Below are 112,171 nucleotides of genomic sequence, written 5' to 3'. Positions count from 1 at the left end.
GCTGGCGCCGGTGCGCCGTCGTCTCCAAGCTCAGCGGCTACGTCATCAAAGGGAACGGGATGGTCCAGCTCGCGCAGCGCAATGGCCTGCACGTCCCCATCGAATACCAGGATTACAAATCTCGTGCCGAGGAACTGCGCGACCTGGTCGCCGACAACAAACTAGCCGAACTCGCCGAAGACGATGACGACGCACTGAAAAAGCTCCTCTCGGAGATCGACGTCGCAGATCTGGAGTGTGCGGCCGTGACCTCCGAGGAGCTGGAGGCCCTTATCCGCGATGCCGAGATCCCCGAGGCAGAGTTCCCCATCACTGCGAAGCTGCATGAGCGCTACGACTACGTCCTCGTATTCACCACCAACGAAAGCGACTTCGCTTTCCTGCAGACGCTGACCGGTGTTGAACCTGAGCGCTCGTACAAGAAATCCGGCATCGGCATCGGCCGCGCCATCCCCTTCACCCGTTTCCTCAAATCCATCCGTGAAAATCGTCATTCCCTCGATGTCCAGGGCTAACAGCATGACCACGCACCTGCTGGTGCCGGGGGCGCTGCTGTGCGTCCCTGAGAGTCAGCAAGCCATCTACGAAGCCCGCCTCCGCGACGACATGTGCCGCGTGCCGGCACATCTGCGTGCTCAGCTCGTCACGCACCCGGACAGCGTAAAAGGTCTCACCCCCAAGCTGAACTGGTGCTTCGACCACCTCGAAGACGAGGACGGCATCGTCTTCGTTGATGACGACATCACCAGCGTGCAGCGCTGTTTTACCGAGCAGGGCGAAGAATCCACGATCCGGGATCCGCTGCTGATCCGCGACATCATCTGGACCACCTTCATCACCGCCCGGGATCTCGGAGCCTACTACTTCGGCTGGGAGGCCTCCAACGGGGCCCTGCGCTATTACACCGGCCTGAAGCCCATGATGCTCACCGGCTACATCAACGGCTGCGCCATGGGCTTTCGCCGCGGCCACGGCCTGCGCTTCGACGAGCGCGTCGTGGCCAAGAACGATTTCGACATCGCCGCGGCGAACGCCTACCGGCACCGCATGTGCTACAAGAACTGCAGGTACACCTTCTGCCAGAAAGGTACCTTCACCGGCAAGGGCGGCCAGGCCGCGTTCCGCACGTCCACCACAGAGAAGCGGGATGTGGAGCTGCTCCGCAAAAAATGGGGCGACGTGTTCAGCTTCGGCGGTCACAGCGGCACTCGGAAACGTGACTATGCCGGCGTGGAAAAGATCGCGCTAAAGCTGCCGTTTTAAAGTTGCAGACTGCGCGTGATTCGTCAGAGTCGCGGTCACAACTCGAACCGGGATGCGCCAACCCGACCAAACGGGCGAATTCAGAAATGGAAACAAACAAGGAGGCCATGCGCCTTCCAGATCCCGTGCTCGTGCGTATTTTTCGTGCCGGCCGCATAGACGATGTCATCAAAGTGGAGATAGACGGACGCCGAAACCTCACAGTGACCATGCGTGGTGAACCAGCTCCGGTTCGATTTTCCAATCTGACCGACGTCGGCTGGGTGCTAGAGGGTACTTGCCAGGGATTGTAGCCGCCCTAGTATCCGGCCACGATGGCCTGGAAGGATGCTAAAGCCGAGGGAACGAAATGGGCAGCTGAAAAGCTGCCTGAAAATCTGCGCGGCAACGTGTTGCAGCTGGTGAACTTCGAGTCCGATTCTGACTCTCGATTTTTTTATCCGGACCGCAGCGCCCAGTACCATAGCATGATCACCAATGCGATCGCTCGCAATGCGCGAAAGCGAGGAGCTAAAACGGTGTATGCGACAATAACGCCTGGTGCCTACATAGATTGGCGGACCGGGCAAGGGAAAGAAGACAGCAAGGAGCTTAGGCTCGAATTCATCGAGAGTTGCCATCTCCTCAGCGCTGACTCGTGAGCATCGGCCCTGCCAATTTGTCTTATTTCGTTGCTAAATATTTTTAGGACTGTCGCTGCTTTTTTACGCGACGTCACGAAGGCGAGGGTTGAAGATCGTTTCGTCAGAGAAACAAACCAAACGGGACGCGCCAACCCGACCAAACCGGCACCCAAAACAATGGCACATGAACTCAGCATCCAGAACGGCCGCGCAGAAATGTTCAGCGGCAGAAACATCACTCCGTGGCACCGCCTCGGCACCGTCGTCGAGGGACTTCTCACCAGCTCGGAAGCGCTCGAGGCAGCGCATCTAAACTGGAATGTCATCGGCAATCCAGTCCTCGCCCAGGTCAACGGCGTCCCGACTGCCGTCCCCGGGTATCAAGCCATCACCCGCGAGGACACGGGGGCTGTGCTGTCCATCATGAAAGACAGCTATCACCCTATCCAGAACTCCGAGGCCTTCGAATTCTTCGACGCCGTGGTCGGCGAAGGGCAGGCGATCTACGACACCGCCGGCGCATTGCATGGCGGCCGTCGGGTGTGGATCATGGCACGCATTCCCAAAACCGTGTTCATCGATGGTGGCGACGAACTTGAGCGGAACATCCTTCTCTACACCTCGCACGATGGCAGCAGCACACTCAAGATGCAGCAGGTCATGACGCGAGTTGTCTGCCAGAATACGCTCTCCGTTGCGCTGCGTCAGGCGACCAACACTGTCTCCATTCTCCATCGTGGAAACTACAAGCAGCGCGTCAGCGAAGCGCAGCGTGCCCTCAAAGTGGTGCATGGCTACTTCGATGACCTCACTACCTTGATTGAACTGTTCGCCGCAAAGCCGATGTCTCACACCGATATGCGCGACTTCACAGAGAAGCTGCTGCCGATCGCCACCGGCGAAAAGTCGCCCAGGACGGAAAAGGCACGGGGCGAGATTACCGACCTGTTCAGCAAAGGCACCGGCAACCACGGCCGCACGCGCTGGGATGCCCTGAACGCCGTGACTGAATGGGTCGATCATCGCCGCACCTATGGACGGACTCAAAACGGTGTGGCCGATGAAACACGCTTCGCTTCCACGCTCTTCGGCAGCGGAGCGGAAATCAAAGCCTCAGCCGTCGCTCTTCTCTCCTAGTCGGCCCCTACCGATGCCGCGTTAGCAGTGGCCCTGCCAACGCGGCATTTTGGTAGAAAATAAAAGTTAGGGGACAACGCTGGATTTACGCGACGTCACGAAGGCGAAAGTCGAAACTCAGGACGTCAGAGAAACAAACCAAACGGGATGTGCCAACCCGCAAAAACCGGCGAATTAGACATGAACACCACCAACGCAAGCAAAGCCCTCGCCCTCGGCGAAAACCGCACCGCCATCCGCTCCCTTGGAGTGACCAAAACGAACCGCCTTGTCCGCGCCGCCCGCCATCTCGACACTCTCCGCGATGCCTTCGCAGAGTGGGAAGCAGGCGAAATCTACGTCTGCAAAAAGACCGGGGATTACCGCTACCGCTTCGGCGATCGCTCCAAGTCCATCACTTCGTGGAACGCCGCAGCCCGGGAACTCTTTGCCTCCCCTGCCGAGTTTGCTTTCGCCGTGGCCGTCTTTTCGCCAGAGACGCCCGTAGAGCAGCCAGCGGCTGCACCCGCTCCTCAGACCACCGCCCCGCGCTCCACGCGCGTCAGCGTCCTCCAAATCGCCAACGCCGCCTAAGCCATGAGCACTCGCAAAGTCTATTCCGCCTGGCAGCGCAAGCACGCGGTGCCGCAGATCAAACTCCAAGGCCGCTGGCTCGATGCCGCCGGCCTCACCATCGGGGCCGCGATTCGCGTCCAGGTCGAGCACGGCCGTCTGGTCATCACCCCCGCCACCGCCACCCCATGAAAGCTTCCCCTGCTCTCATCGGTCCCGCCGCTGCCGCCTTGGCAGCGGCGCGGAGCCTGGCCGCAAAACGCGATCGCGTCGCTATCCTCCTCGATGGCGACCCCGGCATCGGCAAGACTGCCGCCCTCGACCAGCTCGCACGCGAAATCGGGGGCGACCCTTTTGCGATCGAGCACGTCAACGGGCAGTCCCTCAGCGTCGATCTTGTCCGCCAGTGGCGCGAGCGTGCGCACTATGGCAATCTCTTCTCAGACTGGACGGTCAAGCGCGTCGATGAAATCGACTCCGCCAGCTCGTCGGCCATCGCCGAGCTGCTCACGTTCCTGGACTATCTTCCCGCACGTATCGCCATCCTCGCCACCACCAACGAGTACGCGAAGCTCCGGGCCCAGTCGAAAGGCCGGCTGGAAACCCGTTTCCACCGTTTCCAGGTCGAGGCCCCATCCTTCGAGGAAACCACCGACCATCTGGCCAAGGCCTTCAAGATTCCCAAGGGCATCGCGCAGCAGATCGCGCGCGGCGCCGTACCCGACGGCCACCTCCTCTCCGCCGGCTGCAACATGCGCGCAGCCATCAAAGATGCGGAGAGCTACCTCGCCGCCATCGCGGATCGAAAGGAGGCAGCATGACCTTTGCAGAGATGCAGACACCCGGCGGCTACCGTTGCGGCGAAGTCGCGAGTGCGCTGCAGAAGTGCATCCGCCGTGGTCTGGAAGAGGACGCCCTCTTCTGGGCCACGGAGCTGGATCTCGCCGGCTTCGGGGAATACGTCTGGAAGCGTCTCCGGATCATCACCAGCGAGGACGTGGGGCTTGCCGCCCCCGGCCTCGCCTCGGAGATCCGCGCGCTTTACGACAACTGGCTCGACCAGCGGAAGAAGAAAGACGAACGCCACGGCCCCGAGCGGCTGTATCTCGTGCATGCAGTCATCCTCCTCGCACGGGCGAAGAAGTCCCGCATGGTCGATCATGCCCTGATCGTCCACTACGAAGGAACGCGCAGCGCACGCGACATCCCGGACTTTGCCCTGGACAAGCACACCGCGCGCGGCCGCCAGCGCCGCCGCGGCTGGAAGCACTTTTGGTCCGAAGGTGCCAAACTCCATCCGGCTGCCGACGTTGGCGACCTCTACGCCGAGAGAGCACACGAGATTAGGCAGGACAGCCAAGGGGAGCTTCCTGGCTTTGATCAATAATCACCAACCAGGCTCCATAACTCGCGTTCGACATGTAGAACACCCTCAGGAAGAAGGCGGTATTTCATGCTCGCATTGATACTATTGGAAGCGGCAGAAACAAAATTTAGATCCGTTAGGAATTGTAACTCAGCAGTGACGATTCGCTCTTTTGTCTCCATGGGAGCACCCGCAAGATGTTCGTGAACGAACAGATTTATGCTTTTAGCGCACATTGCGTCTGGACGAATTTTATAGAGTTCAACGAGAAGTGCGGTCCTTAAAACTGCTCTGGTTGAGGGGGTGTTAAAGAACCGGTCTTTCTTCTCTTTTGTTTCGTCCTTTTTCATGCCCTGACCATGGCTATTCGGCCAGCCTTTGACAATTCCTTTCCCGGCAAAGTGAATGCTCAAGCCGGAGGACGCCGAAAGGGTTCTGGTCAAGAACCTGGCCAACGTGATACGCAAGGCCAACACTGGCAAACCGCTCACGGCAGCCGAGCGCGCCCTCATTGAGCAGGCGGCTGCAGGCGGCACGCTCCAGGACACAGGTTCGGCTTTTGCCAAGGGATACGACGAGCTGGCCCAAAGATTCGGTGTCTCGCGGAAAACGCTGCAGAACGCAGGGAAACGCTATCCGGACGACGTCCCCAGGGCGAGAGCCGACGGGCGGCACGATGTCGCCGCCTGGTCACAGTTCCTCATCAAGCACAACATCGCCCGCACCGCCGAGAACATCGCCGGTGCACCGTCGGGCGATGAAGCAGCCGCTCCGGTCACCGTCACAGATTGGAAGGCTCGGGAGGTGCAGCTCAAATGCACGAAGCTCGAGCTCGAAAACTGCAAGGTCGCCGGCGAGCTGGTGGACGCGGCCGAGGTGGAGACAGGCACCTCCGCCCTGGTGCAGGCCTTCAACCAGGCTCTCAACAATCTCGTGCCGCGCCTGGCTCAGAAGATCATCGGCACCACGGACTACCACGAAGCCGAAGAAATCATTCAAGGCGAGGTCGATGGCGTGAAGAAAGCGCTGCAGCACTGCGAGTTTCTCGGTCCTATCGAAGCTCGGGAGGAAACTCTCGACCCAGCTTCCCCGCTGATTATCACCCCAAAGGCCGCAGCGAAAACCCTGCCAGATCAACGCTCGAAAGGCTTGCCCAAGGCGCTCTCTAAAAAAGAACGAGCCAAATCATCCCACGACTCCACACGTCCGCCAGGAAAAGCCGCCCCATCGAGCAGCTCCACCCGCGTCCCATCCGGCAAGATCCGGTGCGTGAAGCGTCCGCCCTCAAACCAAAAGCGCGGGGCATCACGCAAATGATCCCTGACAGCCTGCGCCCCCACCTCCGGAGCTTCGCAGCCATCGCGCGCGGGATCTGCGCCGCCGTGCTCATGGTCCGCCCCGCGCAGCGCATCTGGGAGTGGATCGACGAGCACGTCGTCATTCCGCAGAGCGTCGGCAGCGTCAATCCCGGACGCCTGGACACCAGCCAGATGCCGTTCTGGCGCGGCATCTACGATCTTTACTGGAAGCGCAGCACTCACTACGTCACCATCTGCGCGTCCGCCCGTGTTGGCAAGACGCTCTTCGCCATCTGCTGTGTCCTCCACAAGATCGGCATCTGGCCCAATCCCATCCTCTGGCTCGATCCCACACGCAAGACGGCCGTCTCATTCTCCCGCGCCGAGCTGCAGGCGCACATCCTCGAATGCGCTCCCGTGAAGGAACGCGCCATCATCGACAAGGTTCACTGGACCACGCTGATGATGCATTTCATTGGCAGCGTCCTGCGTCTCGTAGGCGGCGGTGCGCCGACAGAGCTTGCCGGATTCCAGGCCGAGCTCGTCGTCATCAATGAGAGCGACAAGGTCAAACACACCGTCAAAGCCGAGGCCCCATCGCATGAACTCGCGATTGCCCGCACGAAGCAATTCCGGTTCACCCGCAAGATCATCGAAGAAAGCACCCCCACCACGGAGTGGGGCCGGATCTGGCGCCGGTTCAAAGAAGGCAGCCAGCACTACGTCTACCTCCCCTGCCCTCACTGCGGCCACAAGCAGCGCCTGACGTTCTTCTCCGAGGAGAAGGAAGTCCCCTTCGATGCCGACGGCAAACCGTTGCCTGCAGGAGAAAAGCGCACCGAAAAAACTGGACGCTTCAAGTTCGAGCACCTCAAGACGCCCGATGGGCACCACGATCTGCAGCGCGTCGAGCGCGAGACCGTCTACGAATGCGCCGGCTGCCAGAAAGACATCAACCAGAGCCATCAGCCCTGGATGCTCCGTCGCTACGAGCTGCGATCGCACAATCCCAAAGCCCCCATCGACGACATCAGCGTCCACGTCTGGGCTGCGCTCTCCCCGTTCGAAGGCTGGGGCATGCTCGCCAAGAAGTTCCTGCTCGCGCGCGGATCCGCCGCGAAGATGCACGATTTCTTCAACTCGGACTTGGGCCTCCCCTTCGTTCGCAAGGCCACCGATATCAAGATCGACGACATCGAAGCCGTCATCGCGCGATCGCCCGAATACTTCCTCCGCTCCATCCCGCGCCGTCCCGAGTTCCTCACGATGTGCGTGGACGTCCAGGGAGACGGATTCTGGTGGAGCATCCGCGCCCATGGCCTCGCCTACGATCAGCCCGACCTGCCCATCTGGACCGCCCTGGTGGACTACGGCGCCGCCGTGAGCTGGCCGCAGATCGAAGAGATTGCCGGCATCTCCACAGACAAGTCCGGCAAGATCAACCAGTACACCTTCACCGACACCGACGGCACCGTTCACGAATACATCGTCACCGCCGGTCTCATCGACTCCGGCTATGAAGCCCAGCAAAACAAAAAGGTCTATGCGTTCACCCTGAAGAACGCCGACGTCTTCAGTCCCTCCAAAGGCGGCGGCTGGCAGCACCTCCGCGGCCAGGACGTCCGCACCTCCCCCGTCAATGACGACCAGCAAGACCTCGTCTGGTACTACGACGACGGATTCAAGCAACAGCTCTACTACCACTGCATTAAAGAGCACAAGCGCCTCTGGTGGCTCCCGCGCAATGTCGGCCCCGACTACAAAGCCCAGCTCACCGCCGAGCGCACCCAGGAAGAGCAGCAACCCAACGGAGAGACCAAGCTCGTCTGGAAAGTCGAAGGCGAGCAGGGCAACCACCTCGGCGACACCGAAAAGATGCACGAGGTCCTCCTCGATGCCGCCATCGAGGAAAAGCTCGGCGAGATCCGCGAGAAGTGGCTCAAAGATCACCCCGACCTCGCCGAAGCCCTACGGGAGCCAGAGGTAGAGGATGAAGACGCAGAAGAGGCAGAGGAAGAAGAATGAGATCATCCAAAGATTTCCGTTTTCCACACTGACGGTACTTTGTCCCGGTCCCTCTCCTCTTTGTCCAGCCAGGCAAGCTCTGAAGTGTTAAACGGTATCCCGTTCCGTCTAAAGTGATCGAGTATTAGGCGCTGCATCTTCCACGCCTTGAGAGTCATCTGGGACGCGATCAGCTTCAGCGTGTCCATCTCGCTCAATCCCTGCTGTCTCGCCACATTGACGCCAGTCAGAAACGCCGCATCGTTTTCCATCGCAAACCGGAAGAGCTGATCCCAGCCACCCAGCCCGACAAACTTCCGGCCATTGCTGTCCGTGTGCTCTGCAAAAATCAGTTCAGGCGGCTCCATCCCGCACCCTATCCCATCGCTCCACCCTTGACGAGCGCCCATTTTGACATCATTCTCCCGGCGTTAATCCATCTATGCCATCGCCCGCCTCTGCTCACGCACGCGGGCGGTGTCATGTACGGCAAAAGTAGCACATATGCTACATTTGGCCGCCCGCCCCGGCCGTGTCAGATCTGACGGGGGCGATTGACAGTCTGCCGCTGGCATGACCGTCGAATCATTTGCCCTGGTGCTCGTCGCCGAAATGGAGGCAGACCAGAGCACCGCCCTGGTCGATGCCATCCTGAAGGCCGCCCGGAAAAAGCTCCTGCAGGGAAATGGAACCGTCGGCACCCTCATTCAGAGCGGCGTGAACGGCAAAACCTTCCAGCGTCAGGTCGATCTCGACTGCGCCCAGGTCATCGATGCCTGCCGCCGCGCGCTGAAGATGTACCTCAATGACGGCGAAGACGACGACCAGGTCTCCGCCACCTACCCCGACTTCAGCGGAATCATTCGATGAGCGACACCACCAGCAACACAGCGGTGCCCACCGCCGGCCAGGGATCTTCCGCCTACGATGCCGCGAAGAACTCCCCCACGCGCTCCAGCTTCCTCGCCTTCCCCTACAATTCACGCCGCGAGCTCACCCCGCTCACACGCCGCGAGATCGTCAAGAAGCACCGCGCTTTGGAGGCCAACTGCCCCTTCCTCACCCGCATCATTCGGAAGTCCGCTCGCCATGCCGTCGGCTCCGGCATCCACTTCAACTGTCTCTCCGACGACGACGTCTTCAATGACGCCATGCGCCGCGACGTCGAGGAATGGTGGAACAACAAAAACGTCTACTCCATCGACGGCAGCGTGGACGGCTGGGAGGCCAAACGCCTCGCTGCAGAGACCATCCAGCTCGATGGCGAATACAACGCCGCTCTCGCCTACCATCCCGACTCCGGATTCCCCTGCATTCAGCCGCTCGATGTCTTCGAAGTCGGCGGCAGTTACGGACTCACACCACCACTCCGCCCAGGTGAAACCCTTCGCGACTGGGACGATGGCGTCCGCATCAATGAATACGAGCGCCCCATCGAATACGCCGTCCGCACGCTCCCACGCCTCGCCGGAGACAATCTCCTCGCCTGGCGCTACATCCCCGCGGACAGCATGATCCACCTCTTCCGCCGTCGCCGTGCCCACGGCACCCGCGGACTCCCCTGGGGCTACTCCGGCATCAATCAGGGCATCGACGCCCTCGATCTCAATGCCCTCGTCACCGGCACCGCCAAGCTCCACTCCGCCCTCGCCGTCACTGTGAAGGGAATGACCGGCCGCAAAGGCAAACGCGGCGCGCTGAACAAGATCCAAAGCGCCGGCAGCGGAGATCCCAACGCCTCCCTCACCGACACGCAAGCTCTGGAGAAGATCTTCGGCGGCGGCATGATCAATTACCTCGGCGAGTCTGGAGAGCTTTCCCTCCTCAGCTCGCAGAATCCCGGCCCCAACGTCCTCGCCTTCATCGAGATGCTCTTCCACCAGCTCGCCGTCGGCTGGGACATCCCCTTCACCGTCCTCTGGGACATGGCCAAAGCCGGCGGCACCGCCGCCCGCTACGATGCCGAAGACGCCCAAAGCGCCTTCGATCTCCTCTTCGACCAGATCGTCTATCAAATGGTCCGCCGCGAGATCATCTGGAAAGTCAGCGTCAGCATCAAAACCGGCCGCATCGCCCAGTCGAAAGATCCCTGGTGGTTCTCCAAGCTCGTCTTCCGCGGCCCGCGCAAGCTCACCGTGGACGTCGGCCGCATGGCCACCGCTTTCAAGACTCTCACCCGCAGCGCCGGCATGTCCATCCCGCGTTGGTTCGAAGAGCAGGGCCTAGATCCTATCGGCGAGATGCGCGAGCACATCCTCTTCCTCAAAAAAGTGAAAGCCATGTGCGAAGAGGCCGACATCGACTTCGGCAGCGTCTTCGAGCCCACCCCCGGCGTGCAAAACAACATCCAGGTCACCACCCCTGAAGACTCTTAAACGACGACCATGAAATCCTACCCCCGCATCTGGCAGAAGCTTTTCGCCAGTCCCCTCATGCTCCACGCGCCCGCGCGCCAGGCCTTTGAGCGCGTGCTGCTCGCCCGCATGTCTGGAGACGAGACCGTGATCTCCTCCGCCTCCATCAATGCCCGCAGTCCCCAGGCCTCCGAACGCATTCGCCCCGCCGCTGGCCGTGCCGATGTAGGAGAACCTGGAGAGCCCATGCACGACTGGATTGGTTTTGAACAAGACTATGCCGCCACCAAAAAACAGCTCCGCATCTCCAACATCTACAACGTCTACGGCGACGTCGCCGTCGTGCAGATCCACGGCGTCATCGACAAGATGATCTCCCAGTTCGAAATGGACTGCTACGGCGGCTGCGACCTCGCCGACGTCGATCAAGCTCTCTCCCTCGCTGCGTCCAATCCCAACGTCTCCCGCGTCGTCCTGGACATCGACAGCCCCGGCGGCTCCGTCATCGGTGTCGCCGACACCGCCACCCGCATCGCTGCTCTGCGCGAGACCAAGGAAGTCCACGCCTTCATCCCCGCCATGGCCTGCAGTGCCGGCTACTACCTCGCCAGCCAGGCAGACGTCATCTCCGCCGCACAATCCGCCATCGTCGGCAGCATCGGCGTCTATTGCGCCATCCTCGATGCTTCGAAGTACTACGAAGAAGAGGGCCTGCAAATGCAGTTCATCAAAGCCGGAAACTTCAAGACCATGGGCACCGACTGGCGTCCCCTCACCCCCGAAGAGACCGCCCTCCTGCAGCAAGGCGTTGATGCGAACTACGCAGCCTTCAAAGCAGCCTGCACCTCCCTCCGCGAAATCGACGACTCCACCATGCAAGGCCAGTGGTTCGATGCCGCCACAGGCTACGAGCTGAACCTCGTCGATGAACTCACCGGCGCCACGCTCGACGAGTACGTCTCCGCTCTGCTGCTTAGTTGAATCGCTCCCTCAAAGGAACATCACGGCTCTCGATCTTCCGAAAGACAAATCTACGCTTCACCGGATCATCGGTGCACTCCATCGTGTAAAGGCTGCCGACGACTCCTTCAAGAATCCAGTCCACATCACCACCTGAATACAGGAACGGCCGATGGCATCTATCGATCACCTAATAGTCGATCTCCACACAGTGGCCAGTAGGCAGGCCATTCAGGATCTGCCTCACATACGGCGTCATGCTCACCGAATGCGCGGGCGTCTTCGGTGGGACTGCAGGGACGGTCATTGAGAATTCCATCATGCCCCCACGCTAACGCGCAGCGCATCCCCGGCAAGCCCTGCCTTTGACACTCCCACACCGGCGAAGTCTTCACATCGCCATGTTCAAATCTCAAGAAATCGCCGAACTGCAGGGCAAAATCACCAAGCTCGAAGCCGAGCTGAAAACCGCCACCGACGGCAAGGTCCTTATCCAGGCCGAACTCGACACTGCCAAAGCCGATCTGGCGACCGCCAGCACCAAGGCCGCCACCCAGGAAGCGACCATCAACGATCTCAACGGCAAGCTCACTGCAGCAGAAGCCGCGCAGAAAGCGGCAGAAGCCAAAGCAGCAGCCGCTGAGGCCTCCGTGCAGCAGCAGGTCACCAACGCACTCGCCGCCGCCGGCGTCGATCCCGTTCGTCGCGATCCTTCCGCCAAAGTCGGAGACGACGGCAAAGAAAAAATGGACGCCTCCCTCCCTCCCATGAAGCGCGCCGCCGCCGCCATGAAGGGCACCTGGAAAATCTTCGGAGACAACTGATCCCCGCCCACCGCCGCCACCCCGTCATTTCTTTTTCACGCCAGCACGCACCGTTTATGAAAAACAGCCGCCACCTCAAAAACCAGTCTTGGATCAAGCTCGCGATCTTCGCGGTTCTTGGGCTCCTCTGCATCCCCTACGTCATGTCCGCTCCGGTGGAGTCCCTCGCGTGCCTCGGCCTCGCGGGTTCTCTGAGCCTCCTGGATCTCAGCAAGGCCAATACTGACGACGTCACCAAGCCCATCATCGAGCAGGCCGCCGGCCAGTACCCGGAAATGACCGAACTCGCCGCCCATCAGCTCGGCGATGGCGTCCTCTCCTACGAGACGCTCCTCCGCATCGGCTACCCATCCGCCGCATTCCATGACATGGGTGCCGGCGTCGCCGCCTCCAAGTCCCAGACCAAGCTGCAGCGTTTCGACTGCTTCCCCTTCCAGGGCCGCGTCGAATGCCCCCGCCATGTCGCAAACAACTGGCGTCGCGGCGGTCCCGCCGGCTACTTCGCCTTTGAAGCCCTCGGCATCATGAAGAGCGCCCTCTTCACCCTCGCCAAGCAGATCTGGTATGGCCGCGGCGCCGACGGCAAAGGCTTCCCCGGTCTGAAAAACTTCACCGCCTACGGTTCCACCGCCACCGATCCGCTCACCGGTCGCTCCTACAGCCTCGCCATCAATGCCGGCGGCACCACAGCCAATGGAGCCTCCAGCTGCTATCTCGTCGTCAGCGACGAGCAGAACGTCGAGATCCAGCTCGGCTCCGGCTCCGTCTTCGAACTCCCCGAGCCCCGCATCGGCGACATGCTCGATGCGAACGGAAACCGCGTCGAAGCCCTCATCTCCGTCCTCCAGGGCTACGCAGGCCTCCAGACGCCGAACCTCCATTGCGTGCGCCGCATTTTCAATCTCACGAACGAAAGCACCCACACCATGAGCGATGCCCTGCTCGCCCGGGCCATCAAAGAGTTCCCCACCGGCGTGAAGCCCACCTCCATCTGGATGAGCGCCAATCAGCGCTATCAGCTCCAGATCAGCCGCACTGTCACACTCTTCGGCCAGGGCAGCACCCGTCCGGACCAGCCCGTCCTCGCCCCCATGCCCACGCAGTATGACGGCATCCCCATTTACGCCACCGATGCCATCGGCGACACCGACACCATCGAAAGCCAGGCCCTCGCGGAAGAATAATCCATCTCCAGCATCCAGCATCCTAGCCCCCTAATCTCATGAGTGCCGCAGTCGCCCCCACCATCCGCCGTCTCACAGCTCCCGAGCTGAAGAAAACCAAGGCCATGCCCGCCGCCGGAGCCACCGCCAATGGAGACTCCATCGATCTCGGCCAGGACGTCCTCGGCCCCGAGGCGGACAACATCGAAGTCGTCGTCGCACATGACGCCTGCGGCTCCCTCGCAGACTCCAAGACCATCACCTCCACCATCCAGGACAGCGCGGACAATGCATCCTTCGCCGCCCTCGCTGGCGTCCCCACCGTCGTCTCCCTCGGCGCCGGTGGCGTCGGAGACACGGCCAAAAGCGTCCGCATGAAGCTCCCGCCCGGCACCCGTCGCTACATCCGCCTCAGCTCCACCGTCCAAGGCTCCGGAGGCGACAACACCGCCAGCAACTCCAGCATCACCCTTTACACGAACTGCTAAGCTCGGCAGCCTAGCTCACGCCATTCATCATTCATGAAAGCCACCTACTACAACGAAGGCCTCGTCCCCCACGTCCTCAACGTCGCCAGGCAGACGGACACCACCGTCGATCTCGCTGACGACTCCGGCACCCTCATCGTCACGCAATGCCCCCTGTCCGACGAGCCCAAGGTCGGCCATGCCGTCCTGATCAAAGGCAAGGGTGAAGACGCCAAGAAGGCCAAATAACGAACACTGTCTTGTGTTGGGAAGAGCGGCCATCTCTCCGGAGGTGGCCGCTTTTTCATGCCCACATCTGACACCCCGCCCCGGCATGTCCCCAGACTCACACGCCAAACTCCGCATCGAAGGCCAGAAGCTCAACGAAGAGATCAAAGCCAAGAAAAAGCTCCTCGACACCATCACCGCCGAGCTGCTCAAAGGAGACCCTGGCAAGTTTCCCGAATGCACCGTCGTCGGAGAGTCCACCCAGGTCATCGTCCCCGAAGGCGAAGACCATGAACGCGTCAAAGAACTCGCTGGCGAGCACTACGACAAGCTCTTCGAGCGCGTGACCTCCTGGAAGTGCGTCAAAGGCTTTGGAGACGTCGTCAACGCCCTCTTCAAAACCCAGACCGCCAACGCCATCCTCAAACGCTGCTCGAAGGTCAAATCAGGCTTCGTGAAGTGGAACTGATGCCACCATGTCCGACTTCAATGACTTCACCCAGGAAGCCTTTGGCGATGCCGGCGACATCATCGGCCGCGAGGAGTTCACGATCCGTGGCCTTGCGGGTGCATTCTGCGGCATTATGAACGAATTCACCGCCGCGCTCGAGATCGACCTGGGCGGCAAGGTCGGCACCTACACTGCTACGCTGGTCTGCCAGCTCGAAGAGTTCGACGACCTCGCCGGTCCTCTGGAAAAAGCCCTCGAAGGCAAGCGCCTCAGCATCGGCGGCCGCGAATACAAAATCGATCGCGTTTCCGTCGATTCCACCTCCGCAACGATCGGCCTCGCCAACCTCAACTCGAAGTAGGAACAGAAAGGAAAGGCATCCGCCATGGCCGCAGCATCCACCGCACCGCAGCTCAGCCTTTCGGTGGAGACCAGGGAGATTCAGGCCGCGTTCCGCCGGCTCGCTGAAGTCACCGGCAAGAAGCTTGGCGTCGTCGTCAAGCAAAACGCCCGCCTCATCGCCTGGAATCTCGCCCACAACACGCAGCCGTATGGGATGGATCTGGCGACCAAGAAGATGGGGGAAGCCGCTGTCCTGCGCGATGTCGGCCGCGTCTATTCCGCCGCATCCGCCATCTTCAAAAAGCTGCAGGACACCGGCCAGGTCAAAGTCGCCAAAGAATGGTACAAGCTCGTCAAGATCGGCGGCTACGGCAAGGCGGAGAAACTTCTCAAAAGCACCAGCCTGCAGGAGCGCAACACGCCGATCTTCGCCCCGCTCGATCCCTCGCTCCACGACCAGGCACGCAACAGCCGCGGCCGCGTCGTGCGTCATCGTCCTGCCCAGATCCTTCCGGACGCCAAGGATCTCCGGAACTACGGTGCCAAGCGCAAAGCCCTGGTCGGTTTCGGCAAGGCCGGCTGGATCACCGCCGGAGCTTCCCTCGGCAGCATCACGCGCGTACCCGCCTGGATCACCCGTCACAAAGGCATCGCCCCCGGGCGTGCCAACGATCAATCCAACCGCACGTACGATCCCTTCGTCACCTTCACCAATGCCGTGCGCTACGCGTCCTCCATTCTCCCCGAAGGCCAGATCGCCGCCGCTTTGAAAATTCAGCGCGAAAAGATGCTCGCCCACATCGAGCACGTCCTCGTGAATTCCGGACGCGAAGCCGGCTTCCAGTCCAGCTCCAACGCTCCCTCTCAACCCCTGCCCATGGCCGCATGATCAATCGCCCTCTCAAACGCAAGCTCGCCAATGCCGTCCTCGCCTGGCTGAACGCCCGCAAGGAGGGCACGTCCTATGCCGAGATCACCCTCGTCACCGGTGCGTCCACCACCCTTGAGCAGGAAGCTGCTGCAGACGCCGGCGCGGACGTCGGCCCCGTTACCGAGCCAGAGCCGCCGTACATCGCCGTCGAAGTCATCACCCAGGCGGATCCGGATCTCCCGGGCGTCTGCAGCTTTGAGCTGGTCCTCCATCTCAAGACGCTCGCCGCCGTCGAAGATGACGAAGGGAAGCCCTCGTCCCGCTTCGACGCAGACGCCATCCTCCGCGACTGCTACAACGTCCTCATGGCTCCGCTCAATGACTCCGCGCCGTTTGACGACTCGAACCTCGAATGCTCCGCCTTTCAGGCCTTCGTCAACAAGCCTGAAGGCACCGATGCTCGCGAGAACTTCCGCAAGCCCTTGCACCTCTACCGCATGTGGCACACGACGGCCCCGAGCCTCTTCGACACCGACACTTGGCACGATCAAATCATCTTCGCCGGCCACGCCCAGGACATGGATTCCCATTGATTCACTGCCTTTGACAAAACGCGCCGGTCACTATGGCCGCTACGATCCTAGGCACAGCTCATCTCTACGGTGTGGAAGGCACCGTCTCCAACGCCACCGTTCTCAGCTTCCGTGACAAGGAGAGCGCCAAGAACACCGCCGAAACCATTGACGAAAACGGCAACGAAATCGAGCGCCGCTACGACGACGTGCACAACGAAGTCTCCATCCGTGTGCGCGCCCGCTCCGGCTACACCAAGGCCGCGCCTGGCTCCACGATCACCTACAACGCCATCACCTACGAAGTGGTGGACACCGAAAAGGACACCCAGAACAAAGGCTTCCGCGAGTACACCATCAACGCGAAGAAATCCGCCGGCATCTCTTACAGCTAAGAGCGCTCTGAACCGCCAGCCCGCAGCACACCGTCATGAATCCCCGGACCCTCCGCACCACCGCCATCAATCTCCGCGCCCGCGCCAGGACGGAAGAAAACGCCGAACGCGCCGCCGCCTGGACCAAGGAAGCCGACGAGCTCGACGCCAAAGCCGCCGAACTCGAAAAGCAGGCTCCCGCAGCTCCGCCCGCCAAGGCGAAGTAGCAGCCTCCATCCGACAAGACGCCTCTATGCATGTCAGACACCTTTCTCCGCTGCCTCTTCCCCGGCCAGGCGCGCGTCTGCGGCCGCCTGCTCCCCCCGCTAACGTTGTGGCGGCTCGCGTGTCTGGAGGCCATCCAAAGCCCGTTCCTGCACGCCGGAGCTGAAGACGCATCCTTCACTCTCGCGGATCTGCTCTGCGCAGTCAGAGCCGTATCCACGCCCAATCTGACGCCTCCAGATCTTCGGGCGTCTGTTCGCGATGCCATCACACTGCTGCGCTTCCGGCACAATGCCGCCTACCGGGAGAAACACGCCGCGATTTTCATCGAATGGCTCGCCCTCCACCAGCTCCGCCCGGAGTTGTGGAAAAACGATGACGAAGACTCCCGCGACATCTCCGCCCCCATCACTCTGAGCTACGCCGTCGGACTCATGAGCATCGGCTTCCGTCATGCGGAGGCCTGGGACACTCCCCCGGGCTACGCTTCCTGGGTGCTTTCCGCCTCTGCAGAGCGCCAGTCCGATCGCGTGAAGTTCGCCAGCGACGATGATGACGAAATCAACCGCATCATCGAGGCCGAAGAACAGCGCAGCGAAGCCGAGATCCTCGCCCAGGCCAAACTCGATCTCTCAGAAGAAGCCTACGAGCGTTGGGTCGCCGCGCGCGCAAGTCGTCACCAGAAAGGCACCTGACCATGGCATCCCTCAGCGCAACGATTGGCATCATCACCAGCCCCTTCCGACGCGGGCTCGATGAAATGCGCGCCCAGACGAAAAAATGGGGCTCCGACATCAATGGCACCATCGCCGGCGCTTTCGCCTTCGGTGCCGTTTCCGCCTTCGTCACCAACTTCATTTCCGAGATGGCCCGCGTGCAGGACTTCGCCGACCGGCTCGGAGAATCCGCTGTCACCATTCAGCGTGTCGGAAATGCCGCCAAACTCTCCGGCTCGGATCTCGAATTCATCGTCAAGAACCTCTCCAAGATGACGCTCGCCGCGGCGGAGAGCGCAGACAAATTCGCCGCCGTCGGCATCAACGCCACCGCCTTTGCCAATGCCGGCACCGAAGAGAAGCTCATCATGCTTGCGCAGGCCTACGAGGACTGCAACGGCTCGCAGGCGAAGATGCTCGCCCTCATGGACCTGCTCGGCCCCAAAGGCGCGGACATGATGATCATGCTCTCCCAGGGCGTCGATCAGCTCAAAAAGCTCATGAACGATGTGCCCACCGTCGGCAACACGACTGTCAGCGCCATGGCCAAGCTCGACGATGCCATCGACGGCTTTCACATGCGGGCAAAAGAAGCCCTCGGCTCTGTCATCGGCCTGCTCGGACATCTCGGCGCCGCCGCCGCTGCCGCCTGGCAGACGGTCACCGGAAACGGCTCCTTCATGGAGAATTACCAAAAGAACATCGAGCCGTTTATCGACCAGACTCCCACCGGAGGCGGAAAGAAAAAGGATTTCGACGCCCAGGGCGAACAGGCAAAGCAGGCCGCCGATGAAAAGAAGAAAGCCGAAGCCGCCGCCAAGGATCTCGATCAAGAGATGCTCGACCTCGCGCGATCGCGCATGACGGCGGAGCAAAAGATTGCCGATCTCAAACGCGAGCAAGCCCAGCATGCCGCCGCCGCCCAGGACAAAAGCAAAGGAGATGTCGAGCACCTGCAGGAAGCCAAACGCGTCCTCGAACTTCAGCAGCAGATCGAAGCCGCTGAAGCCGAGGGCATGAAGAAAAAGCAGCAGCTCGAAGACGCGCAAAACAAGCGCAAGCTCGAAAAGATGGACCCCGCGCAGCGCATCGCCGAGCTGAAGCGTCAGCAGGACGAGCTCAACAAGCAGGCGGACGCCGATCCCGGCACCCAGGCCTCCATCGAAAAGAAGCTCGAAGTACTCAAGCTCGACGACCAGATCGAAGCCGCCGAGAAGGAGCAGCACCAGAAAAACATGGAAGGAGCCAAGGCCGAGGCCGATCTCGCCGAGGAGGCCAACAAGCAGCGCCTGGCGAAAATGAATCCGCTCGAGCGCATTCGCGAGCTGAAGCGTCAGCAGAAAGAACTCAACGATGCCGCCGCCAACGATCCCGACGCCAAATCCCGTGCCGAAAAGAAACTCGAAGCTCTGAAGCTCAACGACGAGATCGCCGCCGCGGCCAAAGAGATGGAGGGCGAAGGCGGCAAAAAAGGTGGACCTCGTTCCGTCATCGCATCTTCCCTCGCAGCGATCGGCGGTGGTGGCCGCACCTACGTCGGGACAGATCCGGCTCTCTCCGAGGCGCGCCGGCACACCAGCCTGCTTCAGCAGATCGCCGCCAATACGTCCTCCACCGGCGGAGAGGGCGGCATGCCATCGCCCAAGGCTAATCCTTTCTGACACCCGCCCCCACGCGATGTTGATCAAACACGGATCGCCCAATCTCACGCTGCAGCCAGACGCCAACGTCAGCGAGGACGAAAACGGCCTCCTCACCGGCACCGCGTGCTACGAAGGAGACCGCGCCTATGCGCTCTCCGTGCCTGCCGTCGGCACGTTGCATCCCTTCGACTTCCGCCTGACCTGCTACAAGCGGGAGATCACCTACATGAAGGCGAGCAAGATTAAAGCCACGCTGAGTTACATCGGCGTCGCTGCAGATCCCACGCCGTTTTTCATCGAGCACCCGGGCGGCAGCGGCCAGGACCCCATCGAAACGCACCCAAATTTCACCGACTTCGCCGGCACGCCGGACGATCCGCTCAACGGTGCGTACTTCGACACCGAGACGGGCGAGTTTGTCGGCTTCACCGATCCCACGAACTCCCTCTGCGGCGTGAAGAGCTACATCGTCCCGAGCGTGATGGTGAACCTCAGCTTCTACACGCACTTTGTGCCGGATCTGAACGACGTGGGCAATCTCTACACCTGGAACATCCCGAACCTGGTCGCCCCGCCCAACGTGAAAAACTTCCTCCTCCTGGGCATGCCGTATCGCCAGATCGGAAACGTCTTTCAGGTCACGCACCAGGTCCTCGGTTCCGGACCTTCCGGATGGAATCGCAAGATCTACTGATCGAGTCACGCGATGAACACGAGCTCCAACCCCTTGATTCGCCCGGGCAATCCGTTCCAACGGCGGCTCGTCAGCGCCGTCGAGGGAGCCAGGCCCGCCCGCGGCGGAGCCTTCGGACAGCGTCGGCTCCCCGGAGGCACTGCGCTCGAATGGCGGCAGAAGCGTCAGGTGTTTTCGGTCTCCACTCCGTTCAAGATCACCAATGCCGGCAAAGTCATGCCCGGACTCGTCGGCACCAAAATGCCCACGCTCGGCGGCGTGGCGCTGGACAATGTCGCCGTCGGCGCACTCGATCTGACCGATCACGGTGGCAACTTCAAAGTCTATTTTAAGATGACGTTCAGCGTCACTTATTTGACCAGCTTTCTCAGTGCGTACTCGCTCACCAGCGTGACGATTGAAACAGCCACAAGCACACCCGCCGACACCGACTCGGTGAAGTACCTGCAGTTCAACACCATCACTGCCAGAAAGCCCGCAGCCTCTTTCTTCTCCGCCAGCATCAACGTCGCTCTCTACGACAATGGCGCCAATGCGACGCTCCTCTCTTACGCACGTGCATGATCTGGCGCAGCTCCGGCACCCCCTTTGGTACATCGCCGCCTCCATCGCGGCCGAAGTATCCTGACCCCAACGGCGCCAACCTCAAGGTGTGGACGCGGACACGCACCATCACCACGTTTAACAGCGGTGGCACGATCGATTCTGGATGGAGTTCATGGTCCATCGGTTTCACCTGGCCGGCTGCCGGCTTCGCACGAGCGGGCAGTGGTGGAAGCACGAATGAAGTCCGCATCGAAACCGCCGGACGTGCCATGCCCTGGCAGATCGTCATTCGCGACAAAATCACCATCATCGCCACGGGTGCCACGTCCTTTTCCGACTACACCACCGACATGCTCCCAGGCGTCGTCACCTCCTTCAGCTACACCGCCACCACCGGCACGCAGAAAGAGGCCTTCCTGCATTACTACAACATCCCCGCGGAAGGCGTCTGAGGTGTGCGTCTGACACGCCGCCCTGATCCATGGCGGCAAACACGCTCAACTTTGTGATCGACGTCCCGAACCGTCGGTTGATCCGGGATTTTTTCAGCAACCTCGAAATCCTTCCCCGTCCTTTCGTGCAGGGAGACACGGTGCACCTCCGCATCATCGGAGTGGAGCCAAACATCGGCGGAGATCCCACGCGGCCGTGGCGTTACGTCTCGCTCCCCACGTCCCTCTATTTCGGCCTTGGCCCCGTCGGTGCATCGCCCACGCTCGGCACCTTCACCCTGACCTTTGGAGCCAACACGACCGCGCCGCTCGCCTACAACATCACCGCGGCCGCATTGCAGACCGCGCTCAATGCCCTGACCTCCATCACCAGTGCCGGCGGTGTGGACGTCACCGGTCCCGACTCCGGGCCCTACCAGGTCGTTTTCCGCTCCAATGGATCGCGTGCGGACATCACGGGAAATGCAGACCTGCTCTATCCCCTCTCCACGATCCAAAACTACGAGGCCCGCGCCGGAGATGCCGGCACTCCCGAAATCCAGGTCCTCGTCATTGATCGCCAGCCCGCAGCCCTGGCTCAGACTTTCACGGCGATCGCATCGCCCGGCATCACGCTTTCCACGCTGCAGAACGGTGCATCCGGAGTGCCCGAGATCCAGCAGATCGCTCTCGATCCCACCACGCACGGCGGCACCTTCACCCTCACTTTTGGCGGCAAGACCACCGTCGCACTCGCCTACAACATCAGCGCGGCCGATCTGCAGAGCGCCTTTCAGGCCCTCTCCAGCGTCGGCGCCAACAACGCCATCGTCACCGGATCATTCCCAACCTACGTCGTCACCTTCCAGGGCAGTCTCACCGACAACCAGGGAGACATCACCGCCAGCGCCGCCGGTTTGATGGGCCCCGTTGGCGTCGAGGGAGATCTCTCGCTGAACACCGCCGGCATCGAGCAGCTCCTCTCCGGAGAGGCCAGCGTCAGCACCGTGCTCGAGATCTCCGCGCAGATCGCCGGCTCTCCCGTCACTCTCCTGCAGACAGCCGTCACACTGATCAACGATCAGATCCCCAACGCCCCCGCCACCGGCACCGGTTTGCCCGCATATTACACCAAGACGGAAAGCGACACCAAGTTTGCCATCAAGACGGGCGTCACACTCTCCCACCTCACTGCGGACGCCGACACGGCCGTCACACTCAGCGGCAGCTACTCCAACACGGAAGTCGCCGGCAAGCTCAACGCCCTGGCCACCAAGCTCAACGCCACGATCACGAAGCAGAACTCCATCCTCACCCAGCTCGAAGCCGCCGCCCTGCTGACACCCTAAACGCACCGCATGAAAGCCATTCCCCTCTTCATCAATGCCGGAACGGGCGAGCTTCGACGCACGCTCACCCAAGGTCCGGCGCCGCGCATCGCCGCGATCCTCGGCACCACGCTCGAACTCACCAACACGTTTTTCGATGACGAGGACGCCGCGATCGAACTCGATGAAGGAAGCACCGGCCGCCTCGTCTGCCGTTCTCCTAACGGCCTGGACGCCGAGACCGTCCTGCTCGATTCAGCGTGGGATCACACCTCCGGCCAGACCACGTACAGCCTCAAGACGCTCGCGGACTCAGAGCAGCTCCGATATCTCATCAAATCGAAGCCCGAATTCATCCTCAGCGCCCAGGTTGAATTCACCGTCCCAGGCGAGGACGCACCCCGCAAATCTCTCCCCTTCGATCTTGTCATCATCAACGGTCCAGCCCGCGGAGACGAAGGAGCGCCCGACGTCAACGGCTCCGTTCAATCCGCCTGGCTCACCGAACGCGCCCCACGCATCGACATCGATGCTGTTTTGACCTCCATGGAGCGCACCCAGCTCCTCACCAACATCGGCAACGTGCTGCAGCAGCGTCTCAGCGACGATGGCTCCTACGTCCATTTCTACAACGCCGCCGGCATCTACAAAGGCAGCGCCACGCTTCTGGATCTCGGACAGGCCAATCTCTGACACTCCACTCCTTTTCCGAACCATGCGCCTCAAGCTCATCACTCTGCTCGTACTTCATGCGGCCTTCGCCGCAGCTCAATCCGTCGGCGATTTCAGCATCCCCTACAAGTCTCAAGCGGAAGGGCCGATGACGCCGAAATATTGGCCCAAAGCCAACAGCACTCTCTGGGGCACCGATGCCAGTGGAAATCCCCAAAGCATCACCATCGGCAGTGGCCTCACTCTGACCGGTTCCACTCTCACCAGCAGCGGAGGCGGTAGCGGCGGCAGCGGCACCGTCACAAGCGTCAACGCCACCGTTCCAACTTTCCTCTCCGTGACAGGCGTGCCGATCACCAGCAGCGGCACCATTTCCATCAGCCTCAGCGGCACCGCGTTGCCAGCAGCCAACGGCGGCACCGGAGCCACTTCGTTTACCGACGGACAACTCCTCATTGGCAACTCCACCGGCAACACTCTCACCAAAGCCACCCTGACCGCCGGAAGCGGAATCACGGTGACCAACGGCGGCGGCTCCATCTCGCTTTCGATCGGCACCGGAGCAGTGACCAACACGATGCTGTCTGGCTCGATCGCTTTGAGCAAATTGGCCACCGATCCTCTCGCCCGGGCGAACCACACCGGGACGCAGACGCTTTCCACCATCAGCGATGCCGGCACACTGGCGGCACTCAGCACCATCACCAGCTCGCAGATTACCGACGGAACGATCGTCAACGCGGACATCAGCAGCAGCGCAGCGATCGCACTGAGCAAACTGGCGACTGACCCTCTCGCGAGGGCTAACCATACCGGGACGCAGACGCTTTCCACCATCAGCGATGCTGGCAGTCTGGCGGCTTTGAGCTCTGTCACTTCGGCCTACATCACCGACGGAACGATCGTCAATGCGGACATCAGCAGCAGCGCAGCGATCGCACTGAGCAAACTGGCGACGGACCCTCTCGCGAGGGCGAACCACACGGGGACGCAAGCTGCATCCACCATCACTGGCCTTCCCGAAGAGATCATCGTTCCGTGTTCCACCGAAACTGACGGGCTTACAACGGGAGCCCCAACGGTGACATTCAAAATGCCCTGTGCGATGACGCTCACGGCCGTGTATTTGGATGTGCTGGACGCTCCCACTGGAAGCCCCATCATCGTCGATGTGAAAGAGGCAGGAACGAGCATTTTCAGCACCAAGCCTCAGATTGCCACCGGCGCGACCACGAGTGAGGGCGGTGCGGTGCCTGGAGTGATCTCGGACACCTCTTTGGCTGCAAGGGCCGTCATCACGATCAACGTTGATCAGATTGGCAGCGGAGTTCCAGGCACCGGTTTGAAAGTCACCCTGAAAGGAACCCGATGATCAAAAAATTCAGCTTCATCCTTCAATCGATTGCTTGTGTTTGGCTCGCGTTCGGTTTTTCCGCCCCGTTGTCCGCCGGTGTGGTTTATCTGAACTCCTTTCAGATGTTCTATTCCGGCGGCAGCGGCGGTGGTGGCGCCACCGATCCTTACTTTGCCAACGTTTTGCTGCTCCTCCATTGCAACGGAACCAACGGCGGCACGACCTATCCGGACACCTCCACTTTCGCCCGGACGTCCACGGCGTTTAATGGAGCGTCGCTCTCAACGACGTCGCCAAAATTCGGCACTGCCGCCAGTTCTCACGATGGCGTGGACGATTACGTTTCCGTCGCTTCCAGCGCCGACTGGGCGTTTGGCACCTCAACCGACTTCACGATTGAATTCTGGCTTTGGGCGGACTCCAGCGACAGCACCGGGTGCGGCATCGGCCAGGCCAGCGGCAGTTATGTCGTGATCTCCAGCGGCGTTCTCTACGTTGGCAACGGAGTGGCGAACCAATGCTCGTACAGTTACAGCGGCTACTACAATCAATGGACGCACGTCGCGGTGTCACGCACCGGCAGCAACATCTACCTCTATCTGAATGGCACGATGGTCAACAGCGGCACCAATGCCGCGTGGGGGGCGAACAGCACGATTTACCTGATGTACTCTCCCGTCGTTGGAGGTTTTGGGAAGGGCAAACTCGACGAACTCCGCATCACGAAAAATGTTGGTCGCTGGGGTGCCGGCGGCTTCACGGTCCAGTCCGGAGAATTTCCAGATTCATAACAGCATGAAACTTCTTTTTGATCCCGAGACGCAAGCACTGAAGCCTTATCCGAGATCCGACGACGAGCCTGTCGTCGGTCTGGATCCTCGCTACATCGTGCTCGACGTGGTCCAGGCCCCACAGCCTGCGCTGAGCGCCGGCCAGGTGGCCCGAGCCACGGAAACCGTGAACCTCGAAACGCGTCAGGTTTTGCGCGGCTGGGACGTGGTGACGTTTCCAAAAAAATGGACGGATACCCAGGCCTTCATGGCGGCATTCACCGACGCCGAAAAGGCGGCAATCGATCTGTCCACCGACCCGGAAGTCGCCGCCATGCGCCGCACCCTGGACACCTGGAGCGGCACGATGGAACCTTACGATGCACGAGTGCAGGCCGGCCTGGATAGGCTCGTGACTTTGGGAATCCTCACCGCCGAGCGCGTTGACGCAATCGTGGCGACTGCAGCTTGACCTTTGACAGGCCCCGCTTCGCGCAATGACGCGCGAAGAAATCCTCCATTTTGAACGGCAGACCGACATCGCCAAAGGCCTCCTCGGCGGCGGAACCTGGCTGGCCAGTTTCATCATGTCCAATCTCTCCACCATCGAGGCCGTTTTGCGCATCACGAGCCTGCTGATCGGCATCGCCGTCGGCATCCTCACGGTTCGCAGCATCCTCCGCAAAAAGGGGTGATTTCCACCCTTCTCTGACACGCTCCACCGGAAGCCATGAAATTTGCCTCTCTCCTCCTGCTCGTCACCTCCCTCGTCTCCCTCACCAGCTGCGCACCGCGCCCGCTGACTGCGCAGGAACAAAACGCCATCGTCACCGCTGCAGACATCACTCTCGGCAGCATTGACGGCTACTCCCAGGGAGGCAAAGCCGGTGCCGTCATCGGCGGACTCGGCGCACTCAAGCGCGACCTCAAAACCTCCGCGAAACAGCCCAAAAACGTCACGCCATGAAAACCACCATTCTCGGCATCCTCACCATCGCCGCGAGCATCATCGGTGCCGCCATTGAAATCATCAAAACGGGCACCTGCAACCTCCCTGTGGCAGCCGCCGGCATCGCCACCGGCTGGGGCCTGATTCACGCCCAGGACGCCAGCAAGCCGACTCCCTGACCCGATGCCACGCCAGGTCAACAACGCCACCTTGGAACTCGTCCGAAGCTTCGAAGGCCTCTACCTCGAAGCCTACCGCGATGAGGCAGGCGTATGGACCATTGGCTACGGCCACACCGGTTTCGACATCGCCGGCGGAGCCGTCAAACCAGGCCGCAAACTCGCCGACGAAAACGAAGCCCTCGCCATCCTCCGCGTCGATCTCGACAACGTCGCCAAAGACGTCGAAAAGCTCCTCCTCATTCGTCCCAAAGCCGAGCTCAACGACAACCAGTTTGGCGCCCTCGTGTCTTTCGCCTTCAACGTCGGCATCGGCAACCTCGAGAAATCGGCACTCCTGCGCCGGCTGAATGGCCGCGACTACCTCGGCACCATCCCCGAATTCGCCAAATGGAACCGCTGCAACGGCAAAGTCCTCCGCGGCCTCACCCGCCGCCGCAACGCCGAAGCCGCCCTCTTCTGCAGCTTCCCCCCGCCAGTCATCAGCGCATCCTGACCGCTCAAGCATCAGAGGTCAGTTTGCGATTTTGAGCAATTGCCCACATCGGCAATTATCGCTTTATCGGAACCCGATAACCGGCTCTCCCGGCACCCGCGTACACCCGCGTCGTGTTGGCAAAACTGTTGGCAAAACCCCTTCGTGGCCTTGCTCCATACTGGGTAATTTCAAAAATTTAAGCCGTTTCTGGCTCAACCAGTGGTTCCACTTCTGGAGCTGAGCAAGAAGAGACATTCACATCGGGTGAAGAGAGAAGACAACGGTAGATCGTTGCCATTTGCCCTCTCCCTATTCAGACACGGGCGCTCCTCCTGAGACCAAGCCAACGTTCTCACACGAGTTCTTGGATGCCGCGCAAACGCGGGTACACATCGAGGAGCTTGCTCATGAATATCTCAAACATCCGGGAATCAACGGAGGAATTTCACCTGCTGGTCACAACAGGGCGCAGCCAGACCGCAACGATGACACTGGTCAGCGACGCCGCCACTTCGGACGAACTTAACACGCATCCTGAAAGCGATCAGGTGGTGCTCATTCTCGATGGCGAGGTCGTAGCGGAAATCGGCGAGGAGCGCCGCACTCTGCATGAAAATGACTGCGTGACCATCCCCGCGGGAACGAAGCACCGGTTCGTCAATGAAGGCAAGAAGACGGTTTTTGCCTTCACCGTTTATGGACCTCCAGCCTACCCGACGGATGACCCGGCCTAAAAGAAAAAAGCGACAGACACGAATGCCTGTCGCTCGTTGATTCATTCAGCCGTCTTGGCTTACTTGCCCCAGCGCTTGAGCAGCGTGGCTGCCATGTCGGCGGGAGAGTCGGACACGGCGATGCCGCACTCGGCGAGAATCTTCTTCTTCGCGGCAGCGGTGTCGTCTGCGCCGCCGATGATGGCACCGGCGTGGCCCATGCGGCGTCCGGGAGGAGCGGTGGCGCCGGCGATGAAGGCGGCGATCGGCTTTTTGCAGTTATCCTTGGCCCAGCGACCGGCTTCCACTTCCGCATTGCCGCCGATTTCTCCGATCATGATGATGGCCTCGGTCTCGGGATCGTCGTTGAACATCTTGAGGACGTCGAGATGGTTCGTGCCATTCACCGGATCTCCGCCGATGCCGACGCAGGTGCTCTGGCCGTAACCGCGGGTGGTGAGCTGCCAAACGGCTTCATAGGTAAGCGTGCCGGAACGGCTGACGACGCCGACATTGCCACGCTTGTGGATGTAACCTGGAGCGATGCCGATGCGGCATCCGCCATGGGACTTCTCACCACGGCCGGGAGTCACGAGGCCGGGGCAGTTTGGACCAATGAGGCGGGTTTTGCGCCCCTTCATGGCGGCTTTGGCCCGGATCATGTCGTTGACAGGAATGCCCTCGGTGATCGCTACTGCCAGATCAAGATCGGCATCCACGCTTTCCAGAATGGCGTCGGCCGCGAAAGGAGGGGGCACGAAGATCACGCTCACGGTCGCACCGGTTTCACGCGCGGCTTCCGCCACGGTGTCAAACACAGGCACTTTTTTGCCGGCGTGTTCAAAAACCTGGCCGCCTTTGCCCGGAGTGACACCCGCCACAAGCTGGGTGCCATACTCGATGGAAGCTTTGGCATGGCGGGAACCGAAATCGCCGGTGATGCCTTGAACAAGAATGCGGGTGTCGGTTTCAACAAGAATGGCCATCGGAATGAGTCAGGGTGAGGTTTTTGGGGGGGCGTGAAAGCGCCGCATCATAGGAGAGTGCTCCGCTGCGTCAAGGCGGCGGCGGAATAATCTCAGATCAAGCGCCACAGTCGGGGCACAAAGATCAGCACGCCCACGCAGAATGCGGCAAGTGCAGCCAGCAGCACCGCCGCCGCAGCGGTGTCCTTGGCACGGCGGATGGGTTCCTCTCGCTCCCTGCTCACGCGGTCCGCCAGCACTTCCACCGCCGTGTTCAGCAGCTCCGCTGCGCAGACCAGGCCGATGGCCAGCAGCACGGCGCACCACTCCCACGATTCAATGCGCAAGGCCAGCCCCAAAGCCACCACCAGCACAGTGGCGAAGGCATGGACCTGCAGATTGCGCTGGGTTTTCAGCGCATACACAAGTCCTGCCAGCGCCGGACCAAAGCTGGAAATGACTGACGCGAGCCAGCGGTACATCCGCCACAGTGCGGCTATTTCTTGTCCACGACAACCGGCTCCGACACTTTTTCCACCAGGGCGCGGAAGTCTTTCAGCCACTTGGGGGCATCAGGGTGGCTTGGGTAGCCCTGGATGATCTTCAGCATATCCGCCAAAGCGTTCACTGGATTCACGTCGTTTGAGACAAGATAGTTGTCTTTCTCCCACAGCATGCGCGGCCCTGCGTCCTTGCTCCACTCGTTATACTCGTTTTCGCTCATGAGCGCCTTGCGGATCGCCACATCTGCAGCGATGCGATTGTCCCACTGCGCAGGCAGTTCGGTCGGTTTCTCCGCAAGAAAATAGGGGAAGATGATATTGGAATAGATCCCCTTCACATTCAGCGGCTGATATTCCCATTCCTCACGCTTGAGGAAGTCTTCCAACGAATAAGCCTTGGCAAAATCAGATTCTGCCACGGACTGGCGCAGAGTGCCCAGGATGTCCCCGGCAGGCACGTTGCCGCCGCCCTTGCGCCCGCCCTTGGAATCCTTGTCCGTTACCGCGCCCGAGGCAGAATGCGAGGTTGTGCCCTGAATGGCGGAAATGGCTTTACCAATGAAAGCCTGCAGCGAGGTCACGATGGGCGCCATCTTCTTGGGATCGTCGGCATCCTGGGCCTGAATCGTGAGCACGAGGTATTCGAGCTGCAGCCACAGCGCCTTTCTGAAGTCTTCATCCTTCAGCTTAGCCTCATTCCTGCTGCTCCAGTCTTTGAAATCCACCGCCTTCAAGTTTTTACGATCGAAGTGTTCCAGCTTGTAGCAGTCCATGTAGAGGGAGAGTGCCGCCGCCGGGCTGGCCATCCCCTCACGAAACTTGGCCATGGCTGCTGAGAAGACAGAACCCCTGCCCTTGTTGATCTGCGCCTCCACCTTCTCCAGTTCCTTGAGGATGTGCTCTGTTTGCGCCGGAGTCAGGATCACTTTCGTTTCAGTTGCAGCGGGCTCGGTGCCAGGCGCCGCCGGTGTTTGGGCTGAGGCAGGCGAGACCAGCAGGACGGCGAGCAGGGACAAAAGATAAGTTGGTTTCATGGTCGGTGGCAATTAACACGGCAAAACGTGGATGGGAGCACTAAAAAATCCTCGTCCACGAAAATCTTTCCATCCAACGGCCCAGAAGCGTACAAACTTGGACTTGGCTGAACAAAGTGATCGGCTATTTGTACCGCCCCCCTATGAAACGCACCGCTTTTCTTTTTGCCCTCGCGGCTCTCCTCACGTTTCCCGCAGCGGCCGGAGACGCACCGGTGAACTACATTGCTGAAATGACCGGCATGGTCTGTGCCGGATGCAAAGACCACGTGACCGCCTCCTTCAACAAACTGGAGGGCGTGTCGAAGGTCCAGATCGTCCCCGGGGAAAAGCCCGGCACGCAAAAAGTGACCGTGACTTCCACGTCCGCCTCCTTGACCAAGGAGCAGGCGGTCGCCTCTTTGGGAGCCTCCGCGTCCACGTATATCGTGCATGCGTGGAAAAAGTCTGACCAGCCGGCGAACTGAGTTTAAAAACAGCGGGCAAAATCGCTTGCCTGTCTCGTTTGACTCGCCAGTATCCGCGCTCTCCTTTGACCGGAGCAAGAATTTGGACAGGTGTCAGAGTGGTCTAATGAGCACGCCTGGAAAGCGTGTGTAGCCTAAACAGCTACCGAGGGTTCGAATCCCTCCCTGTCCGCCATTCTTCGCCGACGAAAGTCGCGAAGGTTTCACGCCCGCAACATCATGCGAGCCGCAGTGCATCTACTCTTTGGCTCGAAGAAAGCCCGGTGCTCTGTCGAGCCTGTTATCGCTCACGCGAGCCGCGCCGCGAATTTGCCCGGCAATCCCGCCGCATGAATGGCACGCTGCGCACCGGCAATGTCATAGGCCACTCGCCGCCACCAGACGTCCTTTTGGCTGCGGCGGAAAATGAGGTAGCAGGCTCGCTCGTCGCGATCCCGCGGCTGGCCGACGGAACCCACATTGATGACCTGCTTCACACCTGCGCGCAGGTTTTCCAGACTGGTGGTCGCCAGCGCCCGATCCTCGCCTTCCACCCACATCCTAGGCTGGTGCGTGTGCCCGACGAAGCACACCGGCCTGACCTGGTGTTGAAAATGCTGGGCGGCATCTCCAGCCTGCAGCAGGTAGGGCCACGTCTCGGTGTCGTGGAGCGAGGAATGCACGGCCTCGAAATCTCCGCCATCGATGTGATAAGGGCAGGCCCGCAACCAAGTACGCTGGGCCTCCGTGAGCTGCTCGCGTGTCCAAAGGATGGCCTGCCGCACTTCGAGGTTCACTTCGCCGATGCCTCTGCCGCTGAGAGTGTATTCGTCGTGATTTCCGAGCAGGCTGCCGGAGCAGAAATTTCCCACGAGATCGATGCACTCCGCCGGGTTGCCGCCATAGCCGACGATGTCTCCGAGGCAAATGCACTCGGAGATTCCCTGGGAACGGATGTCCGCCACCACGGCCTCCAAAGCCTGCAGGTTGCCGTGAATGTCGCTGATAAAAGCAATGTCCTGGTTCATGAGCCGCTAAAAAGCCGGAATGCGCTCGCGAAGGGAGCATTCCGCCCCCTTCATTAGCGCCGCCAGCCCCACTGTGCAGCCATCTTTTCTGCTCCTTTTCTGCGATCAGTCACCCACGGGGCGGACGTCAGACGGCCGCCGATGAGAAAAACACTTTTTCTGCCGTCCCACGCAGCATCCAGGCCTTTTCTTCGGCAGTGAGGAAGTCGAGGCGGTCACGGATCAGCGCGATGGAGTGGTGGTAGTCATGCCCATGCTCGACCTGGAAAGGACAGTCGCTGGCCCACATCACACGCTGAGGGCCAAAGGCGTCCCGCACCTGGCGAATGAGCGGCCCCATGTCCAAATAGGGCGCTTTTTTGGCTCCGAGCGCATAAAAGGCGGACGCCTTCACGTGAGTTTTGGCATGCCGTGCCAGACGCAGCAGGCCCTGCACCTCCTCGGGCTTGGCGGGTCCCGCCATCCCGAGACGGGCGAAGTGGTCCACCACAACGCTGGTTTCAGGATACCATTCGCACATCTTGTCGAGCAGCGGCAGGGTGTCCGGATTGATCAAGGGGCAGACGCTCACTCTTAGTTCCGCCGCCGTCTTCCACAGCGTCGCCATGCCCGGAGAGCCGAGCCAGGCGGAGAGGTTTTTCTCCTTGCCGGGGTTGATCCGGAAGCCGCGCACCCCCCGCTTTACGAGACTCCGCACCGTCGCGGCCACATCCTCCGCGTTTTCATCCACGATGGCCACACCGCTGAACACCCCGGGGTGCGCGCGCATCATGTCCAGCATGTAGCTGTTGTCCGTCTGGTAATAGCTCATCTGGATGAGCACGATCCGGCTCACGCCCTCCGGCTTGCAATGGGCAAACAACTGCTCGGGGGTAAAACTTGGCGGCCGCATGTCGCTGACGGCAAAACCGCGGGCGAGAGGATATTTTTCCACATCCGGCGTCCAGACATGGACATGTGCGTCGATCCAGTCCCCCTTGCTGGAACCTGGCAGCAGGGAGCATCCGGTCAGGGCGGCGGCAGAGGCGAGGAAGGAGCGGCGTGTCTGTTTCATGCGGGACTATATCGTAGCCAGCACCCCGCCTGTTGCGCAAGCCTTTGCACCAGTGGCGGAAAGCATTCATGGTCCGCCTCTATGTCCCGACTGCGCCGACTCTGTGTTTACTGTGGCTCCTCCTCAGGAAATGATCCCCTGCACCGCACCGCGGCCCACGCATTGGGCGCATTTCTTGCGCAAAGAGGCATCGGCCTGGTGTATGGCGGCGGCCACGTCGGTCTCATGGGCGCCGTGGCGGACGGTGCGCTGTCTCAGCAAGGCGAGGTGATCGGCGTGATCCCGCAGTCTCTCATGGACAAGGAACTGGGGCACGGCAGCGTCACCCAGCTGCACGTCGTGAAAAGCATGCACGAGCGCAAGCAGCTCATGGTGGACCTCAGCGATGGCTTTATTGCCCTGCCAGGTGGGTTTGGCACGCTGGACGAGCTGTTTGAAACCCTCACCTGGTTGCAGCTTTCGTTTCATGACAAGCCCGTGGGCCTGCTCAATGTGGGCGGCTTCTTCGACGGCCTCATCGACTTCATCGGCCACATGACCCGTAGCGGGTTCATCCGGCAGGAGCATGCCGCCAGCCTGCTGGCAGCCTCCTCAGCGGACACGCTGCTGACGCAGATGGAGGAGTTCCGGCCGCCCGATTTAGGAAAGTGGATCGAAAAACTGGCCGCCGAGGGACGCTAGCAGGCCTGCCCAAAATTTCGTGAAACAGGACTTTTCAGTTGCAGCCCCGCGGAATCCATTTGTTCGCATTTTCTCCCTGCGCAGAGAGCAGTTTTTGACAGGTTATTAACAGCCTATTGGAATTCTCAGTTATGAAGGTGGGTAAATGGAGAGGCTAAAGAATAGACGCATAATCGAATGTCGGCCCGATGCGTAGCGCCGCAATCGTGGAACCCTTGTTTTTGAATCGTGGAACACCTTCCACGGCGGCAGAATCCAACGATTTCGTCACCTTGGAGACTCGGTTAAGATCGACTTTTGCAACCCAAACCACAACCCTTAAGCCAACTCCACAACCCATGTAATTCACTCGTTTTGAATGTTTTACGAACACATATCACCGAAACAGGGCGGGAAAAGCCGCGACATTTATGGTTGACTGCCACAGTTTTCTTTTCCCGAAACCCCACAAATTTTGTTTTCCAAAAAAGCCACGGTTTCATTTCCCGCGTGATGCGGGATTTGCCTAAAGCACCGGGACATTTCCCCTGCGCAGGGTTTTGGTCGTTTCTATCAAAATCGAAAATTTTGAAGCACTTTGCTCCCGCGTGTGAAGGAAGTGACGCTGTTGAGACACCATTTGTTCACAGGGCATGTGGAGAAAAATTCGTTCCTGCCGCCCGAGGCGCGGTTTTTCGTGGGTGAAGAAAAACACCTAACGTCGGAACTGCCGTTCCCCTGCGCTTATTGCTTCACAATCTTGAGCACGCGATTGTTGTAGCTGTCGGTAATGTACAACTCTCCGGTGTCGGGCTTGATGGTGACGCCGTGAGGGCGGGAAAGCTGGCACTGCAGGGGATCTCCGTTGGCCCCGGTGCTTCCCGACTTGCCCGTGCCGGCGATGCGTTCAATCTTTCCGGTCTTGGGCACGTAGCGGCGCACCAGGTGGGCTTCGGCGTCGGCGATGATCACGCTGTCGTCCACATCCACGCAGAGGTGCTTGGGGCCGTTCATGGTAGCCTCCAGGGCCGGGCCGCCATCCCCTTCCCCGCCTTTCTTGCCACTGGCATTCACGACCGTGCGGATGTGGCCAGACTTGTCCACCACGCGGAGGGCGTTGCCGCCCCGCTCGAGGATGTAGATGTTCCCCTGGCGGTCAGGAGCCACGGCGCGCGGGTCGGAAAGCGGCGCTTCCACGGCCACTGCGCCATCTTCCGGGCGGCCTTTTTTACCATTTCCCGCAACGACGCGGCTCTTGTGCGTAGCCAGATCGAGCTCGTGGACTTGGAGAAGGTCGGCAATGTAGAGCTTCGTCCCTTCAAAATTCAGGGTGATGCAGTAGGGGCCGTTGCCCTTGGCCTTGCCCTCTGGCGCGCGCCAGCCTTCCAGGGTGGAGACGATGCGGGCTTTCACATCCACCACCCTCACGCGGCCGTTCCAAGTGTCCGCGATCAGCACCTTGTCATCTGGCAGGATGGCGAGATTGTGAGGTCCGTTGAACTGGGCGCGGAGGGCCGGGCCGCCATCGCCGCTGTCTCCGGGCTGCAACTGCCCCGCCACATGCTGTATGGTGCCGCCGCCATCCACCTGCAGCAGACGGTTGCCGGAGACCATCTCCACGATCCACAGGTGGCCGCCGGAATCAAAAGCAGTACCAAAGGGTTCCTTGAGCTTGGTGTCTATGGCGGCGATGTCCATGGCATCCTGTGTCCCGCCACCTGCTACGACAACGATTTGATCCGCATGAGCGGCGAGGGGCAGGCAAAGGGCGAGAAGGCAGGTGCGAAGAGAGGTCATGATGGTGAATGACAATACAGAGCGTAACGGCTCTTTCGAACGGGAATTCGTTTCGGCCCTTTGCTGTATTTTCAGAATTTTACTCAGTCGGCACGGCGAATGCTTTAGCCCATGAGATGCTCTCTCCCATCCAAGAGTACGTCGAACAACTGCATTCACGCTACGCGTCCAGCACGGAAGGCCATGTGGCCGATTACATCCCTGAACTGTCAAAAGCCGACCCCCGCTGGTTTGGCATCTGCATCGCCACCCGGGACGGTCACGTCTATGAGGTGGGGGATACGAGGCAGACATTCACCATTCAGTCCATTTCCAAAGCGTTGGTCTACGGCCTGGCGCTGGAAGACCGCGGAGAGGAGCATGTCCTCTCGCGCATCGGCGTGGAGCCTTCCGGTGAAGCTTTCAATGCGATCAGTCTGCGCGAAGGCAGCGGCGCTCCGTTCAATCCCATGATCAATGCGGGTGCGATCGCGACGGCGGGCCAGATTTTGAAAAAGGACGGCAAAAACCGCATCGAACGCATCATGGACTACCTCAGCGGGTTCGCCGGCCGGAGCCTGGCCATCAATCAAGAGGTCTATCAAAGTGAGAGCAGGACCGGGCACCGCAACCGCGCCATTGGCTGGCTGCTGCGGAACTTCGGCATCCTGGACGAAGACCCGGACGAGACACTGGAAACGTACTTCCAGCAGTGCTCTGCGGAGGTGACCTGCCGGGATCTGGCCCTGATGGGAGCCACACTGGCCAACCAGGGCATTCAGCCGCTGACCCGCAGGCGGGCCATTCCTTCCGAATATGTGGACAATGTGCTCGGAGTCATGGCCACCTGCGGCATGTATGACTGGTCCGGCGAATGGATCTACCGGGTTGGGCTGCCCGCGAAAAGCGGCGTGGGAGGCGGCATTCTGGCCGTGCTGCCGGGGCAGCTGGGCATCGGCATCTTCTCTCCGCCTTTGGACAAGCAGGGCAACAGCGACCGCGGCATCAAGGTCTGCATGGACCTCTCGCGTGAGCTGGCGCTGCACATGCTGAATCCCACAGCGACACCGCTTTCCGCTGTCCGGCTGTCCTATCATGGCGGGGAGGTTGTCTCCCGCCGCCGACTGCCGCCGCAGGCGCGTGAGATTCTGCGAATCAATGGGGACATGATCCAGGTCATGGAGCTGCAGGGCGGGCTCACCTTCACCACCATTGAACCAGTCATCCGCCATGCCGCCGAGCTGGGCGCCGGCTGCAAGCACATCATCTTTGATCTGCGCGCCGTGGTGAACGCCAACTCGGTCAGCCTCATCCTGCTGGCGAATCTGGGCACCCGGCTCGCCAAAAAAGGCGTGCGCGTGCTCTTCTGCCATCCTGGCAGGCTGATGGCCGCCCTGCGCACCGTGGGCATCGCCGAAAATGAAATCTTCAACTCCATGGACGCCGCCCTGGAGGATTGCGAGGACTCCCTGCTGATGGAGGTCACCGGGGTCTCGTGGCGGCCACACGCCCCGCTGAACCTCAAATCCTGCACCCTGTTTCGCACCTGCTCGGATTCGGACATTTCCTTCCTGGAGCAGGAACTTCAGCGGCGGCGCTATGAGACCAATCAAACGATCATCAGCTCTGGTGACAAGGCCACTGAGATGCTCGTCATGGTCAGCGGAAATGTGGAAGTCCAGATCCACCTGGACAAGGAGACGCGCAAACGCATCGACGTCCTGACCGCTGGCATGACCGTGGGAGAGATGGCCTTTCTGGACGGCTCCGCGCGCTCAGCGGACGTCGTGGCCATGGAGCCCGTGGAGTGTGTGGTTATTTCCAAAGAATGGTTCGATGGCCTGAATGCGCGCCATCCCGCCCTGAAGATCGCGCTGCTGCAGGAAATGACGCACGAGATCGCCTCCCGCCTGCGGCAGGCGAACCTCTCCATTTCGGCCTTTCACCGCTCCTAGAGGCATTACTTGAGCTTCAGCACACGCACGCGGTGCGCCTCGCTGTCGCCGATGAAGACGGAGCCGTCGGCATCGCAGTAGATGCCGTGGAGGCGTGCCATCTTGCACTTGAGCGGATCGCCATCGGGGCCGTCGCCTTTTTCACCGGTGCCAGCCATGAGTTCGAGGTTGCCGGTTTTCGCATCGATCATGCGCACGCTGTGGCTCTCGGTGTCGGCCAGCCAGGCATTGCCCGCGGCATCGATGGCCACGCCTTTGGGGCCGCTGAGAGTGGCGAGTTTGGCAGGGCCGCCGTTGCCGGTGAAGCCCTTGGCTCCCGTGCCGGCTACGTGCTGAATCTTGCCTGCCTTGAGGTCAAATTTGAAGACCTGATTTCCCTCGCGGGTCACCAGCCAGAGATTGCCGTCCTTGTCGAAGTCGAGCGAGCGCGGGCCTTTGAGCGGAGTGCCTGCGATGGGGGAGCCATCCGGTGTCGCGCCGGGTTTGCCGGTGCCGGCGAAGGTGCTGATGGTGCCGGTCTTCATGTCGATCTTGCGGATGACATTGTTGCCGATGTCGCAGACATAAAGGCTGCCGTCCGGACCAAACTGAATGCTGTGCGGTTGCTTGAACTGCGCCTTTGCCGCAGGGCCGCCATCGCCGCTGTAACCAGCCACGCCCGTTCCCGCGATGGTGGTGATGATCTTCGTCTTCATGTCGATCTTGCGCACGGCGTGATTCGTCATATCGACGACGTAGAGATCGCCATTGGCATCGAAGCGGAGTTCATGCGGCAGATTGAAGGTGGCCTGCAAGGCGGGGCCGCCGTCGCCGCTGTAGCCCTTTTTACCGGTGCCTGCGATGGTGCTGATGGTGCCGTCTGGCGCCACGCGTCGGATGCGCTGGCCGGTGTACTCGCAGAACCAGATGGCGCCGTCCGGGCCGCGCACCACGCCGAAGGGATTGTCGATCTGCGCCCCAGTGGCCTGACCGCCATCACCGCTGCCTCCTGCGGTGCCGTTGCCTGCAAAGGTGGAGATGGTCCACTCGGCGGCGGTGGCGGAGTGAATGAGAAGAGCGAGGGCGAGGAGGGTGCGCATGGTGATTGGAAAGCAAAAACGATTAACGGTGCCAGGAGCAATGCCAAGCAGGAAAAAGGAGTACGCAATCAATCCACCGTTTCAGTGGCGCAAATCTTCAAGCCTGCCAGAATCCGCGAATCAACCATGAAACCGCTGATTCTCTGCGCCTGCCTCGCCGTCCTGACTTCCGCTCATGCGGCCGTTCAAATGCCCTCTGTCTTCACTGACCACATGGTGCTGCAGCGCGACCTTCCAGTGCCGGTGTGGGGCAAGGCAGCCCCCGGCGAAGAAGTCACCGTGGAATTTGCCGGGCAAAAGAAGTCAGCCAAGGCAGACGCGAGCGGCAAGTGGATGGTGAAGCTGGATCCGCTTAAGGCCAATGCCGAGCCGCAGGTGCTGAAAGCGGGCGGCGTGACGATTCAGGATGTGCTCGTCGGTGAAGTGTGGCTCGCCTCTGGACAATCCAACATGGAGTGGGAGATGCGGATGAAGCCGGACAGCACCGCGGACATTCCGCAGGCCAACCACCCCAGTCTGCGCCTCATTGAAATTCCGAAGACGGTGGCGCTGACTCCGCAGGACCAGGTGCCCGCCGCGTGGGCGCGCTGCACGCCGGAGAGCGTCGCTTCCTTTTCGGCCATCGGCTATTACTTTGGCCTGCGCCTGCAGGAAGAGCTGAAGGTGCCCGTGGGCATCATTCTCAGCGCTTGGGGCGGCACACGCATCGAGCCATGGACCAGCATCGAGGGCTTTGATGCCGTGCCTGCGCTGGAGGACTTCGTGAAAGACACCCGTTCCAAACTGCTCGGCACCGACGCCTACCGTGCGGCGCAGGAGAAGCACATCGGCGACATCGAAGCCTGGTCCAAGACCGCACGTGCCGCCCTGTCCCAGAAGCAGGCCGTGCCGCAGCAGCCTGCGCAACCAACGACGCTGCCTGCCAACCAGGTCACGCCGACCTCGCTATACAATGCCATGATTCATCCGCTGGTGCCCTATGCCTTTCGCGGCGCCATCTGGTACCAGGGCGAGTCGAATCACAACGAAGGCTTTGGCTACACCGACAAGACGAAGGCGCTGCTGGCCTCCTGGCGCAGCGTGTTTCAGCAGCCGGACCTGCCGTTCTACTTTGTGCAGATCGCCCCGTGGCAGTATGGCGCTGAAGATGTGCAGATCCTGCCGCAGTTCTGGCAGGCGCAGCGCGAGTGCCTGAAGATCCCGAATACCGGCATGGCCACCATCTCGGACATTGGCGAGGTGGGAGACATCCACCCCGCGCACAAGAAGGAAGTGGCACGCCGTCTTTCCCTGTGGGCACTGGCAAAAAACTACGGACATTCCGAGATCGATCCCAACGGCCCGCTGTATGCCAGCCATGCTGTGGAAGGTGCATCCATTCGCGTGAAGTTTGAACACACGGGCGGCGGACTGGCCTCGCGCGATGGCAAGCCGCTCACGCAATTTGAGATCGCCGGCCGTGACGGCATCTTCCACGCGGCGGAGGCAAAGATCGACGGAGACAGCGTCGTCCTCACTTCGGCGGCGGTTCCGCAACCTCGCCGTGCGCGCTTTGCGTGGAGCAAGGTGGCCATTCACAATCTCATGAACAAGGAGGGTCTGACTGCCACCGCCTTTCACACGCACTGGCCGGTCGATCCTGATCTGGGAGACAATCTGGCGCGCGACTGCACCTGGGAAAGCAGCGACAAGAACACTTACGGCTGGGACACCGGCCTGACGGACGGCTCCCTGCTGGAGGCTCCGCCAAACTGCTATGCCACCAGCGACTCGGCCAAGTTTCCGAAGCACGTCACGATTGACCTGAAGAAGGCGCAAGCGATCAACCTGGTGCGTGTCAGTGCGCCGAGTGTCGGCTCGACCAAGACGGTGGCCGTCTCCGTGAGCACGGATGGCAAGACCTTCCGCGAAGTGGGAAAACACACCTTCACCCTCGGGAAAGCTGAAACGGCAGGCCTGACCTTCCCAGATGCCGAAGCGCGCTACCTGCGTATCACGTATGTGGATCGGTACGACCAGCTCGCGGGGCAGTTTCCCAATACATTTGCGTTCACCACGGAGGTGGAGGCGTATCGGACAAAGTGAGGAGCGTCTGACAACCGATCCAGTTGCGGCGCAACTGGGCTACTTTCCAACCAACCATGAAACTGACCTTCTGCGGTGCCGCGGGCACCACCACCGGATCGAAGCATCTCATCACCGTAAATGGCAGGCGCATTCTGCTGGACTGCGGCCTGTATCAAGGCAGGCGCAGCGAGGCCTTTGAGCGCAACCGCGACTTCCCTTTCAATCCGGAGGAGATCGATGTGGTGGTGCTGTCCCACGCGCACATCGATCACAGCGGCAATCTTCCGCACCTGTGCAAGCGCGGCTTCACCGGCAACATCTTCGCCACGCCCGCCACGCGGGACCTTTGCAGCATCATGCTGCCGGACGCCGCGCACATTCACGAAAGCGACATCAACTGGCTGAACCGCCACCGCAAAAACGACGACCTGCCGCTGCTGGAACTCAGCTACACCATGGCCGATGCGGAGCGCTGCATGCGCCAGTTTGTTTCGGTGGGTTATCACCGGCCCATGATCATCGCCGATGGCGTGACGCTGACCTTCATCGACGCCGGGCACGTGCTCGGCTCCGCGCAGGTGGTGCTGGATATTGACGATCGCGAGACGGGAAAGAAATCCCGGCTGCTTTTCTCCGGAGACATCGGCCGTCCGAACAACGACCTGCTGGCCGATCCCGAAGGCTGCGAAAACGTGGACCACATCATCATGGAGAGCACCTATGGCGGGCGGGAGCACGAGCTGGCCACAGACTCCAACGAGCATATCTGCCAGATCATCCGCCGCATCCTTCAGCAGAAGGGCAAGCTCATCATCCCCGCCTTTGCGGTGGAGCGCACGCAGCAGCTCCTGTACACGCTGGATCAGCTGCGCCACGAGGGCTGCTTTCCGCTGATCCCCACCTTTGTGGACAGCCCGCTGGCGGTGAAGGCCACGGAAATCTTCCGCCTGCATGTGGATGAACTCAAACCCACAGTGCGCGAGGCCGCCTTCATGCGCTCAGACCCCTTCGGCTTTGAAGGACTGCAGCTCGTGCGCGATGTGAATGAATCCAAGAACCTCAACAAGATCAAAGGCGCCGCGGTCATCATCTCCGCCTCCGGCATGGCGGAGTCCGGCCGCATCCTCCACCACCTGCGCAACAACGTTGGCAGTGATCACAACATCATTCTATTCGTTGGCTACTGCGCTGAAAACACCCTCGGCTGGAAGCTGCGTGAAGGCCACAAGCACGTGAACATCCTCGGCGATGAATTCGAGGTGCATGCCGGCATTGAGATTCTCGACTCCTTCTCAGGCCACGCGGATCACAACGAACTCCTCGGCTGGTATGATCGCGTGAATGGCCCGAAAAAGAACATCTTCCTGGTCCACGGCGAGCCCGAGCGCTCCACCGCGCTGAAGGCCGCACTGGACAAGAAGCGCGGAGACAGCAGCGTCAAGATAGCCGTGATGAATCAGGCGGTGGAACTCTAGCCACACTAGAATGATCTTCAAACGCATCAAGAGCCTCATCTTCGGCCAGAAGAACGAGGAGAAGCCGACACGTCCCACGGTCGCCACCTGTCCCGACTGCGGCGTTGGCAGTGGCGAGCTCCACGATCTTTTCTGCACCCGGGAAAAATGCCCCTTCTGCGGCGGTCAGCTATGTACCTGCGCATGCATCGGCACAGTCCTGAAGCTCTCGGACGATGAGCAGCGGGCCCTTGACGAATGCATCGATGATTCCGTCCCACCTGTTTCCGAAATTAATCAACGCTGGAAGGAGGCACTCCGCAGCAAAGGCCGGATACCTTTTGAGGCCTTCGGCAACGACCCCATTCGCAGCGCCTATCGCGGAGAAAGTACTGCATTGAAGAGCTTCCTGGATGCCGGTTACCCGCCCAATGCAGCCAACGAAGTCGGTTACACCGCCCTCATGGCGGCTGCGCGCGGAGAGCAGTGCGAGATCATTCATCTCCTGCTTTTACGAGGATGGACCGCCAACTTTCCAGATCACCGAGGTCTCACCGCACTGCACTGGGCCGTGGCTCAACCAGCCTCCGATCCCAAGCGGCAGGTCGCATGCGTAACGGCTTTGGTGGATGCTGGAGCCGATGTCAATGCATGTAGCGCAGAGGGAGTCTCCGTTTTGATGAACGCTGCATGGTTTGGCAACGGACACGCAGTGAAGCATCTCCTGCAGGCAGGCGCGGATGCCTCCCACAAGGACACGGATGGCCGCACTGCGCGTGACCTCGCAACAACCCGCGGCCATGCCGATCTGGCAAAACTGTTGGCATAAACCAACCCCCATGAAAACCACCGTGGCCATCTTTCGACTGTTCGCAGCGTTCGCTCTTTGCGCCACATCCGCCCTGGCCGAAGAGCCGGATAAAGCAGCAGTTCCTGCCCTGACTTTTCACATCGTAAGCAAAGACGAAATCGAAGGCTGGAAGCGCGTGGATCTGCCGGGGCATCGGCAGCATGGCTATATCTCCCAGGACGCAGATCTGGTCCTGCGCCGGTTGAAGAGTGTCGAACTCTACAAGATGCCTGCCGTCATTTCGGACGGACAGCAGGTGCTGGAAGGGGTCTCAGGAATCAAGATCACACTTCAGGACGAAGATGCCGCCGCCTTCACAGCGATGAGCCGGCGGGCGGTCAAGCATCAGGTGCTGGTGCGACTGGGAGACGAGACCCTCATGGCTCCGATGATGATGGTGCCCATCACGGAACCCGTGTTTAACCTCCAGACGAGCAAAGGCGAGGAAAAGGAGCTGAACGAGGCGCTCATGAAGCTGGCGAAGCCGTAAGCTTCATGGCGCCCGCGCTGCTAATAGACTAATTGTTCCCGCTGCGGAACAGACGCTTGAAGAAATGGCCGACTTCCAAGCCGGTGTCGCCGGTCCACTCCCAGGCGTTGCGGGCGGCGCGCCTGACGTCGTCAGCGGCTTTTTCGCCTTTGGATCTGGGCGGGCCGTCGCGACCGGGGCCGCCTGGAGCATTGGCAGCCAGACCGTTGTCCCATTGCTGATTGACGACCGCACCTGTTTCCGCGGAGATGACGATAAAGCCGACTTCCACACCGTTGACATCATTCAGCGCCAGGCCCCATTCCGGCGCACCGGTGGTGACATTGGCGGCGAGCTGATACGAAGCGGTGACAAAGTTGGTCTTGGCCAGCGCCGCATTCTGCTGGGCGATCTTCAATGCGTCAGGAGAGCGAAGCTTGATGCGGTTGAAGACGATCGCCTGCGGTGGCGTGCGGGTGAGCAGCCTGGGGCCGGCGCCAGCGGGCTTGGGTGCCCAGCCGCTCGGGCTTGAGGTAAGCAAGGAACAGACAAGCTCGCCCGGGCGGAATGGATCGCGCGCAAAGACGGACCACTGGGTGGGATCGCCAGCACTGGCGGGAGACTGCAGCAGCACCACGCCCTCGGCGGTGGCGGCTCCGTATTCCTGATCGATGATGGTGGCCAGCTCAGGATTGGCGTGACTCAACGAAGCACCAGCGAGCAGGAGGCTGAAAAGGAGGGAGGTTTTCATGGGAGGCACCGGATTGGAGTGCGCCAAAGCAGCAGCCGTTCAATCGTTGCTGCGCAGCTTGGCCAGGAGGCGGAGGATTTCCAGGTAGAGCCACACAAGGGTGACGAGCAGGCCAAAAGCGCCGTACCACTCCATGAACTTCGGCGCGCCTGCGGCGCAACCGTTTTCGATGAAGTCGAAGTCGAGCACCAGGTTCAGCGCGGCGAGAACGACCACGAAAGCGGAGAAGGCGATGCCGATCGGGCCATTGTCAAACAAGCCGGGGACGTGGATGCCAAACATGCCGAGCACCCAGGTGGCGAGGTAAAAGATGAAGACGCCGAAAGTGGCCGCCGCGATGCCGAGCTTGAAGTTCTCGCTGGGCTTGATGAGGCCGGAGGAATAGGCGGCCAGCAGGGCAAAGAGGATGCCGCAGGTGAGAACGACGGCGGTAAGGACGATGCCGCCAAACTGCCGCTCATAGAGCGAGGAGATGACGCCGACGAGGACGCCATTTCCCAGGGCATAAACAGGTGCGAGCGCCGGTGCCGTGGCGGGTTTGAAACCAATGATCAATGCGAGCACCACAGGGCCGATCCAGCCAAAGGTGAGCGCGGTTCCAAACCAGGCCGGAGCCTCGCCTCCCATGCCGATCTTGAAGCTCCAGCTCGCTGAAACCAGCAGCAGGAGGGTAAGGACAGCCGTCTTGAGCACCGTGCCATTGAGCGTCATGACACCATCGGCAACGTTGCCGGTGCGTGAACGTGCGAAAGCTTCATCGTTGAGTGTGGGATTGGAGGAGCGCATGTTAGGTATAGGTCTGATTCGCCCGGAGCCTACAAGAGATACTGGGGCGGCGTCAATGAGAGGCTTCGCGGTAATTTGTCATCGACAGAGGTGTGTGCCCAGCCGCCACATCCGCATACGGGTGGCGCACATGAAAGGTGGTCAAAGAATGGCGGGCGGGGCATTTTCCTGTGAGGAGGCGGCTTCGTTGGCCAGATTTGACCTCAGAATTCACGCTGCAGATGACTTCTTTCGGTGGAAATCCACTCGAAATTCAATATTATCCATACAACCATCAATCCTTTTCTTACTTCGAGCATGCTACGAAACCTTCCATGGTCCACAGCTCCTCGACCAGCGCAGAGCGACCTGCTTCCGCGCCGTGAGCGTTTTGCCCATCTGCATTGGATATGACTCTCTTTGACGCCATGCGCATTCTGGAGCTTGCCGCTCCCATCACACCGGAAGGGGTGGACGGGGCGGGGCATGCGATCATGAGGCGTTTGGAGGATCTTGTGACCGCCTCGCCGGCGGACGCGGAGCTGGCCGCCCGTGCACAGGCCTATGCGTGCGAGGTCCGTGCAGCGCATGCTTTTCTACGGGAGCGCCCGCCGCACCTCTACCCCTACCGCATGGTGGAGCCATCGGGAGAGCAGCCGTCACAGCCCGCTCCTGGCACGGGCTTGCCGCCGGGCGCATTTCAGCCCTTGGCGCTGGATCCTCTGGCACCGCCTACGGAGATGGAGCAGGCAGGCGGGAAGACGGACCCGCCCCATGCAGCATTGCCGTCCTGGGGGAATCCTGCCCCAGCACGCAGCACACCGCCGCCGCTGCCAAATTATTATGCGTGCTCCGCGACTTCTCCTGCGCAGTCGTCCCGGAGGTCTTCAGGCTTGCAGACTTTGATCGCGGTGGCGGCGCTGGTCATCGCCTGTGGTGCCAGCTTGTGGTATGGCGTCCAGCATTTTTACCCTGCGGACAGGTGGGCACCTGGCGCGGGTGGTGGACTTTCCTCAAATCAGCCAGAATCGGCGCCGGGCGAAGGCGGGAAGCCGGCTGCGAAATACCCCAGCAAGTCGGACGCGGCGGGCCTCCGGGGTGCCTCCAGCCACGAGGAGCGTCCCGGTGACGGCTCTCCGCGGCGTTTGGAGGTGAAAATAGCTCCGGACGGCAGCACCGTGGCCACACTGCCGGACGGTTCCACCTTCCACCAACGACCCGGGGGCAACCGCTATGGAACCTATGGACCAAAGGGCAGCCCCTTCGGGAACCATTCCTCCAGTGGCCGAACCTGGCGGATGCCCTCTGCAGGAGCCTCCCTGTCCCGCAAGTCCCCCGACCAGGGAGACGCCGAGGCCGATTACAACCGCGCCACGAAACTTCTTTTCCCGCCCAGCCCTCCGTCCGACGCACCTGAAGGCCTGCGCCTGCTGGAAAAAGCCGCCAGCCAGAATCACCTCATGGCCAGCTACATGCTCGCCTGCACCTACCTTGACGGCATCGGACGCCCTGCCGACCCCAAGAAAGGCGTGAGCATGCTGAAAAGCCTGACCGATGGCCGGGACTTTCCCGTGGCAGCCCTCCGGCTGGCCGATTGCCACCGCGACGAACTGGGCGTGCCTTGCGACTACGAATTCGCCCTCTCCGTTTACCAGCACTGGCAGACCCTGCCCGCCGCGCAGTACCGCCTCAGTCTCATGTACCAGTTTGGCTGCGGTGTGGACAAGGACGATGATGAAGCCCTGAAGTGGCTGCAGCTCGCCGTGGCTGCCAGCCACTCGCCCGCGCTGTACCAGATGGGCCTGCGTTATGCCAAGGGTCTGGGCGTGCCCCAGGACGATGACAAAGCCGTCCAAGTCTACGAACAGGCCGCCAAGCTGGGCTACGCCCCCGCCCTGGCAGCGCTGGGCCGCTGCTACCACAGGGCCCGCGGTGTTCCGTTTGAGGGCGGGCTGGCCATCCACTACTATCAGCAGGCCGCCGTGCAGGGCTTTCCCCATGCGCAGGACTACCTGGGCAGCTGCTACGCCGAGGGTGAGTGCATTTGGAAAGACCCGGTGCAGGCTGCCGGCTGGTACGCCAAAGCCGCCGCCCAGGGCCATGGCCCCGCGCAGATGCATCTGGGCAATCTGTTGATGGAAGACCACCCAAAACTCGCGGCGGATCCCGTGCGTGCGCTGGCATGGTTCATCCGTGCCGAATCCGAAGATGTGGAAGGTGCGGCCGAAAAGGTGCGCGAAACAAAGATGCTCCTTTCTTCCCAGGACATCGCTGCCGCCGAACGCGCCGCAGCCAGCCTGCCGCGCACATCACCGTGGAATCAGTGGCAGCCTTTCTCGCCTTAGGAGTGTTGAGGGACCAGGATGGCACCCCTCCTGCCGGAGCCTCGCTGTGCGGTGGCATGGGAGGAAGGGGATCACCTTGATCCCCCAACGCGTGCGTGTGCACCCAACGTCCCGCATCGACGCTGGCTTGTTGCGGCTTGGATTGTCTGTCTTGATCGGCTCTAGCAAACCGGCTCTGTCACGCCATGGTGCGCCATCGCGGCTTTGACAAAGCCGTGGAAGAGCGGGTGAGGGTTGTTCGGCTTGCTGAGGAACTCGGGATGGAACTGGCAGCCCACGAAGAAGGGATGCGCGGGGAGTTCGATGATCTCGGCAAGATCTCCCTTCGGCGAGGTGCCGGAGATGAGCATGCCCTTCCCTTCCATGAGTTCCTTGTAGTCGGAATTGAACTCAAAGCGGTGGCGGTGACGCTCGGTGATGGTGGCGCTGCGGTAGAGATCGTAGGCCTTGCTGCCGGGAACGAGATCCGTGACCCATGAGCCCAGGCGCATCGTGCCGCCGAGCTGCTTCACCTTTTTCTGCTCTTCCATGAGGCTGATGACCGGGTGCTCCGTGGTCTTGTCAAACTCAGTGCTGGTGGCTCCCTTCAGATCGCAGACATTGCGGGCAAATTCGATGACGGCGATCTGCATGCCGAGGCAGATGCCGAAGTAGGGAATGCCCTTTTCACGCGCATAACGTGCTGCGGTGATCTTGCCTTCCGTACCACGGTCGCCAAAGCCGCCGGGAATGAGGATGCCCTGCAGGCCTGCGAGGTAGAGATCCGGGCCGGCTTTTTCGATGCTCTCGGCATCCACGCGAATGATGTCCACCTTGCAATCGTTGGCGGCACCCGCATGCGTGAGGGATTCATAGATGCTCTTGTAGGCGTCCTGCAGCTCGATGTATTTGCCCACCACACCGATGCGAACGTGGTGCGTGGGGTGAATGACGCGCTGCACAAAGTTGCGCCAGCGGGCGAGGTCCGGCTGCGGGGTGGTGAGGTTGAGCTGGCGGCAGACGTTGTCGTCCAGCCGCTCCTCGTGCAGCTTCAAAGGCACCTCGTAGATGGTGTGCTTCACGTCCCGCACTTCCACGACGGACTCGATGGGCACGTTGCCAAAGAGCGAGATCTTTTCCCGCACGTCCGAGTCCAGCGGGTGTTCGGTGCGGCAGAGGATGATGTTGGGGGCGATACCGATTTCCCGCAGCTTGGCGATGCTCTGCTGCGTGGGCTTCGTCTTCAACTCCTGCGCGGCCTTGATGTAGGGCACGAGCGTGGCGTGGATGTAGAGCACATTCCCCGGGCCCACTTCATGGCCAAACTGACGAATGGCCTCCAGGAAAGGCAGGCCTTCGATGTCTCCAACCGTGCCACCAATCTCGGTGATGATGACGTCGCCGCCCATCTTGGACTCGACCTCGTGCATGCGCGCCTTGATCTCATTGGTCACGTGCGGGATCACCTGGACGGTGCGGCCCTGGTATTTGCCGGCACGCTCCTTGTCCAGCACGCTCTGGTACACCTGGCCGGAGGTGATGTTGTTGAGGCGGGAGAGATTGGTGTGGGTGAAGCGCTCGTAGTGGCCCAGGTCCAGGTCCGTCTCCGCGCCATCGTCCAGCACATAGACCTCCCCGTGTTCGTACGGGTTCATCGTACCGGGGTCGATATTGAGGTACGGGTCAAACTTCTGCATGATGACCTTGAGACCGCGCAGCTCGAGCAGAGTGCCCAGGGAGGATGCGGCAAGCCCTTTGCCAAGTGAACTGACGACGCCGCCGGTGACAAAAATGTATTTCATGATCCTTCTCGGTTGGAGGTTGTCGGGGTGCAGTTCAAGAAGATTGTTTTTGAAGATGCTTTTCAATGGCATCCGCCTGCTCCGGAGTGTCCACACCGGGAGAGAGTTCGTCTGTCAGCACCACCCGGATGCGGGTGCCGTTTTCCACGGCGCGCAGCTGCTCCAGAGACTCCGTCTGCTCCAGCCGGGAGGGTGCCCAGGCCACAAACTGGAAAAGGAAGCTGCGCTGAAAGCCGTAGATGCCCAGGTGGCGGTAGCTGCGCGGCCAGGCCTCGGGATTGCGCAGGTAGGGAAGCGGCGAGCGGGAAAAATAAAGCGCGTCTCCTTGGGTGTCGAAGATGACCTTCACCACGTTTGGATCGCTGATCTGAGCGGCATCCTGAATGGGGGCGGCGGCAGTGATCATGCGCACGCTGAGGTCGTCCCGCAGGGTGCGGGCGAGTTCATCGATCAATGCGGGGGAAATGAGCGGCTCGTCTCCCTGCACATTGATGATGACGCGGTGGTCCGGGAAGGAATTGGCCGCCTCGGCGATGCGGTCCGTGCCGCTGGGGTGATCGGGGTTGGTGAGGACAAATTTGGCCCCGAAAGCTGCGGCGGCCTCGGCGATGCGCGCGTCGTCCGTGGCGATGATCACATCATCAATCTCCCGGCACTCCTGGCAGCGCTCCCAGACGTGCTGGACGAGCGGTTTTCCTGCGATGAGGTGAAGCGGCTTGCCTGGGAAGCGGGTGGAACCCCAGCGGGCAGGAATGGCGACGAGAGTACGGGAGGAGGAAGAGTCGGAGGATGCCAAGGTATGGTGTGAGGCAGGTTCACCTGAAATGACGCGGAAGAGGGGGGGATGCAAGGGGGAATTCAGCGACGTGAGTCGCTCGTCCTCCTACTCTCAGTTGACTCACTTCGTTCACCCTTCGGGCTCCTTTCAGTCGTCAGTCTCGCTTCGCTCGGCTGTCCTCGATCTCGCGCCGCCGTTCCCGGTTTAAAGTTTCAAGTTACAAGCTTCAAGTTCCGGCGCTTCTGGCGGTAGCCAAAGCGATGCCCACCAAAGCAGAAAACCCGCAGACGGCGTACCATCTGCGGGTTTTCGAAGGGTTGCCTCACCGCATTTCCCCCTGAAAATCAAGGGAATGCAGCGAACAGGAAGGTAGGTTTACTTGACGTGCTGGTTCACCAGCTTGGTCATTTCAAACATGGTCACCTGGCTCTTGCCACCGAAGACAGCCTTCAGCGCCTCGTCGGCGTTGATGTTGGTCTTCTTGGCCTGGTCCTGGAGACCGTTTGCCTTGATGTAGTCCCAAAGCTTCTTGGTCAGCTCTCCGCGGGAGAGGGGTTCCGAACCCACGACCTTGGCAAGGACTTCATCCGGCTGGACGGGCTTGCTGAGGGCGGGATTGGCTTTACGGGCGGGTTTGGAGGTAGGTTGGTCAGACATGGGGGGTAGAGGCTGGCAGGTTAAAGGCCTATGGTCAACCTTTGTCATGCTGAGTAGCGGGGTTTTTGCGCAGGGGATGGGGCCAGGAGGTCAAAAAAGACCGGGCCAGGCAGGGAGGGCAAGCCGCGAGCCTCGCCCCTTTGCCTCTCCCTACTCCTTCTCCCCTGCCTCCAGCATGCGCACATTTTTCTCCACCAGCGGCAGCCAGAGGCTCACGCGGGTGCCTAGGCCCTCCCGGCTTTCGATGTCGATCTCCCCGCCGTGCTCGCGGATGATGCGGCGGACGATGAGGAGGCCGAGGCCGGTGCCGGTGCTGCGGGTGGTGGAAAAGGGCTGGAAAAGCTTGCCCATTTGCTCGGCATTGATCCCCTTCCCCGTGTCCTCAAAACTCAGGCGCACCTCGAAGTCGGTGAAGGTGCCGTTGATGGTGAGGGTGCCGCCCTTGGGCATGGCCTGGCAGGCATTGCGGATGAGGTTGTACACGGCCTGCTTCATCTGGCCGGCATCCAGCAGGACGGGAGGCAGATCGGCGCGGATGTCGAGCTTCAGCTTCACCCTGGAGGCCTCGATCTCAGGCTGGAGAAAGCGCACGCACTCGTCCAGCAGCTCGCGCAGCTGCACGCGCTGGAGCTGCGGCTTGGTGGGACGGATGGCGGCGAGGAACTGGCCGATGATGAAATCGAGGCGCTTGATCTCCCCCGTGGCCACGTCCAGGTGCTCCTGCAGGCTGGCCCCCTTGGCCCCCATTTTTTTGAGGCGGCGCTCCAGGAGCTGGAGGTGGATGGTCAGGGAGTTGAGCGGATTTCCCAGCTCGTGCGCCACACCAGCGGCGAGGAGGGTGAAGGCATTCAGGCGCTCGCTCTCCAGCTGCTCCTCGGTGCGTTTGCGCGTTTCTGTGACATCGCGGATGAGCATGACGAACCCCTGAGGAGCCTCGTCGTCGATGCTGGTGATGTAGAAATTGAGATAGCGGTTTTCCGGGTAGAACACCTCAAGATCGCGACTGACGATGGTGCCCGGGATGAGCAGTTCATTCCAGTCCAGCCCGCGCACGCCCTGGGCCAGCCGGCCACCCAGCACCTGATCGCGCTCCAGACCAAAGAAGGTGCAGGCGGCGCGGTTCACGTACGTGACCTTCGCTTCTGCATCCAGCAGGATGACGCCCTCCTGCAGCGCCTCGAAGACCTTTTCCTGAAACTTCTTTTCCCGCGCCAGCTCCAGCACGATGCCCTGGACCTCCCCGGGCTCGAGGCGGTCCATGCGTTTGATAAGCTTGTCAATGAAGGCGGATCTCATAGGCTGGCGAACATCATCATGAACGAGAACGACATCCTCATCGTCCTTTGCACCTTCCCGGACCTCGGGAAAGCCCGCGAGACTGGCACGGCGCTGGTGGAACTGCAACTCGCCGCCTGCGTGAATCTCATCCCCGCCGTGGAATCCATCTACCGCTGGGAGGGGAAAGTGGAGACCTCAGCGGAGATCCTGGCCGTCTTTAAGACCACCCGCGAGGCATGGCCAAGGTTTGAGCACCGGCTCAAGGAACTGCATCCCTACGAGGTCCCAGAGATCGTGGCGCTCAGGCCGGAAGAGGTGAGCGCGGCTTATGCGCGGTGGGTGGGGGAGTGTGTAGGGTGAAGGGAGCAACAAACCTGATTTTTTTACACCGCAGAGGCTGGAACGCCGCAGAGATTGGTTCTGATCTTGTTTCAGTCCTTTCTGGAAAACTCTGCGGCGTTCCGATCTCTGCGGTGTAAGGTTTAATGTCTGCCTCATCTTCTCTGCGACTGGATTCTCCGCGTTTCGGTGCCGAGCGATGCAGCGTGGAAGTTGAGGCAGAGACCTGTTTCCACGCCAGCCGCTTTCAGCAAGGAGCGATCTCTGGCGAGTTGAAGAGGGTTAAGCTCCTTCACACAATGGCAGGACACCATGAGGCGGTTTTCGACAATCATGGGCACCTCTTTGCGGCTAACGATGAGTTGATCACGATAGATAAGATTAGCAGGCAGCTTCACCTGCGTCTGAATGCCCCGCAGACTCAGCTCTCGAACCAAACAGGCTTCATAAGCACTGCGGAGCAGTCCATGCCCCAGCTCATGCTGCACTTCCAGAGCTGCGGCAAGCACCTCGCGGGACAGTTCATCAAACTCCATTGAAGGAGGCGTTTCAATGTAGTGTCGCGACGCTGGCTGAACAGAACGCGCCCGCCGGACGATCCCATTACGCATGATCAGAGTGTTGAAATTCATGAGCAACCCCAGCGAAAGCGCGGAGAGGCGCAGATAAGTCAGCAGTTGCGCCTCGTGCAACGGGTGGAGTTTTTCCACCGCTTTGAGTTCCAGCAGCAATTTTCCAGAGATGACCAAGTCCATGCGGTAGCCGCAATCGAGTGTCTCTCCCTTATAACAAATCGGTAGCGGCACCTGACACTCATGCTCCACACCAAGAGCCATTAATTCCAAATGAAGTGCTCTCTCGTAGTCAGCCTCGTCCAGGCCCGGCCCAAGGATACGATGAATGGAAATGGCAGCTCCAATGGCTGACTTGGTAAGATCACCGCCGAGATCTGGATGGATGGAGATTGGCACTGAGGAAGGATTTTACACCGCAGAGTTAGGAACGCCGCAGAGATTGTTCCTGAATTTACTTCTGGAAAAACTCTGCGGCGTTCCAATCTCTGCGGTGCAAATCAAAGTTTCCCTAGAGCATATTAAAAAATACTATAGCCACAAGAGGCAAACCAACCCATGGCGTTTTTGGCCGTGATTTTTGAGAACGCCATGGTGATGGCTTCATCAAGCTGCGCGGGCGTGCGTGCCTCCGCGCTGCGCAACAGCCCCTTGATCTTGCTCCACATCTTCTCAATCGGGTTGAGATCCGGTGAGTAGGCCGGCAGGAACCGCACTTCAGCGCCAACCGCCCTCACCAGCTCCAAAACTACGGGACTTTTGTGCACCGCGAGGTTGTCCATCACAACGATGTCGCCCTGCCGCAACGTTGGGCAGAGCACCTGGCCGATGTAAGCCACGAAGGCGGCGGTGTCGACCGCTCCAGAGAGGTGCATGCAAGCCGTGGTGCCATCGAGACGGATGGAGGAGATCATGGTGGTGCTCTGCCACCGGCCACACGGCGCTGCTGCATGCAGCCGATGACCGCGCGGAGCTCTGCCACGCAGGCGGGTCATGTTGGTCTTGGCACCGCTCTCGTCGAGAAAGACCAGCCGCCAAGGCTCTAGCCCGCCTTGCTTGCGCTTCCAGAGGCGGCGCGCTTTGCGGACGTCTTCGCGTTCTTGCTCGGCAGCGCGGAGCGTCTTTTTTTATATGTCAGCCCCATGTCCACGAGCACGTAGTGGATCGCGGGCAGGGTGCACTCCAGCCCCAATGCATCACGCAGTTCGGCCAGTGTCATGTCGGGCTTGCCCTTGAGATGCTGCCGAATGGCCATGCGGTGTGCGGCTACAATGAGCTTTTTGCGCCCGGCAAGGTGATGCCGTGGCTTGATGCATCCGGTGTGGCGCCGCTGCTGCAGGAGCTTTTTGACCATGCCAAGGGAGACCTGAAAGCGGTGCGCAATCTCATCGCGGCTGCCTTCGCCTTTGTCATAAGAACTCAGGATGCGTTCACGCAAATCAAGGGAGAGTGTGGCCATGTGCCTTCATAGCATGTCATCGCCACAATGGCTATATAATTATTTAAAATGCTCTAAGCCTCCAGCACTTCACTCATCACCACTCCAGAGCCCGTCGGCTGATGCAACGGAGGGCACTCATGAATAAATTTCTACACCGCAGAGGCTGGAACGCCGCAGAGATTTCTCCTGAATCCTTCTGGAAAATTCTGCGGCGTTCCGATCTCTGCGGTGTAAACCTGTATTTCCTTAAGCCTCCAGCACCTCACCCAGCGCCCGCGAAATCCGCGCCAGCGTCTTTTCCTTGCCAATCAGATGCGCAATGGCCGTCACACCCGGACCGCGTGACTGACCGCTGAGCGCAAAGCGCAATAGCGGCATCATGGCACCAGGTTTCACGCTGAGGGCTTTTGCGGCGGCTTCGACGGCATCATGCACGCTCTGCTCGGTCCATTCGGCGGCTAGGGCGAGCTGCTCGCTTGCGGCTTTGAGGAGACCGGGGTTTTCGGGCTTGGCTTTGAGCTTGGTCACCACATCGGCTTCGAAGGGGTAGTCTTCGCGGAAGAAGTAATGCACCCACTCAGGGAACTCGGTGAGGAGGCTGACTTTTTCGCGGACGCTATGGACGGCGGCGGCGGCCATGGCGTCATCGGACCAGGAGAGGCCTGCGTCGGTGAGGAAGCGGCGGGCGCTTGACAGAAGGGCTTCGGGGCTCAGCTCGCGGAGGTACTGGGCGTTGAACCACTGCGCTTTTTTGAGGTCAAACTTGGCGTTGCTGCTGTGGATGGCGCTGGCGTCAAACAGCGCGGTGAGCTGCTCGCGGCTGAGCTTTTCGCTCTCGGCCTTGGGCGTCCAGCCGAGCATGCAGAGGTAGTTGAACACGGCGTCGGGCAGGAAGCCCGCGTTCATGTAGCTGTGCTCGATGGCGCTGCCGGCATCGCGCTTGCTCATCTTGGTGCCGTCCGGATTCAGGATCAGCGGGATGTGGGCGTAGGTGGGCGGCGTGGCTCCGAAGGCGTTGAAGAGGTCGATGTGCTTCCACGTGTTGGAGAGGTGGTCCTCCCCGCGCAGCACGTGCGTCATGCGCATCTCGATGTCGTCCACCACGTTCACAAAGTGGAAGATGTAGCTGCCGTCCGGGCGACGGATCGTCATGTCCGGCTCCTCGGTGGGGGCAAAGGTCACGTCTCCGCATACCAGATCATGCACGGTAATGGCAGTGCGGCTGAATTTGAAACGCTGCGCGCCATCGGGCTCGGCGTAGACGCGGCCGGCGTCTTCCAGCTTTTTGAAATAGGCGTCGTAGATGTCCTTGCGCTGGCTTTGGAAATAGGGGCCGCAGTCGCCACCGGCTTCGGGGCCTTCATCCCAGTCCAGGCCCAGCCAGCGCAGGCCTTTGATGATGCCGGCCGCAGCTTCGGCGGTGTTGCGTGCGCCGTCGGTGTCTTCCACACGGAGGATGAAGGTGCCGCCTTCCTTGCGGGCCATGAGCCAGTTGAAAAGGGCCGTGCGGGCGCCTCCGACGTGGAGGTCACCAGTGGGGGAAGGAGCAAAGCGGACGCGGATGGACATGGGTGGATGGAAAGAGAGGGGTGCGGGCGGTCCTGCCTGCCCGCTCAAAGCGGGGTGAAACAGGGGGTGACGACAATAGCCGGGATTCGCCAATGCAAATTTCAAATCTCAAATTTCCAAACCGGTGCATGGCGTCCCAAGGGCACTGAATGAATCAGATTTCTACACCAGAGACTTCCACTGTTTTGATTTTAACCACAGAGTCCGATCCGAGGTGCACGGAGGTTCTGATTCGAACCATCCCCTCTAATACATTTCCATGTGTCGCTCTGGGGTGAATGCTTTCCCCGAACGGCCCGCACTCAAACCTCTCAGCTTTGCTCTGCTGTGTTTGATTTGTTGACGGTTCCCCCTATGCTCACCCCATGAAGAAGATCACCCGCATCATCCTTATCCTCTTCGCCCTGGGCGTGCTGCTCGCCGTGGCGGCTCCGCTGGGCGGCGTCTGGTGGCTGCGCCAATACGTCAGCAAGGAGCGGCTCACGCTGGAGACGGAAAAGAACATCAATGCCCGCGTGCAGCTGGATGAGGTGACGCTTTCCATCTTCTCCTGGCCGCCCAGCCTGCGGCTTTCAGGTATCAAGATCGCTCCGCGAGACCAGTATGCCGGCACGCCCGTCGAGGCCAGGCCTCCCATGAAGCATGCTCCGGTGCAGGTGGAGATGGCCTACCTGGAGCTGGTGCCGCAGGGCCTGATGGAGCGGCAGTTCATGCCGCGCGTGCTGCGCCTCATCGGCGTGGATGTGAATGAAACCATCAGCCCGCAGGAGGGCAGCTCTTTGCAAAAGCTCTTCCAGCCGCCACCTGAAAAACTGGCGCTGATGCAGCAGCAGATGGACGAGGTGCCGCGCGCCATCCCGCTGCAGTCCGCACCTCCGGTGGCCGCCGTGCCTGCACCGACAGAGCCGCCCCCTGCCCTGGTCACACCGCCCGTCACCGAGCCGGCCGCACCACAGCCCACGGCCACGCGCCTCTCCCTGCAGGAAATCAGCATCGAGCAGGGCCACTTCCATATTTCGAACCAAGGCGTGGACTCCCAGTTCAATGCCGACATCAGCGACTTCAGCTTTGCGCTGACGGACATGGACATCGATCCCGAAAACCTTGCGGCGCACAATCACCTGAACGTGCGCCTGGCCGCGAAGGTGGTGGTGGATGGCGTGGCGCAGATCGGCGGCCAGCCCCGGCAGGTGCGCTTTGCGGACATGAAGCTGCACGGAGATGGCGTGGTCAATCCCGTCGATCCCGCCACACGCCTGTGGTCGCCTGCGGCCGATCTGAAACTCATCATCGGCCAGGGCTCCACCATCGGCGGAAACATGACCATCGGCGATGCCGCGGGTCCGCACCTGGACAAGCTCAAGAAGAAAGGCCTCGACATCAGCGGCGTCCGCATCGGCGGCACGCTGGCGCAGGAGGTGAACGCCCACATCCTCTACCGCGAGCAGTCCATGCGCTTTCTGGAGGACACCGCCTTTGTGCTGCCGGACTACGAGTACACCATCAAGCACAATTCGTGGATGGACTTTGCCAAAGACCAACAGGGCCTGCTGACGCGCATGTCCTGCGGGGAGGCGCTCAAGCAGAGCCTCATCCAGGGCATCGCCAGCCACGGCATCAACCGCACCATCTCCCAGTTGATCGTGGAAGGCCTGTCTGACAGCCGCGGCCGCCTTACCTTTGACCTTACCGTCACCGGATCGCTGTCCCATCCTGAAGTGAAGCCCGATGCCATGATCAAGCTGGACAACATTTTGGGCGATGGCATCGAGGAGAAGGCCAAGGGGCTGATCGACACCTTCAAGGGGCTCAAAGGCCTGTTCAAATAACGCAGCGGGCGCCGTCTCCGGCCGCATGCCTTTCCGCCTTTTTCGGCACTCGTAAAAAGCTGGTAATTTGTGCCGTGAGCGCTTGGCAAGGCAGTACGTGCCGCGTAGCATCCGGCCACTATGACCAACAAAACCTATGGCTGTCTGACCGTCCTGCTGCTCTTCCTGCTGATCGGGAGCATCCTGCTGAACGTGGGGCTGTTTGTGACCAAGCTGGACTTTGACGTGGGCACGGAGGCCTCCTTCTCCACCGCGCGCCCCAAGCGCCACCTGCATGAGGTGGTGGTGGAAAACGCCGCCAAATCTTCGCACGACAAGATCGTCCACATTGACCTCGAAGGCGTGATCTCCTCCGTGTCCGTGGGCGGCATCTTTGCCGAGGCCATGCCGAGCGTGGACGGGATCAAGCAGGCGCTGGAGCAGGCCGTGAACGACAAGAACGTGAAGGCCATCGTGCTGCGGGTGAACTCCCCCGGCGGTGAGGTCACAGCCTCAGACATCATCTACAATGCGGTGAAAAAAGCCGCGAAGACCAAACCCGTGGTCGTTTACATGGACGCCATGGCGGCCTCCGGCGGCTACTACGTGGCCTGCGGCGCGACGAAGATCGTGGCGAGCGAGACGACGCTGACGGCGAGCATCGGTGTGATCATCGAGACGATGAACTACAGCGAACTTTTTGGCAAAGTGGGCCTGTCCATGACCGCCTTCACCAGCGGTGCCTTCAAAGACTCCCTCAGTGGCGCACGCCCCATGCGCGACGATGAAAAGGCCTACGTGCAGAATTTGGTGACACAGATGTACGACCGCTTCCTCGGCATCGTGTCTGAGTCACGCGGCGTGCCGAAAGAACAGCTCAAAAACGTGGCGGACGGCCGCGTCGTTACCGGACGTGAAGCCCTCAACGCAAAGCTCGTGGACCAGATCGGCTACGTGGAAGACGCCTACGTCCTCGCGCGCACGCTTGGCAAGTCGGCCGATGCGGGCGTGGTGAAGTATCGCAATGAAGTGAGCCTGTTTGACGCCCTCGGCATGGCCTCCGCCAAGGCGGGCGCCGCACCGGCCAAAGTAGAGCTGGATGTGAGCAGCGCCCTGATGCCCAAGCTCCTGCCCGGCGTGCCCTACTACCTGCCACCCAGCTTTGCTCACTGATCATGGCGGACACATCCTCATTCGGCGTGCTGCATGACCTGGCGGTGTTTGCCAGCCTCGTCACCGCACTGTCGCTGGTGGCCTATCGTGTGATGCGGCAGCTGCGCCCGGAGGTCTCCTGGAACCGCGAAGGCGCCGTGCTCGCCAGTCCCTACGGTGCGCCGGACCTGCTGGCGCTGGCGGGGCTGGGCCTGTTTTACATCCTCGTGCTCATGCAGCCGGCGGAGACCGGTGCCGCAGGCGCGGCAGGTGCCGAGGGCAAGGTGAATGACGCCACCCTCGTGGCAGGAATGCTCTTTCACCTCATCGTATGCGCGGGCGTGCTGATGTACCTGTTTCAATTTCGGGGCATGAATCCAGGGGAGCTGTTTGGCCTGCAGAATGTGCACTGGCGCGCGCTGGCCGTGACCGTGGTTGTGTTTACAGTGGTCATCCTGGCCTGCGTGAATCTGGTGGCCTACTTTTCCAACTCGTGGCTGCAGAGCTTCTGGCCCCATCTGGAGCCTCAGGAAACCGTGAAAGCCTTTCAGCAGTCGAGCGGCTACGGCATCAAGCTCCTCGTCGTGCTCCTCGCCGTGGTCATCGCCCCGCTGGCGGAGGAGACGCTGTTTCGCGGCTTTGTGTATGGCGTGCTGAAGCGCTACACAGACGCCCCCTTTGCAGCGCTGGCCTCCTCGCTCATGTTTGCCATCATCCACATGCACGTCGGCAGCCTGCTCCCGCTGTGGACGCTCGCCGTGCTCCTCTGCTGCGCCTATGAACTCACCGGCTGCCTGCTGGCCCCGATGATCCTGCACGCCATCTTCAACGGCGTGAGCATCGTGGCGATGATGTTTGGGGAGGGCTAGATGCTAGATTCAGCATCCAGCATCCAGAAACTAGCATCTAGGATCTAGTTACATCACCATCCCGCCATCCACCGCCAGCACCTGACCGGTCACATACTTCGCGGCGGGGCTGGCCAGATACAGCGCGGCTTCTGCGATGTCTTCCGCGCCACCGAGGGAATTCAGCGGGATCTTCTTCAAAATCTCCGCCTTCAGCGTGTCATTGAGCACATGGGTCATGTCCGTGGCGATGAAGCCGGGGCAGATCACGTTCGCGGTGACACCACGGCCTGCAAACTCACGGGCGAGCGATTTGGTGAAGCCGATGAGGCCCGCCTTGCTTGCGGCGTAATTCGCCTGCCCTGCATTGCCGATGAGGCCGATGACGGAGCTGATATTGATGATGCGTGCGCCCTTTTGCTTCAGGATGCTGCGCTGAAAGGCCTTCACCATGTTGAAGGCACCTTTGAGGTTGGTGTCCAGAACTATGTCCCAGTCTTCTTCGCTCATGCGCAGGAGGAGGCCGTCCTTGGTCACACCGGCGTTGTTCACCAGGATGTCCACGTGGTCAAAGTCGGCGAGGATCTGCTTGCCCACTTCGGCGCAGGCGGCGCCGTCGGCCACGTCCAGCGCGTAGGCCTTGGCGGCGTCAGGGAATCTGGCGTTGATGGCGTCTGCGGCGCTCTGCGCATTGGCCTGTGTGCGGCTGACGACGGCCACTTTCGCCCCCTCGGCGGCGAAGGTTTCTGCGATGGCTTTGCCGATGCCGCGTCCGGCTCCGGTGACGACTGCGATCTGGTCTTGAAGTTTACCCATGGCTCCACCCATGAACGGCATGCACGTATGCGCAAGAAGAAGGTGCAAGCCGCCCGGCCCGCGCCATGATCTGCCCTTCCCTGCCGATGACCGACGACGCGCCGCCTGCCGAGAGCCCCTCACCTTTGAAGAAAAAATCCGTCACACTTGCCGGGCTGTGCGAGTGCATCGCGGTGCTGGCGCTCGTGTGCACCTGGCTCGGCGAATTCGGCCGCTTCGGCTGGATGTTTGACCTCATGTCTCACTTCAGGCTGCAGTATGCCGTCATCTGCGCGGTGGTGCTCGTCATCGCGCTGCTGCGCCGCCGCACCTGGCTGGCGGTGCTGGCCCTGCTCTCCACGCTGTGGAATGTGCAGATCATCCATGCCTTTCATCAGACCGCCGCCGCGCCGGGCGACCGCGGCGAAAAGCCGCTGCGTGTGATGAGCTACAACGTCCTGATGGAAAACCCCAATCACGTGGCCGTCATCGATCAGGTGCTCAAGGCGGATGCGGACATCGTCTGCCTGCTGGAGGTGGATGAGTCATGGCACCCGAATCTGGAGCCGCTGCGCGTGAAGTACCCGCATCGCGCGGAGGAGCTTTCGGACGGCAGCTTCGGCATCGCCTGCTACACACGCCTGCCGCTCAAGAGTCTTGGCGTGCGCCGCTTCTCCGCATGGAAGCTGCCCACCTTCATCCTGAATCTCGATCACCTCGGGCATCCGCTCACCTTCGTCGCCACGCACCCCATCCCGCCCATGAGCCAGCAGAGAGCCCAGGAGTGGCGCCAGCAGCTTACCGATGTGGCAGCCCTGGTGACAGACCTTCAGGGCGAAGTCATCGTGGCCGGAGATTTCAATGCCACCCCCTGGTGCGAAGGCATGCGCCTGCTGCGCGAAAAAAGCGGCCTCGACTTCCGCTCCGTGGACCCCGTCTGGCCCCCCACCTGGGGCTGCCGACTGCCCATGATGATCCCCATCGACCACGTCCTCGTCAAAGGCGGCCTCACCATCCAGAAACGCACGTTAGGACCTGAGATGGGGTCAGACCACCGCTCGCTGATGGTGGAGATTGTGCGGTAAGGTGGAGAAGGCGCGGACAGGGCGGGCCCGCGCCCCCGGCTTTCCACCATCCGGCTGGCGGGACAAACTTCAGCAACTTCGGCAAATTCAACGCCAGGGGTTGTCAAAGCCCGGCAGCGGCGGAAAGAGAAACTTCCTCAAAAAACTCAAATACTTCGGGGGGGGACCCGCGGAGCGGCGGTGGAGGAAGAGCAGACAGCGTGATTTCGCTCATTTCGCTCATTTCGCGTGGTGTGTGTCCCGCGTGCGGAGAGGCTGGCAGGGTGAGTTCGCCAATTTCGCCCATTTCGCCGGGTGTGTCTCTCGCACCGTGCGACAGGACGAAGATGGAATAAAACCACTCCATACCACAATATACCGAATGCCCGAAGCAGAGGAAGGCCATCAACAAACTTCCTGTTCCTGGCATGTAAGCCATGAAGGTGTCCTCCGGCAGATAATCATGACCACGAAACGACCTATGGTGCATTTTAAGAGAAGGAAGTGGAAAGATATCCCATGGTGGCTTCCCCCTAGACAGAGAGCAGAGCCTGAGCAGGGCGGCTATACCCCCGAGTATATGAGACTTTTGAGGAAGTTTCTTTCCATCCAACACCATCACGAGAGAGACACACACCCCGCGAAATTGGCGAAATTGGCGAAATTGGCGAACTCCCCCGCCTGAGCCGCCACCGCGTTAGAAACACACCCGGCGAAATGGGCGAAATGGGCGAAGTTGGCGAAGTTGGCGAAGTTAGCGAAGTTAGCGAAGTTAGCGAAGTTAGCGAAGTTGGCGAAATGGGCGAAATCACCCATCCTTCCCCGCTTCGTCTGCTCACTTCCGCAGCGTCAGCTTGGGATCGGTGAGGAGCTTGTTCTGGTAGGTGCCGGCCATATTGAGGCTCGTGTTGATCCAGACGGGGATGCCCTCCTTGTTGGCAGCGGCCACCAGTTCATCCACCAGCTTGTTTTCTGCATCGCGCCAGGGCTTGTGCTGGCTGAGCTTGAGAAGGTGCGGAGACATGCGCTTCTTTTCCTCCTCTGTGAACGGGATGGAGTGCGTGTAGCTCACCACAAAGATGCCGTCCGAGATCCGCTCCGCCGGCTTGGTGCGGTAATGCGCGATGAGCTCGTCCGCATGATCAAACCCCGCCTCGTATTTGCCATCCTCATTGGGGACGAACCACGACGCCGAATCCAGCGAAACCGCCGTCATCGTCACCGCTTGGTATTTGCCTAGAAAGCTCATGGTCATCGTCGGCACTTCTTCGGCATGCAATGCCGTCAGATGGAACACAAAGCCGACCAAAAGGATGAGCAGGGTGGTGTGGGGCTTCATAATGATGGGGAGACTTTGCCACTATTTTTGGTCTCCTTGGCCAAGAGAGTGTTGGATCGCTTCCGAGCCTTGGGTCTTGATGGCGGCTGCTCAGGATTGAGAAACGCCATCTCTCGCTTGAGTTCGGCAGTGAGATCGGCCTCCGAGGGCAGATGCAGCTGGTAGCGGCTGGCATAAATGCTCTGCTGGCCGGTGCCCAGAGTGTATTTCACAGCCGTATCGTTTTTATCCGTGCAAAGGATGAGGCCAAGCGTGGGATTGTCCCCTGGGGTGAGGCGCTCCTGGTCGTAGTAGTTCACATAGAGCTGCATCTGCCCCAGATCTTCATGGGTGAGCTTCCGCACCTTCAGATCAAGCAATACATAGCATTTCAAGACGGTGTGGTAGAAAACGAGATCGACATAGAAGTGATCTCCCTCCAAGGTGAGCCTCTGCTGTCGCGCCACGAAGGCGAACCCTTTCCCCAGCTCCAGCAGAAAGGTCTGCAGGTTGGAAAGCAGTGCATTCTCCAAGTCTGATTCCACCAGGCGATTGCTTTCCGGCAAACCGAGAAACTCGATCACCACGGGATCTTTAAACACATCGGCTGGCTGCTGAATTTCCTGCCCTTTGATCGCAAGAGCGAGAAGCCCCTTCTTGTCCCGGCTCTTTGCGAGACGCTCGAAAAGCAAACTGGCGATCTGACGCTCCAATTCGCGGGCCTTCCAATGGTTCTTCGCAGCCTCGATTTCGTAGAAGGCACGAGCTTCTGATCTGCCGACGCGCATGAGAGCGCGGTAATGCGTCCACGAAAGTCCCGGATGAAGCAGTCCTGGCCTCCATGCAGCGGAACGCGCCGTTTCAATGATGCGGGGCACCAGCGAAGCGACAGAGTCCTCAAGCCTCACCAATACGCTTGGCGATGATCGGCTTTTCATGGCTTGCCCGGAGCCTTGACCCGATTCTTTACGCACTGCGTAAAGAATCGTTTCCCCGGGCAAATCCGGGTAGCTGAGATAGAACTGACGGCAGAGGTTCAGCGACAGTTCGCCATACCCCGCAACACCGTCTTTTTTCAACTGTCTTGCGAGAGCCGGGATAACCTGCCTTCCATATTCCGCCCGCCTTGAACCTTCCTGCTGCTCTTCAACAATCTCCCTGCCGATAAGCCAGTTTGCGACCACTTGAGAGGTATTGACCGAACGAGCCGCATATCCCTGAGACGCAGACAAAATGATCTGCACGCGATCATACACCGCAGCGCAAGTTTTGACAGGCTTCTTCATGACTGAAAGTAGAGGTCCGGCATTTGCCTTCCATGGCAATAAACCGTGATTTACACTGGCGCACCCGAGATCTTACCCGATTTCATGCACGCCTTTTGCTCCACACTCGAGACAATACCGCCTTCAGCTGGCTCTGTTCTTCCACGCCGATCATCCACTGGCTCAGGCCCTGAAACATCGAGTCTTTAAGACACATCGAGTTCATCTCACGCAACCAGAAGGGAAACGGACAGGCCAGACCGATCAGCAGCGACAGCACCACGACGATGATCACAGCTGCAATGATGTACCCCCGGGTATCTCTTTCTTGGGTGGGTTGGCCGGGGGTTCTGACATGCGTTCCACGTTTGCCCCGCCTCACGCCAGCACCGCCTTCACGGGCTCGTGATGCTCCACGCCGGTGAGGCGTTGGTCGAGGCCTTGGAACTTGAAGCTGAACTTGCGGTGGTCGATGCCCATGAGGTGGAGGATGGTGGCGTTGAGGTCGTTGATGTGCACGGCGTCTTTGACCACGTTGTAGCTGAAGTCGTCGGTCTCGCCGTATTCCACGCCGCCTTTGATGCCGCCGCCAGCCATCCACATGGTGAAGCAGCGCGGGTGATGATCACGACCGTAGTTTTCCTTCGTCAGCGTGCCCTGGGAATAGACCGTGCGTCCGAATTCACCGCCCCAGACGACGAGGGTGTCCTGCAGCAGGCCGCGTTGTTTCAGGTCCATGATGAGGGCGGCGCAGGCTCGCTCGCTGTCCTCCACCTGACCGCGCAGGAGCTTTGGCAGATTGTTGTGCTGGTCCCAGCCGCGATGCAGGATCTGCACCACACGCGTGCCGCGCTCGATGAGGCGGCGGGCCATGATGGCGCTGTGGGTGAAGCTGCCGCTGCGGTTCACATCCGGGCCGTACATCTCCAGCGTGGCCTTGCTTTCCTTGCTCAGGTCTGTGAGTTCCGGCACGCTGGTCTGCATGCGGAAGGCCATCTCGTATTGCGCGATGCGGGTCTGAATCTCAGGATCGCCAATGCGGTCGTGGTTGATGGTGTTGAGCTTGTTCAGCGCATCCAGCATGGTGCGGCGGTCCGAGGGATCCACGCCGGGCGGATTCTTCACGTAGAGCACGGGATCGCCCTGGCCGCGCAGGGCCACGCCGGTGTACTTGGTGGGCAGGAAGCCGCTGCTCCACATGCGGGTGAAAAGCGCCTGCGCCTGGCTGGCGGCGGGAAAGGTGGGCGTGAAGACGACGAAGGAGGGCAGGTCATTGCTCTCGCTGCCGAGGCCGTAGCTGAGCCAGGAGCCGATGCTCGGCTTGCCCGGCACCTCGCTGCCCGTCATGACAAAGGTGCAGGCAGGGTCGTGATTGATCGCCGTGGTGCTCACGCTTTTGATCACCGCGATCTCATCCACAATCTTGGCTGTATGAGGCAGCAGCTCGCTCACATAGCGGCCGCACTGCCCGTGCGGGGTGAACTTGAACATGGAGGGCGCGACGGGAAAGCGCGCCTGCCCGCTCGTCATGGTGGTGATGCGCTGGCCGTTGCGGATGCTGTCCGGCAGATCTTTGTCGTAGTGCTTCTGCAGCTGCGGCTTGTAGTCCCACAGGTCCAGCTGCGAGGGCGCGCCATTCATGTGCAGGTAGATGAGGCGTTTGGCCTTCGGAGCGAAATGCGGAAGCCCGGTCAACGCCGGCTGCACCAGCGAGAATGAAGAAGAAGCACCACTGGCAAACTGCTCTCCCAGCATGCTCGCCAGCGCCACGCCACCCATGCGCAACCCTGTCTGCCCAAAGAACTGGCGGCGGGTCTGCTGGCGGTGAAATTCAAGAAAGGGGTCCATAAGGCTGAAATAACGCTGAGTGATGGCGCGGGCTTGCGGCGGAGAGAAAAATGAAGAGCGACTATTCAGCTCTGGCCCCTGGGAAAATCAAGCGGCGGGAGCAGGCTCAGCGGGCTTCAGGCAGCCAAAGAATCGGAGAGAACGGATGCGGCAGGACATTGACCCCACGGCACGACTCACTACCTTCGCCATCATGAAAGAAACACCCAAGCTTTCTTTGTGTTTGTGGATCCTGACAGGGCTCAGTTTGACTGCTTGTGGCGGCGCCTTTCTGTTCACAAGGCACATGCTCAAGCTGCTCCATGAGATTCCAACCAGCGACAAGGACCAGTCAGCCGTCTTTTTTCAGATGAAGACAATGATCGAGGGCTTTGGAGATGTGTTTTACCGGTTTGCCTTCTGCCTGCTCGTTCTTACCATGGTCTGGTATCTTTTGGTGCGCAAGTGCCTGAAGCTTGTCCCGGTCTCGTGAGGTGGTCACACCCTTCTCACGGCAGCGGGTGCCCTCTGGCTCACCTGAAGGCATCGCTGGTGCAGAATCAGGCAGGCTGGCTGCATAGGAGAGTGCCGCAGGCTCGGCGACCCACCCACCTCACCGAGTTTTCGGTGCTGGTGCCGGTTTCACTTTCGGTACAGCAGTGGGTGCGGGATATGGATAGGCGCCGGCGTTTGTCGGAAGCAGCAGGCCGTCGATCAGCGAATCAGATCCAGCTTTTCCCTTGGAAGTAGGCTTCCAGAACAAGCGAGACGGCTCCTTCAGCTTGCCATCGAACGCCAGCGTGTGTTTCACGAAATTCAGCTTCACCGATGAGTCCACCTTGGCTGGCTCAATCACTTTCATCTGGGGGGTGAAAATTTGCCCCGTCCCCACCAACAGCATCTCCTGCGACGGGCTACGATAGTGGATCTCAGTTGCCCAGATGCTGTAAGAACCACCGGGCGTGATGACGGTCACGAGCGCCCTTTTGGCTTTGGCCAGCCTTACCGGTCCAGTCTTCCCCTCGCGTGTGAAACGGAGGCTCTGGGCCTGCAGCACGACGTAGGGAGACTGGCAGAGCACCAGCTGCCGGCGCGGTGTGGAGGGCTTCACCCGCCACGGGTCGTCCACCACCCAGGTGACGGGGTCCACCCACGCGAGGGTGTAGGTCAGGCCATCCACAGCAGCGGAAGCGCCCTTGCCCACCAGGGTGCCGGGACGTGGCGCATTGCGGCCGCCCTGAGTCCAGGCCAGCTCCGCATCTTCAATGCGCATGCTGGCCGGGACGGTCTGATTTTCAGACACCGTCAGCTTCGGCTGCTTCTTCTCCGACCATGCTTCGAGCTGCGGGGTGGGCAGCTTGAGCTTGTCTCTGTCCCGGTGCGTCACCGCATTGTGCGTGCCATCCACCGCCATGGCGCCCCAGATGCCCACACATGGCGTGAGCCAGGGAAAGGAGAGCAGGCAGGCTGCGGAGACAAACAGGAAGCGCCGGAGGTTTTCTCGCTGCATTGCCGGACGATGAGGCTCGGCCCGCCGTGGTGCAAGCCTGCATTTCCCACGGCTTCATCAGAGCGAGGTGCCCTTGAGCATGCCTTATGGCACCGGCTGAGGCCACGAGAGTCCGAGCCGAGAGCTCGGCTGGGAGGATGAGGAAGCATGGACGCCGCAGCAGCAAATGGAGGCCGAACATCGAAAGCCGATGCGCGCCATGAATGCGCGGCCTTTGCGGAGGATGCTGTGCTCAATGAACCGGCGGAGAATCGCCTCACTTCACCTTCGCTGCGATCTCGCGAAAGACCTTGGAGGTGGCGGATTTGGCGGGATCTTCGAGGGCGACGGGGTGGCCTTCGTCGCCGCATTCGCGGACGTGCATTTCGATGGGAATCTGGCCGAGGAGCGGGACGCCGAGGCGCTTGGCTTCGTGCTCGCCGCCGCCTTTGCCGAAGATGTGGTACACCTGCCCGTCGCTGGGGCAGAGGAAATAGCTCATGTTTTCGATGATGCCCATGATCGGCACATTCACCTTCTGAAACATGCCCACCGCCTTGCGCGCATCGATGAGCGCCACTTCCTGCGGCGTGGTGACAATCACCGCGCCATCGAGCGAGACGGTCTGCACGATGGTGAGCTGGATGTCTCCGGTGCCAGGGGGGAGGTCGAGCACAAGGACGTCCAGATTGTCCCACGCGACCTGCCGCAGAAACTGCTGCGTGTAGCGGGTGGCGATGGGGCCGCGCACGATGACCGGCGAGCTGTCCTCCAGCAGGAAGCCCATGGAGATCAGCTGGATGCCGTATTTCTCAATCGGCACGATCTGCTGCTCCTCGTTCTGGTAGGGGCGCTCATCGGTGCCAAACATGAGGGCGATGCTGGGGCCGTACAAATCGCAGTCGCATAGGCCGGTGCGCAGGCCGCTCTGGCTGAGGGCGATGGCGAGATTGGACGCGACGGTGCTCTTGCCCACGCCGCCTTTGCCAGAGGCCACGGCGATGATTTTTTTCACACCGGGGATGCTGGATTTGCCCAGTTTTTCCGACGCGGTCACGCCTGCGCCGGGCGGGTCTTTGATGTCAAAATTCAGCTTCACCTGGCCGACGCCAGCCACCTTGTTCAGCACATCCGTGGCCTGCTCGTGAATGAGGCGGGGGATGTTGGGATCCTTGGTGGCAATGGAGATGTCGATGGTGACGTCCTTGCCTTCAATGTGAATGCCTTTGACGAGGCCGAACGAGAGGATGTCACGGCTGAAACCGGGGTAGCGGACGTTGCCGAGGGCGTTGCGGATGTCTTGTTCGGTAGGCATGGGAGGTTGGGGGATACGCCTGACGTAGCGCGAAGGGGCGGGTTTGCAAACAAAGGGGAGGGTCAAAAAGCGTTATCCGCACGCACCAAAAAAAACGCCGCCTGTTTCCAGGCGGCGTTCGTGGAGAGAGGATGTCTCGGCAGCCGATCAAGGCTTCGGCACTTCGGAGATCGTCTTGAGAATGCGCGAGGCGATCTGGTAAGGATTGCCCTGGCTGTTTGGACGACGGTCTTCCAGGTAGCCTTTCCAGCCGTTTTTCTTGAAGCTGTGCGGCACGCGGATAGACGCACCACGGTCGGCGATGCCCCAGGAGAACTTGTCGATGCTCTGGGTCTCATGCAGGCCGGTGAGGCGCATGTGGTTGTCCGGACCATAGACGGCGATGTGCTCGGCGCAGTTCTTGTCGAACTGGGCCATGAGGGCGAGGAAGTAGGGCTCGCCGCCGGTTTCACGCATGTACTTCGTGGAGAAGTTGGCGTGCATGCCGGAGCCGTTCCAGTCGGTGGCGCCGAGGGGCTTGCAGTGGTACTCGACGTCCACGCAGTATTTTTCGCAGAGACGGTTCAGGATGTAACGGGCCACCCACACCTGGTCGGCAGCGGTCTTGGAGCCCTTGCCGAAGATCTGGAATTCCCACTGGCCCTTGGCCACTTCGGCGTTGATGCCTTCGTGGTTGATGCCGGCGTCAAGGCAGAGGTCGAGGTGCTCCTCGACGATCTGACGGGCGATGTCTCCCACATTGGTGTAGCCCACGCCTGTGTAGTAAGGGCCCTGGGGGGCGGGATAGCCGTGCTCGGGGAAGCCGAGAGGGCGGCCGTCCTGGTAAAGGAAGTATTCCTGCTCAAAGCCAAACCAGGCGTCCGAATCGTCAAGGATGGTGGCGCGGTCGTTGGAGGCGTGCGGGGTGCCATCCGCATTGTAAACTTCGCACATGACGAGCACGCCGTTCTTGCGGCTGCTGTCAGGGTACACGGCCACAGGCTTCAGCACGCAGTCAGAGCTGCCGCCAGGGGCCTGTTTGGTGGAAGATCCATCAAAGCCCCAATCGGGCAGTTCTTCCAGCTTAGGGAAGCTGGCAAAGTCCTTGAGCTGAGTCTTGCTGCGGAGATTGCGGACCGGCTGATAACCGTCCAGCCAGATGTATTCGAGTTTGTATTTGGCCATGGTTGAGTGTTTGGATTTAGTCTTGCTTTTGGCCTCCGGAGACTTCTCCTCGGCGTTGGCAAGGCGAGATTTGAGCATGTTGCATGCCAGAAGCTAGATGTTTTTTAGGAATTTGCGGTTTCTTGGATTGATTGGGGAGTGAAAGCTCCGCCTCACCCCCATCCTCCCACCGCCGCTCCCTTCCCTGCAAAAAAAGAACGGCGCGGGCTCTTGCGCATCTTTGCCGCAGGCTGGAACGTTGCCCTTTCACCCACCATGCACGAAGCCAAAAACACCGCCCGCGCCATTGTGCACATCGGCTATGACGGCAAGGTGTACAAACAGTTCAAAGGGCACAACGCCCAGGGACGCTTTGAAAACGAGGTGCGGGTGCTCAAGGTGCTGGAGGAGCGCGGCTGCAACTACGTGCCGCGCCTGCTGGAGTCCGACCCCGCGGCGCTCAAGATCGTGACCACCAACTGCGGCTCAATCGTCACCCACATCAGCGAGAAGCGGGTGAAGGAGCTGTTTGACGACCTGGAGCGCGACTACGGTGTACGCCATGAGGACGCCTTTGCCCGCAACATCACCTACCGCAACAGCGACGGGAGGTTTTGCCTGATCGATTTCGAGCTGGCCACCGTTCTTGACCAGCCGCCGAAGCCTGCTGCATGACCGAATCAGAACCCAACCAACCGCCAAGCCACATCCTCTGGTCCGGCATGACCCACCGCGGTCGTGTGCGCCAGAACAATGAGGACACCTTCCTGTGCCTGAACTTTGACGCTCATGAGGTGCGCTACCTGGGCAAGATAGGCGACTCCAGCCTGGAACGCGGAGACTTCGTCTTTGCGGTGAGCGACGGCATGGGTGGAGCGAAGTCAGGGGAATTTGCCAGCAAGATCGCCGCAGAAAAGATCACCCAGCTGCTGCCGAAGAGCTTCAAGCAGTCCGCCCAGCACATCGCCATTGGTCATGGGGACATTTTGGGAGAGCTTTTCAGCCGCATCCATGAGGAACTGATCAAGCTGGGGCGCTACTACGAGGAATGCCGCGGCATGGGTGCGACTTTGAGCCTGGGCTGGTTCACGCCGGGGTGGCTGCACTTTGCCCACATCGGGGACAGCCGCATCTACTGGCTGCCGAAGGCGGGGCCGATGAAGCAGCTCACGCATGATCACAGCTACGTGGGCCATCTGGTGCGCAAGGGAGAGCTCAATGAACGCCAGGCGCGTACGCACCCGCGCAAGAGCGTGCTCATGCAGGTGCTGGGCGCCAACCGCCAGTTTCTGGAGCCTCACCTCGGCTCCGTAAACTGCGAGAGCGGCGACCGCTTTCTCTTCTGCACAGACGGCGTGATCGACGGCATCTGGGACCGCCGCCTGGGAGACATGCTGGCAACGGAAGACGCCAGGGCGATCGTGGAATACGCCGTGGCTGAGTCCGGCAGGGACAATGCGAGCGCGGTGGTGGTGGAACTGAGGTGATGAAGGGCGGGGACGATGGCGTTGATGCCTTTGGTTCTCGGTTCTCGGTTCTTGGTTCTTGGTGGAATGAGGGTGGTGCTGCGCAACATCTGCCCACGCATGCCCAAGGCGGGCGGAGCAGCGGAGGGCGTACGCCTGCATGTTTCATGCACCAACCCATGAAACGAAACGACCCCATCTCCCACCTGATGTCCCGAAACGTGATCACCGCCCACCACGGCGATCCCATTTCCAAAGTCCGCGCCCTTTTCCGCACGAATGGCATGCACCACATCCCCGTCGTCAATGGCGAGCAGCTTGTGGGCATCATCACTTGGAGCGACATCCTGCGCGTGAGCTTTGGCGATGCCTTTCAGACCGATGAACGCACCGTGGATGCCACGCTGGACCACACGCTGACGCTTGAGCAGGTCATGCAGAAGAACCCGGTCACGCTGGCAGAAACGGGCACCGTGCGGGAAGCGGCGGAGCTGCTGGCCGGCGGCACCTTCCACGCCCTGCCCATCGTGTCCGGCACGAAGCTCGTGGGCATCGTCACCACCACGGATCTCATCAAGTATCTGCTCGATCAGTTCTGAATCAGAAGCCAAGGGTGCAGCATTCTTCTTTGCCGCGGGGCGAATGCTGCGATAGGCTCCATGCAGCATGCCTGAGTCCCGCAGTATCTTATTTGCAGCCGCCGCCCTTTTCGCCTTTCCCGCCGCACTGGGCGCCGCGGGGCTGGAGGAGTCTGCGGAATATGTCTCGGCGCGGCAGGCGCTGGCAGACGGACTGCCCGGAGTGGCCGGGGTGAAGGCGGAGCGGCTGCTGAAGCGCAAAGGCTGGACGCGGGTGGAGACCCGCCTGCTGGCCACCTTTGCCGCGGAGGCCTGGACGCGCGCCGAAGAGGGCCCACGCGTGCTGGCGCTGGCGGAGGCCTATGATCTGGATGACGAGGCCTTCTGGCGCGGCCAGGCACTGGCCCTGACGGGAGATCTGGCGGCGGCGCGCAAGGCTTTGGCGGAGGATTCAGACACAACCCACCATCCGCGCACGGAGCTGCTGCTGGCGCAGGTGCTGGCTGCGCTGGGAGAGAACGCCGAGGCACGCGATGCGCTCGCTCCTCTGCTGGCAGACTCCAAAGACGCCGCGCTGCAAAAGCATGCGCGCCTGCTGCAAAGCGAGATCGACATCAACGAGGGCAAGCCCGCCACGGATCTGCCCGAAGCTGCGGAGGATGCCGCCACGCGCTTTCTGCGCGCACGCGCGCTGCTGCAAAGCGGGCGGGTGGAGCCTGCGCAGGAGATTCTGCAGTCCGTGCTGGACTCCCCGCAGGGAGGAGAGCGCATGCACCAGGCGGCCACCCTGCTGCAGGCGGAGGCGCTGCTGCGACAGAAGCGGGTGGCGGAGGCGCAGGCGCATCTGCTGAAGTTTCTGGACGCCACGGCCTACAGCCGGCTGTGGGAGGAGGCCTTTGACCTGCTGAACCGCGTACACGAGCAGGAGCCCCAGTCCGCCACCATGCCTGAGGGCGTGCTGCGCTGGATTTCCTCTGGAAACAAGGCGCAGCAGCTGCCAGACCCACCCCCGGTGCTGGCGGCGGCCACAGCGGAGTTTCGCGGACATGCGATGTACCTCACCGCCCAATGGCTGGCGGCGCTGAAGCGCGATGACGAGGCTGTGGGCCTGCTGGAGGCGCTGATCCAGTCGCACACGAGTCATCCGCGCCTGAGCGAGGCGATGAGCCTGGCCATGGAGATCTATGCCAGCCACCACAGCGACGAGCGCGTGCTGGTGCTGGCGGAGGCATGGCGGGAGAAGTTCAGCCGCTCCTCCGTGCCGGTGGATTTTGCCGTGGGCAGCCTGCTCTACCGCCGTGGAGACCACCAGGAGGCGGTGGAGGTGTTTCAAAACGCCGCCAACGTGGCCGCCACGCTGACGGAGCGCCGGCGTGCACTTTTCAATGCGGCGGTGGCGGCCATTTCAGCGAGTGATTTCACCTTGTACCAAAGCCTGCTGGGCCAGCTGGAGATCCTGACAAACACCGCTGCGGCCGGCGTGGACAGCAACGATTCCGCTGCCACCCTGGAGCTTGAGAAGGCCCTGGAGCTTGCCGCTGGTCACAAGCCGGAGGCGGAGTCCGCACTGCGCGCCTTCATCCGCGCCCACCCGAAACATCCGCGCTTTGCGGATGCGTGCGTGGCGCTGGCGGAGTGGCAGCTGATGGCCGTGCCGCCGCGTGTCGATGAAGCGCGGAAGGCCCTGGACAATGCCACCACCGCCAAGACCGAGCTCTCCCCGGCGCAGTTGCAGCGCATCGACTACACGCGGATGTGGCTGAGCGATGCCGCTGGAGATCTGAAAACGCTGGTCACGCAGGGAGCCGCATTCATCAAGGCATGGCCCAAGGGCGCACTGCTGCCGGAGGTGCGGCTGAAAATCGCCGGGGCCTACTACCGGCTGGAGGATTATGCGAACGCGCGCACCGAATTTGAGATCATCGCGCGCGATGCCCCGGACGGTCCACAGGCGGATTCCGCGCTGTATTTTGCTGCGATGTCCGCCAACTCGGTGATGAGCTTGGAAGGCCGGAAGCGTGCCATGGAAATCTGGGAGGAGCTGGCGCAGAAGAACGGCCCGCTGGCCGTGGCGGCGCGCAGGCAGCAGGCGCTCTCTGAAAGGCTGCAAGGAAATCACGCCGCAGCCCTGGCCGCGCTGGACAAAGTGCTGGCCATGAAGGCGCTGGATCCCGAGCAGCGTCTGGCCACCATCTGCGAGAAGGCGGAACTGCTCCTGCTGCTGGGCAAAACCGAGCCCGCACGCCTGGACGCTGCCGCGGACCTGCTGGACGAATTTCTCACCGATCATGCCCTGCCCTTTCTGTGGAAGGCGCGCGCGGGCTTCACGCTGGCCTCCATTCACCACGATGCGAAGCACGACACCGAGGCACTGGAAGCCTGCTACAACGTGCTGCGAGAGGCAGACAAAACGCCGCCCGCCAGCCCGGCGGACTACGTCTGGTTTTCCAAGGCAGGATTCTTCGGCGTGGACCTGCTGGAAGCCTCGCGCCAGTGGGAGGCCGCAGCCCGTCTGGCGGAGCAGATCGCCCAGCGCCCTGGCGACCGTGCCGTGGAGGCCCGCGACCGCGCCACGAAGGTCCGCCTGGAGCATTTCCTCTGGGACGGCCCCTCCCCCACCCTGCCCAAGGTGCTGAAGTTTGACGAAGCACCTGAGAAGCCTGCGGCCGCTCCGGACAAAGCCGGTGCGAAGGGGACGAAAAAGAAGGCGAAGTGAGGCGGTATTCGGTTCTTGGTTTGTTGACCGGCGGGAGATCCGGCCTGCCATTTTATACCATGGTGCAGCATCGGACTTTCGCCTTTTAATTTTTGACATGCGCGAGGAAGAGACGGTCCACGTGTTGAAACACTGGTGTCGTCCGCGCTTTGCGTCCTGGACTGCGCCGGACCTCCGGCGCTTTCGAACGTCCAAAGACACGCGAAAGCTCCAGAGACTGGAGAACTCCAAGACGCAAAGCGACCACGTGTAGTCTGCGGTTTAAAGGCGTTCAGAGGCGGGCGAACGCCCCTACGCCAGCAGCCCTTTCTTCACCTCGCCGAACACATCCGTCAGTCGAAAATCTCTGCCCGCATAGCGGTACGTCAGCCGCTCATGATCCAGCCCCAGAAGGTGCAGCATCGTCGCGTGAAGATCATGCAGATGCACTTTGTCCTGCTCGGCTTTCATGCCGGTTTCATCGGTGCTGCCGTAGCGGATGCCGGGCTTTGACCCGCCGCCGGCCAGCCACATGGTGAAGCCGAGGTTGTCGTGATCGCGTCCGTTGTTTTTGTTGAGCGTGGGCGGGCGGCCAAATTCGCCGCCCCAGAGCACGAGAGTATCTTCGAGCAGGCCGCGCTGTTTGAGATCGGTCAGCAGCGCGGCGACGGGCTGGTCGGTTTCGCGGGCGTGCTGCGGGTGGCCCTTGAATATGTCTGAGTGATCGTCCCAGAACTCGTGATTCACCTGGATGAAGCGAACGCCGGCCTCCGCAAACCGGCGTGCCATGAGGCAGGCGCGGCCGATCTGATCGGTGGGCTTGCCATCGCCGATGCCATACATCTCCTGCGTGGCCTTGCTTTCCTTGTTGAGGTTCATCACCTCGGGCATCTCGCGCTGCATGTTGAAGGCCAGCTCCGCGGAGGTGATGAGGCCTTCCAGTGCTTCATTGCTGCCGTCCTGCGCGAGTTTCTGCCGGTTGAGCGACTGCACGAGATCGAGCTGCCGCCGCTGGGCGGGCACATCCAGCCGCGCATTTTTCATGAAGGGGAGCTGGATGTCCTTCAGCGGTGTGGCGGGAAATTCGGGGCTTGCGCCATTGCCACTGTCCTGGCCGATGGGGGTGCCGCCGCAGACCGCCGGCAGAAACGCGCAGCCGTGCTTGAGCGGACCACCGCCGGAGAAGGAGGGATTGATGGTGACAAAGCCCGGCAGGTTTTGATTTTCCGTGCCAAGGCCATACACACACCACGAGCCCACGCTGGGCCGCGTGAAGGCAAAGCTGCCGGTGTTCATCTGCAGAATGGCCTGCGGATGCGCGCTGTGATCCGTGTGCATGGAATTGATGACGCACAGGTCATCCGCATGCCGCGCGATGTTGGGCAGCAGATCAGAGATGAGCATGCCGCTCTGCCCGCGCGGCTTGAAGGCCCACGGAGACTGGTAATACATCGTCGTGCTTCCCTTCGCGATCGGCACCTCGTGCTGTTTCGTCAGCGCTGGTTTGAAATCAAACGTGTCCACCTGCGAGGGGCCGCCCTGCATGAAGAGGAAGATCACCCGCTTCGCCCGCGCCGGAAAATGCGTCCGCGCCGGCACCAGCGGATTCACCAGCGCCGCCTGTGCATTTGCACCGAACAAGCCGCGCAGAGCGAGCATGCCAAACCCGGCGCTGGAGGCGCTGAGGAGACGGCGGCGGGATGCGAGCGGACCCATCGAAGACTTATACGCGTCGCTGGCGGGAAAGTTTTCGCGGGAGAGCGGCACTATCAGTGCCCGATGTATTTGACATTCACCTCTCCTGCTCCCGGTACGTTCATCACATAAATGCCTGAGCCGATCGGGCGGAGAGTGACTTTGGTTCCGTTGCTGTAGGAATAGAAGCTCTGCGTCCTGCCGCCTGTCTGCTGGTAGGCCTTGCCATTGACGAGATGGAAGATTTTCCCGGGCGCGAAGCCGTCGAAGTTGCCTTGCAGAAAGCTGCTCACGGCGCCATCGTCGTGGTTCACCCCCGGTCCAGGCACCCGCTCCTTCATGGCGGGGGAGAGATTGTCGAAGCGCTTCTGATTCAGCCAGGCCGCGAGGACCTCGCGTTCCTGCTGCTGCAGTTTCTGCCTCCAGGTGTTGTTGTTCGGCGACTGCAGGTTCGGATTCATCACCCACTCCCGCAGGGCTGCCTGTTCATTCATGTCCAGCTTGTCCACGCCAGATGCGGCGCGGTCGCGGGACGACATCATGGCGGCCAGCGGACCCACCTGGTTTGCCTGTGCGGCGGCGGTGGCCTGTTGCTGCTGCTGCATCGCTGCCGCCTGCTGTGCCTGGGCGGCGGCCACTTCGGCCTCGTACTGCTGGCGCTGGCGCGCCTCCTCGGCGTCCAGGATGCGCTGGCGCTCGGCACGCTCGGCGGCGCGCTGAGCACGCTGGGCGTCCTGAATCTTCTGGGCTTCCATGAGGTACTGCTGCTGCCGGGCATAGGCTTCGGCAGCGGCCTGACGCGCGGCCTCCTGGCGCGCAGCTTCGGCACGCTGGCCGGCGGCGCTGGTTGCATTGTCTTCAGCGGCCATGCGCTCCCTGAGAGCTTGCGCGTCCCGATACTGCTGCTGTGCGGCGGCTTCGCGCTGGAGACGCGCCTGCCTCTGCTCCGGAGTTTCAACCATCGAGTTCAGCTTTTCGAGGGCTTTCGGATGCAGGGTGTTGAGCGGTATTTTGCCGATGCCATCGTCCGTCATCACGCGCAGCGCATCTGGCAGCATGCCCGTGATTTTGCGCACGCGGCGCACGGTGCCATCGGCCATGAGGATCTCGACGAAGCCATTGATCTCCACCACCGGAGCCGCTTCATTGACGACCTGCACCGCTGCGACTGCGTCAGGCAAGACCGGGCAGAGAGCGAGCACGGCAACTGCGAGGATGGGTAATTTCATGGTGATAAAAACAGGATTCCAACGTTCGAGCTAGGTCAAAGATGTAACGACAAGCATCTGCATGTCCAAGACATTCTTAGAGGCAAATCAGAACGTGAGGGGACCTGCGAAGTTTCGCGGAATTTTAAGGCAAAATAAAATCGGCGTTTTGTATGTCACGCGGATCGATAACGCCCTGCGGCTGAACGTGCTGCCTTCCGCCACATTCGTTGCGGGGCATTCCGTGCGTCCGGCGGGATCGCCACGGACGATCCCATGCTACCGACTCACGGAGGCGCATCATTCAGCTTCCCGTCTTCCCGTTCCCCCTCCCCTCCACTCTGTCATGTACTACCTTTCACCGGATGCGATGCTCGCCCAACTGGAGGCTGGCTTCAAAGCAAACTCCCTCCGCCTCAAGGCCGTGGAAAACGACCTTCGCTCCAAGCTGCAAAGCGGTCGCGAGTTCGGCGCCAGCCACGCAGCCACTGCGGATTTCAACCATCCGTGGAACGATGTTGAAAAATCTTTGGGCCACATTCAGCACCTAGCTGCTGAGACAGACCTCGCTTACACCGGAAAGCCCGCTCAGGCGGACATCGAGCGTGCCCTGCAATCATGGAAGGCCCTGCAGGAAGAAATCGCCCGGCTGGAGAAAACCCTTTCGGAACTGCGCGACGAGGCCGCCAGTCTCGATGTCTCCTCCCGGCGGGCATGGAACACCCTGGCGCAGTCTTTGGAGGGAGATTTGCAGATCCTCCTCGCCTGCTCCCGCACGCTGCGCATCCGGCTGGACCTGCTTGACGGGCGCAGCCAGGAGGAGGTGGACGAATTCCTCCGGTTTGTGCTGGCGGAACTGCGGGAGCAACCGCTGCCCAAGGGCGTGGATGCCAGCACCTACGAGCTTGATTACCTCAAGTCGGCCATCGAGACAGCCCACGAAAAGCACGAGAGCCTGGGATTTCCCACCATCATCAAAACGCTTTTCACCTGGTACGAAAAACCCGAGGAGCGTGTGGCCCGCACGCTGCAGGTCCCCGTTGACTGACCGACTGCCATGAAACCCAAAGCGAGCATTCACCGCATGGTCACGCCCAAGCATTTATGCCCCTGGGGCGTGAAGGCGCTGGATCTGCTGCATCGCCATGGTTACGAGGTCGACGATCATCACCTGACCAGCGAGGAGGCGAACGAGCGCTATAAAAATGAGCACGGGTACAAAGAGACGCCGCAGATCGACATCGCAGGAGAACACATCGGCGGGTACGACACCCTGCGGGAACATCTGGGCCTGCCACCAGACCCCAAGGAGGGGCCAACCTACCAGCCCGTGGTAGCGGTGTTTTCCATCGCCCTGCTCATGGCACTGGCGGAAAGCTGGTCGTTAGGACGTCCACTTTCCTTCGTTCATGTGGCAGGGCAGTTCGTAGCCTTCAGCATGTGTGTGCTCGGGATTTTAAAACTGCGGGATCTGCAGTCGTTTGCCACCGGCTTTGTGCAGTATGACCTGCTGGCCCGGCGCTACGTGCCCTACGCACACGCGTATGCGTTTATCGAGACGCTCGGCGGCGTGCTCATGCTCGGAAACCTGCTGACCTGGATGGTGGCCCCTCTGGTTCTGGTCGCCAGCACGATTGGCGCAGTCTCCGTCGTGAAAGCAGTTTATATCGAGAAGCGAGATCTCAACTGTGCCTGCGTTGGCGGCGGCAGCCAGGTGCCCCTGGGGTTCATCTCCCTGACGGAAAACCTCATGATGATGGCCATGGCGGTGGGGATGCTTGTCCGGCAGGTCTGAATGCACGGGTGAAACAGAAATCACAGCGCCAGCAGCGCGATGACGATGTTCTTCACTTCAATACACCACCTGAAACTCCCCGCTCTGCATGAGCGCATGGCAGAGCTGCGCCCAGCCATTGGGTGTGTCTCCGGCGCTTGCGAGAAAGGCACGCAGCGTTTGCTGTTCTTCTGCCGTCGGGGCGCGGCAGCAGGCCATCTTCCAGGCGCAGGTGATTTTCTCTTCAGGGGTGCGGCCGCTGAGGCGGCGAGCGAAGGATTCTGCCTGGCGCATGACTTGATCGCTGTTCATCAGCAGCAGGGACTGGACGGGGGTGATGCTGGCGGAGCGGCCGCCGATGACGAGACCGGGATCGGCGGCGTTGAAGCACTGCATCATGGGCATCTGCGCGCCGCGCACGATCGGCAGATAGACACTGCGGTGGGTGGTGTCGTCCTGGAGATCGTTGAGGAAATGTCTGCGGCCCACTTCGCGGCCCTGGGGCGTGATGGCCTGCGCCTTGTCGGCCACGGGAGAGCCTTCGCGCGGGGTGAGATCAAGCGTGCCGCCGAGAGCAAGGATGGCGTCTCGCAGGGGCTCGGCTTCGAGTCGTTTGCGATTGGCGCGCCAGAGGAGGAGGTTGGCGGGGTCCTGCGCCTGCGCGAGATCTGAGCGGGTGCTGGAGCTGAGCTGGTAGGTGCGCGAGAGAACGAGCTCGCGGATGAGGCCTTTGATGGACCAGCCTTCATTCACGAAGCGTGCGGCGAGGTCATCGAGCAGTTCGGGGTGGCTGGGCCTGCCCCCCATGCGACCGAAGTCGTCAGGTGAGTCTACCAGCCCGCGGCCAAAGAGATGCAGCCACACGCGGTTCACAAAGACGCGCCCGGTCAGCGGATTCTGCGGACTGGCGATCCAGTCAGCGAGCTGCCTGCGCCCGCTCTCTTTCGGACCGATGGGGGCGAGCTTGACCGGGATGGCGGAGAGCGCGCCGCGCTTCACGGGAGCGAGCGGTTTTTTGATTTCGCCTTTGTCAAAGACAGGGCAGTCGAGCGGCGTCTCAGCTTCGCGTACGGACATGCCGAGCGGCGGGGCCTTGGGCATGCTCTTTTGTTTTTCCGCGAGCTTCTTCTGCCATTCTCCGACGTCTCTTTCCAGCACGGTGAGGGTGCTCATCTTCTCCGCCATCTCCTTGGGCATGACCGCGTTTTTCTGCGCGGGATTGATGCCGGCCTTCACGAGTTCTTCGCGCATGGTGTTGCGCTTCTTTGCCACTTCAGCGTAGTCCTTCTGCATCTCGGCGATGTCTTTTTCGTGCTGCTTCACGGCCTGCATGCGCTGCACGCCATCGGGGCCGAGGGGCATTGCATCGGCTTCTTTTTTGACGTTGTTGGTCTCCACGCCGGAGAGGTTCTGCGTACTGCGGAAGATGCCGGCGAGCGCGTGGTAGTCGGCGGTCGGGATGGGGTCAAACTTGTGGTCGTGGCAGCGTGCGCAGTTGGCGCTGAGGGCGAGGAAGGCATGGCAGGTGGCGTCGATCTGATCGTCCGCGACGTTCATGTCGTAGAGCATGAGGTCGGATTCGCCGAGCGACTTGACGCCGATGTTGAGAAAGCCGGTGGCAAGAAGCTGGTCATCGTGCCGCAGGGCATCCGGCGCAGGCGGCAGCAGATCTCCGGCGATCTGCTCGCGGATGAATTCATCAAAGGGAGTGTCGCGATTGAAGGCGCGCACGACGTAGTTGCGGTAGCGCCAGGCGAGCACGTAGGCCATGTTTCGGGTGTTGCCGCTGGTCTCGGCGTAGCGTGCCACATCCAGCCAGTGGCGGCCCCAGCGCGCGCCGAATTCGGGCGAGGCGAGCAGCCTGTCCACCACAGCGGGGAGCTGCGAGATTTCGAAATTCTCCATCACCTCCAGCGGCGGCGGCAGGCCGATGAGATCGAAATAAATGCGCCGCAGGAGGGTCAGTGGCGCAGCATCGGCATTCGGCTGCAGCCCGGCCTGCTCCAGACGCGCAAGAATGAAATGATCCACACGCGAGCGCGGCCAGCCCCGCTGCTGCAGCTGCGGCAGAGGCTGCCGTGCAAAGGGCCGCAAGGACCACAGCGGCGCCGTAGGCGGAGTGCCTGCCAGAAGCAAAACCGGCAGGCTGAGCAGGAGTGTGAGGCGCGCGATCACGCGACGAATACGGGCTGAGGGGCGGGTTCTTGAATCGTGGGGAGAAAAAGATGAGAGGCTGGATGAGGCGAAGTGTGATGAACGATGACAGCCGGGTGCATCAAGCGAATGGCATGAGGTCAAAGGAACCGAAACTGCAGAGGAGCATCAGGAGGCGCCAGAGGAAGAGGAGGATCTGCCGCGGCAAGCGGAGTCGTGATGGACGGCGCCTTCAGCGGCTGTTGGTGGTTTCGCAGAAAAACCCCTTGCATGATGCCGCGGCATCCCGCACTGTTCACACCGTTCCAAGTTCTCTCAACTTGGTGAACACTTGGTGTTGTTCCCGGCAGGATTGCCGAAGTTTCCCCAGCCCTGGCGCTGATGAAACGCGACTCCGCACTCGCTGCGTGGCCGTCATTCCTGCAGAGACTCACCGCGGCGATGCCGCTTCTCCCCCCTCCCTACATTTCCCCAAACCACACCGCACGGATGGCCGCCGTCATTGTCATGGCCGCACCGGTCCGCTGCATTTTAACTGACATCGTTCATAATCATGGCAGGCCACAATAAATGGTCCAAAATCAAGCGTGGCAAAGCGATCACGGACGCCAAGCGCGGCAATGCATTTAGCAAGCTGGCAAAGGAAATCACTCTGGCGGCGAAGCATGGCGGCGGCAGCCCGGACATGAACGCACGGCTGCGCAGCGCCATCCTGGCGGCCCGCGCGGCAAACATGCCGAATGACAACATCGACCGTGCCGTCAAGAAGGGCACCGGAGAGCTGGGCGGAGCGCAGATCGAAGAAGTGCTGTATGAAGCCTACGCGCCCGGCGGTGTGGCCATGATGATCGAAATCGTCACGGACAACCGCAACCGCAGCTTCAATGACATCCGCGTGCTGCTGAGCAAAAACAGCGGCACCCTGGCAGACTCCGGCAGCGTGGCATACATGTTTGCGCGGCGTGGTGAGATCCGGCTGGACAAGGCTGCGGCTACGGAAGACCAGATCATGGAGGCGGCGCTGGAAGGCGGCGCCGAGGACATCGTGGAAGACGGGGACGACTGGATCGTCTACACTGCCACGGACCAGCTTTTTCAGGTGAACGGCGCGCTCAAAGAGAAGGGTTTCACCTCGCGCTCGCAGAAGCTCATTTACCAGCCGCAGACCACCGTGACGATCAGCGATGTGGACACCGCGAAGTCGCTGATCCGCCTGTACGACATCCTGGACGACTACGACGACGCAAACAACATCCACGCCAATTTTGAAATCGACGACTCGATTGCCGATCAGCTCGATTAATCCCCTCCCCTTTTCTGTTTATGTCTGAAGATACCCTAGCCGAGCTAGAAGCCCCGAAAACCAAGCGCAAAGCCCCGGCCAAAAAAGCAGCGGTCAAGAAAGTCGCCGCCAAAAAAGTTCCTGCCAAGAAGGCTCCCAAAGCCAAGGCCGAACCTGTGGAGGAAGTGGTGGAAGTGAAGGCTGAGGAAGCCGCACCGCCAGCCAAAGCCAAGCCAGCACGGAAGACGGCGAAGAAAAAAACAGCTTCTGATGACGATACCCCTGAGCTGGCCCTGACGACAGCCGAGGCACCTGCGCCTGCCCCAGCCTCTGCACCTGCGGAGCCTGTTGCTGCAGCTCCTTCACCGGCCGTGGAAGCGCGCGCACCTGAAGTGGTCGCTGAAGCTCCGGCTCCTGCCGCAGCCACCAGCGCGCCTGAGGGCGATGCCGCAGAAGATGGCGAGGGCGAGGATGAAGCCGACGGCCCTGAAACGACCACGAGCACCGAGCCCAGCGGACTGCCGCGCTACACCGTGATCGGTGAAAACGGCCAGCCACGCCCGATGACGGCGAAGGAACGGCGCAAGGCGAAGTTTGAGCGCTGGAAGCAGCGCCGTGCGGAGCGCGATGCGCAGCGCCGCTCGGGCCAGGGAGGCGCGCCTTATCAGACGAACGGCGGTGGCAATCGTGATAATCGTGAACGTGACAACCGTGACCGTGATGGCCAGCAGCAAGGTCAGGGCGGACATCACTACGAACCGGAACCGCCGCAGCCGCTGGGCCCGCCGGAGCCGGCCAATGGCATTCTGGAAATGTCGCCGAAGGGCTACGGCTTCCTGCGCCGCCGTGAGATGTCCTTTGCGCAGCATCCGCAGGATGCGTTCATCGCGCCCGAGTTCATCCGCAAATACGGCCTGCGCGAAGGCATGCAGGTCGTGGGCGTGCAGTGCAAAGGCGCACGCGGACCGCAGATCACGGAAGTGACCGAAGTGAATGGCCGCAACCCGCTGGCCATGCGCGAACTGCCGCTGTTTGAAGAACTCAAGGCGGTGAATCCAAACAAGCGCTACCAGCTTGAAACCACGAAGGAGCGCCTGACCACGCGAGTCATCGACATGATGACGCCGGTGGGCCGTGGCCAGCGTGGCCTGATCGTGGCGCCACCACGCGCAGGCAAGACAACGATCATGCAGCACATCGCGGAAGCCGTGCTGACGAACCACCCGGGCACACACCTCATGATTCTGCTGGTGGACGAGCGCCCGGAAGAAGTGACGGAATTCAAACGCGCCCTGCCGCAGGCGGAGATCTACGCCAGCAACAACGACCAGGATGTGAAGAGCCACACGCGCATCTCCACTTTCGCCATCGAACGCGCCAAGCGTCTCGTCGAGTGCGGCGAGCATGTCTTCATGCTCATGGACTCGATCACGCGCATGGCACGTGCTTTCAACAACAGCATGGGCAAGGGCAGCACGGGCAGCGGTGGTCTGGCGGTGGGCGCGCTGGAGATTCCAAGGCGTCTGTTTGCGGCTGCGCGCAACACGCGCACCGCCGGCTCCCTCACCATCCTGGGCACGGCGCTGGTGGAAACCGGCGGACGCCAGGACGACATCATCTTTCAGGAGTTCAAAGGCACGGGCAACATGGAGCTGGTGCTGGACCGCAAGATCGCGGAGCAGTACATCTACCCTGCCGTGAACATCTTCAAATCAGGCACACGCCGTGAAGAGCTGCTGCTGCAGGCCTTCCAGCTGGACAAGATCCACATGCTGCGCCGCGGCCTGGCCGGTCACAAGCCGGTGGAGGCGATCCAGCGGGTGATCTCCCTGCTGGAGCGGTACCCGAGCAATGCGCAGATGCTGGTGGATCTGCCGAACAAGTCGTAGTGGCTGCGAGTTCTTGGTTCCCTGGGGCTAAATGAGCAGACAGGACGAACAGGTCATAGAGGGCCTGTTCGTGGGGGGAGAGGCGCGTTTGAGCGCCAGTATCTATTTTGGGTTACAAACGCAGAAGGGTTTTGCATGCCGTGCCCGGCATTACGAGGTTGCCATTTGCGGCCTTGGGGTATCCAGTACTTCATGCCCGATCCGACGAAAGACATCAAGGTGGACGAAGTGCTGCCGCCGAAGGTCAATCCCATCGCGGCGAAGCTGGCGGGCAGCAAGGATCCGGTGGACAATGCGGCGGCGCGCATCCTGACGAAGTATCTGGATGAACTGATGCGAGTGCCTGGGACAAATGTGAGGGTCGGGCTCGATCCCATCCTGGCGCTGATCCCCGCAGTGGGAGACACGGTGGCCTCGGGTGCGGGCTTCATCATTCTGCTGGATGCGCTGCGCAGCGGCATACCGATTCATGTGTTTCTGCGCATGGCGCTGAACATGGGCATCAATTTCATCATCGGCCTCGTACCAGGTGCTGGCGCGTTAGCATCCGTGTTCTTCAAGTCGAACTCACGCAATCTACGGCTGCTGACCGAGTGGCAGGCCGGGCACAAGGACAAAGTGCACCGCAGCACGTTTCATTTTTTTCTGGGCCTGTTTCTTTTGGCGTTGATGATCGTGGGCTTTCTCGTGGTGGGCTGGATGGTGTATGCGTGGCTGTTTGTCACGGTCTTTAACGGCTTGATGCATGCGCTGGGGCTGCGGTGATCTTTTTCCGCCCGCACTGCCCTCTTGCGACACCATTCGAATTTTAAGCGCATTTTTTTGAGCCATTCTGCGGTTTCAGATGCAGTGTGGTTCTTCCATGAGCAAACCCGCCCTCAACTCCCCCGCCCCGGACTTTACGGCACCCGTCATCGGCGGGAAATACAAGGCCGGAGACACAGTCACGCTAAGTGCACTGCGCGGTCAGAATGTGGTGCTGTATTTCTATCCGAAGGATGACACGCCGGGCTGCACCAAGCAGGCCTGCGCGCTGCGCGATGGCTGGAAGGAGATCTCGAAGAAGGCGGCTGTGTTTGGCGTGAGCATCGATTCGGTGAAGAAGCATGCGAAGTTCATTCAAAAGTATGAACTTCCCTTCCCGCTGATCGCGGATGAGGACCAGAAAATCGTGAACGCTTATGGCGTGTGGGTGGAAAAGAGCATGTATGGCAAGACCTACATGGGCACCGAGCGCAGCACGTTTGTGATCGACAAAAATGGGAAGATTTCAGCGGTCCTGGAAAAGGTGAAACCGGACGAGCATCTGGATGCCGTGCTGGCGGCGCTTTAGCCTCACTTCGCGCGGTTCAAAAACAAACGCTCTTCATCCAGCAGCAGCCTCTCCGGCACTTGCTCGGCGATCTGATAAGCGCGAGCGACACCGCCTGACTGCGCAAGGAGTCCGGCGATGACGGCACGCTGGCCTGCGGAGAGGCCTTTGGTGTCAGGGAGGGTGGTGAGCTGGGCTTTGACGCTGTCGTTATCGCCGAGACGATAGGCGGCTAGGGCACGGAGGAGCTCCGGGGAGATGTGGTCGAGGGTGTTCGTCTCTTCCGCAGAAGCGGTGCGGGTGGAGGCGAGGGTGACGGTCTCGATCTCAACTCCGAGCACGAGGCGGAGGTAGTCGTAGCGCTCTGCAAAGGCGGCACTGCTGGGGCGGAGCTCATGGAGCCTGCGGGCGACGGCGAGGAGGGCTTTGCCGTCTTTTTGCAGCAAGGCCTGCTCGTAGGCCTTTTGCAAAAACAGCATCTCCTTTTCGGGAACGATGGGGGCGAGCGCACGGTAGGCACTGACCGAGATGTCATGCAAGCCCAGGCGCTCGGAGAGCACACCAGCGGCATACAATTCGTCACCATTGAGCTTGGCAGCGGCGAAGTCGACACCGATGGAAAGCAGACGGCGGGACTCGGTCAAATCGGGCTGCAGATGGCTCTCGACGTCGGCCATCCAGATGGCTGCGAGCGTGTCGGAAACAGGCGGCCGCTTTTCTTTGAGCATGTCTTTAAGCTCCTGCCAGCGCTGCAGCCCGTAGAGGGCTTCAAGCATGCTGACGTAGAGAGGACGGGAGGTGGCGGCGAGTTTTGGCGGCACGATCTCCAGCAGCCGGGCGTGCTCTTTTTCCAATGCCAGCCAGTGGGCAAGATCGACGAGGCTGCCATTGTCCTCGCTGCGATAGCGCGCGGTTTCTTCATCGAGAATGACGGAACGGCGCTCGGGCTCAAGCCGCATGATGGCGGAGACAACGTGGAGTCGGTTGGGGAGCTTTTTCAGAGGATGCTGTTCGACGATCTCCAGCAACTTGCGGGCCTCGGGAAGGGTCAGATCAGGATCTAGAACGAGACGATCCACAGCAGCCAGACCCACGATGGAATCGAGTGCGGCGAGGTTCCACAGCTCCGCGCGGGCCTGCTGTCGCACTTCCGGGAAGATGTGATTGCGGTCTTCCACGGCGAGCTGCAGGCGTGCCTCGGGGGTGTCTGTCTTGAGCTGAGAGGAGCGGCGCAGAATTTCCGCGGATTCGGCCGTGTGCCCTTCGGCATCGAGCAGCTCGGAGAGCAGTTCCAGCGAGGCCGGGGTGGAGCCGGTGGCCGGGGTCATTTTTTCATAAAGCGTGCGCGCTTCCGCCGTCTTGCGCACGGCGATGAGGCTTCTGCCGAGGAGGACAACTTCATCGGGCGAGAGCGGCTGCTTTTCAGCGAGAAGCTTGAGCTGTTGAGCGAGGGTGGAGGGATCTGAACGGGTGATCTTGAGGTAGTCGATCACGACGCGAATGACCTCGACATCCTGCGGCGCCCAGGAGCAGGCGTCCCGGATGTGGGGCACAGCTCCAACGAGGTCATTGCCCGAAATGGCCGCCTGCGCCTCGCGGGCATGGTGGCGTGCCCAGGCGGCCTTCACCGAACCTGACAACGGCTTCCACGCGATGAAGAGAACGAGCAGCAGCCCGAAGACGCCGATGAAGCAGATGCTGAACCAGCCGATGCGCTCACGCGGCGGCGCGATCTTGGGCACAGCTGCCTGACTTTCTGGATTGAACTGGAAGGCCATGGTGGATCAATGAATGAGTGCGGTGATTATTCACCGGGCTGACTGCTCTTGCGCTTCTCGTCGTCACCGCCACCACCGCCATAGCCGAGCACTTCAACGGTGATGATGGACGGGGTATCATTCTGGGTCTGCTGCTGCTGTTGTTGTTGCTGCTGCTGCTGGGTTGCAGCGGTATTGGTGGCAGCTCCGGAGGAGGCGGCGCTGGAGAGGCCGCCGATGTTTGGAGAAGCGACCGCAGGTGCGGACGGCGTGCCCGCACTGGAGCCGGAAACCTGGATGTTGCTGGCATTGAGCACCACGGTGGCGGCGATGTTCAGATTGCCCGTGGCGCGAATGCCAGCGTCACCGGCATCCACCGCACCGACGGGAGCGATGAGGTCAATGTTGGAAGGCTTGGAAGCGCCAACGGTGGCAAGGGCACCGATACCACCCCCGGTCGCGAGACCGGCGAGGTCCAGATTCACATTGGCGCTCTGCGGATCAATGATCACGCGGGTAGGCGGTGCGGACTGGACGGTTTTGGCTGAGGAACCCGCGGCGATGTCGCCCGTGGAAGACCAGATGGTGATGTCACCTCCTTTGAGGGTGAAAATACGCGAGATGCCGATGTCCACGCTGTTGTGGGTGAAGACGGAGATGCCGCCGCCGGATTCGGTGATGATGCCTGGAGGCGCCAGCTGCTGACCAATCGCCGTAGGCGAAAGCGTGAGGGCTCCGCCCGTGGCAAAGAGGGTGATGTCTCCGCCGCTCTTGGTGCGAATGTCACGCGCCTGCGTGAGGATGCTGCCAGGTGCGGAGGTGGGGAAGAGCTTGGCGATGGCCTGGAAGCCGTTGTCGTAGGAGCGGAAGTTCGGGCTGTCGGGATTGTTGTAGTCACGTCCGGCATCGCGCAGGACGAGGTAGAAGAGCGCGAGAGCCAGACGGTCGCGCTGCTCGGCGCTGAGGGCGGGATTGTTCAAATCGACAGAGGGAACGCCAAGGCTGTCCGCGAGCTCTGCGAGGTAGCGTGCGCCCAATGCGCCGGTGCCAAAGGTGGCCAGGAAGCTGGCAAAGTCGGCACTGCTGCCATTGATGCCGACAGCGGCCCTGCCAATGCCCGCGGCGGCATAGATGTCGGATCCCACAAAGGGCAGATAGGGATTGCGACCGTTGCCGATGCTGGTGATGCCGACGCCAGTGCCATCGGAGTTATTGGAGCCGACGCCGAGGTCAAGATTGCGCCCGGCCAGCACCTGCAGCGTGCCCGGGCCGCTGATCTGGATATCGCCGGCCTGGGCGACTTCACGCTGGCCAAGGAGATTGCCCGTGCTGCGGGAGAGGACGCGCTGGCTGGTGATGTTGTCATACGCGATGATGTCGCGGCCGGCGGAGACGATGGAGAGATCGTTGCTGCTGTTGTTTTGCAGGTAGAATGAGACGTCCGCAATGTCCAGGCCACCGATGATGCGGGTGGCCTTGGGGGAATAGAGTGTCATGCCGCTGATGGAGCCGGATTTGGAATAGATGAAGACCGGGGAGGTATCCGCAGCATGCAGCAGTCCGGCGGCATGCAGCGCCTGTTTCGTCTGAAGCACGGCCGCGGTGCCGGTGGTGGAACCGGTTTCATTGAAAAGATTGTCGAGCGATGAGAGGAAGTTGTTGACGGTGTCTCCTGCGGAGCTGTCCGAAGGACCGGACAGGAAGCTTTGATTTTGATAAGCAAAGGGCGAAGTGATGCCAGGGATGGCTGTTGGGGTGGCGTCCGAAAGATTGATCCTGCTGGCGGACCAGACGACGGTGTTGGGAGCGCCGCTGATGTTGGTGGTGCCGGTGGGATTGAGACCGATGATGTCATTGGCGGAAAGAAGCTCCAATGTGCCCTGGGCAGAGGGCGAGAGATTCATGCTGCCGGCAATGTTGATGCCGCCGGCAAAGGCGGTGACGCGCAGGGTGCCGGGCATGAGGCTGAAAGCAGTGTTGAAAGGCTGCAGGCTGGTTTCGGCAAGGCGGAGCCAGGGCTGGTAGAAGGAGGCAGTCTGCCTGCCGCTGGCACCACCGCTGGAGCTGAGGAGCAGCTCGTCCTGATACCATGCGCGCAGCGTGGGGATGGCCACGCCGGCAAAGCCGGTGTTCGGCAGGGTGACACTGGCACGCCACGTGACATTTCCTGCGAGCGAGGAGACGTTCACACTGCTGTCCGCAGCATAAGTAGAGAAGTAGGTCTTGTACCAGAAGGAGTTGCTGTAGCCCTGCGGCACGAGAAAGGCATTGGCCACCGGGCCGAGCAGCACATTGCCACGAGCCTTGATGCTGAAGCTGCTTTTGCCAACGAAGAGTGTGGTGGGCAGCCAGGTCTGATCATTGAGGTAGGTGGGATTGGTGAGCCCGGAAGGCTGGGCCACGATACCGAGCGAAGGAGAGCGAGTTTTGTTGGTGATGATAGAACCACCCACGTCGAGCGTGCCTTTGCCGCGCTCCACATAATACACGCCACCGTCGAGGTTGCGCCCGGAGTGAATGAGGAGATCGCCGCCGCCAAGTTCGATCATGTTCGCAGCATCCGGAGCGATGTTCACGCCCGTGGAGTCCCTGCCCTGCATGCGTGCATTGGTGGGAATGACCGCGTCCACATTGCTGACATCGCGTCCGGCGGAGACAGTGACATTGCCACCTCCGAGGGCGCCGACGTTCATGAAGAAATTGCTGAAGTCCGTCCACCAGGTGGTGGAGGCGCTCTCATTGTATTTGGAGCTGGCGAAGACGCCCGTGGTGGGGTCCACAGCGCCGCGGCGGAAGAGCCAGTTGGTGGGCATCTGGCGGCTGGAGTCAGGAATCAGCGTGGCGTCTGTGAGGCCGGTGAGCGCGGTGGTGGTGCGGGTCTGCTGGATGACGTCGTTCTGCGCGGCGATGGTGACATTGCCGCCGGCCATGGTGTACTGTGCGGGATATTTGGGGCTTTCCTGATTGGTGCCGAGAGGGCCAGAGTAGCCGCTCATGTCCGGGACGGGCACGGCGAAGGTTCCGCCGAGAGTAGGATCGGCAACCTGCGCGCCGACGGTGTAGATGCCTGAGAAGACGTTGAGGAATTTCACATCGCGCGCCGTGGAGATGTCGATTTCACCGGTGCCGGTGCGAATCACCTGGAAGCGGTTCGTGGTGCTGGAGGCGCTGGGATTGACCACGGAGATGGTGGTGGCCGCGGTGCTGGTGCCAGTGCCGGAAGAAATGGGAACGGCGGCATTGCGACCGAGCAGAAGCGAGCCGGAGCCTGTGGCTGGAGCGGACTGCACCTGGTGATAATCGGCAGCGGTAAAATCAGCGCCGGCCGTGAGGCGATAGGACCAGGACTGCAGATTGGTGGGCAGCGCGGTGTTCAGCGTGCTGAGAGCTGAGTTGTACAGGCCGGTGGCGAAGCCATCGCTGAGGCTGTTGAAGAAGATCAGGTTGCCCGAGGCGCGCAGTGTGAGGATGCCGGGGACTTTGAGTGTACCGAAACGCGCAGTGGAGGCGCCGAGATTCCAGTCGCCGCTGGTAGGGCTGACATTGGTGAGGCCGAGGGTGAGATCGCCGGAGGTGTTGATGACTTCCGCGCCAGGAAGGAGGAAGAAGATGGATTTCAGCGCGGCGGCATTGGCATTGCCAGCAAACAGAGTGTTGGTAATGGCGGTGGTATTGGCGGCGAAAGTGCTGCCATTGGTGGTGATGGCAGTGAGCGCCGCGGCATTGAGGGTGCCACTGGCGGGTGTGTAGATCTTGTAGCCTTCCGCAGTGATGACCGAAGCTCCGGTGATCTGCGCATTGATGGGATTCATCTGCAGGTTGTTGGAAGCCGCCACCTGCGGTGCGCGAAGCTGCAAGGTGCCGGTGTAAAGGCCCCATGCGGAACTGCCGGCGAAGCTGACGCTGCCGGTGCTGTTCAGCGTGAATGACTTTGCGCCGATGATGCTGGTGGCCTTGTTGGCTACGAGAGAAATCGTGCCGCCATTGGCAAGCGTGACGGTGCCGGAGACAGTGGAGGTGATGGTGTCAAAACCACCCAGATTGGCCGGCACGTTTGTGGACACTCCGGCGGAAACATTGGTCAAAGTGCTGCCCGGAATATTACCAGCGACGGAGAGATCAATCTGCGATCCGGTCTGCAGATCGAGCACGGCACTGGTGCTGGCCACTCCATTGCGCTCGGAACCGGCCATGAGGGAGATGTTTCCGCCCTTGCCCGCATTGTCGAACTTTTGCGCGGCAGCGGTAATGCGCGAACCGCTGGCAAGTATGACGCTGCCGGTAGCCTGTAGGGTGACCTGGCCGCCAGTGGCGCCGGAGGCATCGATCAAGCCCGTGACGGTGATGCTGCCCTGGTCGGCGGAGAGATTGAAAATGCTGGAGGTGGCGGTGCCATCGACCGTGACATCGCCGGAGAGAACGCGAATGCTGCGCGAGTAGCTGATGTTGGCGGCATTGAGCGTGGCATTCAGACTGGCCAGGGATGGCAGTGCGCCGGCGGTGAGGATGAAGGAACCGGTGTGCCCCCCTGCCCCGGCAAAGCTGACGAGCTGGCCCTGTGGCAGCGGACTGCCGGGCACCGCAGCGGAAATGGAGAAAGTGCCGGCCGGTGTGGAGACGGCAAGCGTGCCCGCATTGCCGCCCAGCAGCGATGCATCGGCAGCGATATTGATGACACCGCCGGGCTGCAAATTGATGGAGCCGAGAGCTGCCTTGAGATCGATGCGGCCTGCGTCCGTGTATTTCACCTGGTCATAAAAAGTCTGCGCAGTGCCGCTGACTTTGAGCGTGCCGGTGATGTCGAGGTTGCCCGTGGTGGCGGTGAGCGTGAGCTGGCCGCTCAGAGCATCGATCTCCGTGCCTGCGCTGATGGAGGAACCTGTGAGCGCGAGTGTGGCACCGAGACCGCTGACCACTGGAGTGGCAGAGGCGGCGCTCGATTGCAGAACCATCGCACCACTGGAGGTGATGGCCTGCGACGCAAATGCGTCTCCCGCGATCACAGGCGTGGTGGCGGTGAAGGTGCCCTGCACCTGAAGTGCACCGCTGCCCTGCGCAAGAATGCCATTGGTGGCCGTGGCGGTGACGGCGGTGAATTGATCGATCTGCAAGGTGTTTGCGCCGAGGCGGAGCGTGGTGGTATTCAGCGCGAGCGTGCCGCCGGAACTGGCAACCGCCCCGGGAGCGGTGGCGGAGGCGGAGTTGTCCAGCAGCATGCTCTGCGCGGTGAGAGTGACGGTGCCGGAGTTGTTGTTGAAGCCACGAATTTCTCCGGCATGCAGCGCGAGGGAGGTCATGCTGGCGGAGCCGAGCTGGCCGGTGCCGTAGAGGTCGATGGAGGAATAGCTCAGGAGCGAGAGTGACTTCGCGCCCTGCAAACTGGCCAGCAAGGAACCAGCGATGACGAAGCCAGGAGAAGGCTGCAGCGAACCGGGACTGTCAAGCTGCACGCTGATGCGGCCGCTGTCGATGTTCAGCGTCTGACCGGAGAGGACGGCGGCGGTGTCCACGCTGAGGGCGCTGGTGGAGTCCAGGGTGATGCTGCTGCCGGTGATGCTGGCTCCCGCGCTGATGGAAAGGACGGGCCCCGCAGTGGAAGCGACGACGCCGGAGCGCAGCATCGAAGCGGTGCTGTCCGAGGACACACGCAGCAGGGCGCCATTGCCGCTGCCAGAAGCGGCTGAACTTCCGATGAGAAGGGTGTCAGCCTTTGACACCATGGCGCCGGATTGAGCGATGACGGCACCTGCATTGAGCGTGAGTGCGCTGCTGGCTGCGAGGATGACCTCGGGCATCGTGAGGGCGGAGGCGGCGGAGTTGCCCACGGTGATGTTGCTGGTGCGGACCGAAAGTGCGGTGCCAGCGGTGGTGCTGCTGCGCTGGCCGCCGATGAGAAGGCTCTCGGCAGCGAAGGCGCTGAGCTGGGCGGCATCCAGCACGAGCACTCCAGGCGCGGCGCTGGTGCCTGCGGTGGCGATGAGGATGTCCGAAGGACTGCTGATGTCCACCGAAGCACCACGGCCGCCGGTTCCGGCGGAGCCCTGGATCTGGCCGAGGAAGGTCATGCTGTTCACGGCCTCCAGCAGCAGGCGTCCGGCATCGAGCGGAAGGCGCGGAACGGTGATATTCAGCGCGATGGCGCGGTCACGCAGGAAGGTATTGGCGGAGAAATCGTCATACTGGGCACGCACGCGCGTGACTGCGGAAGGAGCAACCTCAAAACTGGTGTAGAGCAGCGGCTGCTGGCGTGAGGAATTCAAGTCATTGAAGCGATAACCAGACACGAGCGAGGCACCGCTAGGCTGCAGCACGGAACCCTGGGGGGCGCCCGATTGGGGAGTCACGAGGAATGCTCCTGCCAGCAGGGCGTAACGTGCAGGGAGGAGTGTGTAGTAGCCCGCCTGCAAACCGCTGCCGCCATTGAGATACACGCGGTCTCCCACGCTGAGAGTGGTGTTTTTGTAGCCATCCACGCCGGAAGCGAGGTTCACCGTGTTTGTCGTGTTGTTGAACTGACCAAAGGGCGCGTAATCAGGGGTGTAACCGGGCAGGACGGCAAAGGCTCCCGAATTGGCCAGAATGTCCACGGTGCCGCCGGTGCCGCTGACCCAGCGATAGGCGTAAAGATCGCCACCGCCACGCAGATCAATGGTGGCACCGGTCTGCGCGGTGATGCTGGTGGCGGAAGTGTTGACCGCCTTGGTTGGAAGTCCGCCGCCGGTGATGTCCTGCCCCAGGGGATCGATCCATGAGGAACCATCGCTGCTGTAACCGTAGGGGATGCTTACGCCGAGGCCGGTGATCGGATCGATCTGCGAGACGGAAGTGCGGCTGCCAGCGAGAAAACTAAGATTTGAAGCAACCGGCACGGAACGGCCTGCGACGATGCCCGCGCCAGTGAGCAGATCCTGCGGACTGGCGCCGGTGCCGTCCCAGCCTAGATTGATGGTACCGGCAGGGGCGACGAGGGTGCCGCCTTGATTGATGGTGGTGGCATAGACATTGATGGTGCCACCAGCGGAAAGAGGCAGACTGCGCACGCCGCCTGAGGCAAACGTGATGGAACCGCCATACGAGGCCATGGTGAAAATGGAGGCCGTGGGCGTATAGATTTGTCCAGCGGTCATGGTGAGATTGCCCGCGATATCAAAGGTACCATCGCCGCGGATGTCGCCATTGCTGGCATTGAAGCTGGCCGAGCCGGTGTTCTGCAAGGTCAGGATGCCGATGTCGATGGTTTTAGCAGCGACATTGAGGGAGCCGGTGCCGCTGGTGGGCGCGATGTAGTAAGGCTGACCGGCCGAGGTGTATGGCAGGGCCTCGATCTGACCGGACTGCATGGGAGTACGGAAATCCTGACCGAGAGAAACATAGGCGGCGTTCAGATTCACCACATCGTCGGAGCTGAACACACCGCTGGAGGCGATGCGGAGGCTGGAGGCCGCCGTCAAAGTGACGGGGCCGGAGAACTGCACGGTGCCGGAGAGCGTGAGCGAATCAAAGCCGCCGCTTTGAAACGTGCTTGCCTGGAAATAGCCCTGCTGCGCGATGGTGGCTCCACCCGCGGTGGTGGCAAAACGTCCGAGAGCATTGCCGCCGGCCGTGTAAACGGGAACGGGCACCGAAGGGGTGCTTTGCGTCACGAGCATGGTGACATCTTCTGGTATGGCGGAGACACCCACCTGGTAGAACCTGCCGGAGGAAAGAGCCAGCGCGCCGCCGGTGGCTGTGACGCCGCCGCTGCGTGCGCTGAGCGTGGCGTCCACAAAGAGCATTTCACTGCCTTTGAAGGTGATCGAGCCGCCATTGCTGTCCACACGCACCGGCACGGTGAGAGTGCCATTGAACAAGGGAGTGGTGAGGCCGCTCGAGGGAGAGGCGTAAGAAGCACCGGTCACCTGCCCTGCCTGGGCCAGGGTGAGGTCGAGCATGCCACTGGCACCGGAAGCATCGAGCACGGCGCCGGATTCAGCGAGCACGTTGCCACTGATGCTGATAGTGCCACCAGCGAGCACGCTGCCCTGGTTCAGACCAAAAGCATTGGGCAGCAGCAGACGCTCGCCCGCAGTGGAAAGCATGCTGCCGGGCATCAAGTCCACGGTAAAGAAGGCACTGGTGGGCACAGGGTCAAACGAGACATACTGGCTGCCCCCTTTGACGGTGATGGACCCACCAGGGGCGATGACCGAACCGGCCAGCGCCATGGCATCGGCATTGAAGGTGACCGAACCGCGTGCATCGGTCTGGATCCGTGATCCTGCCGCCATGACGATCTCGCCACGGACGAGAAGATTGCCGCTGAAGTCATCGCGCACGGCGTGGGCTTCGAAGTCCAGTGAGACAGGCTTGCGCACACCTTCGGCGAGAATCTGTGGCGTGAGGGTGACACCGGAGTTCTGAGAATTGAGAACGGCGACCCAGCTCTGCACCACGGGTGAGAGGCTGGTGCCTGGAGCAAAGTAAACCGCCGGGGAAAAGACGCCGCTGACAGCAGTGGTCTGGCCGATGCCGGTAAGCGCAAAGGAATTGAAACCACCCGCGCTGAAAAATTCGGGATCCAGCACGAGCGTGTTCGGGTCCGTGCTGGTGCCGCCAATCTGAAAAGCAGGCGCCTGCAAGCTCAGGGTGCCCCCGGTGGCACCGGAGAAGCCTCGCAGGATGGAACCCGGCGTCAGGCCGCCGCCAAGCACGCCCGTCAGCCCGATGTCCTGCCCGGTCTTGATGGAGATGCTGCCGGCATCGCCATAAGTGAGGGCGGAGGTGCTGGCGACGCGCACGCCGCCGGAGACATCGAGCAGGCCATTGGTGGCCAGGGTCACGGTCATGGCATTGATGGAGATGCTGCCGCCAGTGATGACACGCGGCAAATTCAGCCCCACGCTGCCACGTTCATCAACGATGAGACCGGTGGTGTTGAGCACCGCAGTCGAGCCGATGCGCACATCGCCACGGGTCAGATCGGCCGCAGGCAAGGTTAGCGGAGGATTGATGTGCATATCCACCACGGCGGCAGGAGAGAAGTCGTAGGCAGTGAGGGAGATGCTGCCACCACGGGTGATGATGGTACCGTCCAGGTCAATACCGGCGGCTGCGAGCGTGACAGAGCCGAGCGGCGCAGTGGTAAGAACGGAAGCTGCGGGAAGGACGATGCGACCATCCACATTTTGCACCACAAAATGGCCGAAGCCAAAGGTGGAGACGAGTTCGGGAGAGAGATTGATAGTGGCGACACGGTCGGAACGCAAAGCGTAGGCGCCGGAGGGATCCGAAGCGAAGGGATCTGCCACAGGCTGAGTGACGCCGGAGCGCAGGAAGACAGTGGTGCCGACCGGATAAACAAGCGGATAGCTGGTAGCGGCGGAATTTGCCTGTGCCTGAAGGCTGATCGTCAGCGTGGCGGCCTGCGGGAGGGCATCGCGCTGGCGCGAGCCGGCCACGGTGGTGCCGAAGAGCGAGCCATCAAGAGCAAGCGCCGGGGTGGAAAGGGTGATCTTGCCAGCGGCGGCGCCCTGGATGCCACCGGGGTCCTGATAGGTGCTCTGGCCAAATTGGGAGGTGGAGGTGCTGCTGCTGCTCCAGGCGGTCTGCGTGGTGGTGGTGGAGCCGGTGTAAATGCCGGAATACACCTTGTCCGGCGTGGCCTCCGCGATGTTGATGATCTGACCGTCGGAGATGAGCTGCGTGGTCTGCACGGTGCTGCCCTGGTAGTCCACCCAGCCGCCAGAGACGTCCAGCGTGGCGGAGGATTGCACAACGACCGAACCGCCGGCAGAAAGCTTGATGCTGCCGCCCGCAGTGGTGAGCTCGGCGACCGTGCGCTGAATGATGCCGACGTAGCCGCTAAGATCGGCGAGCGGTGTGCCATACCACACCTTGCCATTGTAGGTGCCGGTTTCGCGAAGATCGACGGTGACGGTCTGATTCCGAAGGGCGCCATTGCGCTGCAGCGGTGAGTCGGCGAGCTCGTTGCTCCGGAGCTGCACAGTAAGAAGGTACTGGGACACCGGCACGGAGACATCGGTGGAACCCGCCACGCTGATGGTGGCACCGGCGTCAACGTAAATCTGGCCGCCGGAGTAGACAAACGTGGAGCGTGGAAGCACTGGGGAGTCCACAAAATCCCAGATGCCGGCGTTTACGGAGACCTGGGCATTCGGAGCGAGAACGGAGGCATTGGCGCCCAGATAAACCGATTGCGCAGTCATGTTGATCTGGGAAACGAGAGCGAGCTGCGTGCCCACAATGGTTTCCGTGGAGGCCCACTCGGGAAGAATCTGCGTCACGGAGCCGGAACCAAGGCTGAGAGCGCCGCTGGACTGGTAGAAGAACGGCGGCACGTCAGGGAGCGAAATGGGATCGTAAACAGCATTGGGAACGGCATTGTAGGAGGCGTTCAAAGTGATGCTGCCGTTCAGCGCTACGGAGGTGCTGCTGGTGATGGCGCCGTCTTGACGCACGTCCATGCCGGTCATGGTCACATTCCCACGTGGCACATCGATGATGCCATTGTTGACGGCGGTGCCGGCGTAAGAGCCGACTGCACCGAGGTAGACATCCAGGCCACGCAGGCTGGGATCGCTGCTGCTGTGCGCTGCAAAACCCACCTGCAGACCAGCGGCGAGGATGGTCTGGCCGTCCGGAGTGGAGATCTTGCCGTTGTTGGTCACATTGGCACCGATGAGTGCGATGCGTCCGCCGACGTGGTCTGCAGTGGTGGGGCTGCTGAGCTTTGCGCCGGCCTGCACGGTGACATCGCCCGTCTGGCCGCTCGCGGTGAGCGGGGTCGGGGCGGTGAATGCGGGAGAACCTTTGGCCCCTGCAGGCTGATCCAGCGCGGAGAAGAGATACTGCACATCCAGGGGATTGAGCAGACCACGATCTACCAGATCATCATTGATAGGCAGCGAGGTGGCGACCATGGTGTGCACGTCCACCTGACTGGACCCGCCGAAGATGATGCCATTTTGATTGATAACATACACCTGCCCTGGCGCGGTGATGGAGCCGAGGATCTGCGTGGGATTGCCGGTGGGATCAGTCACACGATTGAAGGCGATCCACTGGCCGACATTGGCACCGCCGGCGCTCTGGTCGAAATTCAGCGTGGTGTTTTTGCCGATGTTGAACGTCTGCCAGTCAATGAAGGCCTGCTGCTGGTTTTGAACAATGTTCACCGTGGTATGGCCGCCGGTCACGGACTGCGTGGGGGCGCTGGCGCCGTCCGGTGTGCCGATGATCTGCAAAGCACCGGCACCGAGGCCATCGGGTACATTGGGCAAAGTGCCGCCACCATTGGGATTCACGCCGACATTGTTGGCGCCGCTAATGGCGAGAGAGCGTGCGGCATCCTGCATGGCCTGCACCGCAAGCACGGCCTGGGTATTCCGCGCGAGAATGTCCGAGGCATGCACACGGGCCACGGCGGCGGCTTCAGCCCCGGTGGCACCGCTGGCCCCAGCGTCCGTCTGCGGCTGCGCGGTGCCGGCAGGAGCGCCGAAACCGTGACGCAGCACATCCACCGCCAGCGCGACCGGCAGAGGTCCGGGCAGCAGTGTGAATGCGGTGATCACCGCGAGAACACGGTAACCGAAGGAGAATTCTCCAAAGACAAGTCGGCGAGGACGGGATGAAATGCGGGGCATGAAAGATCAGTTCAAGGTTTTGCGCCGGAGCCGCCAGAAGTGACCGCGGGCAGGAGCTTAGACAGCGCGAGCTCGTTGATAACGAGGGGGGTATCTTGTAACAGTTTCGACAGATAAGCCTGGGTCTCCGCACGCGTGCGCTCTGCTCGCAGCAGGCGGGTCAGCTCCGGACGCAGCTGCTCCAGCGGCGGCGTGAAAGGCTGGCGCGCATCCAGCACCTTGATAAAATGCCACCCGTCGTCGAGGCGGATCGCTTCTGAGGCCACATTGAATGTGAGAGACGGAAGCTTGGCGAGGATCTCGGGCTGGATCTGCTTTTCAGTGAGCCAGCCGATCTCGCCACCGCGCGCTGCGCTCTCGCGTTCTTCGCTGTATTCACGTGCAATGGCAGCGAAGTCCGCCTTCGGCGCGCGCACGAGTTCGCGCACCTTGTCCAGACGCTCGCGCGCTTTGCTGGCGAGCGCCTTGTCCTGCCCGCGCGGGTCAGATATGTAAACTTGCGCGAGATGAAATGTCTGCGGCACCATCAGGCTGGCACGGCGTGCCTCGTAGGCGGCACGCAGTTCGGCGTCATTGGGGTAGCTGTCCGGCGGACGGGAGACGGATTTCAAATAGGAGTCCGTGATGGCGACTTCGCGTGCATGGCGGATGCGCTCGATGACTTCGGGCTGTTCATCCCACTTCTTTTCAAGCGCCTGCTGCAACACAAGACGCTGCACAACGAGGGACCGCACGAGCTTGTTCAGCGCGGCGGGATCCCGGCTGAGAGACTGGATTTCAGCATCCGACAAACTGCTCAGCGCCGGACGGATGTCCTCCACCAGCACATCTTTGCCACCGGCACGCCCCAGCACTCCGCCCTCCTGGGCCAGCAGAGGGGAGCAGGCGAGAAGCAAGGCCAGAATGGGGGTGCGGCGCATCATGGTTTGGCTTTCTTGCTCGCAGTGGACGCCGTCGCTGGTTTTTGCACTGCCGCCGCTTCTGCCTTGCTAACCGGCACATTCCTGCCCCCTCCGTTTGCAGGGGCAGCCTTTGAATCCTCCGGTTTGATTTTATTGTCCATGAGCTTGTCCTGATACTCCTGCACAAGACTTTCCATTTTCACGCGGGTGAGGCGCGTGAAGGGCTCGCGTGCGGTCAAAGCAGTGCCGAGGCCGAAGTTTTCGTAGCGGGTCAGCACCTCGGTACCGGCCTTGTAAAGCTCCTCGTTTTTACGGCGGTAGTCGGCCACACGCCGATCAAGGATGACGACCTTGTCCGCGAGCTTGGCGTTGTCGGCATCCCTGGCATTTTTAGCGTCCTCCACCTTCTTGTAGCCGGCCTTCCACTGGGAGAGGGATTCATTGAGGCGCGCGACTTCGAGGGTCTGCTCCTCATTTTTCTCTTTGAGGTCAGCGATGGTTTTCTCAGAGGCGGTGCGCTCCCTGGCATTGAGCTTGGTGAGATCTTCAAGCTTTTTGGCAAGATCGGCGTTCTTCGCCTCGAGATCGACTTTCTCAGCCTGGACGGCGGCAAGATCGGCATCGCTCTTTTGCTTCTGGATGGTGATGGTTCGAAGCTGTTCGCGAACGCGCTTGAGCATGGCCATGGCGGGGTCCGCCTCTTCGGCAGCTTGGATAGAATGCACGGCAAGCAGGCTCACGGCGAGGAGCGGGCCGAGGCAGATGGATTTAAAGGGAGTGGTCATGGTTAGAAACGAACGCTGAGGTCAAACATGAAAACGTCTGCATTGAGAGTGGGACCGGCGGCCTGGGTGGCGCTCATCCAACTGACGCCAACGCGGGCCGAACGGGAGAGAGCCATGGCTGCGGAAAGGGTGTAGCCTTTCATGTTGGTGCCACCGCCACCGAAGTTGGAGTCAGTGAAGGCGTCCATGACGGCGTCTGAGCCGAGGTAGCGGTAGCTGAGGCTGGTGGTCCAGTCACCGCGCTTCTCGAAGACCGGCTTGCCTGTGGTGATTCCGAGGTACCAGGCGGTGTCGCTGCCTGCGAAGGCACCGAGACCGCCGCCACTGCGGTTGTTCACGGCGACGCTGTTGATGGCGGCCTTGTTAAAGGCAAGGTTCTTCACGTATTCACCAACCAGCGAGATCTGCATCGGCTCGTAATGATTGAAATCAATGCGGCCGTTGAGGGCGAGGTTCTGAAATCCGGTGGCCAGGCCGTAATACTGGAACTGGTTGGTGGTGCCAAAGCCGTTGAGGGCTGTCGGCGTGATATTGCGCAGAGGCATGTAGGTGTTCCCTTTCTGCGCAAAGAGCGGGCGGCGGTTGTCCGTGCTTCCCGCATCAGTGGCATTGAGAGGCACAAAAGGATTGGAAAGCTTGCCAGAGACGTTCTGGAAGTAGTAGTAAGCGGCTCCAAATTTGGCCTCGATTTTCTTGGTGGGTTTGAACTCGACGCCCACCTGGGCGGCGTAGAGATACTTGTCCGTGCTGGAGATCTTGGCGGCGGAGTTGTCCGGGAAGTTGAGATCGGTGTTGAAGATGGGGAACAGGCCGCCATTAAGAAAGGCGGTCATGCCGGTGGAGACTTCATAGCGGCCTTTGAACGCGACACCGTCAAAGCCGACGTCTTCATCCCACTGGAGCTCGCTGACCGTGAAGAAGGGATTGTCAAAACGCCCCACCAGGATGCTGAATCCGTTGTTCGCGTCCGTGCTGTTTTGATATTTGATGAAGGCGCGGTCCAGCCAGAGGTTGTACTTGCTGAAGTTGCCCCCCTGGTTGCTGCCAGCGCCACCCACAGCACCCACGGCCTGGTTCGTGCTGACAGGAGAGTTTGTCTGGCCGGAGGCCATGCGGAAGCCGGCGGTGAAGCCGTCTTCGAGATCGATGTCAAAACCAATGCGGGCGCGCATGAGCATGCGGTTGCGGTTTTGATTCACGTTCAGCTGGGGTGCGAGCACCGCGCCTGTAGTGTCAAAGGGTGCGCCACTGTTGATGGCGACGAAATTGGGGAACACGCCAGAGACATCGTTGCCCGTGGGAAAGGTGAAGCCCTGATACTGGGAGCGGAGGTCGCCAAAGATCTTGATGCGCCGTGTCCACTCGGGGATCTCATTGGGTGCGGCCCAGTTTTCACGCCTGGCCTGGGCCAGCACTTCATCCTTGAGCTGATCGCGGATCTGATCCTTCACGGTTTCCGGCACATAGGTCACGCGATATTCATCTTCAGTGGCGGGAGGCACTGGAGCTGAAGCGACAGCCGCCTGCTGCATCTGCGAAGCAACCGCGGCCTGTGTTTCCGCAAGAGTCTGGGCCTGGCTGCGCGCCATTTGCGCATCCGCTTCTGCGAGCTTGATCAAGTCAGCCGCATCCTGCTGAGTGAGAGCACCGCGCTGCACGAGGCGGTTAATGAGATTGATGGTGACGTTTTCTGACAATGATGCAGAGGGACGCGGCGCGATGGCTCCCGGTGCAGGAAGCAGCGGCGAGTCAGCAGCCGGTGCCGGTGCCGGTGCCGGTGCCGGTGCCGGTGCAGGTGCCGGTGCCGGTGCCGGTGCAGGTGCCGGTGCCGGTGCCGGTGCCGGTGCAGGTGCAGGTGCAGGTGCAGGTGCAGGTGCAGGTGCAGGTGCAGGCGCGGGCTCTGCCTCGGCAAACAACGGGAGTGGCAGGGCGGGCTCCAACTTAGATGGGGGTTCCGCAGGCAGGAGGCCACAGGTGCCGAGAGAGACGGCGGCACAAATGCGACGGAGCTTGGCACGGGACTGGCGGGATGCGCGCAGCATGAGATGTGAGAGGGAGATCAAGCGGGATCAGGATTTGCGCGCGGTGATGCGCAGGTTGATGGGCAGAGGCATGTCTGAGGGGGGGGGCTCATTGAGCACGAGGCCGGTGAGAACTTGATTTTTGATGGCGTCGTCGATCGCGGGATCGCCCGTGCTGCCACCGAGGGTAACTTTGGTGATGCGACCTGTGGAGTCCGGCCAGATGCGCACCGTGATCACCGCATTGGCTTTGCGGGTGAGCTTGTTGCTGCGGAGAGCCTCGGAGACGCGGTTCTGCACAGCGCCGGCATACCAGCCCCACTTGCTGCCGCCTTTGCGACCGGAGCCACCGATGCCACTTCCGCCCCCGCCGCCGCCGCCAAGCCCCAGTCCGCTTCCATTGCCGCCGCCGATGGCGGTGCCGAGGGGTTCATCCGCAGGCTTGTCCACGGGTTTATCAGGCTTTGCTTCGTCTGGCTTGACCTCTTCCTGAGCGACCATTTCGGGCTCCTTTTCCTCTTCTTTCTCAGGCGGGGGCTCCTCCTTGGGCTTGGGAGGAGGGGGCGGCGTTGGCGGGGGTGGCGGCGGAATAAAAATGTTTACCATTTCCATCTTCTGCTTTGGCGCGGCCTTCGAAGGCTTGTGATTGGCCGCAAAGTAGCCGCCACCGGCGAGCACGAGGCCGCCGAGGATGATCATGAAGAGGTTGCGTTTGAAGAATCCTGGTTCGTCGTCGTTTAGAGTGGGTTTCATGACGGGATGCGGGGGTTATTTTTTCGGAGCCTGGGTGGCGAGACCGATGTTGGTGAAGCCGGCGCGACCGATCGCGGTGAGCACATCCATGATGGTCTGGTAGGGCGTGCCGGTGCTGCCGCGGACAACCACGGGCGAGTCCGGAGTGGTGCCATGCAGGGCCTCCAGCATGGTAGAAAGTTCGTCGAGGGTGACGGCCTTGGCGTTGAGCTTGATGTTGCCCTGGTCATCCACGGTGACGGCCTGCATCTTTGGTCCTTCAATGGGTTTGGAAGTGGAGGGGCCGCCGCGCGGGAGATTGACCTTGACCCCCTGCACCCCGGCGGTGGTCATGATGATGAAGATCAGCAGCAGCACGAGGTAGAGGTCCACCATCGGTGTGACGTTGATGTCATCGTAGGATTTGTTGTCGGCCTGCATGTGCGGTTACTCCTTGTAGTGTTCGGCCATCTTGGTGACGAACTCGTCGATGAAGGTCTCCATGTTGGAGACGACGTCCTTGATGCGTGAGCTGAGGTAGCTGTAGATGAACAGCGCCGGGATGGCCACGGCCAGACCGGCCACGGTGGCCAGCAGAGCACCGGCGATACCGGGGGCGATGGAGTTCACCTCCACCTCGCCCGACTTGGCGATGACGGCGAAGGTGATCATCACCCCGATCACCGTGCCAAGAAGGCCGAGGTAAGGACCGCCGGCGATGCCAATGGTGAGGAAAACCAGCTTGCCATTGAGCTTCTGCACCTCGCGCACCATGCCACCGTGCAACGTGGCCTTGATGGCTTGGATTGAACGCCCGGAGAGGCCCATAACCCTGGCCTCCTTTTTTTCCTGCGGATTGAAGGTGACCTGGCGAAAGGTCTTCATGCGGTTGCTGATCTCCTGCGCACCAAGGTGGTAGAGCTGATACAGCGGGGACTGGCGCATGAGCTTCTGCATCTTGGAGCTGACGCTGCCGCCGATGTTTTTGACGCTCTCGGCATCTTCTGTGTCGATGGCTGTGAGATCGGCGGCGATGGTCTCCCAGCGCTTCATGAACTCCTTGGAGGCTTTCTCAATGGTATTGAGATACATGACCTTCCCTGCGGCGATGATCCAGCCAACGATGGCTAGAACGGTGCAGAGGAAGATGACCACCCAGCCGTCGAAAGTGAGGTCTTTGGAGATGTCCGTGATCAGGGAGAGATGCTTCATGATCTCGCCCTCCTCCTCATGCTCGGAGGATTCATCAGCACCAATGCTTAGGAGCTTGGAGGAGTCTGCGGTGGTGCCCTGGTTGGCAGCGGCGAACTGGATGAAGCCGGCGGGGCGCGCGGTCTTGGCAATCTGGAGTTCATCGATCTCACCGGTGAAACCGTTGAAGCTGGTGGCGGAGGGAGAGGTGTCTTTGTCGATCTCCGCCGGGGTCTTGATGGAAGGCATGGCGGCGGACACAGCTCCGTAAGATTTGCCGTCGAGATAAACGGTGACGTTTCCGGCATCCGCCACGGCGGCGACGTGATGCCAGCCCCCCGCTGCGATGGGCGCGCCGTCACTGCTGCGCTGCTTGTTGATCTCCACAAACGGGATGCCGTTGTTCAGGCCGAGGATGAAGACATTGAGACCGTCGCGGCGGCTGAAGATGACGGCATTGGGCTGCAGTGCGCTGGGCTTGATCCAGGCGGACACGGTCACGGGAGCGCCAGGGGCAAACTCTGGCAGCGGTGGCGCAGGAACCTTGATCGCCGCCTGCCCGAAGACGCGAAGGCCGCTGGCGACGAGGGAGGCCGGCGCTGCGGCTGGCGCCCCTTCAGCATTGGCGCCGGAGGCAGAAGAATCGGTGCCGGTCTTCGCCCCATCGCCGAAGTGATACACCAGCGTGGTGTTGGGGTCGTAGGTCTCCTTGGCGGCTTCGGGCGCTGGAGCTTCGGCATTGCCATAATAGAGCCAGATGGTGGTGGCCTTGGAAGGGGCCAGATCGGGCACCTGCACCCAAACATAGCCTTCTTGCAGGAGAGAGTCCCATTTCTCAACATGGTGCTTCAGTTCCGTCTTGTGATCGTCCGCCACAAATCGGAGATCGCTGCCGTCTTCGCGTGAGTTCATGAAGGAGAAAGCGCCTTCATGGAGGCGGATAAGGACGGCAGAAGTACCGATGGGCTCGGCGATGGGAAGGCCTTTGCCCGTGGTATCAATGTCGATCTTTTTGCGGAGGGTCCACTTGTCATTCCACCAAGCCTTTTCGGCGGCATGGACTGAGGGAGCGACAGAACAGAGCGCAGTGGAGAAGAGCAGCAGTGCGGAGAGCAGAGGGAGGTGCTTGGTCATTGGGGAAGAGAAAAATTTAGAAGTCGAACCACAGGCGGAAGCGCATGTAGAGGTCGTTCGAAATGGCGTGCGGCTGAGTGATGAGGGGCATGGCGAGATCCACGGAGCCATGCATATGCTGCTTCACACGGACGCGTGTGCCGACTCCGGTGCTGGCGAGGTCATAGCGGCTCGTCTGCGCAGGCAGCGGATTGTTGATCATGACACGGCCGCCTTCCAGGAAGGCGTAGAAGCGCCACTCGTCGGGGCTGTTTTTGTCCGAGGTGCCGATGAGCGTGGGGCTCCGCAGCTCCGCGCTGCCGATAATGCCGCTGTCTCCCAGTTGAGTGGCCTCAAGGTAGCCGCGCACGGTGCTCATGCCGCCGATGGCAATCTGCTCGGTATTGATGAGAGAGGAGCCGGAGGCCTGGCCCTGGATCTTGGCAAAAGCCTGAAAGCCCCCCGGCAGATCCTGCGTGTGGGAGACGTCTCCGCGCACATAGAAGAAGCCGTCGTCCGCAAGGTAGCGCCGGTTGGCAAACTGCTGGCGCGTGCCCATGCCACGGAGGTGAAACGTCGCACCGAGATTGAAGTCGGTGAAGCTTTTTTCCCGCACCTTTCCAGCGCTGTAAGCCAGCGTGAAGGGATAGTAGGTTACAGGGGCGGAAGTGGTGACGCCTGCGGTGATGATGTCCTGGCCGAAGCGCTTGTAGTCCATGCCAAAGCTGAGGGACTGGAAGTAGCCGCTCTCATACGGAAGCTGCTTCATGAAGCGAAAGCCGAGAATCTCGCCACGACCCGCCACCGCGCCGCCGCCGAGCGTGGAGACATTGCTGTCCTGCTTGGTGCCGTTGAGCATGAAGCTCAGACCTTCACGACCAGGAACTGGCATCATGTAGTAGCCGGAATAGATGCTGGCGTCCTTGGTGCGCTCCGGCGCCACCTGATAGCTCAGCCCAAGCGTGTGCCCCAGCTGCCAGAGATTGCCATAGCTCAGCGAGGCATTGATGCGGTACTGCGTGGTGTTGGCGTTGTAGCGGTTGTTTAGCTCGATGCTGCCGTGTGCGGGTGACTTGTCGGCAACGATGAGATCGATGTCCACGGTGCCGGGCTCCACCACCTTCAGCTCGGGCGTGACCTTGCGGTCACGCCACTGGTTGAGGGCCACGATGTCCTTCTTCACATCGTTAAAATTTGGCACCACACCCTCCTGCATCGAAGGGGCATGTTTCTTGATCTCGCTGGGGAGGTACCATTTGGCACCTTTCACGCGCAGGCGGCGCACCGGGGCCTCGACGACCTGCATGAAGATGACGCCGCCTTTCGCATCTTGCTGCGGCACTTCAACGACCACGGTTTGATACCCGAGGTCCTTGTAGGCCTTTTCCAAAGCCTGGCGTGCCTGCTCCACATCCTGCTCACCGCGACGCGGGCCGAGGAAGGGATACACAGCTTTTTCGATTTCGCGCTGCGGGAGCTTTTTTGAGCCACGGACTCGGTACTCGCGAATGAAGATGTTTCCAAGGACTGGCTCCGCAGGAGCTGAATCCGCTGCTGCAACAACCATTCGCACCGTCATGGCAACAAGACATGCCGAGCACCATATCGCCTGCCTGCAAGACAGAGAAAGACGCTGGATGAGTTTGGTTGAAGAAGGGCGCATGCAGGCTCGGTAAAAATGACGAGCCCTTTATTTGTCCAGCTAGCAGCAGCCTCAAGACACGCAGCGTTACGATTGTGTCACGCTTGAAAGGAGATCTGAATCTCCATGCGGTTAAAACGCGATTTTCGGTTACAATTCCGCCACTTAGAGAGCTCGGAAGCACTTATGAATCGCGATTTTGATGTTATAGGAAACCGCCAAACCCCGACATACCAAGCGGTTTTTTAGCCACGATTGCGCACCCATTCAAATCTCTCATGCAGCGAATTAGAACTGAAGCACTCCCCCTCACCAGCTGTTGGTTGCCAGCATTCACAGCCGCTCCATTGCCCTTTCTCGCAAAAGATCAACGTACGCGCGATGCCTGCAAAAGATAAGAGTTGAACCGGTTCCAGCCGAGCAGCGCGCGGAGTTTGTCGTCAGCCGACGGCTGCGCTTCTGCCCAGCGTTCGGCATACTGGGGATCGTTGGGATTTTGCTGGCCCACTGCCTTGGTGAAACTGGTGCGCAGGCGGTCGATACCCGCGACTTCCTGGCTCGTGAGATTGAGAGCCGCGATGTTAATGTTGCTAAAGACGAGCGGGAGCTTGATGACGGGCGCGGCAGCTGGAACCATTCCGACCACTTCAGCGATCGATGCACTGGAGCCGGGCACATTGCCGGCGACTGGCTGCGTCGTTGGAACATTCACCGGAACAGCAGAAAAAGAGTTGTCGCTGGAAACGGAGACCAGCTGCGATGCAGATGAATGCAGGTCAGAGGCATTCACGGCAAGGGCATAGCCGGCGGAAGGTGGTACAGAAACTTTGGAATGAACGGCGGTGCTGTTTTCGAGCAAAGCTGGCGGCGTTTGAGCGATGCCATGTGGCTGCATGAATCCAGCAGCCAAAGATCCCCGCGGACAGCCCATGCGAAATCCAGCGTACGCAGACGAGAAGAGGAGCAGGGCGAAGCAGAGGGCTTGTGCAAATGGCGAATGCTGCAGCCTTGGCTGGGACGTCAAGTTCATGGGAGAGAAGGCGGTAATAAAGAAGCCGGTGCGGAGAGAAATCTCCGCACCGGCCTGTGATTGAATCAAAGCATTGCTGCCGTGTCGTGCATTAGAAGCCCACTTTGGGTTTAACCACACCGCCATCGGTCTGGCGGGCAACTTTCAGTGAGGTCGAGTTAAGTCCCAGACCAGCAGAGAAGTAGTCCACGTTCTTCACCTGATTGGTGAGGGCGGTGTAGTAATTGAACTTGGAGAGGTCCGCGCCGGTGGAACTGCCGTCCACGCCGGGCTTCAGCGTGGTGTATTCATAGCCCCAGAGGGTATAGGCACCGTTCCAGATGCTGGCAGGCAGGATGATGGAAGTGGCGATGGTGGCCGTGGTGCTGGAAGCGGTTGCGTTGGCGCTGACGGTGATGGTCTTGCCAGCGCTGTCGATGGAGACGATCGTGCTGTCAGCGGGGATCTGGCCGGTGGCGCAGCGAACGAGCTGACCGACGACGAGGCTGTTGAGCTGAGCAGTAGTGGCGGAGGGGATGGAGACGACAGCGCTGCCACTGGTGGTGGTGCAGTTGGTGGTGAAGGTGAGGGCCTGGCCGCCGAAGGCGCTGGCACCATTGTACTTCAGGTAGCGAGGGGCGTTCGAGGCACCAGGAACGATGCTTGCATTGACACTTGTGCCTGCGCCATTGACCGCACGATTGGCATCGCCTTCGCCCAGATAGCTGAGGAAGCAGGCATTGCGAGTGGTGATGCCGTTGGTGTTGGACACCTGACCGCTCAGATAGCGAAGGTTGTCAGCAAGGGTGCCGCCGCTGGCTTCGCCGTTGTTGCCAGCTGCCACTGGGAAAAGAGGGTCGGTGGCAGTGTCTTCCGGGGTAAGCTCGACAGCAGTGATGGTCTGGGACGGGTCGGTGCCGGTGGTCGCGTTCTTGCGATACTGCACAGCCGTGGTGGTGATACCCACGCTGCTTTCAGCGAAGCAATCAATACGCGTGCCGGAGAAGGGATCGCGGCCGAAAGCATACACCAGCGTGCCACCGAGGTTGGGAGCGTCTGCGGGATTGTTGGTGAACAAGGCAGCCGAGAGGTAGCCGGTGGTAAACAGAGCGTTTGCCTGCTGGGAGGTGATGCCGGTGATGGCAGCCGGAGCGCTGCCGCTGATGACAAAGGAGAACGGAATGATGCCGACCTTGGTGGCCGTCAGGGTGTTGTCCGTATAGATGGTGGAGTCCTGAGTGTTATCAGCGAAGGCGATGTCTGGAGGGGAGATATCGTCCGTGGCGGCATTGTCCAGAGCAGCACCGGAAGTGCCACCGGTGCTGGTGGTGGTGGTGTCCTTAAGCCAGCGGATGCTGCTTTGGTTGCTGACGTCGCGAATGCCGGCAGCGGAACCTGACCAGTTGGTCTTGACGGTGGTCACACCCGAGATTCCGGAGACCGTTCCTTTGAAGATGGAGTATGTCGTGCCGCTGAATGAGGTGCCACTGTAGGCGTAGGTAACGCCTGCGCTGTAAAGGTTTTTGATGGCGCTCATGGCACCAGACCGAAAGGCGGTGGAGCCAGTGATGCGGATGGTGACGTCAGCGGACGCCGGGGTCGCCAGCAGCAGGGCTGCGGCGGCAGAGAATATAGGAAGACTAAGTTTCATGGATAGGATTTGAAGGAATGTTGGGAATTTTACAGATGGAACGATGGCTTAAGCGGCGACACGCGCCGGACGACGGCGGCGAAGCATGAAGGCGCTGAGACCGAGGGCCATGAAGGCGGCACGGCCGGGCTCAGGAGCTGCCGCCACATTGGAGGTAAAGCTGATGCCGCCCGTGCTGGAAATGCTGAAGGTGCCTTCGATGGAACCGAAGGTGCCGCCACCATTGATGTTGTCTGCCACTGCACGGGACAGGTCCAGTTTGGAAGTGGCGCTGACTGCCTGTTCAAGGCTGGTGCCCCAGACACCGCTGTACCCAAAGTCAGAGCCCACGCCGGTGCCAGACTTGCCCCAGGTGCCTGCGGTGGTGTTGGATTGGATCAGTGCGACGTTGTCCGTGATGGTCTTGCCCGCATAAGTGGTGGCAAGGTTGTTGATGCCGGTGGTGGCGGTGGCCTGGGTACCGTTGTCCAGCTGTTCATAGCCAGCGGTGTTCAGCCCGCTGGTCTGCTTGAGCGAGGAGTAAAGGGTGTTGGACGGATCTCCACCGACTGCGGCTGCGCCCGTGGTGCCTACAATCGCCCACTTCACGGAGCCGTCGGTGTACCAGTTCGGACCAAACTGAGCAGCAAGGTCCGCGTCCAAACCAGCAGTGCCGAGCACCGGATTGAGCGTGCCGGTGGCATCACGGTAAAGGGAGGCCTGACCGATGTCGATGACGAGGCTGTTGGTGGAAGCGCCCGTTCCTGTTTGACGGAAGCCCAGAAGCAGGTCCCCGGCTGTGTATGTGGTCGCCGCGTTGACCGCGGTGGAGGCGAAGGCCATTCCGGCGGCTGCCAGAAGGGTGATCGCTTTCTTTGGATTGAACATCATGTGTAGGTGGAGTTGGTGAGGAGGTTTGCTTCCCCAAAGGCTTGCCTCGGGAAAGCGACGGATGCTGCCACCCCTGCCCTGCTCCGACTACCAATCCACTGTCACAATTTCGTTGCCCTCAAACACAGTGAAATGAACCCGCGCAAAGACCTCATTCTCCCAGTGCCAGAGGGACGCGAATGATAAAAACAGTGCGGCGGCCTGGCTGGCTTTCCAGCTCAATGGAACCGCCGTGCGCCTCCACGGCGCGTTTGACAATGGACAGACCGAGACCGGAGCCCTTCGTCTCCTGCCTGGACTCGCTGGCGCAGCGGTAGAAGCGCTTGAACACGAAAGGCGCATCTGATGCGGAGATGCCTACCCCGTCATCTTCGACGGAGAGGATGCACTCGTGCTTTGTCCACCGGCCGGAGAGCTTCAGATGCAGCCCGGTGCGTGGATTTTCTTTGAGCGATTTCTCGATCAAATTGGTGAAGATTTGATCCCAGTAAAATCGCTCTCCCGCCAGAAGGCCGCCATCGGGAGGGAAGTCCAACGTGATGACCGGCTGCCGCACCTCGATGAGCGGGGTGAGATGCTCGAGCGCATCCTGCACACAGGCTCGCACGAGAAAGACCTCCGTTTTCAGTGGTTCATCCTGGGCTTCCATCCGGGAAATGGTGAGCATGTCTTCAATGATGCGCATCATCCGGCGGCTGTGCTTCTCCATGACGTCCAGACAGCGCACCAGCGAATGTGGATTTTTAATCATGCCGCTCTTCAGCGTCTCGATGTAACCATGAATGAGCGAGAGAGGGGTGCGCAGTTCGTGTCCAACGCTGGTGACAAAATCACGGCGCGTCTGCTGCGTAAGATGGCGCTCGGTGTGGTCCTCGACCATCACCCAAATACCGCTGCGGTCCCCTTCGCTCCACGGAGCGGCGCAGAGGCGGTAGTGGTGCTCATGATTCCACTCTCCCAGGTAAGGCAGCGTGAGGCGCATTTCCGTCTCCGTGCGTGACCGCTTTTTACGTGCTTCGTGGATGATGCGTTCCAGTGCCTCGAGACCCGCCGCATTCCCTAGGGTGGCGCCGACTTCCAGCTGGTAGGGGAGGAACATCACGTTCATCGCCAGGTTCACAAAAAGGATGACGCCTGTCATATCGACCACCAGGATGCCCTGGTGGGATTCATTCAGCAGAGAGCCGAACAGACGGCAGTCGTCCTGCATGCACATCGGAGCAGCTGCCTCCAGCTGCCCTGTTTTCCACTCTGTGCCAGGCAGCGCTCCGGCACTCAGCATCTTCGTGGTCATGTGTCCGCCATCTCCCCGACCACGCTGTGAAACAAATACCCTTGCCGCCGCAAGGTGCCAATATGCCTGCCATGATCTCCCAGTTTGTCACGCAGGCGCTTGATGTGCGTATCGAGCGTGCGCGAGTGAGTGTCGTCCGCGTAGCCCCACACCGCGCTGAGAAGTTCTCCACGCGAGTGGATGACGTCCGGATTGGCCATCAGCGTGGTGATCAATTTCAATTCCGTGATGGTAAGCTCCACCAGTTTCCCATTGATGGAGAGAGACATGTTTTTGCGGTCCAGCAGAAATTCCCCAATGCGCTGCTCTGCCAGCATGACGA

At 61.0% G+C, this 112,171-nt stretch carries 109 protein-coding genes, 1 tRNA gene and 1 pseudogene (2 of these 111 only partly in view); 64 read left to right on the top strand and 47 right to left on the bottom strand.

Annotated features, from left to right (window positions below; genetic code table 11):
* The 8 genes from ACILSO_RS05145 to ACILSO_RS05110 all read left to right on the top strand — a co-directional run.
* Window positions 1-515: the 3' portion of a hypothetical protein gene (locus tag ACILSO_RS05145; protein WP_395736300.1), read on the top strand. The gene continues 175 nt to the left of window position 1, outside the view; the window shows 515 of its 690 coding nt (coding positions 176-690); the start codon falls outside the window, past its left edge; it ends in the stop codon at window positions 513-515.
* Window positions 481-1,263, top strand: a complete 783-nt coding sequence (locus tag ACILSO_RS05140) for a hypothetical protein (protein WP_395736299.1) — start codon at window positions 481-483, stop codon at window positions 1,261-1,263. The genes ACILSO_RS05145 and ACILSO_RS05140 overlap by 35 nt, the downstream gene beginning before the upstream one ends.
* Window positions 1,264-1,577: 314 nt before the next feature.
* Window positions 1,578-1,904, top strand: a complete 327-nt coding sequence (locus tag ACILSO_RS05135; RefSeq protein WP_395736298.1) for a hypothetical protein — start codon at window positions 1,578-1,580, stop codon at window positions 1,902-1,904.
* Between the two features lie 159 nt (window positions 1,905-2,063).
* On the top strand, window positions 2,064-3,023 hold the full coding sequence (locus ACILSO_RS05130; protein ID WP_395736297.1) for a DUF932 domain-containing protein: 960 nt from the start codon (window positions 2,064-2,066) through the stop codon (window positions 3,021-3,023).
* A gap of 180 nt (window positions 3,024-3,203) precedes the next feature.
* Window positions 3,204-3,596 carry a hypothetical protein gene (locus ACILSO_RS05125; protein ID WP_395736296.1) on the top strand — a complete coding sequence of 131 codons (393 nt, stop codon included), beginning with the start codon at window positions 3,204-3,206 and terminating at the stop codon, window positions 3,594-3,596.
* A gap of 3 nt (window positions 3,597-3,599) precedes the next feature.
* Complete coding sequence (locus ACILSO_RS05120; protein ID WP_395736295.1) at window positions 3,600-3,767, top strand: SymE family type I addiction module toxin; 168 nt, start codon at window positions 3,600-3,602, stop codon at window positions 3,765-3,767.
* Complete coding sequence (locus ACILSO_RS05115; protein ID WP_395736294.1) at window positions 3,764-4,396, top strand: AAA family ATPase; 633 nt, start codon at window positions 3,764-3,766, stop codon at window positions 4,394-4,396. Before ACILSO_RS05120 ends, ACILSO_RS05115 begins: the two co-directional genes overlap by 4 nt.
* Window positions 4,393-4,962, top strand: coding sequence for a hypothetical protein (locus ACILSO_RS05110; RefSeq protein ID WP_395736293.1), 570 nt, complete (start codon window positions 4,393-4,395; stop codon window positions 4,960-4,962). The genes ACILSO_RS05115 and ACILSO_RS05110 overlap by 4 nt, the downstream gene beginning before the upstream one ends.
* Here the strand turns inward: ACILSO_RS05110 and ACILSO_RS05105 are convergent.
* Window positions 4,956-5,354 (bottom strand): hypothetical protein, encoded by a 399-nt coding sequence (locus ACILSO_RS05105; protein WP_395736292.1) that lies wholly within the window; start codon window positions 5,352-5,354, stop codon window positions 4,956-4,958. The two genes, ACILSO_RS05110 and ACILSO_RS05105, sit on opposite strands and share 7 nt — an antisense overlap.
* On the opposite strand from ACILSO_RS05105, the gene ACILSO_RS05100 reads away from it, so the two are divergent.
* Together ACILSO_RS05100 and ACILSO_RS05095 are read left to right on the top strand one after the other, a co-directional pair.
* Window positions 5,347-6,258, top strand: coding sequence for a hypothetical protein (locus ACILSO_RS05100; protein WP_395736291.1), 912 nt, complete (start codon window positions 5,347-5,349; stop codon window positions 6,256-6,258). The genes ACILSO_RS05105 and ACILSO_RS05100 overlap by 8 nt on opposite strands.
* A complete protein-coding gene (locus ACILSO_RS05095; RefSeq protein WP_395736290.1) occupies window positions 6,255-8,264 on the top strand; it encodes a terminase gpA endonuclease subunit in 2,010 nt (669 codons plus the stop codon). The genes ACILSO_RS05100 and ACILSO_RS05095 overlap by 4 nt, the downstream gene beginning before the upstream one ends.
* Window positions 8,265-8,266: 2 nt before the next feature.
* Here the strand turns inward: ACILSO_RS05095 and ACILSO_RS05090 are convergent, their stop codons facing one another.
* Entirely contained in the window at window positions 8,267-8,611 is a 345-nt protein-coding gene (locus ACILSO_RS05090) for a hypothetical protein (RefSeq protein ID WP_395736289.1), read from the bottom strand.
* A gap of 205 nt (window positions 8,612-8,816) precedes the next feature.
* On the opposite strand from ACILSO_RS05090, the gene ACILSO_RS05085 reads away from it, so the two are divergent.
* From ACILSO_RS05085 to ACILSO_RS05075, 3 genes are read left to right on the top strand one after another with little or no spacing between them, the layout of a single operon-like run.
* Window positions 8,817-9,113, top strand: a complete 297-nt coding sequence (locus tag ACILSO_RS05085; protein WP_395736288.1) for a hypothetical protein — start codon at window positions 8,817-8,819, stop codon at window positions 9,111-9,113.
* Window positions 9,110-10,618, top strand: a complete 1,509-nt coding sequence (locus tag ACILSO_RS05080) for a phage portal protein (RefSeq protein WP_395736287.1) — start codon at window positions 9,110-9,112, stop codon at window positions 10,616-10,618. The genes ACILSO_RS05085 and ACILSO_RS05080 overlap by 4 nt, the downstream gene beginning before the upstream one ends.
* Window positions 10,619-10,627: 9 nt before the next feature.
* Complete coding sequence (locus ACILSO_RS05075; protein WP_395736286.1) at window positions 10,628-11,578, top strand: S49 family peptidase; 951 nt, start codon at window positions 10,628-10,630, stop codon at window positions 11,576-11,578.
* A gap of 169 nt (window positions 11,579-11,747) precedes the next feature.
* Here ACILSO_RS05075 and ACILSO_RS05070 read toward each other — a convergent pair whose 3' ends face one another.
* Window positions 11,748-11,879, bottom strand: a complete 132-nt coding sequence (locus ACILSO_RS05070) for a hypothetical protein (RefSeq protein ID WP_395736285.1) — start codon at window positions 11,877-11,879, stop codon at window positions 11,748-11,750.
* A gap of 79 nt (window positions 11,880-11,958) precedes the next feature.
* On the opposite strand from ACILSO_RS05070, the gene ACILSO_RS05065 reads away from it, so the two are divergent.
* The 25 genes from ACILSO_RS05065 (at window position 11,959) to ACILSO_RS04945 (ending at window position 27,568) form a co-directional block, all read left to right on the top strand.
* Window positions 11,959-12,381 (top strand): hypothetical protein, encoded by a 423-nt coding sequence (locus tag ACILSO_RS05065; protein WP_395736284.1) that lies wholly within the window; start codon window positions 11,959-11,961, stop codon window positions 12,379-12,381.
* 56 nt (window positions 12,382-12,437) lie between these two features.
* Window positions 12,438-13,565, top strand: a complete 1,128-nt coding sequence (locus ACILSO_RS05060) for a major capsid protein (RefSeq protein WP_395736283.1) — start codon at window positions 12,438-12,440, stop codon at window positions 13,563-13,565.
* 38 nt (window positions 13,566-13,603) lie between these two features.
* Entirely contained in the window at window positions 13,604-14,032 is a 429-nt protein-coding gene (locus ACILSO_RS05055) for a Bbp16 family capsid cement protein (protein WP_395736282.1), read from the top strand.
* A 33-nt stretch (window positions 14,033-14,065) separates the two neighbouring features.
* A complete protein-coding gene (locus ACILSO_RS05050) occupies window positions 14,066-14,260 on the top strand; it encodes a hypothetical protein (protein WP_395736281.1) in 195 nt (64 codons plus the stop codon).
* An 85-nt stretch (window positions 14,261-14,345) separates the two neighbouring features.
* Window positions 14,346-14,708: a hypothetical protein gene (locus tag ACILSO_RS05045; RefSeq protein WP_395736280.1), complete on the top strand. Its 363-nt coding sequence runs from the start codon at window positions 14,346-14,348 to the stop codon at window positions 14,706-14,708.
* Between the two features lie 7 nt (window positions 14,709-14,715).
* Entirely contained in the window at window positions 14,716-15,051 is a 336-nt protein-coding gene (locus ACILSO_RS05040; protein ID WP_395736279.1) for a hypothetical protein, read from the top strand.
* A gap of 24 nt (window positions 15,052-15,075) precedes the next feature.
* The gene (locus ACILSO_RS05035; protein ID WP_395736278.1) at window positions 15,076-15,921 is read left to right on the top strand and encodes a hypothetical protein; all 846 of its coding nucleotides are present in this window, start codon (window positions 15,076-15,078) and stop codon (window positions 15,919-15,921) included.
* On the top strand, window positions 15,918-16,496 hold the full coding sequence (locus tag ACILSO_RS05030) for a hypothetical protein (RefSeq protein ID WP_395736277.1): 579 nt from the start codon (window positions 15,918-15,920) through the stop codon (window positions 16,494-16,496). The genes ACILSO_RS05035 and ACILSO_RS05030 overlap by 4 nt, the downstream gene beginning before the upstream one ends.
* Window positions 16,497-16,528: 32 nt before the next feature.
* Window positions 16,529-16,870: a hypothetical protein gene (locus tag ACILSO_RS05025; protein WP_395736276.1), complete on the top strand. Its 342-nt coding sequence runs from the start codon at window positions 16,529-16,531 to the stop codon at window positions 16,868-16,870.
* A gap of 35 nt (window positions 16,871-16,905) precedes the next feature.
* A complete protein-coding gene (locus ACILSO_RS05020) occupies window positions 16,906-17,076 on the top strand; it encodes a hypothetical protein (RefSeq protein WP_395736275.1) in 171 nt (56 codons plus the stop codon).
* 30 nt (window positions 17,077-17,106) lie between these two features.
* Window positions 17,107-17,769 carry a hypothetical protein gene (locus ACILSO_RS05015; protein WP_395736274.1) on the top strand — a complete coding sequence of 221 codons (663 nt, stop codon included), beginning with the start codon at window positions 17,107-17,109 and terminating at the stop codon, window positions 17,767-17,769.
* 2 nt (window positions 17,770-17,771) lie between these two features.
* Complete coding sequence (locus tag ACILSO_RS05010) at window positions 17,772-19,451, top strand: hypothetical protein (RefSeq protein WP_395736273.1); 1,680 nt, start codon at window positions 17,772-17,774, stop codon at window positions 19,449-19,451.
* Between the two features lie 16 nt (window positions 19,452-19,467).
* Entirely contained in the window at window positions 19,468-20,127 is a 660-nt protein-coding gene (locus ACILSO_RS05005; protein ID WP_395736272.1) for a hypothetical protein, read from the top strand.
* Between the two features lie 12 nt (window positions 20,128-20,139).
* Complete coding sequence (locus ACILSO_RS05000) at window positions 20,140-20,691, top strand: hypothetical protein (protein ID WP_395736271.1); 552 nt, start codon at window positions 20,140-20,142, stop codon at window positions 20,689-20,691.
* Window positions 20,688-21,125: a hypothetical protein gene (locus ACILSO_RS04995; RefSeq protein ID WP_395736270.1), complete on the top strand. Its 438-nt coding sequence runs from the start codon at window positions 20,688-20,690 to the stop codon at window positions 21,123-21,125. Before ACILSO_RS05000 ends, ACILSO_RS04995 begins: the two co-directional genes overlap by 4 nt.
* Window positions 21,126-21,154: 29 nt before the next feature.
* Window positions 21,155-22,453 (top strand): hypothetical protein, encoded by a 1,299-nt coding sequence (locus ACILSO_RS04990; RefSeq protein WP_395736269.1) that lies wholly within the window; start codon window positions 21,155-21,157, stop codon window positions 22,451-22,453.
* Between the two features lie 9 nt (window positions 22,454-22,462).
* Window positions 22,463-23,125 (top strand): hypothetical protein, encoded by a 663-nt coding sequence (locus ACILSO_RS04985; protein ID WP_395736268.1) that lies wholly within the window; start codon window positions 22,463-22,465, stop codon window positions 23,123-23,125.
* A gap of 22 nt (window positions 23,126-23,147) precedes the next feature.
* Window positions 23,148-24,476, top strand: coding sequence for a hypothetical protein (locus tag ACILSO_RS04980; RefSeq protein ID WP_395736267.1), 1,329 nt, complete (start codon window positions 23,148-23,150; stop codon window positions 24,474-24,476).
* Entirely contained in the window at window positions 24,473-25,249 is a 777-nt protein-coding gene (locus tag ACILSO_RS04975) for a LamG domain-containing protein (protein ID WP_395736266.1), read from the top strand. Before ACILSO_RS04980 ends, ACILSO_RS04975 begins: the two co-directional genes overlap by 4 nt.
* 4 nt (window positions 25,250-25,253) lie before the next feature.
* Window positions 25,254-25,700 carry a hypothetical protein gene (locus ACILSO_RS04970; protein WP_395736265.1) on the top strand — a complete coding sequence of 149 codons (447 nt, stop codon included), beginning with the start codon at window positions 25,254-25,256 and terminating at the stop codon, window positions 25,698-25,700.
* 25 nt (window positions 25,701-25,725) lie between these two features.
* The gene (locus ACILSO_RS04965) at window positions 25,726-25,923 is read left to right on the top strand and encodes a hypothetical protein (RefSeq protein ID WP_395736264.1); all 198 of its coding nucleotides are present in this window, start codon (window positions 25,726-25,728) and stop codon (window positions 25,921-25,923) included.
* 35 nt (window positions 25,924-25,958) lie between these two features.
* A complete protein-coding gene (locus tag ACILSO_RS04960) occupies window positions 25,959-26,195 on the top strand; it encodes a hypothetical protein (RefSeq protein ID WP_395736263.1) in 237 nt (78 codons plus the stop codon).
* Window positions 26,192-26,356 carry a hypothetical protein gene (locus ACILSO_RS04955; protein ID WP_395736262.1) on the top strand — a complete coding sequence of 55 codons (165 nt, stop codon included), beginning with the start codon at window positions 26,192-26,194 and terminating at the stop codon, window positions 26,354-26,356. The genes ACILSO_RS04960 and ACILSO_RS04955 overlap by 4 nt, the downstream gene beginning before the upstream one ends.
* A gap of 4 nt (window positions 26,357-26,360) precedes the next feature.
* On the top strand, window positions 26,361-26,852 hold the full coding sequence (locus ACILSO_RS04950; RefSeq protein WP_395736261.1) for a lysozyme: 492 nt from the start codon (window positions 26,361-26,363) through the stop codon (window positions 26,850-26,852).
* 389 nt (window positions 26,853-27,241) lie between these two features.
* The gene (locus ACILSO_RS04945; RefSeq protein ID WP_395736260.1) at window positions 27,242-27,568 is read left to right on the top strand and encodes a cupin domain-containing protein; all 327 of its coding nucleotides are present in this window, start codon (window positions 27,242-27,244) and stop codon (window positions 27,566-27,568) included.
* A 59-nt stretch (window positions 27,569-27,627) separates the two neighbouring features.
* Here the strand turns inward: ACILSO_RS04945 and sucD are convergent, their stop codons facing one another.
* The 3 genes from sucD to ACILSO_RS04930 all read right to left on the bottom strand — a co-directional run bounded on the left by sucD (window position 27,628) and on the right by ACILSO_RS04930 (window position 30,049).
* On the bottom strand, window positions 27,628-28,533 hold the full coding sequence (gene sucD / locus ACILSO_RS04940; RefSeq protein ID WP_395736259.1) for a succinate--CoA ligase subunit alpha: 906 nt from the start codon (window positions 28,531-28,533) through the stop codon (window positions 27,628-27,630).
* Window positions 28,534-28,625: 92 nt separating this feature from the next.
* A complete protein-coding gene (locus ACILSO_RS04935) occupies window positions 28,626-28,994 on the bottom strand; it encodes a diacylglycerol kinase family protein (protein ID WP_395736258.1) in 369 nt (122 codons plus the stop codon).
* Window positions 28,995-29,008: 14 nt separating this feature from the next.
* The gene (locus ACILSO_RS04930; protein ID WP_395736257.1) at window positions 29,009-30,049 is read right to left on the bottom strand and encodes a hypothetical protein; all 1,041 of its coding nucleotides are present in this window, start codon (window positions 30,047-30,049) and stop codon (window positions 29,009-29,011) included.
* Window positions 30,050-30,192: 143 nt separating this feature from the next.
* Here ACILSO_RS04930 and ACILSO_RS04925 point away from each other — a divergent pair, with 143 nt between their 5' ends.
* Complete coding sequence (locus tag ACILSO_RS04925; protein WP_395736256.1) at window positions 30,193-30,516, top strand: heavy-metal-associated domain-containing protein; 324 nt, start codon at window positions 30,193-30,195, stop codon at window positions 30,514-30,516.
* A gap of 84 nt (window positions 30,517-30,600) precedes the next feature.
* Window positions 30,601-30,691, top strand: a tRNA-Ser gene (locus tag ACILSO_RS04920).
* Window positions 30,692-30,803: 112 nt separating this feature from the next.
* Here the strand turns inward: ACILSO_RS04920 and ACILSO_RS04915 are convergent.
* Together ACILSO_RS04915 and ACILSO_RS04910 are read right to left on the bottom strand one after the other, a co-directional pair.
* Complete coding sequence (locus ACILSO_RS04915) at window positions 30,804-31,523, bottom strand: metallophosphoesterase family protein (RefSeq protein WP_395736255.1); 720 nt, start codon at window positions 31,521-31,523, stop codon at window positions 30,804-30,806.
* A 127-nt stretch (window positions 31,524-31,650) separates the two neighbouring features.
* Entirely contained in the window at window positions 31,651-32,577 is a 927-nt protein-coding gene (locus tag ACILSO_RS04910) for an amidohydrolase family protein (protein WP_395736254.1), read from the bottom strand.
* Between the two features lie 90 nt (window positions 32,578-32,667).
* On the opposite strand from ACILSO_RS04910, the gene ACILSO_RS04905 reads away from it, so the two are divergent.
* Window positions 32,668-33,258 carry a TIGR00730 family Rossman fold protein gene (locus ACILSO_RS04905; protein ID WP_395736507.1) on the top strand — a complete coding sequence of 197 codons (591 nt, stop codon included), beginning with the start codon at window positions 32,668-32,670 and terminating at the stop codon, window positions 33,256-33,258.
* A gap of 723 nt (window positions 33,259-33,981) precedes the next feature.
* Here the strand turns inward: ACILSO_RS04905 and ACILSO_RS04900 are convergent.
* Window positions 33,982-35,034, bottom strand: a complete 1,053-nt coding sequence (locus ACILSO_RS04900) for a hypothetical protein (protein ID WP_395736253.1) — start codon at window positions 35,032-35,034, stop codon at window positions 33,982-33,984.
* 116 nt (window positions 35,035-35,150) lie between these two features.
* Here ACILSO_RS04900 and glsA point away from each other — a divergent pair, with 116 nt between their 5' ends.
* The gene (glsA, locus tag ACILSO_RS04895) at window positions 35,151-36,968 is read left to right on the top strand and encodes a glutaminase A (RefSeq protein WP_395736252.1); all 1,818 of its coding nucleotides are present in this window, start codon (window positions 35,151-35,153) and stop codon (window positions 36,966-36,968) included.
* A 5-nt stretch (window positions 36,969-36,973) separates the two neighbouring features.
* On the opposite strand, the gene ACILSO_RS04890 is transcribed toward glsA, so the two are convergent.
* Window positions 36,974-38,047, bottom strand: a complete 1,074-nt coding sequence (locus ACILSO_RS04890; protein ID WP_395736251.1) for a beta-propeller fold lactonase family protein — start codon at window positions 38,045-38,047, stop codon at window positions 36,974-36,976.
* A gap of 126 nt (window positions 38,048-38,173) precedes the next feature.
* On the opposite strand from ACILSO_RS04890, the gene ACILSO_RS04885 reads away from it, so the two are divergent.
* Genes ACILSO_RS04885 through ACILSO_RS04870 form a run of 4 tightly spaced genes read left to right on the top strand, consistent with a single transcriptional unit; the run spans window position 38,174 to window position 42,908 of the window.
* Entirely contained in the window at window positions 38,174-40,132 is a 1,959-nt protein-coding gene (locus ACILSO_RS04885; protein ID WP_395736250.1) for a sialate O-acetylesterase, read from the top strand.
* Window positions 40,133-40,188: 56 nt separating this feature from the next.
* Window positions 40,189-41,589, top strand: a complete 1,401-nt coding sequence (locus ACILSO_RS04880; protein ID WP_395736249.1) for an MBL fold metallo-hydrolase RNA specificity domain-containing protein — start codon at window positions 40,189-40,191, stop codon at window positions 41,587-41,589.
* Between the two features lie 10 nt (window positions 41,590-41,599).
* Window positions 41,600-42,397, top strand: a complete 798-nt coding sequence (locus ACILSO_RS04875; protein WP_395736248.1) for an ankyrin repeat domain-containing protein — start codon at window positions 41,600-41,602, stop codon at window positions 42,395-42,397.
* A gap of 10 nt (window positions 42,398-42,407) precedes the next feature.
* The gene (locus tag ACILSO_RS04870) at window positions 42,408-42,908 is read left to right on the top strand and encodes a hypothetical protein (RefSeq protein WP_395736247.1); all 501 of its coding nucleotides are present in this window, start codon (window positions 42,408-42,410) and stop codon (window positions 42,906-42,908) included.
* Between the two features lie 28 nt (window positions 42,909-42,936).
* On the opposite strand, the gene ACILSO_RS04865 is transcribed toward ACILSO_RS04870, so the two are convergent.
* Together ACILSO_RS04865 and ACILSO_RS04860 are read right to left on the bottom strand one after the other, a co-directional pair.
* A complete protein-coding gene (locus ACILSO_RS04865; RefSeq protein WP_395736246.1) occupies window positions 42,937-43,638 on the bottom strand; it encodes a hypothetical protein in 702 nt (233 codons plus the stop codon).
* A 39-nt stretch (window positions 43,639-43,677) separates the two neighbouring features.
* Window positions 43,678-44,424: a Bax inhibitor-1/YccA family protein gene (locus ACILSO_RS04860; RefSeq protein ID WP_395736245.1), complete on the bottom strand. Its 747-nt coding sequence runs from the start codon at window positions 44,422-44,424 to the stop codon at window positions 43,678-43,680.
* 389 nt (window positions 44,425-44,813) lie between these two features.
* Here ACILSO_RS04860 and ACILSO_RS04855 point away from each other — a divergent pair, with 389 nt between their 5' ends.
* Window positions 44,814-46,748 (top strand): hypothetical protein, encoded by a 1,935-nt coding sequence (locus tag ACILSO_RS04855; RefSeq protein ID WP_395736244.1) that lies wholly within the window; start codon window positions 44,814-44,816, stop codon window positions 46,746-46,748.
* Window positions 46,749-46,909: 161 nt separating this feature from the next.
* Here ACILSO_RS04855 and ACILSO_RS04850 read toward each other — a convergent pair whose 3' ends face one another.
* The 4 genes from ACILSO_RS04850 to ACILSO_RS04835 form a co-directional block, all read right to left on the bottom strand.
* Window positions 46,910-48,529 (bottom strand): CTP synthase, encoded by a 1,620-nt coding sequence (locus tag ACILSO_RS04850; protein WP_395736243.1) that lies wholly within the window; start codon window positions 48,527-48,529, stop codon window positions 46,910-46,912.
* A 34-nt stretch (window positions 48,530-48,563) separates the two neighbouring features.
* Window positions 48,564-49,325 (bottom strand): 3-deoxy-manno-octulosonate cytidylyltransferase, encoded by a 762-nt coding sequence (gene kdsB / locus ACILSO_RS04845; protein ID WP_395736242.1) that lies wholly within the window; start codon window positions 49,323-49,325, stop codon window positions 48,564-48,566.
* A gap of 357 nt (window positions 49,326-49,682) precedes the next feature.
* Window positions 49,683-49,964 carry an SWIB/MDM2 domain-containing protein gene (locus ACILSO_RS04840; protein WP_395736241.1) on the bottom strand — a complete coding sequence of 94 codons (282 nt, stop codon included), beginning with the start codon at window positions 49,962-49,964 and terminating at the stop codon, window positions 49,683-49,685.
* A gap of 150 nt (window positions 49,965-50,114) precedes the next feature.
* Window positions 50,115-51,260, bottom strand: coding sequence for a nitrogen regulation protein NR(II) (locus ACILSO_RS04835; protein WP_395736240.1), 1,146 nt, complete (start codon window positions 51,258-51,260; stop codon window positions 50,115-50,117).
* 18 nt (window positions 51,261-51,278) lie between these two features.
* Between ACILSO_RS04835 and cutA the strand changes: the two genes are divergently transcribed.
* Window positions 51,279-51,602 carry a divalent-cation tolerance protein CutA gene (cutA, locus tag ACILSO_RS04830; RefSeq protein WP_395736239.1) on the top strand — a complete coding sequence of 108 codons (324 nt, stop codon included), beginning with the start codon at window positions 51,279-51,281 and terminating at the stop codon, window positions 51,600-51,602.
* Window positions 51,603-51,736: 134 nt separating this feature from the next.
* Here cutA and ACILSO_RS04825 read toward each other — a convergent pair whose 3' ends face one another.
* From ACILSO_RS04825 to ACILSO_RS04810, 4 genes and pseudogenes are all read right to left on the bottom strand, one after another.
* Window positions 51,737-52,552 (bottom strand): GxxExxY protein, encoded by an 816-nt coding sequence (locus tag ACILSO_RS04825; RefSeq protein ID WP_395736238.1) that lies wholly within the window; start codon window positions 52,550-52,552, stop codon window positions 51,737-51,739.
* Between the two features lie 122 nt (window positions 52,553-52,674).
* Window positions 52,675-53,208: pseudogene (locus ACILSO_RS04820) on the bottom strand (IS630 family transposase); the annotation flags it as partial.
* Window positions 53,196-53,612, bottom strand: a complete 417-nt coding sequence (locus ACILSO_RS04815) for a hypothetical protein (protein WP_395736237.1) — start codon at window positions 53,610-53,612, stop codon at window positions 53,196-53,198. The gene ACILSO_RS04815 and the pseudogene ACILSO_RS04820, both read right to left, overlap by 13 nt.
* A gap of 228 nt (window positions 53,613-53,840) precedes the next feature.
* Window positions 53,841-55,163, bottom strand: coding sequence for a glutamate--tRNA ligase (locus ACILSO_RS04810; protein ID WP_395736236.1), 1,323 nt, complete (start codon window positions 55,161-55,163; stop codon window positions 53,841-53,843).
* Between the two features lie 365 nt (window positions 55,164-55,528).
* On the opposite strand from ACILSO_RS04810, the gene ACILSO_RS04805 reads away from it, so the two are divergent.
* The 3 genes from ACILSO_RS04805 (at window position 55,529) to ACILSO_RS04795 (ending at window position 58,992) form a co-directional block, all read left to right on the top strand.
* Window positions 55,529-56,992 (top strand): hypothetical protein, encoded by a 1,464-nt coding sequence (locus ACILSO_RS04805; protein WP_395736235.1) that lies wholly within the window; start codon window positions 55,529-55,531, stop codon window positions 56,990-56,992.
* A gap of 120 nt (window positions 56,993-57,112) precedes the next feature.
* On the top strand, window positions 57,113-58,144 hold the full coding sequence (gene sppA / locus ACILSO_RS04800; RefSeq protein WP_395736234.1) for a signal peptide peptidase SppA: 1,032 nt from the start codon (window positions 57,113-57,115) through the stop codon (window positions 58,142-58,144).
* Window positions 58,145-58,146: 2 nt separating this feature from the next.
* Complete coding sequence (locus ACILSO_RS04795) at window positions 58,147-58,992, top strand: lysostaphin resistance A-like protein (protein ID WP_395736233.1); 846 nt, start codon at window positions 58,147-58,149, stop codon at window positions 58,990-58,992.
* 48 nt (window positions 58,993-59,040) lie between these two features.
* Here ACILSO_RS04795 and fabG read toward each other — a convergent pair whose 3' ends face one another.
* Window positions 59,041-59,787, bottom strand: coding sequence for a 3-oxoacyl-[acyl-carrier-protein] reductase (gene fabG / locus ACILSO_RS04790; protein WP_395736232.1), 747 nt, complete (start codon window positions 59,785-59,787; stop codon window positions 59,041-59,043).
* Window positions 59,788-59,852: 65 nt separating this feature from the next.
* Here fabG and ACILSO_RS04785 point away from each other — a divergent pair, with 65 nt between their 5' ends.
* The gene (locus ACILSO_RS04785) at window positions 59,853-60,851 is read left to right on the top strand and encodes an endonuclease/exonuclease/phosphatase family protein (RefSeq protein WP_395736231.1); all 999 of its coding nucleotides are present in this window, start codon (window positions 59,853-59,855) and stop codon (window positions 60,849-60,851) included.
* Between the two features lie 103 nt (window positions 60,852-60,954).
* On the opposite strand, the gene ACILSO_RS04780 is transcribed toward ACILSO_RS04785, so the two are convergent.
* From ACILSO_RS04780 to ACILSO_RS04755, 6 genes are all read right to left on the bottom strand, one after another.
* Entirely contained in the window at window positions 60,955-61,320 is a 366-nt protein-coding gene (locus ACILSO_RS04780; RefSeq protein ID WP_395736230.1) for a hypothetical protein, read from the bottom strand.
* A gap of 128 nt (window positions 61,321-61,448) precedes the next feature.
* Complete coding sequence (locus tag ACILSO_RS04775; protein ID WP_395736229.1) at window positions 61,449-61,646, bottom strand: hypothetical protein; 198 nt, start codon at window positions 61,644-61,646, stop codon at window positions 61,449-61,451.
* A gap of 19 nt (window positions 61,647-61,665) precedes the next feature.
* Window positions 61,666-62,169 (bottom strand): hypothetical protein, encoded by a 504-nt coding sequence (locus ACILSO_RS04770; protein WP_395736228.1) that lies wholly within the window; start codon window positions 62,167-62,169, stop codon window positions 61,666-61,668.
* Window positions 62,166-63,434: a YhcG family protein gene (locus tag ACILSO_RS04765; protein WP_395736227.1), complete on the bottom strand. Its 1,269-nt coding sequence runs from the start codon at window positions 63,432-63,434 to the stop codon at window positions 62,166-62,168. The genes ACILSO_RS04770 and ACILSO_RS04765 overlap by 4 nt, the downstream gene beginning before the upstream one ends.
* Window positions 63,435-63,516: 82 nt before the next feature.
* Window positions 63,517-63,708, bottom strand: coding sequence for a hypothetical protein (locus ACILSO_RS04760; protein WP_395736226.1), 192 nt, complete (start codon window positions 63,706-63,708; stop codon window positions 63,517-63,519).
* Between the two features lie 83 nt (window positions 63,709-63,791).
* Window positions 63,792-65,261: a DUF1501 domain-containing protein gene (locus ACILSO_RS04755; RefSeq protein WP_395736225.1), complete on the bottom strand. Its 1,470-nt coding sequence runs from the start codon at window positions 65,259-65,261 to the stop codon at window positions 63,792-63,794.
* Between the two features lie 19 nt (window positions 65,262-65,280).
* Here ACILSO_RS04755 and ACILSO_RS04750 point away from each other — a divergent pair, with 19 nt between their 5' ends.
* Complete coding sequence (locus tag ACILSO_RS04750; protein WP_395736224.1) at window positions 65,281-65,733, top strand: hypothetical protein; 453 nt, start codon at window positions 65,281-65,283, stop codon at window positions 65,731-65,733.
* 120 nt (window positions 65,734-65,853) lie between these two features.
* Here the strand turns inward: ACILSO_RS04750 and ACILSO_RS04745 are convergent, their stop codons facing one another.
* The 3 genes from ACILSO_RS04745 to ACILSO_RS04735 form a co-directional block, all read right to left on the bottom strand.
* Window positions 65,854-66,750, bottom strand: coding sequence for a hypothetical protein (locus ACILSO_RS04745; RefSeq protein ID WP_395736223.1), 897 nt, complete (start codon window positions 66,748-66,750; stop codon window positions 65,854-65,856).
* A 256-nt stretch (window positions 66,751-67,006) separates the two neighbouring features.
* Window positions 67,007-68,044, bottom strand: coding sequence for a P-loop NTPase (locus ACILSO_RS04740; RefSeq protein ID WP_395736222.1), 1,038 nt, complete (start codon window positions 68,042-68,044; stop codon window positions 67,007-67,009).
* Between the two features lie 147 nt (window positions 68,045-68,191).
* Window positions 68,192-69,208, bottom strand: a complete 1,017-nt coding sequence (locus ACILSO_RS04735; protein ID WP_395736221.1) for a glutamine synthetase beta-grasp domain-containing protein — start codon at window positions 69,206-69,208, stop codon at window positions 68,192-68,194.
* A 255-nt stretch (window positions 69,209-69,463) separates the two neighbouring features.
* On the opposite strand from ACILSO_RS04735, the gene ACILSO_RS04730 reads away from it, so the two are divergent.
* From ACILSO_RS04730 to ACILSO_RS04715, 4 genes are all read left to right on the top strand, one after another.
* Complete coding sequence (locus ACILSO_RS04730) at window positions 69,464-69,862, top strand: serine/threonine protein phosphatase (protein ID WP_395736220.1); 399 nt, start codon at window positions 69,464-69,466, stop codon at window positions 69,860-69,862.
* Window positions 69,859-70,674: a PP2C family protein-serine/threonine phosphatase gene (locus ACILSO_RS04725; protein ID WP_395736219.1), complete on the top strand. Its 816-nt coding sequence runs from the start codon at window positions 69,859-69,861 to the stop codon at window positions 70,672-70,674. The genes ACILSO_RS04730 and ACILSO_RS04725 overlap by 4 nt, the downstream gene beginning before the upstream one ends.
* A 158-nt stretch (window positions 70,675-70,832) precedes the next feature.
* A complete protein-coding gene (locus ACILSO_RS04720; RefSeq protein ID WP_395736218.1) occupies window positions 70,833-71,252 on the top strand; it encodes a CBS domain-containing protein in 420 nt (139 codons plus the stop codon).
* A 67-nt stretch (window positions 71,253-71,319) separates the two neighbouring features.
* A complete protein-coding gene (locus tag ACILSO_RS04715; protein ID WP_395736217.1) occupies window positions 71,320-73,947 on the top strand; it encodes a tol-pal system YbgF family protein in 2,628 nt (875 codons plus the stop codon).
* 291 nt (window positions 73,948-74,238) lie between these two features.
* Here the strand turns inward: ACILSO_RS04715 and ACILSO_RS04710 are convergent, their stop codons facing one another.
* Both ACILSO_RS04710 and ACILSO_RS04705 read right to left on the bottom strand, forming a co-directional pair.
* Window positions 74,239-75,642: a DUF1501 domain-containing protein gene (locus tag ACILSO_RS04710; protein WP_395736216.1), complete on the bottom strand. Its 1,404-nt coding sequence runs from the start codon at window positions 75,640-75,642 to the stop codon at window positions 74,239-74,241.
* A gap of 53 nt (window positions 75,643-75,695) precedes the next feature.
* A complete protein-coding gene (locus ACILSO_RS04705; RefSeq protein WP_395736215.1) occupies window positions 75,696-76,850 on the bottom strand; it encodes a hypothetical protein in 1,155 nt (384 codons plus the stop codon).
* A 325-nt stretch (window positions 76,851-77,175) separates the two neighbouring features.
* Here ACILSO_RS04705 and ACILSO_RS04700 point away from each other — a divergent pair, with 325 nt between their 5' ends.
* Both ACILSO_RS04700 and ACILSO_RS04695 read left to right on the top strand, forming a co-directional pair.
* Window positions 77,176-77,877, top strand: a complete 702-nt coding sequence (locus tag ACILSO_RS04700) for a hypothetical protein (RefSeq protein ID WP_395736214.1) — start codon at window positions 77,176-77,178, stop codon at window positions 77,875-77,877.
* Between the two features lie 9 nt (window positions 77,878-77,886).
* Window positions 77,887-78,624, top strand: coding sequence for a glutaredoxin family protein (locus tag ACILSO_RS04695; protein WP_395736213.1), 738 nt, complete (start codon window positions 77,887-77,889; stop codon window positions 78,622-78,624).
* A 57-nt stretch (window positions 78,625-78,681) separates the two neighbouring features.
* Here ACILSO_RS04695 and ACILSO_RS04690 read toward each other — a convergent pair whose 3' ends face one another.
* On the bottom strand, window positions 78,682-80,778 hold the full coding sequence (locus tag ACILSO_RS04690) for a DUF1549 and DUF1553 domain-containing protein (protein WP_395736212.1): 2,097 nt from the start codon (window positions 80,776-80,778) through the stop codon (window positions 78,682-78,684).
* Between the two features lie 532 nt (window positions 80,779-81,310).
* Here ACILSO_RS04690 and ACILSO_RS04685 point away from each other — a divergent pair.
* The 4 genes from ACILSO_RS04685 to bcp all read left to right on the top strand — a co-directional run bounded on the left by ACILSO_RS04685 (window position 81,311) and on the right by bcp (window position 85,261).
* Window positions 81,311-82,060, top strand: coding sequence for a YebC/PmpR family DNA-binding transcriptional regulator (locus tag ACILSO_RS04685; protein ID WP_395736211.1), 750 nt, complete (start codon window positions 81,311-81,313; stop codon window positions 82,058-82,060).
* A gap of 20 nt (window positions 82,061-82,080) precedes the next feature.
* Window positions 82,081-83,928: a transcription termination factor Rho gene (rho, locus tag ACILSO_RS04680; RefSeq protein WP_395736210.1), complete on the top strand. Its 1,848-nt coding sequence runs from the start codon at window positions 82,081-82,083 to the stop codon at window positions 83,926-83,928.
* A 192-nt stretch (window positions 83,929-84,120) separates the two neighbouring features.
* Window positions 84,121-84,693, top strand: coding sequence for a DUF4112 domain-containing protein (locus ACILSO_RS04675; protein ID WP_395736209.1), 573 nt, complete (start codon window positions 84,121-84,123; stop codon window positions 84,691-84,693).
* A 97-nt stretch (window positions 84,694-84,790) separates the two neighbouring features.
* Window positions 84,791-85,261: a thioredoxin-dependent thiol peroxidase gene (gene bcp, locus ACILSO_RS04670; RefSeq protein WP_395736208.1), complete on the top strand. Its 471-nt coding sequence runs from the start codon at window positions 84,791-84,793 to the stop codon at window positions 85,259-85,261.
* A 2-nt stretch (window positions 85,262-85,263) separates the two neighbouring features.
* Here the strand turns inward: bcp and ACILSO_RS04665 are convergent, their stop codons facing one another.
* Genes ACILSO_RS04665 through ACILSO_RS04645 form a run of 5 tightly spaced genes read right to left on the bottom strand, consistent with a single transcriptional unit; the run spans window position 85,264 to window position 102,023 of the window.
* Window positions 85,264-87,018, bottom strand: a complete 1,755-nt coding sequence (locus ACILSO_RS04665) for a hypothetical protein (RefSeq protein ID WP_395736207.1) — start codon at window positions 87,016-87,018, stop codon at window positions 85,264-85,266.
* A 26-nt stretch (window positions 87,019-87,044) separates the two neighbouring features.
* Entirely contained in the window at window positions 87,045-98,639 is an 11,595-nt protein-coding gene (locus ACILSO_RS04660; protein ID WP_395736206.1) for a filamentous haemagglutinin family protein, read from the bottom strand.
* Window positions 98,640-98,650: 11 nt separating this feature from the next.
* A complete protein-coding gene (locus tag ACILSO_RS04655) occupies window positions 98,651-99,562 on the bottom strand; it encodes a peptidylprolyl isomerase (RefSeq protein WP_395736205.1) in 912 nt (303 codons plus the stop codon).
* Entirely contained in the window at window positions 99,559-100,326 is a 768-nt protein-coding gene (locus ACILSO_RS04650) for a hypothetical protein (protein WP_395736204.1), read from the bottom strand. Before ACILSO_RS04650 ends, ACILSO_RS04655 begins: the two co-directional genes overlap by 4 nt.
* Before the next feature lie 2 nt (window positions 100,327-100,328).
* Window positions 100,329-102,023 (bottom strand): putative porin, encoded by a 1,695-nt coding sequence (locus ACILSO_RS04645; RefSeq protein WP_395736203.1) that lies wholly within the window; start codon window positions 102,021-102,023, stop codon window positions 100,329-100,331.
* Between ACILSO_RS04645 and ACILSO_RS04640 the strand changes: the two genes are divergently transcribed.
* Window positions 102,023-102,271, top strand: a complete 249-nt coding sequence (locus ACILSO_RS04640) for a hypothetical protein (RefSeq protein WP_395736202.1) — start codon at window positions 102,023-102,025, stop codon at window positions 102,269-102,271. The two genes, ACILSO_RS04645 and ACILSO_RS04640, sit on opposite strands and share 1 nt — an antisense overlap.
* A gap of 124 nt (window positions 102,272-102,395) precedes the next feature.
* Here ACILSO_RS04640 and ACILSO_RS04635 read toward each other — a convergent pair whose 3' ends face one another.
* The 9 genes from ACILSO_RS04635 to ACILSO_RS04595 all read right to left on the bottom strand — a co-directional run.
* Window positions 102,396-103,100: a TonB C-terminal domain-containing protein gene (locus tag ACILSO_RS04635; protein WP_395736201.1), complete on the bottom strand. Its 705-nt coding sequence runs from the start codon at window positions 103,098-103,100 to the stop codon at window positions 102,396-102,398.
* Window positions 103,101-103,115: 15 nt separating this feature from the next.
* A complete protein-coding gene (locus tag ACILSO_RS04630) occupies window positions 103,116-103,520 on the bottom strand; it encodes an ExbD/TolR family protein (protein ID WP_395736200.1) in 405 nt (134 codons plus the stop codon).
* A gap of 6 nt (window positions 103,521-103,526) precedes the next feature.
* Window positions 103,527-105,404 (bottom strand): DUF2341 domain-containing protein, encoded by a 1,878-nt coding sequence (locus ACILSO_RS04625; protein WP_395736199.1) that lies wholly within the window; start codon window positions 105,402-105,404, stop codon window positions 103,527-103,529.
* Between the two features lie 16 nt (window positions 105,405-105,420).
* Window positions 105,421-106,962, bottom strand: a complete 1,542-nt coding sequence (locus ACILSO_RS04620) for a ShlB/FhaC/HecB family hemolysin secretion/activation protein (protein WP_395736198.1) — start codon at window positions 106,960-106,962, stop codon at window positions 105,421-105,423.
* A 430-nt stretch (window positions 106,963-107,392) separates the two neighbouring features.
* On the bottom strand, window positions 107,393-107,920 hold the full coding sequence (locus tag ACILSO_RS04615) for a hypothetical protein (RefSeq protein ID WP_395736197.1): 528 nt from the start codon (window positions 107,918-107,920) through the stop codon (window positions 107,393-107,395).
* Window positions 107,921-108,146: 226 nt separating this feature from the next.
* Window positions 108,147-109,685 (bottom strand): hypothetical protein, encoded by a 1,539-nt coding sequence (locus tag ACILSO_RS04610; protein WP_395736196.1) that lies wholly within the window; start codon window positions 109,683-109,685, stop codon window positions 108,147-108,149.
* A gap of 48 nt (window positions 109,686-109,733) precedes the next feature.
* A complete protein-coding gene (locus tag ACILSO_RS04605) occupies window positions 109,734-110,555 on the bottom strand; it encodes a PEP-CTERM sorting domain-containing protein (protein ID WP_395736195.1) in 822 nt (273 codons plus the stop codon).
* Window positions 110,556-110,706: 151 nt separating this feature from the next.
* On the bottom strand, window positions 110,707-111,849 hold the full coding sequence (locus ACILSO_RS04600; RefSeq protein ID WP_395736194.1) for a sensor histidine kinase: 1,143 nt from the start codon (window positions 111,847-111,849) through the stop codon (window positions 110,707-110,709).
* Window positions 111,846-112,171 carry the final stretch of a response regulator transcription factor gene (locus tag ACILSO_RS04595; protein ID WP_395736193.1) on the bottom strand. The gene runs 373 nt beyond the window's last position, so only the last 326 of its 699 coding nucleotides appear in the window; its start codon lies off the right edge, out of view; the stop codon is at window positions 111,846-111,848. Before ACILSO_RS04595 ends, ACILSO_RS04600 begins: the two co-directional genes overlap by 4 nt.

Origin of the sequence: Prosthecobacter sp., from assembly GCF_044226605.1 — a bacterium.
In the GTDB taxonomy this organism is placed as follows: Bacteria; Verrucomicrobiota; Verrucomicrobiia; order Verrucomicrobiales; family Verrucomicrobiaceae; genus Prosthecobacter.
Note: the sequence above shows the minus strand (reverse complement) of the source record. Positions and strands in the feature narration are given on the sequence as shown.

Excerpts from the sequence above, each read along its gene's own strand:
- ACILSO_RS05025 (WP_395736276.1), top strand. The coding sequence starts at position 16,529 with ATGGCCGCTACGATCCTAGGCACAGCTCATCTCTACGGTGTGGAAGGC.
- bcp (WP_395736208.1), top strand. The coding sequence starts at position 84,791 with ATGAGCAAACCCGCCCTCAACTCCCCCGCCCCGGACTTTACGGCACCC.
- ACILSO_RS04630 (WP_395736200.1), bottom strand. The coding sequence starts at position 103,520 with ATGCAGGCCGACAACAAATCCTACGATGACATCAACGTCACACCGATG.
- ACILSO_RS04840 (WP_395736241.1), bottom strand. The coding sequence starts at position 49,964 with ATGTCTGACCAACCTACCTCCAAACCCGCCCGTAAAGCCAATCCCGCC.
- ACILSO_RS04865 (WP_395736246.1), bottom strand. The coding sequence starts at position 43,638 with ATGAAAACCTCCCTCCTTTTCAGCCTCCTGCTCGCTGGTGCTTCGTTG.
- ACILSO_RS04610 (WP_395736196.1), bottom strand. The coding sequence starts at position 109,685 with ATGAAACTTAGTCTTCCTATATTCTCTGCCGCCGCAGCCCTGCTGCTG.
- ACILSO_RS04640 (WP_395736202.1), top strand. The coding sequence starts at position 102,023 with ATGATGCAGAGGGACGCGGCGCGATGGCTCCCGGTGCAGGAAGCAGCG.
- ACILSO_RS05015 (WP_395736274.1), top strand. The coding sequence starts at position 17,107 with ATGTCAGACACCTTTCTCCGCTGCCTCTTCCCCGGCCAGGCGCGCGTC.
- ACILSO_RS04935 (WP_395736258.1), bottom strand. The coding sequence starts at position 28,994 with ATGTACCGCTGGCTCGCGTCAGTCATTTCCAGCTTTGGTCCGGCGCTG.
- ACILSO_RS04685 (WP_395736211.1), top strand. The coding sequence starts at position 81,311 with ATGGCAGGCCACAATAAATGGTCCAAAATCAAGCGTGGCAAAGCGATC.
- ACILSO_RS04755 (WP_395736225.1), bottom strand. The coding sequence starts at position 65,261 with ATGGACCCCTTTCTTGAATTTCACCGCCAGCAGACCCGCCGCCAGTTC.
- ACILSO_RS04765 (WP_395736227.1), bottom strand. The coding sequence starts at position 63,434 with ATGAAGAAGCCTGTCAAAACTTGCGCTGCGGTGTATGATCGCGTGCAG.
- ACILSO_RS04650 (WP_395736204.1), bottom strand. The coding sequence starts at position 100,326 with ATGACCACTCCCTTTAAATCCATCTGCCTCGGCCCGCTCCTCGCCGTG.
- ACILSO_RS05130 (WP_395736297.1), top strand. The coding sequence starts at position 2,064 with ATGGCACATGAACTCAGCATCCAGAACGGCCGCGCAGAAATGTTCAGC.
- ACILSO_RS05030 (WP_395736277.1), top strand. The coding sequence starts at position 15,918 with ATGATCAATCGCCCTCTCAAACGCAAGCTCGCCAATGCCGTCCTCGCC.
- ACILSO_RS04975 (WP_395736266.1), top strand. The coding sequence starts at position 24,473 with ATGATCAAAAAATTCAGCTTCATCCTTCAATCGATTGCTTGTGTTTGG.
- ACILSO_RS04860 (WP_395736245.1), bottom strand. The coding sequence starts at position 44,424 with ATGCGCTCCTCCAATCCCACACTCAACGATGAAGCTTTCGCACGTTCA.
- ACILSO_RS04880 (WP_395736249.1), top strand. The coding sequence starts at position 40,189 with ATGAAACTGACCTTCTGCGGTGCCGCGGGCACCACCACCGGATCGAAG.
- ACILSO_RS04695 (WP_395736213.1), top strand. The coding sequence starts at position 77,887 with ATGAAACCCAAAGCGAGCATTCACCGCATGGTCACGCCCAAGCATTTA.
- ACILSO_RS05010 (WP_395736273.1), top strand. The coding sequence starts at position 17,772 with ATGGCATCCCTCAGCGCAACGATTGGCATCATCACCAGCCCCTTCCGA.
- sucD (WP_395736259.1), bottom strand. The coding sequence starts at position 28,533 with ATGGCCATTCTTGTTGAAACCGACACCCGCATTCTTGTTCAAGGCATC.
- cutA (WP_395736239.1), top strand. The coding sequence starts at position 51,279 with ATGAACGAGAACGACATCCTCATCGTCCTTTGCACCTTCCCGGACCTC.
- ACILSO_RS04715 (WP_395736217.1), top strand. The coding sequence starts at position 71,320 with ATGCCTGAGTCCCGCAGTATCTTATTTGCAGCCGCCGCCCTTTTCGCC.
- ACILSO_RS04605 (WP_395736195.1), bottom strand. The coding sequence starts at position 110,555 with ATGATGTTCAATCCAAAGAAAGCGATCACCCTTCTGGCAGCCGCCGGA.
- ACILSO_RS05080 (WP_395736287.1), top strand. The coding sequence starts at position 9,110 with ATGAGCGACACCACCAGCAACACAGCGGTGCCCACCGCCGGCCAGGGA.
- ACILSO_RS04985 (WP_395736268.1), top strand. The coding sequence starts at position 22,463 with ATGAAAGCCATTCCCCTCTTCATCAATGCCGGAACGGGCGAGCTTCGA.
- ACILSO_RS04720 (WP_395736218.1), top strand. The coding sequence starts at position 70,833 with ATGAAACGAAACGACCCCATCTCCCACCTGATGTCCCGAAACGTGATC.
- ACILSO_RS04665 (WP_395736207.1), bottom strand. The coding sequence starts at position 87,018 with ATGGCCTTCCAGTTCAATCCAGAAAGTCAGGCAGCTGTGCCCAAGATC.
- ACILSO_RS05100 (WP_395736291.1), top strand. The coding sequence starts at position 5,347 with ATGCTCAAGCCGGAGGACGCCGAAAGGGTTCTGGTCAAGAACCTGGCC.
- ACILSO_RS05055 (WP_395736282.1), top strand. The coding sequence starts at position 13,604 with ATGAGTGCCGCAGTCGCCCCCACCATCCGCCGTCTCACAGCTCCCGAG.
- ACILSO_RS04950 (WP_395736261.1), top strand. The coding sequence starts at position 26,361 with ATGCCACGCCAGGTCAACAACGCCACCTTGGAACTCGTCCGAAGCTTC.
- ACILSO_RS05110 (WP_395736293.1), top strand. The coding sequence starts at position 4,393 with ATGACCTTTGCAGAGATGCAGACACCCGGCGGCTACCGTTGCGGCGAA.
- ACILSO_RS04700 (WP_395736214.1), top strand. The coding sequence starts at position 77,176 with ATGTACTACCTTTCACCGGATGCGATGCTCGCCCAACTGGAGGCTGGC.
- ACILSO_RS05065 (WP_395736284.1), top strand. The coding sequence starts at position 11,959 with ATGTTCAAATCTCAAGAAATCGCCGAACTGCAGGGCAAAATCACCAAG.
- ACILSO_RS04660 (WP_395736206.1), bottom strand. The coding sequence starts at position 98,639 with ATGCCCCGCATTTCATCCCGTCCTCGCCGACTTGTCTTTGGAGAATTC.
- ACILSO_RS05040 (WP_395736279.1), top strand. The coding sequence starts at position 14,716 with ATGTCCGACTTCAATGACTTCACCCAGGAAGCCTTTGGCGATGCCGGC.
- ACILSO_RS04780 (WP_395736230.1), bottom strand. The coding sequence starts at position 61,320 with ATGCACCATAGGTCGTTTCGTGGTCATGATTATCTGCCGGAGGACACC.
- ACILSO_RS04740 (WP_395736222.1), bottom strand. The coding sequence starts at position 68,044 with ATGCCTACCGAACAAGACATCCGCAACGCCCTCGGCAACGTCCGCTAC.
- ACILSO_RS04795 (WP_395736233.1), top strand. The coding sequence starts at position 58,147 with ATGGCGGACACATCCTCATTCGGCGTGCTGCATGACCTGGCGGTGTTT.
- ACILSO_RS04770 (WP_395736228.1), bottom strand. The coding sequence starts at position 62,169 with ATGAAGCCCCACACCACCCTGCTCATCCTTTTGGTCGGCTTTGTGTTC.
- ACILSO_RS04675 (WP_395736209.1), top strand. The coding sequence starts at position 84,121 with ATGCCCGATCCGACGAAAGACATCAAGGTGGACGAAGTGCTGCCGCCG.
- ACILSO_RS04885 (WP_395736250.1), top strand. The coding sequence starts at position 38,174 with ATGAAACCGCTGATTCTCTGCGCCTGCCTCGCCGTCCTGACTTCCGCT.
- ACILSO_RS04810 (WP_395736236.1), bottom strand. The coding sequence starts at position 55,163 with ATGTCCATCCGCGTCCGCTTTGCTCCTTCCCCCACTGGTGACCTCCAC.
- ACILSO_RS04625 (WP_395736199.1), bottom strand. The coding sequence starts at position 105,404 with ATGACCAAGCACCTCCCTCTGCTCTCCGCACTGCTGCTCTTCTCCACT.
- ACILSO_RS04980 (WP_395736267.1), top strand. The coding sequence starts at position 23,148 with ATGCGCCTCAAGCTCATCACTCTGCTCGTACTTCATGCGGCCTTCGCC.
- ACILSO_RS04615 (WP_395736197.1), bottom strand. The coding sequence starts at position 107,920 with ATGCAGCCACATGGCATCGCTCAAACGCCGCCAGCTTTGCTCGAAAAC.
- ACILSO_RS04855 (WP_395736244.1), top strand. The coding sequence starts at position 44,814 with ATGACTCTCTTTGACGCCATGCGCATTCTGGAGCTTGCCGCTCCCATC.
- ACILSO_RS05070 (WP_395736285.1), bottom strand. The coding sequence starts at position 11,879 with ATGATGGAATTCTCAATGACCGTCCCTGCAGTCCCACCGAAGACGCCC.
- ACILSO_RS04815 (WP_395736237.1), bottom strand. The coding sequence starts at position 53,612 with ATGGCCACACTCTCCCTTGATTTGCGTGAACGCATCCTGAGTTCTTAT.
- rho (WP_395736210.1), top strand. The coding sequence starts at position 82,081 with ATGTCTGAAGATACCCTAGCCGAGCTAGAAGCCCCGAAAACCAAGCGC.
- ACILSO_RS04910 (WP_395736254.1), bottom strand. The coding sequence starts at position 32,577 with ATGAAACAGACACGCCGCTCCTTCCTCGCCTCTGCCGCCGCCCTGACC.
- ACILSO_RS04620 (WP_395736198.1), bottom strand. The coding sequence starts at position 106,962 with ATGACGGTGCGAATGGTTGTTGCAGCAGCGGATTCAGCTCCTGCGGAG.
- ACILSO_RS04785 (WP_395736231.1), top strand. The coding sequence starts at position 59,853 with ATGATCTGCCCTTCCCTGCCGATGACCGACGACGCGCCGCCTGCCGAG.
- ACILSO_RS04990 (WP_395736269.1), top strand. The coding sequence starts at position 21,155 with ATGGCGGCAAACACGCTCAACTTTGTGATCGACGTCCCGAACCGTCGG.
- ACILSO_RS05060 (WP_395736283.1), top strand. The coding sequence starts at position 12,438 with ATGAAAAACAGCCGCCACCTCAAAAACCAGTCTTGGATCAAGCTCGCG.
- ACILSO_RS04995 (WP_395736270.1), top strand. The coding sequence starts at position 20,688 with ATGATCTGGCGCAGCTCCGGCACCCCCTTTGGTACATCGCCGCCTCCA.
- ACILSO_RS05000 (WP_395736271.1), top strand. The coding sequence starts at position 20,140 with ATGAACACGAGCTCCAACCCCTTGATTCGCCCGGGCAATCCGTTCCAA.
- ACILSO_RS04955 (WP_395736262.1), top strand. The coding sequence starts at position 26,192 with ATGAAAACCACCATTCTCGGCATCCTCACCATCGCCGCGAGCATCATC.
- ACILSO_RS05020 (WP_395736275.1), top strand. The coding sequence starts at position 16,906 with ATGAATCCCCGGACCCTCCGCACCACCGCCATCAATCTCCGCGCCCGC.
- ACILSO_RS04600 (WP_395736194.1), bottom strand. The coding sequence starts at position 111,849 with ATGACCACGAAGATGCTGAGTGCCGGAGCGCTGCCTGGCACAGAGTGG.
- ACILSO_RS05095 (WP_395736290.1), top strand. The coding sequence starts at position 6,255 with ATGATCCCTGACAGCCTGCGCCCCCACCTCCGGAGCTTCGCAGCCATC.
- ACILSO_RS04850 (WP_395736243.1), bottom strand. The coding sequence starts at position 48,529 with ATGAAATACATTTTTGTCACCGGCGGCGTCGTCAGTTCACTTGGCAAA.
- ACILSO_RS04930 (WP_395736257.1), bottom strand. The coding sequence starts at position 30,049 with ATGAAACCAACTTATCTTTTGTCCCTGCTCGCCGTCCTGCTGGTCTCG.
- ACILSO_RS05005 (WP_395736272.1), top strand. The coding sequence starts at position 19,468 with ATGTTGATCAAACACGGATCGCCCAATCTCACGCTGCAGCCAGACGCC.
- ACILSO_RS05045 (WP_395736280.1), top strand. The coding sequence starts at position 14,346 with ATGTCCCCAGACTCACACGCCAAACTCCGCATCGAAGGCCAGAAGCTC.
- ACILSO_RS04890 (WP_395736251.1), bottom strand. The coding sequence starts at position 38,047 with ATGCGCACCCTCCTCGCCCTCGCTCTTCTCATTCACTCCGCCACCGCC.
- ACILSO_RS05090 (WP_395736289.1), bottom strand. The coding sequence starts at position 8,611 with ATGGAGCCGCCTGAACTGATTTTTGCAGAGCACACGGACAGCAATGGC.
- ACILSO_RS05075 (WP_395736286.1), top strand. The coding sequence starts at position 10,628 with ATGAAATCCTACCCCCGCATCTGGCAGAAGCTTTTCGCCAGTCCCCTC.
- ACILSO_RS04725 (WP_395736219.1), top strand. The coding sequence starts at position 69,859 with ATGACCGAATCAGAACCCAACCAACCGCCAAGCCACATCCTCTGGTCC.
- ACILSO_RS04775 (WP_395736229.1), bottom strand. The coding sequence starts at position 61,646 with ATGGGTGATTTCGCCCATTTCGCCAACTTCGCTAACTTCGCTAACTTC.
- ACILSO_RS04915 (WP_395736255.1), bottom strand. The coding sequence starts at position 31,523 with ATGAACCAGGACATTGCTTTTATCAGCGACATTCACGGCAACCTGCAG.
- sppA (WP_395736234.1), top strand. The coding sequence starts at position 57,113 with ATGACCAACAAAACCTATGGCTGTCTGACCGTCCTGCTGCTCTTCCTG.
- ACILSO_RS05115 (WP_395736294.1), top strand. The coding sequence starts at position 3,764 with ATGAAAGCTTCCCCTGCTCTCATCGGTCCCGCCGCTGCCGCCTTGGCA.
- ACILSO_RS04925 (WP_395736256.1), top strand. The coding sequence starts at position 30,193 with ATGAAACGCACCGCTTTTCTTTTTGCCCTCGCGGCTCTCCTCACGTTT.
- ACILSO_RS04970 (WP_395736265.1), top strand. The coding sequence starts at position 25,254 with ATGAAACTTCTTTTTGATCCCGAGACGCAAGCACTGAAGCCTTATCCG.
- ACILSO_RS05120 (WP_395736295.1), top strand. The coding sequence starts at position 3,600 with ATGAGCACTCGCAAAGTCTATTCCGCCTGGCAGCGCAAGCACGCGGTG.
- ACILSO_RS04875 (WP_395736248.1), top strand. The coding sequence starts at position 41,600 with ATGATCTTCAAACGCATCAAGAGCCTCATCTTCGGCCAGAAGAACGAG.
- ACILSO_RS04635 (WP_395736201.1), bottom strand. The coding sequence starts at position 103,100 with ATGAAACCCACTCTAAACGACGACGAACCAGGATTCTTCAAACGCAAC.
- ACILSO_RS04900 (WP_395736253.1), bottom strand. The coding sequence starts at position 35,034 with ATGACCTCTCTTCGCACCTGCCTTCTCGCCCTTTGCCTGCCCCTCGCC.
- ACILSO_RS05050 (WP_395736281.1), top strand. The coding sequence starts at position 14,066 with ATGAAAGCCACCTACTACAACGAAGGCCTCGTCCCCCACGTCCTCAAC.
- ACILSO_RS04870 (WP_395736247.1), top strand. The coding sequence starts at position 42,408 with ATGAAAACCACCGTGGCCATCTTTCGACTGTTCGCAGCGTTCGCTCTT.
- ACILSO_RS05035 (WP_395736278.1), top strand. The coding sequence starts at position 15,076 with ATGGCCGCAGCATCCACCGCACCGCAGCTCAGCCTTTCGGTGGAGACC.
- ACILSO_RS04960 (WP_395736263.1), top strand. The coding sequence starts at position 25,959 with ATGAAATTTGCCTCTCTCCTCCTGCTCGTCACCTCCCTCGTCTCCCTC.
- ACILSO_RS05135 (WP_395736298.1), top strand. The coding sequence starts at position 1,578 with ATGGCCTGGAAGGATGCTAAAGCCGAGGGAACGAAATGGGCAGCTGAA.
- ACILSO_RS04805 (WP_395736235.1), top strand. The coding sequence starts at position 55,529 with ATGAAGAAGATCACCCGCATCATCCTTATCCTCTTCGCCCTGGGCGTG.
- ACILSO_RS05125 (WP_395736296.1), top strand. The coding sequence starts at position 3,204 with ATGAACACCACCAACGCAAGCAAAGCCCTCGCCCTCGGCGAAAACCGC.
- ACILSO_RS04730 (WP_395736220.1), top strand. The coding sequence starts at position 69,464 with ATGCACGAAGCCAAAAACACCGCCCGCGCCATTGTGCACATCGGCTAT.
- fabG (WP_395736232.1), bottom strand. The coding sequence starts at position 59,787 with ATGGGTAAACTTCAAGACCAGATCGCAGTCGTCACCGGAGCCGGACGC.
- ACILSO_RS04745 (WP_395736223.1), bottom strand. The coding sequence starts at position 66,750 with ATGCAGCGAGAAAACCTCCGGCGCTTCCTGTTTGTCTCCGCAGCCTGC.
- glsA (WP_395736252.1), top strand. The coding sequence starts at position 35,151 with ATGCTCTCTCCCATCCAAGAGTACGTCGAACAACTGCATTCACGCTAC.
- ACILSO_RS04705 (WP_395736215.1), bottom strand. The coding sequence starts at position 76,850 with ATGAAATTACCCATCCTCGCAGTTGCCGTGCTCGCTCTCTGCCCGGTC.
- ACILSO_RS04710 (WP_395736216.1), bottom strand. The coding sequence starts at position 75,642 with ATGGGTCCGCTCGCATCCCGCCGCCGTCTCCTCAGCGCCTCCAGCGCC.
- ACILSO_RS04735 (WP_395736221.1), bottom strand. The coding sequence starts at position 69,208 with ATGGCCAAATACAAACTCGAATACATCTGGCTGGACGGTTATCAGCCG.
- ACILSO_RS05085 (WP_395736288.1), top strand. The coding sequence starts at position 8,817 with ATGACCGTCGAATCATTTGCCCTGGTGCTCGTCGCCGAAATGGAGGCA.
- ACILSO_RS04945 (WP_395736260.1), top strand. The coding sequence starts at position 27,242 with ATGAATATCTCAAACATCCGGGAATCAACGGAGGAATTTCACCTGCTG.
- ACILSO_RS04655 (WP_395736205.1), bottom strand. The coding sequence starts at position 99,562 with ATGATGCGCCGCACCCCCATTCTGGCCTTGCTTCTCGCCTGCTCCCCT.
- ACILSO_RS04965 (WP_395736264.1), top strand. The coding sequence starts at position 25,726 with ATGACGCGCGAAGAAATCCTCCATTTTGAACGGCAGACCGACATCGCC.
- ACILSO_RS04835 (WP_395736240.1), bottom strand. The coding sequence starts at position 51,260 with ATGAGATCCGCCTTCATTGACAAGCTTATCAAACGCATGGACCGCCTC.